The 92,221-nt window shown below is 65.8% G+C and carries 76 protein-coding genes and 2 tRNA genes; 41 read left to right on the forward strand and 37 right to left on the reverse strand.

Annotated elements, in window-relative coordinates; translation table 11 throughout:
• Nucleotides 1–443 precede the first annotated feature (443 nt).
• The 3 genes from pflB to pflA all read left to right on the forward strand — a co-directional run bounded on the left by pflB (nt 444) and on the right by pflA (nt 3,879).
• Complete coding sequence (gene pflB / locus B5G02_RS04800) at nt 444–2,540, forward strand: formate C-acetyltransferase (RefSeq protein WP_019239339.1); 2,097 nt, start codon at nt 444–446, stop codon at nt 2,538–2,540.
• Between the two features lie 111 nt (nt 2,541–2,651).
• Nucleotides 2,652–2,903, forward strand: a complete 252-nt coding sequence (gene grcA3, locus B5G02_RS04805) for an autonomous glycyl radical cofactor GrcA3 (protein WP_019239338.1) — start codon at nt 2,652–2,654, stop codon at nt 2,901–2,903.
• A gap of 169 nt (nt 2,904–3,072) precedes the next feature.
• A complete protein-coding gene (gene pflA, locus B5G02_RS04810; RefSeq protein ID WP_094335386.1) occupies nt 3,073–3,879 on the forward strand; it encodes a pyruvate formate-lyase-activating protein in 807 nt (268 codons plus the stop codon).
• 132 nt (nt 3,880–4,011) lie between these two features.
• Here the strand turns inward: pflA and B5G02_RS04815 are convergent, their stop codons facing one another.
• Nucleotides 4,012–4,899: an ROK family protein gene (locus tag B5G02_RS04815; protein ID WP_094335387.1), complete on the reverse strand. Its 888-nt coding sequence runs from the start codon at nt 4,897–4,899 to the stop codon at nt 4,012–4,014.
• Between the two features lie 237 nt (nt 4,900–5,136).
• Between B5G02_RS04815 and B5G02_RS04820 the strand changes: the two genes are divergently transcribed.
• The 9 genes from B5G02_RS04820 (at nt 5,137) to B5G02_RS04860 (ending at nt 16,007) form a co-directional block, all read left to right on the forward strand.
• On the forward strand, nt 5,137–5,901 hold the full coding sequence (locus B5G02_RS04820) for a 5'-methylthioadenosine/S-adenosylhomocysteine nucleosidase (RefSeq protein WP_094335388.1): 765 nt from the start codon (nt 5,137–5,139) through the stop codon (nt 5,899–5,901).
• Nucleotides 5,902–5,948: 47 nt separating this feature from the next.
• Nucleotides 5,949–6,539, forward strand: a complete 591-nt coding sequence (gene yihA, locus B5G02_RS04825; protein WP_019239334.1) for a ribosome biogenesis GTP-binding protein YihA/YsxC — start codon at nt 5,949–5,951, stop codon at nt 6,537–6,539.
• Nucleotides 6,540–6,699: 160 nt separating this feature from the next.
• Nucleotides 6,700–7,434: a GntR family transcriptional regulator gene (locus tag B5G02_RS04830; protein WP_232385514.1), complete on the forward strand. Its 735-nt coding sequence runs from the start codon at nt 6,700–6,702 to the stop codon at nt 7,432–7,434.
• 169 nt (nt 7,435–7,603) lie between these two features.
• Nucleotides 7,604–10,150, forward strand: coding sequence for a phosphoketolase family protein (locus B5G02_RS04835; protein ID WP_026089019.1), 2,547 nt, complete (start codon nt 7,604–7,606; stop codon nt 10,148–10,150).
• Between the two features lie 244 nt (nt 10,151–10,394).
• Nucleotides 10,395–12,371, forward strand: coding sequence for a BglG family transcription antiterminator (locus B5G02_RS04840; protein WP_019239331.1), 1,977 nt, complete (start codon nt 10,395–10,397; stop codon nt 12,369–12,371).
• Nucleotides 12,372–12,462: 91 nt separating this feature from the next.
• Nucleotides 12,463–12,798, forward strand: coding sequence for a PTS lactose/cellobiose transporter subunit IIA (locus tag B5G02_RS04845; protein ID WP_019239330.1), 336 nt, complete (start codon nt 12,463–12,465; stop codon nt 12,796–12,798).
• Between the two features lie 49 nt (nt 12,799–12,847).
• Entirely contained in the window at nt 12,848–13,147 is a 300-nt protein-coding gene (locus B5G02_RS04850) for a PTS sugar transporter subunit IIB (protein WP_019239329.1), read from the forward strand.
• 10 nt (nt 13,148–13,157) lie between these two features.
• Nucleotides 13,158–14,462 carry a PTS sugar transporter subunit IIC gene (locus B5G02_RS04855; RefSeq protein WP_019239328.1) on the forward strand — a complete coding sequence of 435 codons (1,305 nt, stop codon included), beginning with the start codon at nt 13,158–13,160 and terminating at the stop codon, nt 14,460–14,462.
• A 69-nt stretch (nt 14,463–14,531) separates the two neighbouring features.
• Nucleotides 14,532–16,007 (forward strand): family 1 glycosylhydrolase, encoded by a 1,476-nt coding sequence (locus tag B5G02_RS04860; RefSeq protein WP_019239327.1) that lies wholly within the window; start codon nt 14,532–14,534, stop codon nt 16,005–16,007.
• A 124-nt stretch (nt 16,008–16,131) separates the two neighbouring features.
• Here B5G02_RS04860 and B5G02_RS04865 read toward each other — a convergent pair whose 3' ends face one another.
• Nucleotides 16,132–16,302, reverse strand: coding sequence for a hypothetical protein (locus B5G02_RS04865; protein ID WP_232385513.1), 171 nt, complete (start codon nt 16,300–16,302; stop codon nt 16,132–16,134).
• Entirely contained in the window at nt 16,269–16,520 is a 252-nt protein-coding gene (locus tag B5G02_RS10305; RefSeq protein ID WP_071784281.1) for a hypothetical protein, read from the reverse strand. The genes B5G02_RS04865 and B5G02_RS10305 overlap by 34 nt, the downstream gene beginning before the upstream one ends.
• 340 nt (nt 16,521–16,860) lie before the next feature.
• Here B5G02_RS10305 and B5G02_RS04875 point away from each other — a divergent pair, with 340 nt between their 5' ends.
• Complete coding sequence (locus B5G02_RS04875) at nt 16,861–17,187, forward strand: type II toxin-antitoxin system RelB/DinJ family antitoxin (RefSeq protein ID WP_019239324.1); 327 nt, start codon at nt 16,861–16,863, stop codon at nt 17,185–17,187.
• Nucleotides 17,171–17,671: a type II toxin-antitoxin system VapC family toxin gene (locus tag B5G02_RS04880; RefSeq protein WP_019239323.1), complete on the forward strand. Its 501-nt coding sequence runs from the start codon at nt 17,171–17,173 to the stop codon at nt 17,669–17,671. Before B5G02_RS04875 ends, B5G02_RS04880 begins: the two co-directional genes overlap by 17 nt.
• Nucleotides 17,672–17,707: 36 nt before the next feature.
• Here the strand turns inward: B5G02_RS04880 and B5G02_RS04885 are convergent, their stop codons facing one another.
• From B5G02_RS04885 to abiEi, 3 genes are all read right to left on the reverse strand, one after another.
• Nucleotides 17,708–19,810: a YgiQ family radical SAM protein gene (locus B5G02_RS04885; protein ID WP_094335389.1), complete on the reverse strand. Its 2,103-nt coding sequence runs from the start codon at nt 19,808–19,810 to the stop codon at nt 17,708–17,710.
• Between the two features lie 134 nt (nt 19,811–19,944).
• Nucleotides 19,945–20,838, reverse strand: a complete 894-nt coding sequence (locus B5G02_RS04890) for a nucleotidyl transferase AbiEii/AbiGii toxin family protein (RefSeq protein ID WP_019239321.1) — start codon at nt 20,836–20,838, stop codon at nt 19,945–19,947.
• Complete coding sequence (gene abiEi / locus B5G02_RS04895; RefSeq protein ID WP_019239320.1) at nt 20,828–21,364, reverse strand: type IV toxin-antitoxin system AbiEi family antitoxin; 537 nt, start codon at nt 21,362–21,364, stop codon at nt 20,828–20,830. Before abiEi ends, B5G02_RS04890 begins: the two co-directional genes overlap by 11 nt.
• 289 nt (nt 21,365–21,653) lie before the next feature.
• Between abiEi and B5G02_RS04900 the strand changes: the two genes are divergently transcribed.
• Together B5G02_RS04900 and B5G02_RS04905 are read left to right on the forward strand one after the other, a co-directional pair.
• Nucleotides 21,654–21,977, forward strand: a complete 324-nt coding sequence (locus tag B5G02_RS04900; RefSeq protein ID WP_019239319.1) for a DMT family transporter — start codon at nt 21,654–21,656, stop codon at nt 21,975–21,977.
• 189 nt (nt 21,978–22,166) lie between these two features.
• Entirely contained in the window at nt 22,167–23,336 is a 1,170-nt protein-coding gene (locus B5G02_RS04905; protein WP_094335390.1) for an NAD(P)-dependent malic enzyme, read from the forward strand.
• A gap of 384 nt (nt 23,337–23,720) precedes the next feature.
• Here B5G02_RS04905 and B5G02_RS04910 read toward each other — a convergent pair whose 3' ends face one another.
• The 4 genes from B5G02_RS04910 to thrC form a co-directional block, all read right to left on the reverse strand.
• Nucleotides 23,721–24,050, reverse strand: coding sequence for a type II toxin-antitoxin system RelE/ParE family toxin (locus tag B5G02_RS04910; protein ID WP_094335391.1), 330 nt, complete (start codon nt 24,048–24,050; stop codon nt 23,721–23,723).
• A complete protein-coding gene (locus B5G02_RS04915) occupies nt 24,040–24,309 on the reverse strand; it encodes a type II toxin-antitoxin system prevent-host-death family antitoxin (RefSeq protein WP_094335392.1) in 270 nt (89 codons plus the stop codon). The genes B5G02_RS04910 and B5G02_RS04915 overlap by 11 nt, the downstream gene beginning before the upstream one ends.
• Nucleotides 24,310–24,470: 161 nt before the next feature.
• The gene (gene thrB / locus B5G02_RS04920; protein ID WP_019239315.1) at nt 24,471–25,352 is read right to left on the reverse strand and encodes a homoserine kinase; all 882 of its coding nucleotides are present in this window, start codon (nt 25,350–25,352) and stop codon (nt 24,471–24,473) included.
• Nucleotides 25,353–25,421: 69 nt separating this feature from the next.
• Nucleotides 25,422–26,930 (reverse strand): threonine synthase, encoded by a 1,509-nt coding sequence (gene thrC, locus B5G02_RS04925; RefSeq protein WP_094335393.1) that lies wholly within the window; start codon nt 26,928–26,930, stop codon nt 25,422–25,424.
• 98 nt (nt 26,931–27,028) lie between these two features.
• Here thrC and B5G02_RS04930 point away from each other — a divergent pair, with 98 nt between their 5' ends.
• Together B5G02_RS04930 and B5G02_RS04935 are read left to right on the forward strand one after the other, a co-directional pair.
• Nucleotides 27,029–28,429, forward strand: a complete 1,401-nt coding sequence (locus B5G02_RS04930; RefSeq protein WP_094335394.1) for an aspartate kinase — start codon at nt 27,029–27,031, stop codon at nt 28,427–28,429.
• A 52-nt stretch (nt 28,430–28,481) separates the two neighbouring features.
• Entirely contained in the window at nt 28,482–29,507 is a 1,026-nt protein-coding gene (locus B5G02_RS04935) for an aspartate-semialdehyde dehydrogenase (RefSeq protein WP_094335395.1), read from the forward strand.
• Between the two features lie 63 nt (nt 29,508–29,570).
• On the opposite strand, the gene B5G02_RS04940 is transcribed toward B5G02_RS04935, so the two are convergent.
• The 3 genes from B5G02_RS04940 to B5G02_RS04950 all read right to left on the reverse strand — a co-directional run bounded on the left by B5G02_RS04940 (nt 29,571) and on the right by B5G02_RS04950 (nt 35,108).
• Complete coding sequence (locus B5G02_RS04940) at nt 29,571–30,263, reverse strand: helix-turn-helix domain-containing protein (RefSeq protein ID WP_019239311.1); 693 nt, start codon at nt 30,261–30,263, stop codon at nt 29,571–29,573.
• 281 nt (nt 30,264–30,544) lie between these two features.
• Nucleotides 30,545–34,396, reverse strand: coding sequence for an FtsX-like permease family protein (locus B5G02_RS04945; protein WP_094335396.1), 3,852 nt, complete (start codon nt 34,394–34,396; stop codon nt 30,545–30,547).
• A 10-nt stretch (nt 34,397–34,406) separates the two neighbouring features.
• A complete protein-coding gene (locus B5G02_RS04950; protein WP_019239309.1) occupies nt 34,407–35,108 on the reverse strand; it encodes an ABC transporter ATP-binding protein in 702 nt (233 codons plus the stop codon).
• Between the two features lie 196 nt (nt 35,109–35,304).
• Here B5G02_RS04950 and B5G02_RS04955 point away from each other — a divergent pair, with 196 nt between their 5' ends.
• On the forward strand, nt 35,305–35,865 hold the full coding sequence (locus tag B5G02_RS04955; protein ID WP_094335397.1) for a TetR/AcrR family transcriptional regulator: 561 nt from the start codon (nt 35,305–35,307) through the stop codon (nt 35,863–35,865).
• A 378-nt stretch (nt 35,866–36,243) separates the two neighbouring features.
• Here B5G02_RS04955 and B5G02_RS04960 read toward each other — a convergent pair whose 3' ends face one another.
• Both B5G02_RS04960 and B5G02_RS04965 read right to left on the reverse strand, forming a co-directional pair.
• The gene (locus B5G02_RS04960) at nt 36,244–37,323 is read right to left on the reverse strand and encodes a 6-phosphofructokinase (RefSeq protein ID WP_094335398.1); all 1,080 of its coding nucleotides are present in this window, start codon (nt 37,321–37,323) and stop codon (nt 36,244–36,246) included.
• A gap of 203 nt (nt 37,324–37,526) precedes the next feature.
• Nucleotides 37,527–38,492: a helix-turn-helix transcriptional regulator gene (locus tag B5G02_RS04965; RefSeq protein ID WP_094335399.1), complete on the reverse strand. Its 966-nt coding sequence runs from the start codon at nt 38,490–38,492 to the stop codon at nt 37,527–37,529.
• Between the two features lie 491 nt (nt 38,493–38,983).
• Between B5G02_RS04965 and B5G02_RS04970 the strand changes: the two genes are divergently transcribed.
• Together B5G02_RS04970 and B5G02_RS04975 are read left to right on the forward strand one after the other, a co-directional pair.
• Entirely contained in the window at nt 38,984–40,441 is a 1,458-nt protein-coding gene (locus B5G02_RS04970) for a basic amino acid/polyamine antiporter (protein WP_094335400.1), read from the forward strand.
• A gap of 15 nt (nt 40,442–40,456) precedes the next feature.
• A complete protein-coding gene (locus B5G02_RS04975) occupies nt 40,457–41,575 on the forward strand; it encodes an aminotransferase (protein ID WP_094335401.1) in 1,119 nt (372 codons plus the stop codon).
• 200 nt (nt 41,576–41,775) lie between these two features.
• Here B5G02_RS04975 and B5G02_RS04980 read toward each other — a convergent pair whose 3' ends face one another.
• The 5 genes from B5G02_RS04980 to B5G02_RS05000 form a co-directional block, all read right to left on the reverse strand.
• Nucleotides 41,776–43,554: a 1-deoxy-D-xylulose-5-phosphate synthase gene (locus B5G02_RS04980; RefSeq protein ID WP_094335402.1), complete on the reverse strand. Its 1,779-nt coding sequence runs from the start codon at nt 43,552–43,554 to the stop codon at nt 41,776–41,778.
• A gap of 259 nt (nt 43,555–43,813) precedes the next feature.
• On the reverse strand, nt 43,814–44,704 hold the full coding sequence (locus B5G02_RS04985; protein WP_094335403.1) for a sensor histidine kinase: 891 nt from the start codon (nt 44,702–44,704) through the stop codon (nt 43,814–43,816).
• A gap of 71 nt (nt 44,705–44,775) precedes the next feature.
• Nucleotides 44,776–45,636 (reverse strand): hypothetical protein, encoded by an 861-nt coding sequence (locus B5G02_RS04990; RefSeq protein ID WP_094335404.1) that lies wholly within the window; start codon nt 45,634–45,636, stop codon nt 44,776–44,778.
• A gap of 167 nt (nt 45,637–45,803) precedes the next feature.
• A complete protein-coding gene (locus tag B5G02_RS04995; RefSeq protein WP_094335405.1) occupies nt 45,804–46,832 on the reverse strand; it encodes an ATP-binding cassette domain-containing protein in 1,029 nt (342 codons plus the stop codon).
• 200 nt (nt 46,833–47,032) lie between these two features.
• On the reverse strand, nt 47,033–47,770 hold the full coding sequence (locus tag B5G02_RS05000) for a response regulator transcription factor (protein WP_094335406.1): 738 nt from the start codon (nt 47,768–47,770) through the stop codon (nt 47,033–47,035).
• Nucleotides 47,771–47,924: 154 nt separating this feature from the next.
• Here B5G02_RS05000 and B5G02_RS05005 point away from each other — a divergent pair, with 154 nt between their 5' ends.
• The 4 genes from B5G02_RS05005 (at nt 47,925) to B5G02_RS05020 (ending at nt 50,744) form a co-directional block, all read left to right on the forward strand.
• Nucleotides 47,925–48,503, forward strand: coding sequence for a xanthine phosphoribosyltransferase (locus B5G02_RS05005; protein WP_019239298.1), 579 nt, complete (start codon nt 47,925–47,927; stop codon nt 48,501–48,503).
• Nucleotides 48,503–48,838: a cysteine-rich small domain-containing protein gene (locus B5G02_RS05010; protein ID WP_019239297.1), complete on the forward strand. Its 336-nt coding sequence runs from the start codon at nt 48,503–48,505 to the stop codon at nt 48,836–48,838. Before B5G02_RS05005 ends, B5G02_RS05010 begins: the two co-directional genes overlap by 1 nt.
• A 94-nt stretch (nt 48,839–48,932) precedes the next feature.
• Nucleotides 48,933–49,721 carry a pyrroline-5-carboxylate reductase gene (gene proC / locus B5G02_RS05015; RefSeq protein ID WP_019239296.1) on the forward strand — a complete coding sequence of 263 codons (789 nt, stop codon included), beginning with the start codon at nt 48,933–48,935 and terminating at the stop codon, nt 49,719–49,721.
• Between the two features lie 90 nt (nt 49,722–49,811).
• Complete coding sequence (locus B5G02_RS05020; protein WP_019239295.1) at nt 49,812–50,744, forward strand: SPFH domain-containing protein; 933 nt, start codon at nt 49,812–49,814, stop codon at nt 50,742–50,744.
• Between the two features lie 79 nt (nt 50,745–50,823).
• Here B5G02_RS05020 and B5G02_RS05025 read toward each other — a convergent pair whose 3' ends face one another.
• Nucleotides 50,824–52,050, reverse strand: coding sequence for a hypothetical protein (locus B5G02_RS05025; protein ID WP_241146175.1), 1,227 nt, complete (start codon nt 52,048–52,050; stop codon nt 50,824–50,826).
• Nucleotides 52,051–52,156: 106 nt separating this feature from the next.
• Entirely contained in the window at nt 52,157–52,339 is a 183-nt protein-coding gene (locus B5G02_RS05035) for a DUF6724 family protein (RefSeq protein ID WP_094335407.1), read from the reverse strand.
• Between the two features lie 202 nt (nt 52,340–52,541).
• Between B5G02_RS05035 and serS the strand changes: the two genes are divergently transcribed.
• From serS to B5G02_RS05055, 4 genes are all read left to right on the forward strand, one after another.
• Nucleotides 52,542–53,825, forward strand: coding sequence for a serine--tRNA ligase (gene serS, locus B5G02_RS05040; protein ID WP_094335408.1), 1,284 nt, complete (start codon nt 52,542–52,544; stop codon nt 53,823–53,825).
• A 337-nt stretch (nt 53,826–54,162) separates the two neighbouring features.
• A complete protein-coding gene (locus B5G02_RS05045) occupies nt 54,163–54,507 on the forward strand; it encodes a hypothetical protein (RefSeq protein WP_094335409.1) in 345 nt (114 codons plus the stop codon).
• A 37-nt stretch (nt 54,508–54,544) separates the two neighbouring features.
• Nucleotides 54,545–54,621, forward strand: a tRNA-Arg gene (locus tag B5G02_RS05050).
• A gap of 253 nt (nt 54,622–54,874) precedes the next feature.
• Nucleotides 54,875–57,001, forward strand: coding sequence for a tetratricopeptide repeat protein (locus tag B5G02_RS05055; protein WP_094335410.1), 2,127 nt, complete (start codon nt 54,875–54,877; stop codon nt 56,999–57,001).
• A gap of 115 nt (nt 57,002–57,116) precedes the next feature.
• On the opposite strand, the gene B5G02_RS05060 is transcribed toward B5G02_RS05055, so the two are convergent.
• The 3 genes from B5G02_RS05060 to B5G02_RS05070 all read right to left on the reverse strand — a co-directional run bounded on the left by B5G02_RS05060 (nt 57,117) and on the right by B5G02_RS05070 (nt 59,242).
• Nucleotides 57,117–57,207: transfer RNA gene (locus tag B5G02_RS05060), tRNA-Ser, on the reverse strand.
• A gap of 65 nt (nt 57,208–57,272) precedes the next feature.
• A complete protein-coding gene (gene gluQRS / locus B5G02_RS05065; RefSeq protein ID WP_094335411.1) occupies nt 57,273–58,280 on the reverse strand; it encodes a tRNA glutamyl-Q(34) synthetase GluQRS in 1,008 nt (335 codons plus the stop codon).
• A gap of 443 nt (nt 58,281–58,723) precedes the next feature.
• Complete coding sequence (locus B5G02_RS05070) at nt 58,724–59,242, reverse strand: ferritin (RefSeq protein ID WP_019239288.1); 519 nt, start codon at nt 59,240–59,242, stop codon at nt 58,724–58,726.
• Between the two features lie 280 nt (nt 59,243–59,522).
• Between B5G02_RS05070 and purH the strand changes: the two genes are divergently transcribed.
• Nucleotides 59,523–61,157, forward strand: a complete 1,635-nt coding sequence (purH, locus tag B5G02_RS05075; RefSeq protein WP_094335412.1) for a bifunctional phosphoribosylaminoimidazolecarboxamide formyltransferase/IMP cyclohydrolase — start codon at nt 59,523–59,525, stop codon at nt 61,155–61,157.
• 308 nt (nt 61,158–61,465) lie between these two features.
• A complete protein-coding gene (locus B5G02_RS05080; protein ID WP_094335413.1) occupies nt 61,466–62,104 on the forward strand; it encodes a hypothetical protein in 639 nt (212 codons plus the stop codon).
• Nucleotides 62,105–62,113: 9 nt separating this feature from the next.
• On the opposite strand, the gene B5G02_RS05085 is transcribed toward B5G02_RS05080, so the two are convergent.
• Entirely contained in the window at nt 62,114–63,307 is a 1,194-nt protein-coding gene (locus B5G02_RS05085; RefSeq protein WP_094335414.1) for a PucR family transcriptional regulator, read from the reverse strand.
• A 292-nt stretch (nt 63,308–63,599) separates the two neighbouring features.
• On the opposite strand from B5G02_RS05085, the gene B5G02_RS05090 reads away from it, so the two are divergent.
• From B5G02_RS05090 to B5G02_RS05115, 6 genes are all read left to right on the forward strand, one after another.
• Nucleotides 63,600–64,631: an ornithine cyclodeaminase family protein gene (locus B5G02_RS05090; protein WP_094335415.1), complete on the forward strand. Its 1,032-nt coding sequence runs from the start codon at nt 63,600–63,602 to the stop codon at nt 64,629–64,631.
• Between the two features lie 89 nt (nt 64,632–64,720).
• The gene (locus B5G02_RS05095; RefSeq protein ID WP_094335416.1) at nt 64,721–65,851 is read left to right on the forward strand and encodes an aminotransferase; all 1,131 of its coding nucleotides are present in this window, start codon (nt 64,721–64,723) and stop codon (nt 65,849–65,851) included.
• Between the two features lie 15 nt (nt 65,852–65,866).
• On the forward strand, nt 65,867–67,084 hold the full coding sequence (locus B5G02_RS05100; protein WP_094335417.1) for a M20 metallopeptidase family protein: 1,218 nt from the start codon (nt 65,867–65,869) through the stop codon (nt 67,082–67,084).
• A gap of 30 nt (nt 67,085–67,114) precedes the next feature.
• Nucleotides 67,115–68,566 carry a YfcC family protein gene (locus B5G02_RS05105; protein ID WP_094335418.1) on the forward strand — a complete coding sequence of 484 codons (1,452 nt, stop codon included), beginning with the start codon at nt 67,115–67,117 and terminating at the stop codon, nt 68,564–68,566.
• 205 nt (nt 68,567–68,771) lie between these two features.
• Nucleotides 68,772–69,437, forward strand: coding sequence for a response regulator transcription factor (locus B5G02_RS05110; RefSeq protein ID WP_094335419.1), 666 nt, complete (start codon nt 68,772–68,774; stop codon nt 69,435–69,437).
• A gap of 9 nt (nt 69,438–69,446) precedes the next feature.
• Nucleotides 69,447–70,517 (forward strand): sensor histidine kinase, encoded by a 1,071-nt coding sequence (locus B5G02_RS05115; RefSeq protein WP_094335420.1) that lies wholly within the window; start codon nt 69,447–69,449, stop codon nt 70,515–70,517.
• 262 nt (nt 70,518–70,779) lie between these two features.
• Here the strand turns inward: B5G02_RS05115 and B5G02_RS05120 are convergent, their stop codons facing one another.
• Entirely contained in the window at nt 70,780–71,220 is a 441-nt protein-coding gene (locus B5G02_RS05120; RefSeq protein ID WP_019239279.1) for a universal stress protein, read from the reverse strand.
• 220 nt (nt 71,221–71,440) lie between these two features.
• Between B5G02_RS05120 and B5G02_RS05125 the strand changes: the two genes are divergently transcribed.
• The 3 genes from B5G02_RS05125 (at nt 71,441) to B5G02_RS05135 (ending at nt 75,691) form a co-directional block, all read left to right on the forward strand.
• Nucleotides 71,441–72,400, forward strand: a complete 960-nt coding sequence (locus B5G02_RS05125) for an undecaprenyl-diphosphate phosphatase (protein WP_094335421.1) — start codon at nt 71,441–71,443, stop codon at nt 72,398–72,400.
• Nucleotides 72,401–72,740: 340 nt separating this feature from the next.
• Entirely contained in the window at nt 72,741–74,255 is a 1,515-nt protein-coding gene (locus B5G02_RS05130) for a M20/M25/M40 family metallo-hydrolase (RefSeq protein ID WP_094335422.1), read from the forward strand.
• A 101-nt stretch (nt 74,256–74,356) separates the two neighbouring features.
• A complete protein-coding gene (locus B5G02_RS05135; protein ID WP_094335423.1) occupies nt 74,357–75,691 on the forward strand; it encodes an MFS transporter in 1,335 nt (444 codons plus the stop codon).
• A 152-nt stretch (nt 75,692–75,843) separates the two neighbouring features.
• Here B5G02_RS05135 and B5G02_RS05140 read toward each other — a convergent pair whose 3' ends face one another.
• From B5G02_RS05140 to B5G02_RS05185, 10 genes are all read right to left on the reverse strand, one after another.
• Nucleotides 75,844–77,121, reverse strand: a complete 1,278-nt coding sequence (locus tag B5G02_RS05140) for a Fic family protein (RefSeq protein ID WP_094335424.1) — start codon at nt 77,119–77,121, stop codon at nt 75,844–75,846.
• A 229-nt stretch (nt 77,122–77,350) separates the two neighbouring features.
• Nucleotides 77,351–78,361 carry an ABC transporter ATP-binding protein gene (locus B5G02_RS05145; protein WP_019239274.1) on the reverse strand — a complete coding sequence of 337 codons (1,011 nt, stop codon included), beginning with the start codon at nt 78,359–78,361 and terminating at the stop codon, nt 77,351–77,353.
• Nucleotide 78,362: 1 nt separating this feature from the next.
• Nucleotides 78,363–79,346, reverse strand: a complete 984-nt coding sequence (locus B5G02_RS05150) for an ABC transporter ATP-binding protein (protein ID WP_094335425.1) — start codon at nt 79,344–79,346, stop codon at nt 78,363–78,365.
• A 189-nt stretch (nt 79,347–79,535) separates the two neighbouring features.
• Nucleotides 79,536–81,074: an ABC transporter substrate-binding protein gene (locus tag B5G02_RS05155; RefSeq protein ID WP_094335426.1), complete on the reverse strand. Its 1,539-nt coding sequence runs from the start codon at nt 81,072–81,074 to the stop codon at nt 79,536–79,538.
• 93 nt (nt 81,075–81,167) lie between these two features.
• Nucleotides 81,168–82,712, reverse strand: a complete 1,545-nt coding sequence (locus B5G02_RS05160) for an ABC transporter substrate-binding protein (RefSeq protein ID WP_094335427.1) — start codon at nt 82,710–82,712, stop codon at nt 81,168–81,170.
• Nucleotides 82,713–82,767: 55 nt separating this feature from the next.
• Complete coding sequence (locus B5G02_RS05165) at nt 82,768–83,670, reverse strand: ABC transporter permease (RefSeq protein ID WP_094335428.1); 903 nt, start codon at nt 83,668–83,670, stop codon at nt 82,768–82,770.
• A 6-nt stretch (nt 83,671–83,676) separates the two neighbouring features.
• Complete coding sequence (locus B5G02_RS05170; protein WP_094335429.1) at nt 83,677–84,609, reverse strand: ABC transporter permease; 933 nt, start codon at nt 84,607–84,609, stop codon at nt 83,677–83,679.
• Nucleotides 84,603–86,588: a prolyl oligopeptidase family serine peptidase gene (locus B5G02_RS05175; RefSeq protein WP_094335430.1), complete on the reverse strand. Its 1,986-nt coding sequence runs from the start codon at nt 86,586–86,588 to the stop codon at nt 84,603–84,605. The genes B5G02_RS05170 and B5G02_RS05175 overlap by 7 nt, the downstream gene beginning before the upstream one ends.
• A 1-nt stretch (nt 86,589) precedes the next feature.
• The gene (locus B5G02_RS05180) at nt 86,590–87,741 is read right to left on the reverse strand and encodes an amidohydrolase family protein (RefSeq protein WP_094335431.1); all 1,152 of its coding nucleotides are present in this window, start codon (nt 87,739–87,741) and stop codon (nt 86,590–86,592) included.
• A complete protein-coding gene (locus B5G02_RS05185) occupies nt 87,732–88,898 on the reverse strand; it encodes an amidohydrolase family protein (RefSeq protein WP_094335432.1) in 1,167 nt (388 codons plus the stop codon). Before B5G02_RS05185 ends, B5G02_RS05180 begins: the two co-directional genes overlap by 10 nt.
• Before the next feature lie 431 nt (nt 88,899–89,329).
• Between B5G02_RS05185 and B5G02_RS05190 the strand changes: the two genes are divergently transcribed.
• Nucleotides 89,330–91,885 (forward strand): ATP-dependent helicase, encoded by a 2,556-nt coding sequence (locus B5G02_RS05190; protein ID WP_094335433.1) that lies wholly within the window; start codon nt 89,330–89,332, stop codon nt 91,883–91,885.
• The last annotated feature ends 336 nt before the right edge of the window (nt 91,886–92,221 follow it).

Here is a 92,221-nt window from a genome sequence, read left to right on the forward strand (position 1 = left end):
GACAGGTCGCTTTGAAGGCGGCCCCGCGGGGGCGCCAGCAGGTAGATGGGTCACCGCGCCGCGTACCGACATGGTATCCGCCGAACGGCGGTACGACCATATTGCAAATTATCAGTGCAGGTAGCGAGGTTGTCGTTTTCCCGGCTACTCGGCCACCCCCGTATAAACCGTTCGTTTCGCGCACTTTGGGTTGCGGCCGAGGCGACGGACGCCGCCGAAGCGGCGAAACACGGGAAATAGCACCCTCCGGTCACCCCGCAAAAGTTACCAAAGGTGAATTTTTTGGCAATTGCCCCGCGCGCACGTGCCGCCCGCCCCTCCGTGGTATGCTCGAACCCCATACGATTCGGTGAACGGTTGGAAACGTTCCGCGAGCGTCGACGCGGCGCTGCAATCGCGTTCCCCTACACCGATGCGAAGCGCGTAAGGAGCGTGGTAACACGATGCAGGAAGCTTGGGAAGGGTTCGAGGGCGGCACCTGGACCGACGAGGTCGATGTCCGCGATTTCATCCAGCGCAACTACACACCGTACGAGGGCGACGAGTCATTCCTCGTGGGTCCCACGGAGCGCACGAAGCAGCTCTGGAACACGGTGCTCGGCCTCCTCGAGGAGGAGCGCGCCAAGGGCGGCGTGCTCGATATGGACACCAAGGTCGTGACCGGCATCACGTCGCACCCGGCGGGCTACATCGACGCCGAGCACCCCGAGCTCGAGACGATCGTCGGCCTGCAGACCGATAAGCCCCTCAAGCGCGCCCTGCACGTGAACGGCGGTATCCGCATCGCCTGCCAGGCCGCCGCGCAGCACGGCTACGAGGTCGACCCCGAGGTCGTGGACATCTACACCAACAAGCGTAAGACGCACAACCAGGGCGTGTTCGACGTCTACAAGCCCGAGATGCGCGCCTGCCGCTCCGCCCATATCATCACCGGCCTGCCCGACGGCTACGGCCGCGGCCGCATCATCGGCGACTACCGCCGCGTTGCGCTCTACGGCGTGGATTTCCTCATCCGCGACAAGGAGGCGCAGAAGGCCGCGACGCCGAGCACCATGACCGAGGCCGTCATCCGCGACCGCGAGGAGCTCGCCGATCAGATCCGCGCCCTGCACCAGCTCATCGAGCTCGGCAAGATCTACGGCTTCGACATCTCGCGCCCGGCGGAGAACACGCAGGAGGCCATCCAGTGGATGTACCTCGCCTACCTCGCCGCGGTGAAGGAGCAGAACGGCGCCGCCATGTCCATCGGCCGCACCTCGACCTTCATCGACATCTACGCTGAGCGCGACCTGCGTCGCGGCACCTTCACCGAGGAGCAGATCCAGGAATTCGTGGATCACTTCATCATGAAGCTCCGCATGGTCAAGTTCGCGCGCACCCCCGAGTATCAGAACCTGTTCAGCGGCGACCCGCAGTGGGTCACCGAGTCCATCGGCGGCATGGGCGTGGACGGCCGCACGCTCGTCACCAAGATGAGCTACCGCTACCTGCACACCCTCGAGAACATGGGCACCTCGCCCGAGCCCAACCTCACGGTGCTGTGGAGCACGCGCCTGCCGCAGGCGTTCAAGGAGTTCTGCGCGAAGACCTCCATCGCGAGCTCGTCCATCCAGTACGAGAACGACGACGTCATGCGCGTCTACCACGGCGACGACTACGCCATCGCGTGCTGCGTGAGCTCCATGCGCGTGGGCAAGGAGATGCAGTTCTTCGGCGCCCGCGCGAACCTCGCGAAGTGCCTGCTCTACGCGCTCAACGGCGGCGTGGACGAGGTGTCGAAGAAGCAGGTGGGTCCGGCGTACCGCCCGGTGGAGGGCGACACGCTCGACTTCGACGACGTCATGAGCAAGTATCGCGACATGATGCGCTGGCTCGCCGGCGTGTACGTGAACACGCTCAACATCATCCACTACATGCACGATAAGTACTGCTACGAGGCCATCCAGATGGCGCTGCACGACCATCACGTGCACCGCTGGTTCGCCACGGGCATCGCCGGCCTCTCCGTCGTGGCCGACTCGCTCTCGGCCATCAAGTACGCCAAGGTGCACCCCGTGCGCGACGAGGACGGCGTGATCGTGGACTTCGAGATCGAGGGCGACTTCCCCAAGTACGGCAACGACGACGACCGCGTGGACCGGCTCGCCCACGACATCGTGCACGAGTTCATGGAGTTCGTACGCCGCAACGACACGTACCGCAACGCCGTGCCCACCACGTCGGTGCTCACGATCACCTCGAACGTGGTGTACGGCAAGAAGACCGGCGCCACGCCGGACGGCCGCAAGGCCGGCGTGCCCTTCGCGCCCGGCGCCAACCCCATGCACCAGCGCGACACGCACGGCGCCATCGCGAGCCTGAGCTCCGTGGCGAAGCTGCCGTTCCGCGACGCGCAGGACGGCATCTCCAACACGTTCTCCATCATCCCGGGCGCGCTCGGCAAGGAGGACGAGGTGTTCTTCGGTGACATCGACCTGGGCGAGATCGACCTGGGCGACGTGGCGTTCGAGAACCCGGCGCCCTGCTGCGGCGACTGCTAGGAACTTGATGCCGCGGCGAGGTAGAAAGCCGACGTGAGCCGACGCTTCGCCCCGCCGCGGCGGATAGAAATGCTATGATGGCGTTATCAATTAATGCGAAAGGAGACCGACATGCAGGTCAAGGATGTTCCCCAATCTCAGGCCGATAACCTCGTGAGCATGATCGACGCGTATGCGCAGAAGGGCGGCCACCACCTGAACGTCAACGTGTTCAACCGCGACACGCTCATCGACGCCCAGCAGCATCCGGAGAAGTACCCGCAGCTCACCATCCGCGTCTCGGGCTATGCGGTCAACTTCCACAACCTCACGAAGGAGCAGCAGGACGAGGTCATCAGCCGCACCTTCCACGAGCAAATGTAAGCAGGCGGCGCGAGCCGTCATGTGCCGCGGCGCTGCGGCGCCCGAGCGAGCCGGTCGCAGCCACGTGCCTGCGGTCGGCTCGTTGCTGAGTCATTGGGGACGGGTTCAAATGACTCAGTGAGTCAAACGAACCCGTCCCCAATGGCTCACGGCTGGGAAAGGGGTGTTCATGGCGAAGGTTGAGCTCAATGCGCTCGCGGGGGACGCGGCGTCGCGGTTCCCGCTCGGCCGCATTCATTCCATCGAGACGATGGGCACGGTGGATGGCCCGGGGATTCGCCTCGTGGTGTTCTGCCAGGGCTGTCCCATGCGCTGCGCGTACTGCCATAACCCCGATACCTGGGCGGCGGGCGCGGATGCGGGCACGCCGGCGAGCGTCGAGCACATCTTGGAGCTCTTCGAGAGCAACCACGCGTTCTACCGCTCGGGCGGCATCACGGTCTCGGGCGGCGAGCCTCTGCTGCAGCCGGATTTCGTGGGGGCGCTCTTCACGGCGGCGCATGACAGCCCGCACGGCCGCATCCACACCTGCCTGGACACGAGCGGCATCGCCTTCGACCCTGCCGCGCCCGAGCGCTTCGACGCCCTGCTTGGGGCGTGCGACCTGGTGCTGCTCGACATCAAGCATGCCGACCCCGCGGTGCATCGCGAGCTTACGGGGCGCAGCGCGGCGCGCATCCTGGCCTTCGGCGACGAGCTGGCGCGGCGCGGGATACCCGTGGTCATCCGCCACGTCGTGGTACCCGGGTATACGGATTCGGTTGAGGAATGCGAGCGGCTCGGCCGGCTCATAGCGCCGTGGCGCAACGTCGTCGGCCTCGAGATGCTGCCGTACCACACCATGGGCGTGGTGAAGTACGAGCGGCTCGGCATGCCGTACCGCCTCGCCGACGTTCCCGCCATGGACAAGGCGCGCATCCCCGAGCTGCGCCAGGCCGTGCTGCGCGGCATGAAGGCGGCGCGGTCAGGGGCGTAGGGGCGCCGGGGCTGGGCACGGGGGGCGCCGACGGTCGGCGATAATGCCGGGGGCGTCGGCAGCCGTGTCGACGCGCGGTCAGCGCACCCGCCAGTCTTCGCTTGCCGCCCCCCGCTTCGGCTCGCTGCCGCGCTATTGTTCGAGCGCGCGGCGCGCGAGCTCGAGGCATCCCATGATGCCCTGCTGGCCGTCGAGCGAGTTGCGCACGATGTAGTGCTCGAGGTCGTCCATCTCGGGCGTGACGATGTACCCGTTCAGCGCTTCCGCCGCCTTCGGGCGCGCGAGCTCCACGATGGGCGTGTGGTCGGCCACGCCGCCGCCGATGATGATCTTCTGCGGCGAGTAGCACAGGATGTAGATCGCGAGCGCCTGGCCTAGGTACCCGGCGAGGATGTCCATCGCCTCGGGTTCGTCGGCCATCTCGCCGCCGCTCTTTCCCCAGCGCTTCTTGATGCCCGCGCCGGAGATGAGCCCCTCGAGGCAGCTCGGGTGGAAGGGGCAGGAGCTGTCCGTCGCGATGGGATCGCGCGGGTCGGGCTTCATGGGCACGTGGCCGGCCTCGGGGTGCATCATGCCGTGCATGAGGTTGCCGCTCGAGAGCACGCCGGCGCCCACGCCGGTGCCGATGGTGAGGTAGAGCACCGTGTCGAGCCCCTGCGCGCAGCCGAACGTGGCCTCGCCCAGGCAGGCGACGTTCACGTCCGTGTCGTAGCCGCAGGGGATGCCGAGCGGCCCGGCGAGGGCGCCGAGCAGGTCGAAATCGCTCCAATGGGGCTTGGGCGTCTTCAAGATCTGACCGTAGCGCGGCGACGCGGGGTTCACGGCGGTGGGACCGAACGCGCCGATGCCGAGCGCGGCGATGCCCTTGTCTTGGAACCACGCGGCGCAGGCGGCGGCGGTTTCCGCAGGCGTCGTGGTGGGGATCTGTTCGGATTCGACCACCGTGCCATCGGCGAAGCCCGTCGCGCAGACCATCTTCGTCCCGCCGGCTTCGAGCGCACCCAAAAGAACGTTTTCCATATTCGCTGGACTCCTTTCCTGCGGAATGTCCCCTTCGCTTACTATAGAGGGGAAGTTTTGCAACTCATATGCACAGATGCGCGCTTTGATTTGCCTGGTGATGCGCCGAAACCGTCCCAAATGCGTCTTCCGGTGCAACCGGGGCGGATGCGAAGCATCGCGTCCGATTCGCCTCGGGCCATCGGCTTCGGCTTGAAGCGCGCCGGCGGAAACGCGCAGAGACAGGAAGGGGCAGCCATGGCAGCGACCATCGCCATCATCGGGGCGCTCGAGCAGGAGGTGCGCCACATCTACGACGCGCTCGGGGATCCCGTGTGGGAGGAGCGCGGCGGCCTGCACATCGCGCGCGGCATGCTGGGCGGACGCGAGGTCGTGGCGACGGTGGCCGGCATGGGCACGGTGAACGTGGCCGCCGCGACGCAACTGCTGCTGAGCGTGTACGACGCCGGCACCGTGATCTTCTCGGGCATCGCGGGCGGCCTCAACCCGGCGCTGCACATCGACGACATCGTGATCGGCGAGCGGCTGCGCTACACGGACACCGACACCGCGCTCATCGCGGAGTCCGCGCCCGGGCTCGAGGAGTTCGCCTCCACGCCCGAGCTCGTCGACCTCGCCGAGCAGGTGCTCCGCGCCCGCGGCTACGCGGCCATCGAGGACGGCGGCCGGCGCCCGGCCGGCACGGGCAACGCAGCCGGCGAGGCCGTCGCGGACACCCCCGTCTACCTGCGGGGAACCATCGCCACGGGCAATCGCTTCGTGACGGGTGCCGCCCTGCGCGCGGCCGTGGTCGCGGAGACGGCGGCGGACTGCGCGGAGATGGAGGGCGCGGCCGTCGCGCACATCGCCGCGAAGAACGGCGCCGCCTGCCTTGTGCTGCGCGCCATCTCGGACAACTGCGACGAGGCGTACGACGCGTTTTGCGAGCGAAGCTTCGACGTGGACGGCTATGCGCGCCGCGCGAGCGAGATCGTGCTCGACATCGTCGCGAAGCTCGACTGATACCATCCAGACAGGCTGCTTTTTATCATTTCGATAGGGGACCCATCATGGCCGATACCATCAACTACCAACGCGCGCACTTCGTGGCGAGCTACGGCAAGGCATCGCAGATCCCGCCGTCCACCTGCCCGGAGGTGAGCTTCGTCGGCCGCTCGAACGTGGGCAAGTCCTCCATCATGAACAAGCTGTTCGGTCGCAAGGGCTTGGTGAAGGTTTCGAGCACGCCGGGCAAGACGAGCAACGTGAACTTCTTCGAGGCGGACGGCGTGCACTTCGTCGACCTGCCCGGGTATGGCTTCGCCCGTCGCTCCAAGGCGGAGCGCGACCGCTGGGCGCAGCTCATCGGCGATTTCTTCGACCTCGAGCGCAGCTTCAACCTGGTGGTCTCGCTCGTGGATATCCGCCACGATCCGAGTGCGCTCGACCATCAGATGATCGCGTTTTTGCAGGAAAGCGAGCTGCCGTTTGTGGTGGCGCTTACCAAGGCGGACAAGCTCAGCCGCGGCAAGCAGAACCAGCAGCTTGCAGCGATAAAACAACAGCTCAACGTGCCTGCGGAAGACATCATCGTGACGAGTTCCGAGACCGGGCAGGGTATCGACGAGCTCAAGCGCCGTATCGAGGCCGCTTGCCTGTAGTGATTATTTCAGTACCTGGTACTGAAATTATCATTTGGGAAGCGCGGGCCTGCCGCCGGTTGAGGGCGTCCGCCCGCCGCATGGTGCGGTTGTGGTACGCTCGTAATGGCTGAAATGTACAGCCAAAGAGTCCAAATATACGGACGTTCAAGGGGAGCACGTGGCCACACCATTGGATTTCAGCGGCAAGGAGCAACTGTACCGTCAGCTGTACGACATCCTGTTCCAAGACATCATCAGCGGCGTGTACGCCGTGGGCGACCTCATTCCATCGGAATCCGAGCTCATGGAGCAGTACGGCGTTTCGCGCGCGACGGCGCGGCGGGCGATGGAGATGCTCTCCGATAACGGCATGATCAGCAAACGCCGCGGCATCGGGTCGGAGGTCATCGCGAGCCGCCCGAAGTCCGACCTCACCCACGTGACGAGTTTCTTGAAGAAAAGCAGCGACGACCGGGTCATCGCACAGAAACGCCTCGTCGACGCGGTGATCATTCCTGCAAGCGGTGAGATTGCCCAAGCGCTCCGCCTTGACGAGGGCGCGGATGTGTACCGTCTGCGCCGCGTGCGCTATAGCGGGGAGCGCCCGCTGTACCTCGAGATCAACTACTTCGAGCGCGCGTTTCTGCCCGACGCCATCAACCGCGACTTCTCGCGCGAGTCGCTGCGCGCCTACATTAGCGATAAGCTGCATGTGCGCTGGCGCCAGGCCACGCAGGAGATTCACGCGATCGTGGCCGACGAGGAACTCGCCTATCTGCTGAAGATCGAGGTCGGGGAGCCGCTGCTCTTTAGTAAGCGCATCTCCTTCGACACGCAGGGCGTGCCGCGTGAGTTCGTGACGACCTACTATCGAGCCGACCATTACCATATCGAGGTCGAGCTCGACGCATAGGAACGCGACGTTACTGGCAAGTGTTTCGCGCGCCGCGCATGCTCGTCAAATTGCTTCTGTGCAACCCATTTCAGCTCCTTACCAAAACCTTGCAAATTCCCTCTAGTCAAATGTACGTATATTCGTATAATCAAACCGGTAACACAGTATGCACGAGAAAGAGGTCGGTATGGCTCAGCCTGTGATCGGAACGCCGTGGAAGAAACTGGGCGCGCCTGTGTCGGACGCCGCGCTCGAGGGCGTGGAGAAGTATTGGCGGTGCGCGAACTACCTTGCTGTCGGCCAGATCTATCTGCGCAGCAACCCGCTCATGCGCAAAGATTTCGTGGACGAGAAAACCGGCGAGGTGCGTGATTTCGGTCGCGCGGACGTGAAGCACCGCCTCGTGGGTCACTGGGGCACCACGCCGGGTATCAACTTCCTCATGGGACACACGAACCGTCTCATCGCCGATCACCAGCAGAACGCCATCTTCCTCATGGGTCCCGGCCACGGCGGCCCGGCGGGGACTGCCCAGAGCCTCCTCGACGGCACCTATCGCGAGCGCTACCCCGAGATCACCGACGATGAGGCCGGACTGCAGACGTTCTTCCGCCGCTTCTCTTATCCCGGCGGTATCCCGAGCCACTTCGCGCCAGAGACGCCCGGTTCTATCCACGAGGGCGGCGAGCTGGGCTATACGCTCTCCCATGCTTACGGCGCGGTGCTCGACAACCCGAGCCTGCTTGCCGTGGCCGTGGTGGGCGACGGCGAGGCGGAGACCGGTCCCTTGGCTACGGGCTGGCAGGCGAACAAGCTCGTCAACCCGGCGACGGACGGCATCGTTCTGCCGATTCTCCACCTCAACGGCTACAAGATCGCGAACCCCACAATTCTCGCGCGCATCTCGGACGAGGAACTCGAGCAGTTCTTCCGCGGCATGGGTTATAACCCGCATGTGTTCGTTGCTGGCTTTGACGATGAGAGCCATGCCTCGATCCACCGCCGGTTCGCCGAGCTCCTGGAGCAGGTGTTCGACGAGATTTGTGACATCAAGGCATGTGCGCAGGCGCAGGTAGACGCCGGCGGTGAGGCGACGCGCCCCGTCTATCCCATGATCGTGTTCCGCACGCCCAAGGGCTGGACGTGCCCCAAGCACATCGACGGCAAGAAGACCGAGGATTCGTGGCGTGCGCACCAGGTGCCGCTTGCCTCGGCGAAGGACACGCGCGAGCACTTCCGCGTGCTGCGCGGCTGGCTGCGCTCCTACACACCTGAGGAACTCTTCACGCCCGAGGGCCAAATCCGTCCCGAAGTGACCGCGTTCATGCCGGAAGGCGATCTGCGCCTGGGCGCGAACCCCAACGCTAACGGTGGCACGGTGCGCCGAGAGCTCACGCTGCCAGACATCCACGCGCATGAGGTGCCGGTCGCCGAGCACGGCCACGGCTGGGGGCAGACCGAGGCGGCGCGCGTCTTCGGTGCCTACACGGCCGACGTGCTTGCACAGAATCTCGACGACTTCCGCATTTTTGGTCCGGACGAGACCGCTTCGAACCGCCTGCAGGCCGCCTACGACGTGACGCGTAAGCAGTGGGAGGGCGGCTTTTACGCGGACGAGGCCAACGACCAGCTCCTCGCCAGCCAGGGCAAGGTTATCGAGCAGTTGTCCGAGCATCAGTGCGAGGGCATGCTCGAGGCGTACGTGCTCACCGGCCGCCATGGCGTGTGGTCGAGCTACGAGAGCTTCATCCATGTGGTGGATTCCATGGTCAACCAGCACTGCAAGTGGCTCGAAGCGACCGTGCGCGAGATTCCGTGGCGCGCGCCCATCGCGGGGCTGAACATCCTGCTCTCGAGCCACTGCTGGCGCCAGGATCACAACGGGTTCTCGCACCAGGACCCTGGCTTCATCGACCTGTTGCTCAACAAGGCGAACGATACGCACGTGGTGAACGCCTACTACCCGGCGGATGCCAACATGGCTCTCGCGGTGGCGCAGCGCGTGTACCAGTCCACGAACTGCGTGAACGCCATCTTCTGCGGCAAGCAGCCTGCGCCGACGTTCAGCACGGTGGACGAGGCCGTGGCGGAGCTCGACGAGGGGCTCGCCGTGTGGCGCTGGGCGTGTACAGCGGATTCGCTCGCCGATGCGGACCTGGTAGTGGCGACCTGCGGCGACGTTCCCACGCTCGAAGCGCTTGCGGCGACTGACATGCTGCGCGAGCTCGGTGTCAAGGTATGGTTCGTGAACGTCGTCGATCTGCTCAAGATCCAGAACGCGAGCGAGAACGACCGCGCTATCAGCAATGAGCGCTTCGCTGAGTTCTTCGGCACGGGCGAGAAGCCGGTGCTCTTTTGCTTCCATGCCTATGCGGGCACTATCCGACGCTTGGTGTGGGACCGTCCCGGCCACGATGCCTGGCGCGTGCATGGTTACGAGGAGAAAGGCTCCACGACCACACCGTTCGACATGCTGCGCCTGAACAACATGGATCGCTGGGAGCTCGCGGCCGACGCGCTGCGCCTGGTGGGTGCCGTGCGCGGCGATGCGGACGTGTTCGCCGAGCAAATCTCGGCGTGGGAGGCGTTTCGTGAGGAGGCGTTCCAGTTCGCGGTTGACGAGGGATTCGATCACCCGGCGTTCACGGATTGGGTGTGGCCCGAGGCGGCGGAGCAGGGCGACGCCGACGGCGCGCTTTCCGCGACGCAGTTGACCGCCGGCGACAACGAATAGGTGCATCGACATGATGGAGACGCTGCCCGACCGAGTTGGCTGGGCAGCGTCTCCGCTTCCGCTCCGCCAGAATGACTCATTTGGGGACGGGTGCGAAACGCGTCCCCAAATGAGTCATTCTGGTGTCGCTTTCCGCTTGAAGCGGCGAACGGTTCAGATGGAACTTGCGCAATCCTCCCAGTAGGATACTAATCAAGAAGAAATTGCAACGCATGCAGCTTCGCAAACGGGGAGGGGGTGCGCCATGCAGACGGCAAACGCTGTTCGCTATCTTGCAGAACATCCTGGCGTGACCCCTTCCGAAGCTGCCGAGGCTCTCGGCATAAGCGTTCGAACCCTGCGCAGCCATGTAAAGCAGGCGAACGACGACCTCGCGGCCGTGGCCTCCATCGACCTTGTCCGGAATCGAGGATATTCGGTCGATATCCAAGATCGCGACGCTTTCGATGCGTATCTAACAGATGAAGAAGAGTTGCAGCGCGACGGCATTCCCCAGACCCGTGAAGAGCGCGTCGCGTACCTGCTCAACGATTTGCTATCTCGCAGCACCTGGATTACGCTCGATGAGCTTTCGGAGATGTTGTTTGCGTCGCGAAGCGTTATCACAGGTGACCTCAAACAGGTTGAGCGCACGCTTGAGGCGTATGGCCTTTCGCTTGCGCGGCGGCCTCACTACGGAGTGCGTGTTGAGGGATCAGAGCTTGCTCGTCGTTTATGCCTCGCCGCATCGATGATGCGCGGTGAGTTCGACGAGGCGATTGCAACGCATGATGCGGATGATAGCGATGTCACCCTGCCTGCTAATTCCATCGACCAGCGTCACCTTTTGCAGGTTATCGCTGAAACCGTCGACGGCGCGATTGCGGGCCACGATTTCCATATCAACGCCGTTGCCTATCAAAACCTACTCGTGCACATCGCTGTGGCGCTCGTCCGCATTCGCTCGGGACACTATATGCCGGCGGAAACCGAGCATGTAGAGAAGATCAGGGCTTCGCGCGAATGGTCGGTGGCACAGGATATCGCCGACCAGATTGGCGCTGCAGCAGGGGTCGAGCTACCTCAGGAAGAAGTTGCCTACCTAGCCATTCATCTAGCGGGGAAACAGACGCTGTGGTCGGCTTCCGACGGTGAGGAAAACCTGGTGATCTCGGACGAGGTCTGGGATGTGGTAGGCGAGATGCTCGATCGTATCTGGCAGGTATTCCATATCGATTTCAGAGCTGATCTCGAGCTACGCATGAACCTCGCCCGGCATATCGTGCCGCTTGCCGTGCGTCTGCAGTATCACTTGCAGATCGACAACCCCATCCTCGCCGACATCAAAGCGCGCTACTTGCTCGCATGGTCGCTTGCGGTGGAGGCAGATGAGGTGCTGCGTGTCCATTACGGTGCGATTCCCTCCGAAGCGGAAACCGGCTACATGGCACTTGCCTTCGCCCTCGCGCTTGAACGCCAGAAGACCGCGCCGGGAAAGAAGAATATCCTCGTGGTGTGCGCCACCGGTGCCGGTTCCGCACGTCTGCTCGAATATCGGTGCCGTCGTGAGTTTGGTGAATATGTCGACAAAATCGTGACCTGTGACGTCATGCATCTCGATCAGATGGATCTTGCTGGCATCGACTACGTGTTCACGACAGTGCCGCTCGGGCGCTCCCTGCCCGTGCCGGTTCGCGAAGTCGCCTACTTCTTCGACGACGAGGAGATCGTCGGCATGCGCGATCTGCTACGTCACGGCGTACCAACGGGTCTGCTCGCGCGCACGTTCGACGAGCGGCTGTTCTTCCCACATCTCCCGTGTTCTACGAAGGACAGCGTGCTCCATGAATTGTGCGAGCAGATTCGAAGGGTGCGTACGGTCGATGCGCGCCTGGAAGAATTCGTTTGCGAGCGCGAGCGCGTGACGGCAACGTCCTTCGGCAATAACGTCGCGATGCCGCATCCCCTGGAGCCGGTGAGCGATGAAACGTTTATCGCGGTCGCTCTCCTCGACAAGCCGGTCGTATGGGATGAGCGCGGCACCACGGTGCAGGCGGTGTTTCTCATTTCGTTTGCCCGCAGCGCAGGCCGCGAACTCGACCGGCTGTTCAGCATCTTGGCGGAGTTCTTTATGGATGGTGCCGCCGTGGCGCGTCTTGTGAGCGATCAGAGCTGGGACTGCTTGGTGCAGCTCGCGAACGGGTTCGAAGCTGCGTCACCACAAGCCTCTTCACCCGCTTGATACATCCTGCGGGGATGCCCGCATCTCCATATCCGGTTAGGTGCACCTTACCGGACAGCGGAAGGGTTCGATATTGGAAGGAGTTGATCATATGGAAGAAGATGCTCTCACCGGTTGCGAAGCGATTTCGTTCGGCCTCATTGCAGTCGCTGGCCAGGCTCGAAGCCTTGCGTTCGAAGCGCTCGCAGCGGCGCGTGAGCATGACTTCGTCCGCGCGGATGAGTTGCTCGAGCAGTCGCGCACGGCAGGTCTCGAAGCTCACGAGCAGCAAACGAAGTTGCTGGTGAAGGAAGCTAACGGCGACCACACGCCCGTTGATGTGATGCTCGTGCACGCACAGGATCATCTCATGACCGCCATGCTCGCGCAGGAGCTCATTGAGGAGCTCGTGTACCTGCACAAGGAGAAGGTAGATCGCGCGGGGTAGCGCGGTGTCGCTTAGACCCAAAACAACGTATCGGGAAAGGAGAGCCCTCATGAAGGTCTTGCTGGTCTGTGCTGCTGGTATGTCAACGAGCATTCTCATGAAGAAGCTCGAGAAGTATGCCGAGGAACAAGGGATCGAGTTCAGCATCAGCGCGACGGGTTGGGCAAACGCGAAGGATGCCTGCGGCGGCGTCGATTGCGTGCTCATGGGCCCACAGGTCGCCTATCAGAAAGCTAACGTCGAGGCTATGGTCGGCGGCATTCCCGTTGCCGTGATTCCCCCGCAGGACTACGGCATGGGAAATTGCAAGAGTATCTTCGACCTCATTGATGAGCTTCTAGGAAAGTAGGTGCATACGCATGGCAAGCCTGAACAAGTTATACGAAAACCCCGTCATGCAGAAGCTGCAGACGCTGGGTGGGAAGTTCCAGTCCAACAACGCGCTCAACGCAATCAGCAACGGCATGATGGGTACGATGTCCCTCATCCTCGCCGGCTCCATTTTCACCATCATCGCAACGCTCTTGAGTCTTACCGGTGTCTTGCAGGCGACAGACACGGTGTATCAGTGGCTTCAGCTCCCGTATAACATGACGCTGGGGCTCGTCTCGGTTGCCGTGGCATTTGGCATCGCCTATTCATATTCGAAGTCCCTTGGCATTGGTAAGGAGCTCGCCAACGGCTTCGTTTCCATGTTCCTGTTCCTTATGGTGGCGAGTCCCGCACACTCCGTCGTGCTCGAGGACGGCTCGGCTCTGACGGTGCTCGACACCTCATTCCTCGGCGCTACTGGCTTGTTTACGGCCATCATTATGTCGCTCGTAGTCGTGCGCATCATCAAGTTTTGCACCGACCACAACGTGACCATTAAGATGCCCGATTCTGTCCCGCCGTTTTTGGGTGACTCGTTCGCGGCACTCATTCCTCTCGTAATCAATATTGTGTTGTGGTGCGGTTTGAACACGCTGTGCCAAAACATCCTTAGCGCAAGCATCCCCGCTCTCATCATCGGGTTGCTTTCTGTGCCGCTCGGTGCGCTCATTTCCGTTCCCGGCATGTTCGTCTTGGGCTTTATCTGCATGCTGTTGTGGAGTATGGGCATTCACGGGACCGCCATTACCAACGCCATCGTGTTTCCCGTGCTCATGGGTGCCTACCAGGTCAATGCGGAGCTGGTGGCATCCGGTGCCGCGCCGGTGTTCAGCGCTGTTATGCTCTTCGGCGCTCTAACGACCGTTGGGGGCACGGGCAACGTGCTGCCTCTGGCGATTTGCTGCCTGCGCTCGAAGTCCGCGCAGCTTCGAGCTGTGGGCAAGGCGGGCGTCGTTCCGGCAGTCTTCAATATCTCCGAGCCCATGCTCTTTGGTGCCCCGATCATGTACAATCCCATCCTCGCCGTTCCATTTATCCTTAACGGTCTCATTACCATGCTGATTATTTATCTGGGTTATATGGTCGGCTTCCTCCAGCCGGGATACGTGCTGATCATGACCGCCTTGCCGGTGTTCATGCAAGAAGTCCTTGGTTCCATGGCGTGGCAGAACATCTTCATTCCCATCGTCGCCTTCGTTGTGGGTTATCTGGTCTATTCGCCGTTCGTGCGCATCTACGACAAGCAGTGCTTGGAGAACGAGCAGGCGGAGACAGCATCCGCAGGCAAGTAGGCTCATTTTCTCGGCGCCGGTGTTCGCTTTCCGGCGCCGTTTTTGGACAACGGCGAAAGGACGGTGCATATGGGCACGTCATTTCCAAAAGGGTTCTTCTGGGGTGGTGCTACGGCGGCGAACCAATGCGAGGGCGGTTGGAACGAGGATGGCCGTGGGCCGATTCCGCTCGATATGACGCTCAGCGGGAACAAGGTGACGCCGCGTTTTACCACGATGCAGCTGTCGGATGGACGCGTAGTCAAGGTCGCACCGTTCGCCCCCGAACCCGAGGGCGCGAAGCGTGTGGTCGTCGATGGTGAGTACTATCCCAGCCATGACGCTGTCGATGCGTATCACCGATACAAAGAGGATATAGCGCTCTTTGCCGAAATGGGTTTCAAGATGCTTCGGATGTCGATCAGCTGGTCGCGTATCTTTCCCAGGGGCATTGAGTCCGCGCCTAACCAGGCGGGCTTGGCATTCTATCGGTCGGTGTTCCAAGAGCTCCAGGCGCACTGCATCGAACCGCTCGTGACGATATGCCATTACGATACCCCGCTCTATATCGAGGAGGAGCTTGGCGGCTGGTCGAATCGCGAGGTGATCGGACTTTTCGACCGCTTCGTGCAGACGATCTTCACGGAGTATCGCGGCTTGGTGAAGTATTGGCTCACTTTCAACGAGATCAACAGCCAGCTTGTCGCCAAGACGTTCGCGCCCGAGCACGCGGCGGGCATGATGCAGAAGAGCTATCAAGCGCTGCACAACCAGTTCGTAGCGAGTGCGCGAGCGGTGCGCGCTGCCCATCGAATCGATCCGGACTACCAAGTGGGCTGCATGATTTGCTCATTCTGCGACTATCCTCTTACCTGTGACCCACACGACGTCCTCGCCTGCCAGCAGAAGGCACAGAACATGTTCTGGTACTGCGGTGACGTTATGGTGCGCGGGGCATATCCGCCGTACGCGCAGCGCATCTGGAACGACGATAGGATCGAGCTTGCATGGGGCGATGGAGACGTTGAAGATCTGAAGCTCGGAACTGTCGATTTCTTCAGCTTCTCCTATTACTCGACCTCGTGCGTTACGACGCACGAGGGCGTGGAGAAGGATGGGGCGGCGAACATGTCGCTCGGTGTGAAGAACCCGTATCTCGAGTATTCCGAGTACGGTTGGTCGATGGATCCTATCGGCCTGCGCTACCTGCTCAACGAGATTTATGGGCGCTATCAGATTCCCATCATGGTGGTGGAGAACGGGTTGGGAACGACGGATATTGTCGAGCCGGATGGATCCATCCACGATCCGTATCGCATCGAGTATCTCCGTGCGCATATCGAGGCGCTGAAGGCCGCTATTGCCGACGGTGTCGATCTGCGCGCCTACACACCGTGGGGCTGCATTGACCTGGTGAGCGCGTCGACCGGCGAGATGCATAAACGGTACGGCTTTATTTACGTTGATCGTCATGATGACGGTACCGGCACGTTCGATCGCATTCGCAAGGACAGCTTCTACTGGTATAAGAAGGTCATCGCGTCAAATGGCGAGGACTTGGACTAGCGCTGGGAGTTGCGTGAAGAAAAACAGCGCTTGACTGAGCGGTGGTCGGTGGCGGATATGCAGCCGGCCATCGCTTTCTTGGCGCACGTTTTATACCCGTCCCAAACGTGCATTATCTATCTCCCTACGCCCCGAATTCCGTGATGGGGATGACGTACACGCCGCTCGGCATCTTCCACATGTATGAGGCCTTTCCGACCAGCACGGCTAAAAACGAGGGCTCGGCGTTTCGCGCTGCGGGGTTGCGCGCGATTTTGTCTTTCAGCCGGAGCAGGTTCTTTTCCGCCGCTGCCACCTTTTCCTCGCTGAGTTTGACTTCGAACGCCCCCACCTGCCGTCGGGCAGCTCGATGATGATATCGACTTCCAAACCATCCGCGTCGCCGTAGTAGTACACGTATGGCTCGGGAATCAGCCCCAGAGCCGTGCAATATATACGAACGTCGTGCACGCAAGGCTCTTCGAAGAGCGTACCGAAGACCTGTGTTTCGCGCAGCAACCAATTGGGGTTCATTCCGAGCAGCGATGCGGGAAGCGACGGGTCGGCAAACGTGCGCTTGGGCTTCGATCACCCGGCATTCACCGATTGGGTGTGGCCCGAGGCGGCGGAGCAGGGCGATACAGACGGTGCGCTCTCCGCGACGCAGTTGACCGCCGGCGACAACGAATAGGCATACCAAATACGGCGGAGACGTTGCCCGTCCTAGCTGGCAGGGCACCGTCTCCGCTTCCGCTCCGCCAGAATGACTCATTTGGGGACGGGTGCGAAACGCGTTCCCAAATGACCTTGTTACAGTCTGTAATACGTATTACACTAGAGCTGTCTCCAATACTACCAGGAGAAGGAGGCGCTCATGTCCGATCTCGTTTCCGCGCGCATCGCCCCGGAGATCCGCCGACAGGGCAACAAGGTGCTTGCGCAGTTGGGGTCTACGCCGAGTGAGCTCATCCGCAGCGCGTATGAATACGTTATAGCAAAACGGCAGCTTCCGCAGGTAGAGCCCGGTGAAGAGAATCGAAGCGATGCCATGCCCGACGCGGCATCGCTCGACGCACTTGTGGCCTCCATCGCGCAGTCGACGGTGGGCGTGCCGTCATCCGCGTGGGACGCGATCGACGGCGGCGACTACAAGGCGTATATCGCGGCGGCGCGAGAGGCGGACTATGAAGCTCTTGCTTGATACCTGCGTGCTCATCGATTATTTCGGCCGCCGAGAACCGTTCTTTGAGGCATGCAACTCGCTGCGCATCGCGGAATGGTACGGGGAGTTCGAGCTCTGGGCTTCGGCGAAGTCGTTTACCGACGTGTTTTACGTGCTATCGCGTCATATCCCGGCTGCCGATATCCAACAGGCATTTTGCGCGGCAGCATCGTTTCTGCACGTCGTTTCGATAGACGGAGACGATATTCTTAACGCTGCGCAAGCGTCATGGGACGATTTTGAGGACTGCTTGGTGTACCAGGCAGCGAAGAAGATCGGTGCAGACTGCGTCGTCACGCGCGATAAGGGTGGCTTCTCCCGGTCGCGCATTTCTACGATGACGCCCGATGAGGTAGGTACTTGGTTGTGCCGAGAGCGCCGCCGCGCATACGCTTCAGTAACCATCACGCGCGAGATGGTCGAAAAAGCCTGCGCGCAGCTCGACGACGAGGGCATGTGCTAGCTAAGTGGGACTCAGAGACCTGGTGTCAAAGTCCCACTAGCTCCGGTGGCCACCGCGGTTGGCTTCGCGGCCTTGGCCGGCGCGATTGCGGCCATGGGCGTTGCCGCCGCGCTTGCCGGAACCGCGTTGGGGCTTGCCACCGTTCCCGCTGCTCCGCTTGCCCGGTGAGACTTTGGCACCAGGTCTCTGAGTCCCACTGCGCGCGGGGTTCGGGCGCGTGGGGCGGATGAGGCACTTCGGACCAAAGCCAATAAGATCGGTGCGTCCGGCCTTCTGTAGAGCTTCGCGCACCAGATCGTAGTTCTCGGGTTTGCGATACTGAATAAGCGCGCGTTGGAGCGCCTTTTCGTGCGCGGTTTTCGGCACGTAGACGGGCTTCATGGTGCGCGGGTCGACGCCGGTGTAGTACATGCAGGTCGACATCGTGGACGGCGTGGGGTAGAAATCCTGCACCTGCTCGGGCATGTAGCCCATATCGCGCACGTATTCGGCAAGTTCCACGGCTTCCTTGAGCGTGCTGCCGGGATGACTCGACATGAGGTAGGGCACGAGGTACTGCTTCTTGCCGAGCTGCTTGTTCATGCGGCGGTACTCGTCCACGAAGCGGTCGTACACGGCGCGGCTCGGCTTGCCCATGACGGAGAGCACGGCGTCGCTCACGTGCTCCGGCGCCACCTTGAGCTGGCCGGAGACGTGGTGTTCGCAGAGCTCGCGCAGGAACGTCTGCTTGGGGTCTGGGTCGGCCAGCAGGTAGTCGAAGCGGATGCCGCTGCGCACGAAGACCTTCTTCACGCCGGGAAGCGCGCGCAGCTCGCGCAGCAGCCGCACGTAATCCTCGTGGCTCACGTCCATCTGCCGGCACACGCTCGGCCAGAGGCAGCGCTTGCGCACGCAGGCGCCGCGCGTGAGCTGCTTCTTGCACGCAGGCTGGCGGAAGTTCGCGGTGGGGCCGCCCACGTCGTTGATGTAGCCCTTGAAGTCCGGTTCCTCGGTGATGCGCCGCGCCTCGGCGATGAGGCTCTCGTGGCTGCGCGCCTGCACGATGCGCCCCTGGTGGAACGTGAGCGCGCAGAAGCTGCACTCGCCGAAGCACCCGCGGTTCGAGATGAGCGACATCTTCACCTCTTTGAGCGCGGGCACGCCGCCGTCGGCCTCGTAATCCGGGTGGTAGCAGCGGGTGTAGGGGAGGTCGTAGGCCTCGTCGAACTCGGCTTGGCTGAGCGGTTTCGCCGGCGGGTTCTGCACCACGTAGACGCCGTGCGGGTAGGGCTCGACCAGGCGATGCCCGCTGAAGGGGTCCATGTTCTCGTACTGCACGTTGAAGCTGCGCGCGTAGGTGAGGCGGTCGACTTCGAGCTCGTCCCAGCTGGGCAGCGTGACGGCGTCGTACACGCCGTCGATCGAGCGCGTGCGGTACACGGTGCCGTCGATGTAGGTGACCTGGTCGATGGGCAGGCCGGCGTCGAGCGCCTCGGCGAGCTCCACGACCGGCCGCTCGCCCATGCCGTAGATGATGAGGTCCGCGCCGGAATCGAGCAGCACGGAGCGCTTGAGCTTGTCCTGCCAGTAGTCGTAGTGGGCGAGGCGGCGCAGGCTCGCCTCGATGCCGCCCAGGATGATGGGTGTGTCCTTGAACGTGCGGCGGATGAGGTTGCCGTAGACGATGGTCGCGTGGTCGGGCCGCGCGCCCATGCGCCCGCCCGGCGTGTAGGCGTCGGTGCGGCGGCGGTGCTTGCTCACGCTGTAGTGGTTCACCATGGAGTCCATGTTGCCGGCCGAGACGAGGAAGGCCAGCCGCGGCTCACCGAGCGCGGCGATGCTCGCGGGGTCGCGCCAGTCGGGCTGGGCGATGAAGCCCACCTTGTAGCCATGCGACTCGAGCAGCCGGCAGATGATCGCCGCGCCGAAGGAGGGATGGTCCACGTAGGCGTCGCCGCAGATGTAGACGAAGTCGCACTGCTCCCAACCGCGGGCGTCCATGTCCGCGCGCGTGGTGGGCAGGAAATCCGCGCGCGTGAGGCCGAGCGCCGTGGGACCCGCCGGGTCGCGGTGGGCGCGCGCGGGCGCGGCGCGGCGCGGGGAGGCGGGGGCGGACTTTTCGTGACGCTCGGTTCGCTGCGGATGACGTCGTGCGCTCATGCGGCTCAATCCCATCTTCGTGTGATACTTGGTTCTGTCTTATGATAAGCAACTCGTCCAGGGAGCGTGCCGTTTTGAACTGTGTGGTCCAAAACGCCCTCACCCCTCATGACGTACCCAATGCGCCGGTGCGATTACAGGAGAAGTTCGCGCATCACGGCACCGTATGTCTCTTTGATGCGAATCGCAAGCGCTTCCGCATATCTCGGGCGACCGAGGGTGGCATCGTACGAGGATCTAGGGATGAACCGCTGCATCTGCTGTGCGAATTCATGTGATGTCGCAAGCGCCGCAGCGCGTTTCCCTCCGGACGCTAAAAGCTCCGGTAGCTGCTGCACGCATCCGTAATCGCTATGTTTGAGCTTCACCATGCGAGCGACCTCGTCAACATGCCAACTACGGTTTCCGATAATCCACGGGATATCCCAGAGGTCGCGATAGCGCGGCGTTTGCGATGAGTTGGCGAATGAGATGAGCTTGTCGGCGAGAATCTCATCTGTGCTTTGACAGCGTACGAGCATGTTTGCGAACGATTGGGGCAGTTCGGGGTAGTTGATTGATAGAAAGCGAGGGGCGGCATCGTAGGACGGGATCCGGGCAATCTCGATTTTGATGCGCTGAGAGGGAAGGTCGGGACGCTCGGGAGCGGTGTCGACGATGACCTGCCAGCGCTTCAGCGAGCCTCCTCCGTCGAATGCCTTGATGGACGTAGGCTCTTTAACGCGAATGCCGAGGTGATACTGCGCGTCGAGGGCGCGCGACAGCACGTTGGCAAAGCCCGCGAGGTCAACCGCATCAAGCTCTTCTGCGGTGGTGAAGTCCAGGTCTTCGCTGTATCTCACGTTGCCGTAGCACAGCCTCAGGCAGGTGCCCCCCTGGAACACGAGCCGTCCCAGCCATTCGGAAGCGTCGAGTGCGGCGAGGATGTCGTAGTGCAGGAGCTCCTTCTCCACAACGGGAAGGAGACTCGTAAGGTGGTGCCGCTGCGCGACCGCGCGAGCGAACTCTGAAAAGGTTTTACTGCTCATCCGCAAGCTCCTCCCAGATAATGAGGTCGAGTGAACGGCGCGCTCGTTTGAGGCCGGCGACGGTATATTGTTTCGTGGCCAGCTTCAGGGGGCTATCGGGAACCTCGATTGTATTCGCCGTGATCTCGAAGGCATCTGCCTTCGTGTGAATATACTCAATGGAGCCAAACGGCGTGCAGAAAAGTCCTTCCCGGCCCGAGGTCACTACCGTAAGGCGGTCGACGGGAATCTGTGAGATGATGCCCCAACGCGAGGCGGCGCTTTCCATTCCGATGAAGCAGATGCAGCCGAAGCGCAGCAGCGCCGCAATTTCCTCAATCGGCTGGTATCTGGTTGGAGCGGTCGTGGGGTGCCAGTACAGGTCGCGTGCAATGCGTTCGATGACACGGGCGTCTATCAGGCGCCTGATGCTGCTCCTGAGCTTCTCGCCCCGCTCATCGAGGAGCAATCCGATATCTCGAGAACGATACGCATTTTTGACCTGTTCGAGCTTGCTGAAACGCTGCTGTGCTTCTAAAAGCTTCATCTCGTCCTCCTACTCATGCAGTATACAGTAATCGGCTATATTTGGCTTGTTTCTGTATGGCTAATAGCGGAATCGGCGCGTTGCGGGCATGTTCTCGGGTGAGCGAGCAAGACCGCTTACATTGAGGCCTGACGGTGTGGATGCATGCCTGCGCGCTGACTGAGCCTCGAATCACCCGACGGGAGTTTGCTATACTGATTCCGGCCCAAAGGCCCCTGACGATGGCAGCCGTACCAGGATCGCAAAGACGGCGCATCGATGCGCGGCATGCGCGCGGAAAGGGGTCCGTATGGATTGGCTTGTTCTGGTTGCGTCCGGTGCGATGGAGGCCGTGTGGGCGCTCGCGCTCGACCGGGCGGAGGGTTTCACGAAGCCGCTGCCGACGATCATCTTCCTCGCTGCGCTCGCTGTGAGCATGCTGGGCTTGAGCCATGCCGTGAAGAGCATTCCCATTGGGACGGCGTATGCCGTGTGGGTGGGCATCGGTGCGGCGGTCACCGTCGGCTACAGCATGATCACCGGCGCCGAGGCCGCATCTCCGGCTAAGATCGCACTGCTCGTGGGCCTCGTCGCCTGCGTGGTCGGGCTCAAACTGGTCGGTGACGCGCATTAGGGGAGGCGCGGGGCGAGCTTGCCCGTTCTCCGCAACACTGCCCGATAGGGACGCATGTATCGTGGTGTTTTATCCCTTCCGCGCATCACGCGGGCGCGCTTCCGGCGTATAGTTTTCCTCGTAGAACCGTTGCTCGGCACGGCACGCCACACGCTGCCGCGTGCTGCCCGAGGGAAAGGCTGGGACGCGATGGACACCAAGGAGCTGGCACTTCAGAAGCACGCGGAGTGGCGCGGCAAGATCGAGGTCGTGAACCGCGTTCCGCTCGAGACGCGCGAAGACCTCTCGGTCGCCTACACGCCGGGGGTCGCGGCGCCGTGCCTCGAGATCGCGCGCGACCCGGATCTCTCGTACACCTACACGCGCCGGGGGAACCTCGTCGCGATCGTCACCGACGGGTCGGCGGTGCTCGGCCTGGGCAACATCGGCGGCGTGGCGGGCATGCCCGTCATGGAGGGGAAGTGCGCGCTGTTCAAGGCGTTCGCCGACGTTGATGCCTTCCCGCTGTGCATCGACTCGACCGACGTCGACGTCATCGTGGACACCATCGTGCACATCGCCGGCAGCTTCGGTGGCATCAACCTCGAGGACATCGCCGCGCCGCGCTGCTTCGAGGTTGAGCGCCGCTTGAAGGAGCGCATCGACATCCCCGTGTTCCACGACGACCAGCACGGCACGGCGGTCGCGGTGTGCGCCGCGCTCATCAACGCATGCCGCGCGGTGGGGAAGCGCATCGAGGACGTGCGCGTGGTGTTCTCGGGCGCGGGCGCGGCCGGCATCTCGATCGCGCGCCTCATGCTGCGGCTGGGCGTGCGCGACATCGTGCTGTGCGACATCGACGGCGCGCTGTACCCGGGCAAGGCGGGGATGAACCCCGCGCAGGTGGGGATGGCTGCGCGCACGAACCCCCGGCGGGTGACGGGGAGCCTCGCCGATGCGCTCGCGGGCGCGGATGTGTTCGTGGGCGTTTCCGTGGCAGGCGTGGTATCGCAGGATATGGTGCGCTCCATGGCGCCCGGGGCGGTCGTCTTCTCGCTGGCGAACCCGGTGCCGGAGATCATGCCCGATGAGGCGCTCGTCGCGGGCGCGGCCATCGCGGCGTCTGGCCGCTCGGACTACCCGAACCAGATCAACAACGTGCTCGTGTTCCCCGGAGTGTTCCGCGGGGCGCTCGACGTGCGGGCGCGCGACATCACGGAGGGCATGATGCTCGCTGCCGCGCATGCCATCGCGGGGCTCGTGGGCGATGACCTCGCGCCGGACTATATCATCCCGTCGCCCTTCGACGAGCGCGTGGCGCCCGCCGTGGCGGCTGCCGTGGCCGAGGAGGCGCGTGCGGAGGGCCTTGCGCGGGCATAGGAAGCGGTTTTTGCATGGCGCCCGCCGATTTCTGGTGGTGAAATTCAGATATGCACGATGCGGCGGCGCTGAGCGCCTAAATTTGCCGAACGAAATGGCGCCGCCTCGAATCTGGCGAAGCGAATCCTGCGGTTTTGTTGCTCTCGGCGCGCACGGCGGTCGGTTGTAGCCGCTAATGGAAGCACCGACGGGCCGTCCAATCGCGCATATCTGAATTCCATCACCAGAAAAGACGCGCATGCGATCAAAAACCGCGGCCGGCCACCCGCCAGCATCCTAGTGAGGTGCAATTTGCGCCGCAATGCCACGCAAACGGAGGCGCTACGTTCGGCCGCGGCGCGGCGACGCCCGAATACAGCGCATCGCGCCAAGCGACGAGCTGTTCTATTCTTCAGACCCCGCTGTCGCGATGAGCGAGGCATAGTCTCGGAGGGTGGAGAAGATGCGGTTCACGATGACGAGTTCTTCATCATGGTAGGAATACAGCAGCACGTACCGTTTGATGAAGCACGCCCGCAGGTTGCGTGCCGCGCATGAGAGTTGGCTCGAGATGGCATAGAGCTTTGGATTGTGTGAGATGCGGTCGACTGCCTCCGCAAACGCTGTCAAATGTTCGCGCGCGGCTTGCGGGCTCGCGAGGGTCACTGCGATATATTCGATGATATCCTCGAGGTCCTGACGAGCGCGGTCTGTCCAAACGACCCTACAAGCCATATTTCGCTCGAATCGCTTCGATGCCCGCACTCATATCGGATATCCTGCCGGCGCGAATATCCCGATCCGCTTCTTGGAGGAGCCGTTCGAGGTGCTCCGCGGGCGTTTCGCGGCGAAACTCACGAAATAGGTTTGCGTCGATGACGACGAACTGCTCGTAGCCGTTTTTTGTAACGATGACGGGTTCGCCTGCTTGGGCAACCTTTTTGGAAAATGCGGCGCTATCTTTGAGCTCGCTGATCGGAACACATGTGGCCATAATTACCTCCTTATTATGGGTGAATTATACCCATACATGTAGCGACCAGCAACGTGACCCAGCCGTGTCCGCCTGGAGGCGCGATGAGTTACGCCACTGCGCCATGTGACTCGAAGCGATTCGCCCCGAGACGATCCCGGTCCGCCGCCTTCGCGCACCTGCTACAGGTACTCGATCTGCGCTCCGGCGTTATCGCAGGTGAGGATATGCGTCTCGCATTCGGGGAACTGCTCGCGCAGGCGTACCTGCAAAAACTTCGCCACGATGGTGTCGTCGGTCACCGCCATGAGCGTGGAGCCCGAGCCGGAGATCCACAGCGTCTTGGCGCCGCCCTCGAGGCAGGTTGCCCGGATGGCGTCGTAGTCGGGGATGAGCGCGCGGCGGTACGGTTCCTGCAGGCGGTCGTCGTTCGCTGCGGCGATGAGGTCGGTGTCCCCGGTCTCGAGCCCGCGCGTGAGCCCGGCGACGCGCCCCATCTGCCACACGGCGGTGGAGAGCGGCACCTCCTGCGGCACGACCTTGCGCGCCTCGCTCGTGTGCACCTCGTACGGCGGGATGATGGTGACGAAGCGCAGGCGGTCGCTCACGGCGTAGCGCAGGCAGCGCGGCAGCTCGCCGGTGGGGGTGAACGAGCAGACGGCGGCGCCGAGCAGCGCGGGCGCGACGTTGTCCGGGTGCCCCTCCATCTGCGCGGCGAGCGCCACGAGCTCGTCGCGCGTCACGGCGCGGCGGGTGAGGGCGGCGGCCCCCATGATGCCCGCGACGACGCAGGTCGAGCTCGAGCCCAGGCCGCGCGCGACGGGAATCTGGGTATCGATGTCGATGGAGATGGGGAACGGCTCCCTGCCCCACGCCTTGAGCGCTTGGACAAACGCCTGGTAGACCATGTTGTCTTCGTTCTGGAACTCCTCGGGGCAGCCGGTGATGGTGAGCGTGTCGGCATGGTCGAAGGTGAAGTGCGCGTAGAGCGACACCGCCATGCCGAGCGTGTCGTAGCCGATGCCCAGGTTCGCGCTCGTCGCCGGAACGGTTACCTTGATCATGCGTGATCGTCCTCCCTGTCTGCGAGTGATGAAAACATGCCGGGTGCTGTGAGCCGGGCGCCGCCGGGTCTACAGGTCGAGTGCTGCCCGCTCCACGAACGCGCCCATGTCGTCGACATCGACCACGTCGCCGTGCAGGATCGGTGCGCTCTGCAGGCTGGCGAGCTGCGCGGGCGGCATGGTGCCGGTCGCCTGGGCGAGCGTCTCCATGCAGGCGAAATCGTCTTCGGGAACCGCGAGGTCGAGCGCCTCGGCCACGGCGCGCGGGAACTTGTACGGGCTCGCCGTGGAGAGCAGCACGCGGGCGCGGGCGCCGGGCGCGGCGGGCGTGCGCTCGAGCACGTGGTAGCCGCAGGCGGTGTGCGGGTCGATGAGGTAGCCATGGCCCTCCCAGCAGGAGCGGATGGCGTCGCTCACCTCGGCCTCGCTCGCCCAGCCGCAGCCGAACACCTCCTGGATGCGCGCGAGCAGGTCTGCCGGCACCTCGTAGCGGCCGGTCTCGGCGAGCTCTGCCATGAGCGCGGCCACGAGCTCGCAGTCGCCGTCACTCAGGTAGTAGAGCATGCGCTCGAGGTTCGACGAGATGAGGATGTCCATGCTGGGCGAGGTCGTGGTGAAGAACGGGCGGTTGCGGTCATAGACGCCCGTGGTGAGGAAGTCGTAGAGCACGTTGTTCGCGTCGCTCGCCACGATGAGCTTCGCCACGGGCAGCCCCAGGAGCTTGGCGTAGTACCCGGCGAGCACGTCGCCGAAGTTGCCGGTGGGCACGCAGAACTCGACCTCGTCGCCCACCTCGATCGTGCCCGCGCGCAGCAGTTGCGCGTAGGCGGCGAAGTAGTAGACCACCTGCGGCACGAGGCGCCCCACGTTGATGGAGTTCGCGCTCGAAAGCGTCCAGCCCGCCGCGCCGAGGCGCTCCGCGAGCGCGCTATCGGCGAAGATGCGCTTCACGGCGCTCTGCGTGTCGTCGAAGTTTCCGCGCACGGCGCAGACGGCCACGTTGCCGCCCGCCTGCGTGGTCATCTGCAGCTCCTGCACGTGGCTCACCTTGCCGGCGGGGTAAAAGACGGTGATGCCGCAGCCGGGAGCGTCGGCGAAGCCGGCGAGCGCCGCTTTGCCCGTGTCGCCCGAGGTCGCGGTGACGATCATCACGCGCCCGTCGCCGTCCGCGTCGCCCGCGCGCGCCATGAGCCGCGGCAGCATCTGCAGGGCGACGTCCTTGAAGGCGCTCGTGGGGCCATGGAAGAGCTCGAGTACGGAGACGGGTGAGTCAATTGAACCCGTCCCCAATGACTCAAGCGGGACGAGGGGCGTGACCTCGGGGCTCGCGAAGGTGCCCTCGTAGGCCTCGCGTACGCACGCGGCGATCTCGTCCGATGTGTAATCAGGTAGTAACATTTGCAGCACAGCCTGGGCGATCTCGCTGTACGACATCTCGGCAAGGCGGCTGACCTCGAATTTCTCCGCTCCCAGGGCGTCGCAGACGAAGAGCCCGCCATCCGGTGCGAGGCCTTCGCGAATCGCCTCCTTCGAGGTGCGGGAAATGGCTCGCGAACGTGTACTATGATACAAACTCATGTGGAAGCTCCTCGTGTGCGCCGGAGTTCGAACCAAACCCATGGTATCAGAGCGCATCGCACGCGCGCAGGCGAGCCAGGAAAGGTAACCTCATCGATATGATTAAGATCGCCAAGTTCGGCGGCTCGTCGGTCGCCGATGCCAAGCACTTCAAGCAGATCAAGCGGATCGTCGAGGCCGACCCGTCGCGCCGGTTCATCGTGGTCTCGGCGTGCGGCCGCCGCTGGAAGAGCGACGCCAAGGTCACGGACCTGCTCTACCTCGTCTCGGCCCACATGCGCTACCACGTCTCGTGCGACGACCTGCTCGAGGACATCGGCAGCCGCTTCTTCGCCATCGCCGACGAGCTGGGGCTCAGCTACCCCATCCGCGAGGAGTACGCGACGTTCTGCGAGCGCGTGCACGCCGGCGAGCTCACGCAGGAGGAGCTCGTGAGCCGCGGCGAGTACTTCACCGGCCGCCTCATGGCCGAGTACCTCGACCTGCCCTTCCTCGACGCCGCCGACGTCGTGGCCTTCCACCACGACGGCACGCTCGCCATGGAGCGCACCGAGGCCCTCATCCAGGAGCGCGGCATCCCCGGCGGCTTCCTCATGCCCGGCTTCTACGGCGCCACGCGCGAGGGGCGCATCATGCTGCTCGATCGCGGCGGCGGCGACATCTCCGGCTCCATTCTGGCGAAATGCCTCGGCGCGGACCTCTACGAGAACTGGACGGACGTCTCGGGCTTCCTCTCCGCGGACCCGCGCATCGTGGACAACCCGCAGCCCATCGGCCGCATCACCTATTCCGAGCTGCGCGAGCTCTCGTACATGGGCGCGTCGGTGCTGCACGAGGAGGCCGTGTTCCCCGTCATGGAGGCGGGCATCCCCATCGCCATCAAGAACACGAACCGGCCGCAGGACCCCGGCACGATCATCTCCGACCGCGACGACTACGTCTCGGACGAGCCCATCATCACCGGCGTCACGGGCAAGCGCGACTTCGTGGCCGTGCACATCCTGAAGGACCACCTCACGAACGAGATCGGCTACTACCGCCGCGTGCTCTCGATCTTCGAGCGCTACCGCGTGAGCGTGGAGCACATCCCCTCGGGCATCGACTCGTTCGCCGTGGTCGTGCGCGGCGAGGACGTGAAGGATTCGCTGTGGTCGATCGTCGCGGACATCAAGCGCGAGGTCGAGCCGGATAAGATCAAGGTCGTGGACGACCTGGCGCTCGTGTCGACCGTCGGCCGCAACATGGTGGGGCGCCCCGGCGTGTCGGGATCGCTCTTCGCGGCACTCGGCCAGGAGGGCGTGTCCATCCGCATGATGTCGCAGGGCTCCGACGAGATCAACATCATCGTGGGCGTGCGCGACAGCGATTTCGAGCGTGCCATCCGCGCCATCTACCGGGCGTTTTCCGACGGCGACCACCTGCTCGAGCTCTCCGACCTGAAGCGTGCCGAGGAAGAGGCGCGCATCGAGACGGCGGGTCTGGCGCAGCGGGTCGAGTAGCCCCGAGGGGTTGTTTGGGGACGTGTTCGTTTCAACCCATTGAGGAGGAGCCATGAAGCAGTACACCATCGCCATCCTGGGCGCGACGGGGGCCGTGGGCACGCAGATGCTCCAGTGCCTGGAGGAGCAGGACGTTCCCGTGGGCGAGCTGCGCCTGCTCGCGAGTGCGCGCAGCGCCGGCAAGCTCATGACGTTCAAGGGCGAGGAGATCGCCATCCAGGAGGCGCGACCCGAGGCGTTCCAGGGCTGCGACTTCGTGCTCGGGGCGGCGGACGACGCCATCGCGCGCGAGCTTCTGCCGAAGGCCGTGGAAGCGGGCGCTGTCGTGATCGACAACAGCCATGCGTTCCGCCTCGATCCCGATGTGCCGCTCGTGGTGCCCGAGGTCAACGGTGCGGACGCCCTCGCGCACCACGGCATCATCGCCAACCCCAACTGCGCCACGATCATCGGCCTCGTGCCCACGTGGCCGCTGCACCTGGCGGCGGGCGTGACGCGCATGATCGTGTCGACGTACCAGGCCGCGAGCGGCACGGGCGCGCCGGGCATGGCGGAGCTCGAGGCGCAGATCCAAGCGATGGGGCGCGGCGAGGACATCCCTGAGCCGCACGCGTTTGCCGCGCAGCTCGTGAGCAACCTCATCCCGCAGATCGGCGGCTTCGACGGCGAGGGCTACACCTCGGAGGAGATGAAGCTGCAGAACGAGGGGCGCAAGATCATGCACCTGCCCGAGCTGCGCGTGAACTGCACCTGCGTGCGCGTGCCGGTGATGCGCTCGCATTCCGAGAGCATCACGCTCGAGTTCGAGCGCGACATCACGGTGGAGGAGGCGCGCGAGATCCTCGCTGTCGCGCCCGGCGTGAAGCTCGTGGACGATCGCGACGCCGCGAGCGCGCACGATCGCTTCCCCATGCCGCTCGACACGAGCGATCAGGACCTCATCTGGGTCGGTCGCCTGCGCCGCGACATCTCGAACCCCGAGCCCGCGCGCGGCATCACGTTCTGGTGCTGCGGCGACCAGATTCGCAAGGGCGCCGCGACGAACGCCGTGCAGATCCTGAAGCTGCTGCTCGCGTAAGCCCGCGGGTGGAGTGCGCCCGCGCCCGGCGCCGGTGATAAAAAGGTGACTGACACCAAATTATCAGTCGAGGATCTGCACCTCGTCTGCGTGCATGAGCTCGGAATGGATGTCTGGCGCGTCGTCCCAAAACGTGACCTTGACCTTCCAGCCCGACCGCAGCACGAGGGGTGGATCTTCCATAACCTGCCCGTCGGCGTCTCTGAACGTCGTGTCGTCATCGATGTAAATGACATAGAACACGCGCTCGTTCGAGACGCCCGACCACAGGGCATCGCTTTTGACGACGCCCTGTCTCCAAGCCGGAGCCGTTGAGACGATGGTTCCGGTGACATTGAGCCTGCTGCGCATGGCAGTGCGCGCCATTCCCGGCACAGCGAGGCACACGACGATGCCGAGCAGCAGACCCCCAGCGAAGATGAGCACCGTGTGCCGCGAGCCTTGTACCCAACGGATAGCGCGCTGGGCGAGCGAGGGCGGGCGGTCGTCGGGGCCGGCATCGTCGCACGCCTCGGCATCTTCGTCGCGGCCAGCCGTTTCGACCGTCTCGGTCTCCGGTGGCGAGACCAGGGAATCCAGGGTCACGTGGTAGAGGTTCGCGAGGGCGATGAGGTTGTCGGTATCGGGAACCGCCTCGCCGCGCTCCCATTTCGACACCGCCTGCCGGGTCACGCCGATCGCATCGGCGACGGCATCTTGGCTCATGCCGTGCTCGAACCTGAGGTCGGACAATCGCTGCGCTAAGGGACTGAGCATCGCACGCCTCCTCATCTGGTGCCACGCCGGCGCCGTGGGTTGGAAGGTTGCATTCATGCTAGGAGGCGGCACACGGTTGCGCCAGCGCTTTTAGGTGGAATGGTTCGGGAAGCTGCAGCTTTTGGCGCAACGTGCGGTTGCGGACACCGGTTGCGCCCGCGCCGCGCCCGTCGGTGATAAAAAGGTGACTGACACCATTTTATCACCGGTGGGTCGCTCTGGGCTCTTGGTGATAAAATGGTGACTGACACCAAATTATCACCGGCGCCGACCTCAGCGCGTCACTCTGGGCTCTTGAGGGCCTCCACCATGTTCACGCGGTCGAGCATGCGGTTCGTGATGCGGCTCACCACGAGCGCGAACACCACCGAGAACGCCGCCGCGAGCGCATAGCACCACGGCGCCACCTCGACGTCGAAGAAGATCGACGGCATCTTCAGGATGTACGTGAAGCTCTCGGACAGCGCCCAGCCGGCGGGCAGCCCCACGAGGATGCCGATGAGCGTGAGCACGAACGTCTCCTTGTTGATGTACGTGCGCACCTCGCCCACGCGGAAGCCGAGCACCTTGATGGTGGCGATCTCGCGCTCGCGCTCGCCGATGTTCACCGTGGAGAGCGTGAAGAGCACCACGAACGCGAGCCCCGCGGCCAACCCGATGATCACGTAGACCACCACGTTGATGAGGGTGAAGCTCTTCTCGAACTGCTGGTGCATCTTTGCCGTGCTCGTGATGGAGAGGAAGTCCTCGCTCGCCTCGAGTTCGTCGGCGAACTCCAGCTGCTCGGCGTTGTCGCCCGCGAGGTGCGCGAAGAACCCGGTGAGCTCGAGCGGCTTCCCGAACAGCTCCTCGTAGGCGTCTTGGGTCATGTAGACGGCATTGCCCAGGTAGTTGCGGGTGATGGCGTTGACGGGCGCATCCGCCTCGTCGAGTGCGGTCGTGGTGAGCTGCGCGGTATCGCCCTGCGCGAGGTCGAGCACCGTGGCGGCGTTGTTCGTGATGACCACGCCCGCCTCGTCGAGGTCGATGGGCTCGCCGGAAAGTGTCTCGAGGCTCACGTACGGGTCGATCGAGGCACCGCGCGGCACCACGTAGAGCTGCATGCTCTCCTTCGCGCCGTCGAACTCGACGGTGATGTTGTCGATGCCGAGCGCCTGGAGGTTGCGCACCTCGCCCGAATCCTCGAGGAGCGCCTGGCAGGTCTCGAAGTCGTCCGCCTGCGTGACCGCCATGAGGTCGTAGCGGTAGATGTTCTCGTACTGGCGCGGCGCGAGCGACTCGACGGTGTTCTTGATGGAGAACCCGCAGACGAGCAGCGCCGTGCAGCCCATGATGCCGAACACCGTCATGGCGAAGCGCTTCTTGTAGCGGAAGAGGTTGCGCGCCGTGACCTTGTTGAGGAACCCGAGGCGTCGCCAGAGCGGGCGGATGTGCTCCAGGAAGATGCGCGAACCGGCGCGCGGGGCACGCGGGCGCATGAGCGAGGCGGGCGTCTCGCGCAGGTCCGCACGGCAGGTGATGAACGTCGATCCGGCGATGCCGATCACGAACGCCGCGATGCCCAGCACCGCGTAGAACAGGTTGAACTGCAGGCTGAAGAGCGGCAGCAGGTACATGGCCTGGAAGATGTAGAACAAGATGTAGGGGATGAGCACGAACCCGAGGATGTCGCCCAGGATGCCGCCGATGAGCGCGGCCGTCGCGGTGTAGATGAGGTATTTCGACAGGATGCGCGCCTTCGAGTAGCCGAGCGCCTTGTACAGGCCGATGAGCGTGCGCTCCTCCTCGACCATGCGGGTGGCGGTGGTGAGGCTCACGAGGATCGCGACGATGTAGAAGATGACGGGGATGATGTTCGCGATGGTCTCGATGGACGAGGCGTCGGAGTCGACGCTCGAATAGCTGCCGAGGCCGGAGCGATTCTGCACGTACCAGGTGGCGGGCTCGACGGCGTCCACATCCGCGCGGGCGTCGGCGATCTGCGCGAGGGCGTCGTCGCGCTCCTCCTCGAAGGTCGCGCGCCCGTCGTCGAGCTCGGCTTGGCCATCAGCGAGCTGGGCGAGGGCGTCGTCGAGCTGTGCCTGCGCGTCGGCGAGCTGGGCGAGCGCGGAGGCGCGCTGCGCGATGAGCTCGCGCTGGCCGGCATCGAGCTGGGCGAGAGCACTGCGCGCCGTATCGAGGCCCTCTTGTGCTCGTGTTTCCTGGGCGGCGAGCTGCGCCAGGCCGTCGCGGATGCTCTGACGGGATCCCTCGATGCCGCCGGGGAGTTGGGATGCGATGGCTTGGAGCTGGGCGAAAGCCGCGTTAGCCTGCGCGGCGCCCGAGGCCGCGCGCCCCATGCCCTGCGCGAGCTGGTCGATGGCAGCGTCAGAGATGTTTTCGAGCGATGTGAGCGCTTGGTTGAGTTGATCCAGCTGCTCGGCGAGTTGATCGTAGGCGGCGAGCTGCGCGTTGAGCACGTCCTGCTCCTCGGCGAGCGCGCTTTCCTCGCTGGCGAGCAGGTTCTCCTCCTCGGTGAGTGCCCGCTGCTCTTCCGCGAGTTCGCCGCGTTCGGTTAGGAGATCGGCGCGTGCGGGATCGTCTTCCTCGAGCGAGGCCAAGGTATCATCGATCTGGGTGAGCCGCGCTGCGATCTGGGCGACGCGCGCATCGATTGCGCCCGTGCGCTCCTCGATGTCCTCTCGGCGTTCGGCCACCTGCGTGCGACGCTCAATCTGCGGGGCGAGACGCTGCTCAAGCATATCTTGATAACTCTGCGCGTCGGTGCGTAGTTGCTGCAATTTTCCCGTGGCGCCGTCACGGAAGGTCTTCACGGCGCTCGTGAACGCTTCTTCGAGCTCGATGGGTTCTTCCAGTCCGGAATATGAACACAAGTTGTTCCAGGCGTCGCGCACCGGCGAGAAGTCCATGCCAACGGTGTTTGCAATCTGTTCAAGACCATCAAGGAGCTCCGCACCTTGCGCTTGCGCCGTACTCACACCTGCTTGAGCAAGCTGGACGGCCTTCTCCGCCTGAGCGATGCCCGATTCAAGTGCGCCGATCTTGTCCAGCTGCTCCTCAAGCACTGCCCGCGTCTCCGCGATCGTTGCGAGACCGCTCTGCGCCTGCTCGATACCCGCCTGCGCTTCAGTACGTCCATCGTCGATCTGTGCTTGCGCGTCACCGAGCTCGGCAAGGGCGTTCGCACGCTGCTCGTCGAGTTCACGCTGGCCGTCTTGGGCTTCTGCCAGGCCGTCGTCGATCTCCGCCTGCGCGTCGTCGAGCTCGGATTCGGCGTCGGCGAGCTCGGCGAGGGCGTCCGCTTCCTGGTCGTCGATCTCGGCCATGGCCTCGTCTTTGATCGCCCGCGCCCGCGCGCGCTCGCGCTGCGGCGCCAGGTCCTCCACGTGCGCCTGCACCTCGTCCACGCGCGCATCGTACGCCTCGGAATAGGCCGGCAGGTCCTCCGCTCCGGAAACAGCGAGGTAGGCGATGGTGTACGTGGCGTCGTCCTGGACGGCGCGGTCGCTCACGAAGAACGTGTAGTCGCTCGACGTGCTCGCGCGGAATGCGACGGGGCCGTCCGGCTGCGTGATGTTCGCCGGGTCCACGACGGTGCCCACGATGGTGTACGTGTCGCCGGGAATCGCGCCGGCAGACGGCTCGTCGGAAAGCCCGGTGGGGTCGTCCTGCTCGGCGTCCTCGAACTCGAGCGTGTCCCCGATCTGCTTGCCGGAGTCCTTGAGGTACTTCTCCGTCACCGCGACCTCGTCCGCGGACTCGGGCAGGCGCCCCTCCACCACATACGGTTCGTTCATGCCGCTCGCGAGCAGCGCCTTCACGGTGATGGTGGCGCGCAGCCCGTCGACGAGGGTATACGTCGTCTCCTCGAACCCGCCCTCCGCCTGCGCGACGCCGTCCACCGCGGCGAGCTCGGCGATGTCCTCGTCCGTGAGGCCGTAGGTCGACTGCACGGAGATGTCGAAGAGGTGTTGGCTGCTGTAGAGGGCGCTCGCCGCCGCGCGCAGGTCGATGCAGGCCATGGAGAGGCCGGTGAGCATGGTCGCGCCGAGCGCGCAGATGACCACGATGGAGAGGAAGCGCTTCATGCTCCCGCGTATCGTGCGGACGATGTCCTTCGTGAAGGCCTTCATCGCGCTGCGCCTACCATTCGATCTGGGCGATGGGCGTCGGCGACGGGTTGAGCGACATGTCGGTCACGCGACCGCTCTTGAAGCGGATGAGGCGGTCGGCCATGGGCGCGAGCGCGGAGTTGTGCGTGATGATGATGACGGTGATGCCGTCGCGCCGGCACGTGTCCTGCAGGAGCTGGAGGATCTGCTTGCCGGTCTGGTAGTCGAGCGCGCCGGTGGGCTCGTCGCAGAGCAGGAGCTTCGGGTTCTTCGCGACGGCGCGGGCGATGGAGACGCGCTGCTGCTCGCCGCCGGAGAGCTGCGCGGGGAAGTTGGCGAGGCGCGCGGCGAGGCCGACCTTCTCGAGCGATTCGCGCGCGTCGAGGGCGTCCGGGCACACCTGTGCCGCGAGCTCGACGTTCTCGAGCGCGGTGAGGTTGGGGACGAGGTTGTAGAACTGGAACACGAAGCCCACGTCGGTGCGGCGGTACTCGACGAGCTCGCGCTCGGTGGCGTGCGTGATGTCGCGGCCGTCCACGAGCACCTCGCCCGAGGTGGCGGAATCCATGCCGCCGAGGATGTTGAGCGCCGTGGTCTTGCCCGCGCCCGACGCGCCCAGGATCACGGCCAGCTCGCCGCGCTCCACCTCGAAGCTCGCGCCGTCGAGCGCGTGGATGAGCGTCTCGCCGGATCCGTAGGCCTTGACAACGTCGTTGAACTCGATATATGCCATGCGATGCACCGATTCTAGATAGCCGAGAGCGCCGAGTGCCGCGCTGCGGAATCGCTCGACATCGTGTTGTCTAGTAGTATAGAGACGGTTGTGCTCGGGTTCGATATGCGCTCGACACCTGTTGACGAATTGTCGAATGAGGCGAGCGGGGCGCGGCGCGCGGTCGGCCGCCGCGCGGAAGCGAGGGGATGCATGCATGAAACGCCAGCCGCAGGTCACAGAGCAAACACGCGCCCATCTTATGCAGGCGTTCTGGGAGCTCTACCTGGAGAAGCCCATCGACAAGATCACCGTCCGCGAGATCACCGACCGCGCGGGCTACAACCGGGCGACGTTCTACCTGCACTACCGCGACGTGTACGACCTGTTCGAGCAGCTCGAGGACAGCATCCTCATGCAGATCCGACAGCTGGTGAACGACCGGCTTCTCGGCGAGGAGACGCTCGACTTCTCGAACCACATGGGCTTCATCGTGCAGCTCGCCGAGCGCTTCAACCGCTTCATGCCGCGCCTGCTGGCGGGCGACCCCTCGTTCGCCGAGCGCCTGAAGGCCATCATCACGCCGCTGCTCGACCGGTTCATCATCCCTGCGGACGAGCTGACGGACGACGAGCGCGATATCCTGCGCAATTTCTATGCAAGCGGCTTGCTGAGCGCCATAACGACCTGGATGCCGCGCCGCGATCGCATGCCCATCGACGAGTTCATTGCGCTCATCATGCAGGCGGTGGCGCCTCATCAGGCGGAGCGGGCGTAGCGCGGACGCACAGGTGGCCAAATATTCCTGTTTTGTGACATCGATCCTGGGAAAACGCGGGTGCGGTTCGTCCGTACGTGGGATAACCGTGCCCGATACCAGGGCGGTGAACGAACCGCACCCCTGATTTCCCAGATGAGCGGTCACAAAACTGGAAAAAATGGCCAGCGCGGGCACAGCGAGGGCTTTGGAGGCGGAAAAGCGGGGCTCGCAAGTGGGTCTTCGCGCGCAATATCACGCCGCGCACCGCCTCGTCGCGCCCGGCAATGAAAAACCGGCCATGGTGACCACGGCCGGTTTGAATAGCGCGAAAATTCAGGTGAGACTCTGGGGCGCGGGCGCAGGATCGGTGAGACAAATGAACCCGACCCCAATGACTCACTCGTCGCCGAAGCTGATGCCGAGCGCCTTCGCCTCGCGCACGAGGTCGCTCTTGGGGTCGACGTACTTGAGCTTGCCGGCGACATCGGCGAGCGGCACGCGCGTCATCTTGCGGTCGACCTGGGCGATCATGTAGCCGAACTCGCCCGCGAGGCAGCCGAGCGCCGCCTCGACGCCGCACTGCGTGGCGAAGATGCGATCCTGGGCGTCCGGGATGCCGCCGCGCTGCGTGTGCCCGGGGATGGCCACGCGCGTCTCGCGCCCGGTGCGCGCCTCGATCTCCTTGGCGATGTCGTACACGATGGACGGGCTCGTGCGCGCGGCGACCTTCTTCTTGTACTCCTTCTTGGAGAGAGCGGCGTCCTCCTTCGAGATGGCGCCCTCCGCGACGGCGAGGATGGTGAAGCGGCTGCCGGTCTGCATGCGCTTATCGATCGTCGCGATGACGTTGTCCATGCTGTACGGGATCTCGGGGATGAGGATGACGTCCGCGCCGCCGGCGACGCCCGCGTACAGCGGGATCCAGCCCACCTTGTGGCCCATGATCTCGATGACGAACACGCGGCCGTGGCTCGAGGCGGTGGTGTGGATGTCGTCGATGCACTTCGTGGCGATCTCGACGGCGCTCGTGAAGCCGAACGTCATCTCGGTGCCCCAGGTGTCGTTGTCGATGGTCTTGGGCAGGGCGATGACGTTCAGGCCCTCCTGCGAAAGGCGGTTGGCGGTCTTGGTGGAGCCGTTGCCGCCCAGCATGAAGAGGCAGTCCAGATGCAGCTGCTTGTAGGTCTTGATCATGGCGGGAACCTTCTCCACGCCGTCGGCCTCGGGCGTGTCGAGCAGCTTGAACGGGGTGCGGCTCGTGCCCAGGATGGTGCCGCCGCGCGTGAGGATGCCGCTGAAGTCGTGCGGGGTCATCTTGCGGTAGCGCCCGTAGATGAGGCCCTGGTAGCCGTCCTCGAACCCGTAGATCTCCAGCGATTCCTTGCTCTTATTGAAGAGCGTCTTCACGATACCGCGCATGGTCGCGTTGAGCGCCTGGCAGTCGCCGCCGCTCGTGAGCAATCCGATTCGAAGCATGGGTATCCCCTTTTCGCCGTCATGCAGAACTTGCGGCACCAGTGTACCGCTCTTGCCGCGGCGCGGTTTTGGGATGCGGGATGAAATGCTCCAATTTGCGCGGAGCGTGCCGGTGCGCGAGGGGGCGAACAGGATCCTGCGGAGGTGCGTCGGCCGATTTTGGCCAGGGGAGAGCGCCTGCCGCGCCCACCGACCGCGCAGCCCTACGCGTCCTTCCAGAACTCCCGGATGAGCGCCTTGCGGTTCTCGAGCCCGGTCTTCTGCAGGATGTTGTGCACGTGCACCTTCACCGTGCTCAGGGAAAGGTGCAGCTCGGAAGCGATGTTCTGGTTGTCCTTGCCGCGCAGCACCTCGCGCATGATCTCCTGCTCGCGCGGTGAGAGCTGGTAGCGGCGGCTGAAGTAGGGGAGGTTGTTCTCGATGAACTCCTCCTGCGGCGCGCTGCTCTTCACGGGTGGGTTCTCGAAGCGCAGCGAGAGCGCCTTGAACGCGCTGCGGCAGGCGACGACCATGCAGCACAGCACGAGCGCGTTCTCGCAGTAGTTGCGCTCGGGCGCCACGGCGCGCAGGTCCATGATGAACCCGCCCGCGCCCGGCACGAGGAAGTAGAGGGCGTCCTCCACGACCACGCCCACCCCGAGCACCCAGAGGAGCAGGTACAGGCCCGCGGAGCGCCGAAGCCGCGCGCGTTCGGATTCGTTTTTTTGCAGGAGGTAGCGCACGCCCGCATAGATGAGCATCCAGAACAGGAAGAGCGCCCGCATGGTGTAGAACGCGAAGCGCTCCAGGTTGTTCTCGGGCATGGCGACGAGCGCGGCGATGCTCAGGATGCAGAAGACGACGCAGGGCACGAGCTTCACCGCGCGCGGCACGCCGCCCAGGTACGCGCAGACGAGCAGCCAGAACGATGAGATGAACCCCACGCCGGAGACGAGCGTGGCCACGGAGCGCAGCGCGAGGTAGGTCCCGTTGTCGCGCCAGGCATGCCCCGCGGCGAGGATGTTGTCCTGGAACACCCAGGCGATGTCGAAGAAGTAGAAGAGGAAGCCCGCCGCGGCGATGAGCATGAGCTGCCTGCGCGAGACGAGGTAGGCCGAAAGGCAGGTGGCCGAGGTGAGGATCGACGAGAGGAGCATGAACAGCGTGAAGTGGAACACGATGAATTCCATGGATGCCTCCGAATCGATGCTCCGGGCGCGCCGCCTCGCGCCGTCTCGTCCCGCCGTGCCGCGCATCGCCGTCTCGCGGCAGCTCCGGTGCCCCCGCGTCACCCGCGATGCGACGCCCTCCATGGTACTCGACCGCGCCGTGGGCGCGCCGTGCTTCCCGGTGGACGGTCGCTGCCCGTCCTGCGCGCAGCCGTTCGCTTTACATCAACTACCTGCGGTTTATTGCGGGTTTAGGCCGCCGTTTCCAATCGGTAAACCCAAGTTACGCCCCACGGTACACCCCGCTTAGCCCTAGCCGCCGCCTCGCGTCCCTCCGAATATGGCATCAAGAGGCGGAGGGCGGCGGTACCGTGCCCGCTCATCGGGGCTCGCGCTTCCCCCGAGCGCCCATCCGCCTCTGAGCGCGTTGGTGAAATCCGGGTTGCGTCGGGCTGCGCGGCCGCCCAAGGGGGCGCGGCAACATGCGCGGCGACGCGGGAAGGAGTTGCGATATGGCGGAAACGACGGAGACGAGGCAGGAGGGGACGAAGGGCATCGGCCTCTTCGGCCTCATCGGCATGGTGGTGAGCTCGTGCATCGGCTCGGGCGCCTTCGCCATCTCGGGCCAGCTCGCGCAGGTGGCCGCCCCGGGCAGCGCGCTCGTGGCCTGGCTCATCGTGGGCCTCGGCTTCCTCATGCTCGCGCTCTCGCTCAACAACCTGGGCGCGAACCGCCCCGACCTACCGGGCATCTTCTCCTACGCGCAGGAGGGCTTCGGCCCCTTCGCGGGGTTCGTCTCGGGCTGGGGCTACTGGCTCTCGGCGTGGCTCGGCAACGTGGCCTTCGCCACGATGATGATGTCCACGGTGGGCTACTTCTTCCCGGAGTTCCTCCCGGGCAACACCGTGCCGTGCATCGCCATCGCGTCGGTGGTGATGTGGCTGCTCACCATCTTCGTCATCCGCGGCGTGGAGAGCGCGTCGTTTCTAAACGCCATCGTCATGGTGTGCAAGGTCGTGTCGCTCGCGGTCTTCATCCTGTTCAGCCTGTTCTTGTTCAATGCCGGCATCTTCACCGCGGACTTCTGGGGCGCCGTGTATAACAACGCCGTCGCCGCCGGCACCGCCGGTCCGGACGCCGCGCCGCTCGGCGATGTGATCCAGCAGATCGTGAACTGCTTCATCATCATGTTCTGGGTGTTCGTGGGCATCGAGGGCGCCACCGTCATGTCGTCGCGCGCCGCCCGCAAGCGCGACGTGGGCAAGGCCACGGTCATCGGCCTCGCGTGCCTGCTCGCCATCTACATCGGCTGCTCGGTGCTGCCCTACGGCTACATGAGCTACACCGAGATCGCCACGCTCGACTACCCCGCCATGGTCTACATCTTCGAGGACATGGCGCCCGGCTGGGGCGGCGCGTTCATCTCCATCGCCATCATCGTCTCCATCCTGGGCTCGTGGCTCTCGTTCACGATGCTGCCGGCCGAGACCACCTCGGAGATGGCGGAGGCGAAGCTCCTGCCCGCATCGTGGGGCAAGCTCAACGCCAAGAACGCCCCGCAGCTGAGCCTCGTCGTGGTGGGCGCGTGCACGCAGGCTTTCCTCATCGTGCTGCTCGTGAGCGAGGACGCCTACGACTTCGCGTACTCCATGTGCACGGTGGCCATCGTCATCACCTGGGCGCTCGCGGCCGCCTATCAGGTCAAGTGGGCACTCCAGAACAAGCGGCCGGCACAGCTCGTCATCGGTGCCATCGCCACGGCCTTCCTGGTGGTGGGCGTGCTCTTCAACGGTTGGTCCTACTTGCTGCTCACCTGCGTGGGCTACATCCCGGGCTTCGTGGTGTACGTGCAGGGGCGCCGCTCCGAGGGGCTCGCGCTGGGAGGCGCGGACAAGGCGGGCATCGTGGTCATCACCCTGCTGGGCGTGCTGGCGCTCGTGCTGCTCGCCATGGGCATCATCACACTGTAATACGAGGAGGAACGCATGAACATCGCAACCATCGGCGTCGAGGACTGGCTCAACGTGCACGAGAAGAGCGCGACGGTGGACATCGCGCAGTCCACGATCGCCTCGCTCACCATGGACGAGATCCTGAAGCTCGACGGCACGGACGGGCAGGGCTTCTACGAGCAGCTCGGCCGCGAGAAGATGAACTACGGCTGGATCGAGGGCTCGCCCGAGTTCAAGCAGGAGGTGGCCGCGCTCTACCAGAACGTCGACCCCGAGAACATCCTGCAGACGAACGGCGCCACCGGCGCGAACTTGCTCGCGCTCATGACGCTCGTGGAGCCCGGTGACCACATGATCGCCGAATACCCCACCTACCAGCCGCTCTACGAGATCCCGCGCACGCTGGGCGCCGAGGTCGAGTACTGGCACATCCAGGAGGAGCTGGGCTGGCAGCCCGACATCGCCGAGCTCGAGCGGCTCATGCGGCCGAACACGAAGCTCATCTGCATCAACAACGCCTCGAACCCGCTCGGCACCGTGCTGCCGCGCGAGACGCTCGAGCAGATCGTGGAGATCGCGCGCTCCGTGGGCGCCTACGTGCTCTCGGACGAGGTGTACCTGCCGCTCGAGGACACGGACCGCTTCGTGTCCATGGCCGACCTCTACGACCGCGCCGTGGTGACGAACTCCATCTCCAAGACGTATTCGGTGCCGGCGGCGCGCATCGGTTGGACGGTGTCGAACGCCGAGGTGGCCGACCGCATCCGCACGTACCGCGACTACACGCTCATCTGCGGCGGCATCTTCAACGACGCGCTCGCCGTGCACGTGCTGAAAAACCGCGAGCGCATCCTGGAGCGCAACCGCGCCATCGTGTTCGGGAACCGCGCCATCGCCCAGGCGTGGATCGACGCCGAGCCGCGCGTGCGCTGGGTGCCGCCGAAGGGTGTCTCGACCTCGTACATCCAGCTCGACATCCCCATGGATGACGAGGAGTTCTGCCTGAAGCTCCTGAGCGAGCGCGGCGTGCTGCTCGTGCCGGGCAGCCGCTTCGAGCTGCCGTGCGGCGCGCGCCTGGGCTACTGCGCGCAGGAGGAGACGCTGCGCGAGGGCCTGCGGTTGCTGTCCGAGGCGCTGCGCGAGTTCGACTAGGCGGGCGCCGGGCGCGACGGGGAGGCGGTGCGGTGCGCGCACGCTGTCGCGACGCGCCTCGCGCTGCGTCCCGCGCGATGCATGGTGTGTGAAGCGAGCCCGGTTCCCCTGCGTGCAGGAGGGGAGCCGGGCTCGTTTGCGTTTGCGTTCGGTAAGGGGTGGGCAGCTTCGCGGCTCGCGCGGCCGTGCGCGGGTGCGCGCTATCGCATGCCCAGGATGTCCGCGACGATGCCCTCGACGGTGATGCCGCAGCGCGCTAGGAGCTCCTGCGGGTCGAAGCGGTCGGGGAAGCCCTTGGGGATGCCGTAGCAGCGCGTGCGCACGCCGCTCGTCCCCAGGAAGCGCGCGATCTTCTCGCCCCAGCCGCCCTCGAGCACGCCGTCCTCCAGCGTGATGACCGCGCGGTGCCGCTCGGGCAGGTCGCGCAGGAACGCCTCGTCGAGCTCCGTGGCATAGCGCGGGTTCACGAGCGTCGCGCGCAGGCCGTGCTCGGCGAGGGCGTCCGCCACCTGTTCGCCCAGGGTGAAGAAGCCGCCGAGCGCGAGGATGGCCACTTCAGAGCCCTCGCGGACGACCTGGTAGGTGGGCGTATCGAACGTCGCCGGCGCAGCAGGCGCGAGGTCGGGGCGCTCGAGGGGCGCGCCGACCGGCATGCGGATCACGACGGGGCGTTCGCGCTGGTCGAGCGACCAATCGAGCATGGCGAGGTATTCCTCGAGGCAGACGGGTGCGAGTACGCGGAGGTTCGGCAGGGCGCCGAGCATCGCGAGGTCGAAGTAGTTGAGGTGCGTCTCGGCGTTCGCCCCGAAGACAGAGGCGCCGATGTCGATGATCGTGGCGGGCGCGCTGTTGAGGCAGAGGTCGTGCCAGAGCTCGTCGTAGGCGCGCTGCAGGAAGGCGCCGTACGCGCCGAAGACGGGGGTGGCGCAGCCCGCGGCGAGCGCGGCGGAGAAAGTGACCGCGTGCTCCTCGGCGATGCCGACGTCCACGAACTGCGCCCCGGCCTGCGCGCGGCGCTCGGGCGTGAAGCCGAGCACGTAGGGCATGCCGGCGGTGATGGCCACGACGCGCGGGTCGCGCGCCATGCGCTCGAGGAGGTGGCGGGCAGTGATGTCGGCATAGCCGTCGCGCGGCACGTCGCCGCTGATGAGCTTGCGCTTCTCGCCGGTCTCGAGGTCGAAGGGGCCCACATGGTGCCAGAGCTCGGGCGCGCGCTCGGCGGGCGCGTAGCCGGCGCCCTTCGTGGTGTGGATGTGGAGCACTACGGGGCGGTCGGTGCCGCGCAGCTCCTCGAGCGCGGCGACGAGCGCGGTGACGTCGTTGCCTTCCTCGAGGTAGCGGTAGGCGAAGCCCATGGCACGGAAGATGTTCGACGGAGTGGCGCCGCGCGTGGCGCGCAGCTCCGCGAGGGCGCCGTAGATGCCGCCGTGGTTCTCGGCGATGGACTGGTCGTTGTCGTTCACGACGATGATGAGGCCGCTCTTCAGGTCGGCGGCGTTGTCGAGGCCCTCGAACGCGAGGCCGCCGGAGAGCGACCCGTCGCCGATGACGGCCACCACGTCGTGGTGCTCGCCCGCGAGGTCGCGTGCCGTGGCGAGGCCGCACGCGAGGCTGAGCGAGGTCGAGGTGTGGCCGATGGAGAAGAGGTCGTGCTCGGACTCGCGCGGGCTCAGGAAGCCGGACACCTCGCCGAAGTGGTCGGGGTCGAGGTAGGCCGCCGCGCGCCCGGTGAGTGCCTTGTGGGCGTAGCACTGGTGCGAGACGTCGAGGACGATCTTATCGCGGGGGGAATCGAAGACGCGGTGCAGGGCGACGGTGAGCTCGATGACGCCGAGGTTGGGGGCGAGGTGCCCGCCTGCCGCCGCGGAGTTCTCCAGGATGGCCTGACGCAGCTCATCGCAGAGAAGGGGCAGGTCGGAGGCAGCGAGTGCCTTGACGTCCTGCGGCGAGGAGATATGTTCGAGAAGCCTGCTGCGCACGTCGCTCCTGGTGTTCGTCGCCCGGGCGCCCCGTGCGCCCAGATTGAACAACCAGTTTCTCATATTCCCGCGCCCGAAATGTGTATGCTCTGCGATGCCGGGCGAACGGTTCCGCGAGCGGCACGGAATGGGTTGGTTAGGGGGTTGGTTGGGGACGTGTTCCTTTCAACCCATTTTCCAACGGTTTAGCCGCCGCGTCCTCCCCGATGGGTTGAAAATGGGTTGAAAGGAACACGTCCCCAACCAACCCATTTGGCAGCTAGGCGGTCGGGAAGGTGAGCTCGATGGCGAGGGCTCCCGGCTCGAGGCGCGCGCGTATCTCGCCGTGCATAGCGCGGACGAGGTTCGCCGCGATGGCGAGCCCAAGGCCGCTGCCGGCGGCACCGCGCGCGGAATCTGCCTGGTAGAAGCGGTCGAAGAGGCGGTCGGCATCGATGTGCGCGCCCGGGTCGACGGGGTTCTCGAACACGATGCGCGCCGTCTCGCCCTCCGCGCGCACGCGGATGCGCGGCGCACCCGTCCCGTGGCGGACGGCGTTCGTGACGAGGTTGTCGAAGACACGCGCGAGGGCGTCGCCGTTCGCGAGGATGGTCACCGCACCCGGGCAGGCGACCTCGGGCTCCCAGTCCTTCGACTCGAGTTCGGGGTAATGGGCGAGGAGCGCCTGCTCGATCGCGGAGCGCGCGTCCACCCGCTCGGGCGCGGGCGCGAGGTCCGGATCAGTCGACTTCGTGTACGCGAAGAGCTCGTCGAGGAGCTCGGAGGTGCTGTCGATGCGCGCGGAGGCGGCCCCGAGGTGCCGTTCGCGCACGGCGGCATCGCGCTCGTCGCGCGCGAGCTGCAGGTAGCCCTTGGCGCCCGTGAGCGGCGTGCGGATGTCGTGCGAGAGGGCGGAGAGGTCGCGCTGGAACTCCTCCTGGCTGCGGAGTGCCGCGATGCGCTCACGCGAGGCTTGGTCGAGCTCCGCGTTCACCGCCTCGGCGAGGTCGCGCAGGCCGGGCGCCGGGGTGCCCGTCGTCACGCGCGCGTTGCTGTGGGCGTCGCGCGTGCGCAGGAAGCGGGCGATGCGCTTGAGCTCGGTCGCATATGCGGCGACGACGATGAGGGCGCCCAGGCAGATCCCGAGCACGAGCATGGCGGCGACAAGCATGGAAACCTTCCTCGGACGGGGGTGGCAACCCGGCCTTCGGCATCAGGGTACCACCTCGGGCATGCATCGGGTCAGATGTCGCGCCTACGGCAGATGGCGAGCACGATCGCGCTGGCCGCGGCGATCCACAGTACGGGCGCGAGGATGGCCTGCGTGAGACCCGTGCCCGGCAGCGCGGCGCCGAGCGCGCCCCAGCCCGCGGCCATCCCCTGCACGCCGCCCCCGCAGAGCCACATCTCGAGGTTCGACGGCATCCAGCACACGAACTCGCGCAGGACGTCCGAGATGCCCATGAGGCCGGGTGCGTACCCCTGGATGAGCCCGGCGACGAGCGAGAGCATCTCGGGCACGAGGGCGCCGGCGATGCAGAACGCGGCGATGTAGCTTATGTGCACGATGCGCGTGGCGTAGGCGACGACGAGCGAGATGACGGCGAGCGCCCAGGTGTTCAGGCAGGTCGCGACCGCCCAGCCGAGGAACGCGAGCGGCGCGTCCATCGCGGCGAAGCGCGCGTCCACCGCAAGCCCGAACACGACCGTCAAGAGGCTGAGCGAGCAGAACACAATGACGGTCACGATGCCGGCGAACACGATGCGCTCGGCGAAATACGAGAGGCGTCCCGTGCGCGCGGATACGAGGGTGCGCGCGAAGCCGTCCTTGAAGTCGGCGAGGACGTGCTCGACCACGAAGAAGCAGACGAAGAGCGGAAAGACGCTGCTGAGCATGTCGCCGATCATGTCGCTCGGCGAGGCGAACGTCGTGAGGCTGGTGACCGCGCCGGTCGAGAAGTCGAAGCCGCCGGCGACCATCCAGAAGACGAGGTAGATGGCGACGTAGATGCCCGCGCACACGGCGAGGTACTGCCAGAGGCTGCCGCGCAGGCCGCGCGGGCGGGTGATGCGGTAGAGGTCGGCTTTCAGAAGGTTCAGCATTGCGAGCTCCTCTCATGCTGCCTGCGGGGAGCCCCGCAGGGGAGTTTCGATGGTTGGGGACGGTTCGGGCGTCGTTCAGATGCGCGCGGTTCAGCGCCGACGTCCCGAAGCGAGCAGGTAGGCGATGGCGCCGAGGATGACGGCGTCCAGGATGAGGCCGCCCATGGCTATCGCCCTCGCTCGCCCTGCGCGGCGCGTTCAGCATCTGCCGCCTCGTCCGCCGTGCCGCCCATGAGCTCGACGAAGTATTCCTCGATGTCGCGCTCGAGCACGCTGAGCTCGAGGATCGTCTGATCGTCTGCCGCGAGCGCGCGGGATACGTCCTCCGCCGTCGGCGCGCCCGTATTCGCGGCGTCGCCCGCCGCCCCGCCGAACCGCGCCGTCGCGTTGCGCGCGCCCTGCGTCCCGGAGATCACGATGCCACCGTCCGGCTCCACGCGGAACGCCGCGCCCGCGAGCCGCTCCTCCAGGATGGCGAGGCTGCGCGCGGGGTCGGCCGTCTTCACGCGCACGGAGCTGCCGCAGGCGGCGTGGAGCTCGTCCTCGGTGAACTCGCGTACCATGTGGCCGGCCTTGATGACGCCGAAGCGCGTTGCCATGCGGTTGAGCTGGTCGAGCACGTGGCTCGAGATGACGACCGTCACGCCGCGCTCGTGGTTGAGGCGCATGAGCACGCCGCGCAGCGCGCGGGTCTCCTCGGGGTCGATGCCGTTGAAGGGCTCGTCGAGGAGCAGCAGGTCGGGCGACCCCACGAGCGCGAGCGCAAGCCCCAGCCGCTGCTTCATGCCGAGCGAGAACTTCTTCGCCTTGCGCGGGCCCACCTCCTCGAGGCCGACGAGCTCCAGCAGCTCCCGGCACTGCTCGCGCGGCCGCACGACGCCCACGGAGAGCGCCTTCATCATGAGGTTCTCGTACGCGGAGAAATTCGGCAACAGGCCCGGCTGCTCCACGAGCGCCCCGATGCGCGAGAACGCGCTCGAGAACGCGCCGCCCGTGCGCTCAGCCCCGAAGAGCTTGATGGTGCCCGCGGTGGGCGCGTCGAGCCCGGCGATCATCTTCATGGTCGTGGACTTGCCGGCGCCGTTCTTGCCCACGAAGCCGTAGATGTCGCCCTGGGCGACGCGCATGTCCAGGCCGTCGACGGCGCGCACGCTGCCGTATGCCTTCGTGAGCGCATAGGTCTCGATGACGTTCATGGCGGTTCCCTCCCGCTCGCTTTCCGTTCCTTGCCCATGAGTATGCGGGCGGATGGTTCAGCAACCCTTGGGTAAGGGTAAAGAAAGCCTAAAGATGGGCGGCGGGCAGCTGAAGCGCAGGCGGAGAGGGCGTGCCCGGCGCTGAGCCCGCCGTGGTTCCGGCTCGCCGCGTTCCCGGCGCGCCGCGCTGCCAGCCCGCGCTATTCCACGAGCTTGAAGCCCATGCCCCACACGGTCTTGATGTAATCGCTCGTGCCTGACGCCTTGAGCTTGGCGCGGATGTTCGAGACGTGCACGGTCACGGTGCTGTCGTCCGCGGCGTACGCCTCGCCCCACGCGCCCTCGAAGAGCTCGCGCTTGCTGAACACCCGCTTGGGGTGGCTCATGAGCATCTCGACGATGTTGAACTCCGTGCGCGTGAGCTCGACGGGCGCGCCGGCGGCGGAGAACGTGCGGGCGTCCGGGTCGAGCGTCCAGGAGCGGAAGCGCAGCTCGTGGCCGCCTCCGTCGTTGCCGGCAGCCGGCGCCTGCGCGGTACCTCGCCGATGCCGCAGCTGCACCGCGACGCGGGCGGTGAGCTCGTCGAGGTCGAAGGGCTTCGTGAGGTAGTCGTCCGCGCCGAGCCTGAGCAGGTCGACCTTGTCGGCGGTCGCGGTGCGGGCGGAGATGACGATGATGGGCACGTCGGCCGTGCGCTCGCGCACGAGCGCGGTGAGCTCCTCGCCGGTGAGGCCGGGCAGCATGAGGTCGCAGACCACGAGGTCGAAGGGGAGCGGCTCCGGTGCCTCCCCGGCCGCGCCGGCCTGCAGGAGCAGGCGCGCCTCGGTGCCGGAATAGGCCTGCGTGCAAGCGTAGCCCTCGCGCGCCAGGCGCGTCGCGACGATGTGGTTGATGTCGGCGTCGTCCTCGACGATCAGGATGCGCGGCTCGTCCGTCATCGGCATTCCCCTCGGTGATAAAAAGGTGACTGACACCATTTTATCATCGGATGTCGCGCGCCGCGCATCGAGCCCGCCGCGCAGCAAGTATACTGGGTGAAATCCGTCCCGGCGCCGCGCCGGGACACGACCGCGATCAGGGGGAAAGCGCACGATGGAAGAGCTGAAGCAGCGTATCGTCCAAGAAGGCACCATCAAGGAGGGGAACGTCCTCAAGGTCGACGCCTTCCTGAACCACCAGTGCGACGTGGGGCTGTTCGACCGCATGGGCGCCGAGTGGGCGCGGCTGTTCGCGGGCAAGCGGATCGACAAGATCCTCACCATCGAGGCCTCCGGCATCGGCATCGCCTGCGTGGCGGCGCAGCACTTCAACAACGTGCCGGTGGTGTTCGCGAAGAAGTACCAGTCCATCAACCTCGACGGCGAGCAGTACGCAACCTCGATCCACTCCTTCACTAAGCAGAAGGACTTCCACGTGATCGTGGGCAAGCGGTTCCTGAACAAGGGCGAGCACGTGCTCATCATCGACGATTTCCTGGCGAACGGCTGCGCGCTGAACGGCCTCATCGAGCTGTGCGAGGCGGCCGGCGTGGTCGTGGAGGGCATCGGCATCGCCATCGAGAAGGGCTTCCAGGGCGGCGGCGACAGCCTGCGCGAGCGCGGCTACGACCTGCAGTCGCTCGCCATCGTGGAGTCGATGGACCCCGCGACGGGATCGGTGGTGTTCCGCTGATGGCCGCGGGCGAGGACGGGACGGTCGGGTCGGCCGGACGCGCGGCGGACGCCCCTGCGGGGGCTCCCACCGAGCACTTCAAGTTCTTCAACCACACCGCCTGCGAGTTCTACCCGTGCCACGACATGCCGGCCGAGGAGCTCAACTGCCTCTTCTGCTTCTGCCCGCTCTACTGCCTGGGCAGCGAGTGCGGCGGGAACTTTCGGTACGTGGGCGAGGCGGGCGACATCAAGGATTGCAGCGCGTGCACCGTGCCGCATCGGCGCGAGAACTACGGGTACATCATGGAGCAGTTCGCGCGCGTGCAGGAGGTCGCGGCGGAACGCAGGCGGTAGTGGGGCGCGGCGGGGCTCCGCATCGGCAGCGCCGCGCCTGAGGAAGAGAGGGCGATGCCCGGTGCCGGGCATGCATCGAGGGAAAGGACAGGTCATGGACGCAACGACGGTGAAGATCGGGTTCCTGGGGTTCGGCAACATGGCGAGCGCCATCGCGGACGGCTGGCTCATGGCGGGCACAGTGCCCGCGGAGCACCTCTACGCCTGCGCCAAGCGCTACGACGCCCTGCGCGAGCGCACCGGGACGCGCGGCATGCAGGCCTGCGCGACGGCCGAGGAGCTCGTCGACGCGGTCGACATCGTAGTCGTGGCCATCAAGCCCTACCTCATCGAGACGGTGCTGCCGCCGCTCGCGGAGCGCCTGGCGGGCAAGGTGGTCGTCTCGGTCGCGGCGGGCTGGACGAGCGAGCGCTACGAGGCCGTCATTCCTGGCGTGCACCACATCTCGACGATGCCGAACACCCCGGTCGCGGTCTGCGAGGGGCTCGTGGCGTTCGAGCAGGCGAACACCCTCACGCCTGAGGAGCACGCGCTTATCACGGCGCTCTTCGAGCCGCTTGGGACGGTCGTCGAGGTCGAGACGCGCCTCATGTCCGTCGCCGGGACCATCGGCGGGTGCACGCCGGCGTTCATCGCCATGATGATCGAGGCGCTCGCCGACGCCGCGGTGAAGTACGGCATCCCGCGCGCGACCGCGTACACGATGGTGAGCCAGGCCGTCGCGGGGACCGCGCGCCTGCAGCTGGCCACGGGCGCGCACCCCGGCGCGATGAAGGACGCCGTGTGCTCGCCCGGCGGCACCACCATCCGCGGCGTCGCCGAGCTCGAGCGCGCCGGCATGCGCTCGGCGTTCATCCGCGCCATCGATGCCATCGAGGGCTAAGGCGAGCGCGTTTACCAAAGCCTTACGCCGCGGATGCAGCGCGGCTGGTATGCTTGTCCGAACAGAGGAGCTTTATTAGGGAGGGCCCAAATGTTGGATGCACTCGGAGGCTTGATCGTCCTCATCGTCCTGGTGGTGGTCATCATCGCGGTTCTGGTGAACGCGCTCTTCGTGGTGAAGCAGCAGCACGCCGTGATCATCGAGCGGCTCGGCCGCTTCAACCGCATCGTGGGCTCCGGCCTGCACGTGAAGATCCCCGTCATCGACCGCAAGGCCGCGACGGTGAGCCTGCGCACCATGAAGAACGGCTTCGACATCGACGCCAAGACCGAGGACAACGTGACCATCGGCCTCGAGGTCTCCGTGCAGTACCACGTGGGATACGAGATGGGCGCCACCCCGGCAGATTCCGGCGTCTACAAGAGCTACTACATGCTGCAGCAGCCCGTGGCGCAGATGCGCGACTTCATCACCGACGCGCTGCGCAGCTCCATCCCGGTGTACACGCTCGATGAGGTCTTTGCCAAGAAGGACGACATCGCGCAGGACGTGAACGCCACCGTGTCCGAGCAGATGGCGGACTACGGCTTCACGCTCGTCTCGACGCTCATCACGCGTATCGCGCTGCCGGCCGAGGTCGAGGATTCCATGAACCAGATCAACGCGGCGCAGCGCACGAAGGCGGCGGCGCAGGACCTGGCCGAGGCGGACCGCATCCGCCGCGTGACCGAGGCGCGCGCCGAGGCCGAGGCCATGGAGAAGGCAGGCGAGGGCATCGCCAACCAGCGCAAGGCCATCGCCGTGGGCATCAAGGACTCGCTCGAGAGCATCCAGGAGACCGGCGTGTCGAACCAGGAGGCTAACCTGCTGTTCATGTACACGCAGTGGACCGAGATGATGACCGAGTTCGCCAAGACCGGCAGGACCTCCACCGTGGTGCTCCCGGCCGATTTCAAGACGAGCGCGAGCATGTTCGAGCAGATGCTCGCCGCGGACAAGACGAGCGACCTCCCGCCGCTCTAGCACGTAACATGTAAAATTACCCCAGGGGTATTTTTACATCGGCGCACCAGGCCTGCGTAAAATAACCCCTGGGGTATTTTTACATCGCGAGCCAGTCGAGCTCGGTGTTCCAAGCCTCCGTGTCGAGAGCGATGGCGCAGTTGCCGCCCTCCAGGTCGGTCGCGGCCTCGAAATTCATGACCGAGAACCGCTCCTCGTACTCGGGCTCCCCGGCGGTGTATGCGTCGTACGCCGCGCGGATCTCCTGCAGGTTCTCGGGCGTGAGCTCGTCCGCCTCGCCCGGCTCCAGGTAGCCGTTGGGCAGGTGCGCGGAGAGCTCGAAGGCGAGCGCGGTGATATCGGGGGCCGTGAAGTCGAAGTACACGTTCGCGGTGCCCTCGTAGCCCTCGCCGATCTGCGAGAGGTACGCGTGCGCGCTCGAGAGGTCGTAGCTTGCGTGCGAGAGCTGCCAGATGGCGATCTCGTGCGCGCTCAGGCCGAGCTCTTCGGGCGTGGCGCCGCAATAGGACTGGAAGATGTCGCTGACGCCCTGCTCGAAGCGGGAGACCCCGTCCGCCTCGCCCGCGATCAGGGCGTCGAGCTGCAGCTTCGTCTCGGTCTGGACGGCGCTCACCACCGCGTCCTCCACCTCGCTCGGCGCACTGGGCTCGATGTCCTCGTAGCGGGGGCCGTCATCTTCGAAGAGCCCCTCGAAGAAGCCCCCGACGGCCGCCGAGCACGAGCTCAGGAGCATGCCCGCGCCGCTCGCGATGGCACCGGATAGCAAGATGAAGATGATGAGGTAGATGGCGCATGAGGTCGTGCGCGTGTTCGTATTCTGCTCGCCGCGATGCGTGCGCGGGGCGCGCGGCGCGTGCTTGCTGCGATGGCGGTGGTGCGGGGCGGTGTTCTCAGCAGCTGAGCCGGTGCCTGTGTTCGCGCCCGCATCGGTGCCGGCGTACCCTGAGGGTGCGGCGCCGAAGGAACTCCCCTGCGCCGGCGCGTCGTAACCGCCGTATATGGGGGCGCTGCCGGCATCGTCTTCCGGCGCGGTCGTGCTGACAGGATCCATCGAGCCGCCCGCGCCCTGCCATGCGCTCCCGTGCGCGGACGGCGCGTCGTCATGATCGTAGGTGGGAGGCTGGTAGCTGTTCGATGCTGGCCCCGACAGTTTTCCGCGACGGCGCTCGCCGCGCCGCTTGATGCGCGCTATGCCGTCGTCTGGATCGGGGTCCTCGCGCTCGGGCTCCTCGCTCGGCATCACGGGATCGGGCGCGTTGAAGGGGTCGATGTTCTCATCGCCCGAATGCGAACGCCTCAAAGCCATGGCTCCTCCTTGCCTGCGGGGAAATCGAATGGTGCATGCCGCGCCGCCCGCGCTCCGCGTTCGGCGAGGCTGCCGCAAAACCGGGGCCGTCCGGCCGGTATTCGGGCTAGAGCAGCCCGCCGAACAGCCCGTCGTCGTCGCCATCCTGCTTGGGACCGCGGTCGACGTACATCTTGTGCGTGCGGCGCTCGAGGATGAACGCGGCGAAGGCGGCGACGGCCAGGCCGCCGAAGAAGAGGACGGCGAGACCGGCGCGCGATTCGAAGAGGAACGAGAAAATATCTTGCATGGGTGCTCTTTCGTGCTCATCGGTTAAAAAAGCTGTGCATCCGGGCGTTTCGGGCCTTCACGCGAAACGCCTGACGTGCATTAAGTATATACTTGCCAAAGCGCGCGCGGGCCGTTCTGACGAATTGCTTACGCGCAGGGAACAGCGAGACGCGGCGGGCGCGCTTGCCCCGCCGTCGGTGCCATAGGGAACCGGAGGAGCCATGCTCGATATCAAGTTCGTACGCGAGAACCCCGATGCGGTCGATACCGCGATGGCGAACCGTCAGACCACGTGGGATCGCGAGCGCTTCTTCGCGCTCGACGAGGAGCGCCGCGCGGTCATCGCCGAGGTCGAGAAGCTGCAGGCTGCGCGCAACGCCGAGTCGAAGAAGATCGGCGCGCTCATGCGCGAGGGCAAGCGCGAGGAGGCCGAGGCGGCCAAGGAGGCCGTGCGCGAGGTGAACGACCAGATCGAGGGGCTGGCGGACCGCCGCAGCGCCCTCGACGCCGAGCTCAACGACTTCATGGCGCACCTGCCGAACATCCCGTGCGATGCCACGCCCGTGGGCAAGGACGAGACCGAGAACCCTGAGCGCCGTCGCTGGGGCACCCCGCGCGACTTCGCGGCCGAGGGCTTCGAGCCCAAGGCGCACTGGGACCTGGGCACGGACCTGGGCATCCTCGACTTCGACCGCGGCGCGAAGCTCTCGGGTGCGCGCTTCACGGTGCTCGCCGGGGCGGGCGCCGCGCTCGACCGCGCGCTGCAGAACTTCTTCCTCAACACGCACATCGCGCGTGGGTTCAAGGAGTTCATCCCGCCGGTGATCGTGAACCGCGAGATCATGTACGGCACCGGCCAGCTGCCGAAGTTCGAGGACGACGCCTACCATACGGGCGAGGACCAGTTCCTCATCCCCACGGCCGAGGTCGCGCTCACCAACCTCCACGCCGGCGAGGTGATCGATGTCGCCGACCTTCCGCTGCGCTACACCGCGGGCACCCCGTGCTTCCGCGAGGAGGCGGGCTCGGCCGGGCGCGACACGCGCGGCATCATCCGCCAGCACCAGTTCACGAAGGTCGAGATGGTGAAGTTCGCCACGCCCGAGCAGTCCGACGACGAGCTCGAGAGCATGGTCGCCGAGGCCGAGTACCTGCTGCAGCAGCTGGGGCTGCCGTACCGCGTGATCAGCCTCTGCACGGGCGACCTGGGCTTCTCCGCGCGCCAGACCTACGATATCGAGGTGTGGCTGCCGAGCTACAACAGCTACAAGGAGATCTCGTCCTGTTCCAACTGCGGCGATTTCCAGGCGCGCCGCGCGAACATCAAGTACCGCGACCCCGAGCACTTCAAGGGCGTGCGCCTGCTGCACACGCTCAACGGCTCCGGCCTGCCCACCGGCCGCACCATGGCCGCCATCATGGAGAACTACCAGAACTCCGACGGCTCCATCACGGTGCCCGAGGTGCTGCGTCCCTACATGGGCGGCATGGAGCGCATCGGGTAGCAGCGGGCTGCGGCGGCGCGCGTGCTCCGCGCGTGTTTCGTTCGTGCAGGGCTGCCCTGCCGGGCGGGCGCGCTCGCGAGCGCGTGCCCTGCGCGTGACGGAGCGCGGCCGCTTGGGTGCGCTGGACAGAGCTTTGGCCTTGGCGGGCGGTGCGGAGATGCGCGCCGCCCGTTTTGCATGGGTCGGTGGTCGATGGATGGCGGTGGGGTGCGGCCATACCCCACCCCACCATACCAGCGCGTCCGGACACGCCGGGAAAACCCTCTACAAACAAAACACGAACATACGTTCTCTTTCTGCCGTATAATGGCCTCACAGGCGGATGGCAGGAGGGCATATGGGGAACGCGGTTCCAGATGAGGTCGTCCTCTTCGAGGGGAGCGATGGCGTCGAGCACATGCACGTGGTGTGTCGGCGTTCGGGTGACGGCGGGCTCGTGCTCGTCCAGGAGAGCGCGGGGGAGGTGTCGCGCTGGTGCTTCGGCGAGTCACCGCATCGAGCGATCTTGCATATCGATGCCCAGCAGGTGCATGCGCTCGCGCGGCACTTCCACGTGCGGGATGCGGGAGGGGTTGCCGCAGCGCTGGAGATCGAGGTCACCGGATTCGATAGTTTGACGCAAACGCGCAGGTTATTGACCCTATTGGATAAACCGGAACATTTTTTTGAAAAAACTGCTTGACTCACCCCGGGGGGCATGCCATTATATGTCTTGCGTTGCGGCGTTACCTCAGCTGGATAGAGGGTCTGACTACGAATCAGAACGTCATAGGTTCGAATCCTATACGCCGCACCAGTCGAGATGTACGGGCGCTCTTCGGAGCGCCCGTTTTCGTATATCTGCTCTTCCTGGTTCGAAGCTCCTCCGTTTAGAGCGGGCTGCCGCCACCGCGCACGGCACGCCTGGCGGCGCGTACCCGCCGCGTGCGAAATAGTCCCGGCGGAACACTGCGCGAGCGGACACAATACAACCAGGCTGGCGCATGGCAGCAGCCGACACGCGCGTACGGGCGCGGGGATGCACGTCGGTAGCGGGGAGGTGAAGGTCGATGTTGGACGATGTGGCGCATACGGACACCGAGCGCGCGGAAGAGCCGGCGCCCCGTGCACAGGAGACGCGCGACGAGCGCGACGGTGCATCGGCCATGCCGGAGCCCTCGGAGCCCCCGGCCGACGACGAGCCCCTCGACCTCACGCCGCTCCCGCTCCCGCACGCCATCAGGCCGCTCGAGCCGTTTTTCGAGCTCCCCTTCGTCGACGCGATCGATGCCGTGCGCCTCTCCTGCGAGGCGCGCCCCGACGCATCCGGCATCGAGCGCTTCATACACCGCGTCCTGTCCGAGCTCGATACGGTGGAGCTGCGCGCCCTCGCCGCGTCCCGCCGCCTCTCGCTCGCGTTCATCGAGCGCATGGACGCGTTCTACCTCAACTTCGATCAAAACGGTGCCACGAGCGCCGAGCGCGCTGCCATCTATGCTGCGGAGACGGCGATCAACCGCATCTATCGCGTGCTGCACCTGCTGGGCTTCGGCCTAGCGGAGGTCGATGCGTCTCCCTCCGAGGAGGCGTGCTCCGCGTACGACCAGGCGTCGTATGCCGGCGCGACGGTCATCATGGGCGAGCTCATGGAGCAGGTGTCCGCGGACAACCCGTGGGCTGCGCTCGGCAATGTCGCCTGCGCCCCCGGAGGGATCTGGGACGTCCTCACGCGCTTCGCGACGCTCGGCGAGCAGGTCGGCCTGCTCGCGCGGCTCGATTACCGGGCGCACATCGCGATCGATTGCGGCGAGCTGCGCATCGAGTTCGTCGCGCCGGGGGCTGCGAGCATGCCCCGCTCGGTGTACGACCTCTCAGCGGACGCATGGCGCGCATGCCCGGAAGCCGAGCGGGCCGCATGGGCGCGCGAGTACACCGCCCGCATGGCGCTCGTTTTGGCGACGGCGGGGTTCGCGGCCGGCTTCGCAGTCGAGCGCTGCACGGTCACGGCGAATGATGGCGCGCTCGGCCAGCCATACGCGGTCGCCCTCGACCGGGGATGGTTCATGGCGCGGCTCTCCGCGATGCAGTGCGACCTCGACGGCTGCCCGCTGGCGGACGCGCTCGCTCTGGATACGCTCGCTGTCTGCGAGGTGGAGCCGGAAGGGCGCGGCGCCGACGCGGATACTTCGGAGCAGCCCGAGCCGCGTTCGGCCGAGCCCGAGGCGGCGTCCGCGGAGAAGGCTCCCGACACGCCGCCGGCCGAGGCCGTATCGGTCGAGTTCCGCGCGCCCGCGCATGACGCGCGCCCGCTCCCGCCCGAGCTTCGCGAGCTGCTGCTGGCAGATACCGCCGCGGAGCTCGAGGTCATGGAGGATGATGCCGACCCGTACATGGCGCGCCTGCGCGAGCTGCGTGAGCACGAGGAGACCGACCCGGGCTTCGCCGAGCGCGGGTACCTCGAGGTGGTGGACGAGCTGGAGGCGCAGTGCGCGACGCACGAGTTGCTTGCCGACGCGCCGGTCATCACGCGGTTCTGCGAGAGCTACGTGGGGCGCATCGAGCTGCCGGTGTTCGAGGAGGACGCGTCGGTGCGCATCCTGCGAGCGCCGGACGCGCTGTTCTTCGCGCGCCTCGCGCTCTGCCGGATGTACCTCGCGGCCGAGGCGTACGACCGCGCGCTGGCCGAGGCGCGCTGCCTGCTCGATTTGGCGCCCACGTCCATGCAGGCGCACGTGATGCTCGTGAACGCCCTCGCGCGCCTCGACCGGTACGCCGAGGTCGTCGAGGCCGTGCGCCAGGGGCTGCGCGTGGCATTCGAGCGCGATGCCATCTCCTACCTGCTGTACCGCGTCGCGTTCGCCTTCTGGAGGCTCGGCGACCGCGAGACGGCGGCTGCCTGCTACCGGCTCGTCCGTGGCGGCGGGCGCGGCGATGCCCTGGCGGAGGAGGAGCTCGGCGAGCTGCTGCGCGAGATGGGCAGGGAGGATGCGCCGGGAATCGACGAGTCGATCGCCCGCGTGCGCGCGCAGGGGCTCGTGTGCGCGCCGTGGAGCGACGGGTTCAAGCTCGTCGTGGACGCGGCGGTGCTCCTGGCCGACCACGGCTTCTTCTTCCTGGCCGGGCGCTGCGCGCACGCGATGTGGCACGTGCTCGGTCGCGACGAGCTCGGCGTCGTGAGCCGCGCGCTGCTGGGGTAGCTGCGGGGTGCGCGGCGGCAGGCTCGAGCGACGGATGTCTTAGTTGGTGGAGTGGCCCCGAAAAGCGCGAACCCCCACCCGGGCGTGCCGGGCAGGGGTTCGTGTAAGTCACGGCTGGCGGAGAGCTGGGGATTCGAACCCCAGATTCCCTTGTGGGGAATACTCGCTTAGCAGGCGAGCACCTTCGGCCTCTCGGTCAGCTCTCCGTTAGCAGCTCACAATGATACCGTACCCGCCGGCCGCAGCACAAGGGCGAAGTGAAAAAGCATACTCAAGCGATGGGAAGCGTCTCGGCGGAGACGGGGCGGTTCTCCCGGTGCGCGCGCACCGCATCCCAGGAAAACGATGCTGCGAGCTCGTCGGCGGTGCGTGGGGTGGTGTCGGGCGCGAGGCCGGTCAGGCCGGCAAGCCAGCCGAGCAGCGCCGCGGCCGAATCGAAGCGCGCCCGGAGCTCGCCCATGTCGAGGTCGTGGTCGCGCTTGGCGAGCCGTCTCCCGTCGGGTGCGAGCAACAGCGGAACGTGTGCATACGCTGGTTGCGGGAGGCCGAGGAGCCGCTGCAGGTAGATCTGGCGGGGCGTCGAGGGCAACAGGTCGCAGCCGCGCACGATCTCCGTCACGCCCATCTCGGCATCGTCTACCACCACGGCGAGCTGGTAGGCGAAGACGCCGTCGCTGCGCTGCACGAGGAAGTCCCCGCACTCGCATGCGAGCACCTGGCGCTGCGGCCCGTACACGCGATCGGTGAACGTGATGGTGCCGGCGGGATCGGCGGCACCCGGCACGCGCAGGCGCAGCGCGGGCGGGCGCACGCGGCTGCGCGCGGCGATCTCCTCGGGTGAGAGATCGCGGCACGTGCCCGCGTAGACGGGTGTGCCGTCGCTTGCATGCGGGGCGCTCGCGGCATGGAGCTCTGCGCGCGTGCAGAAGCAGGGGTAGGTGAGGCCGGTGGCATCGAGCTCGCGCGCGGCGTCGCGGTACAGCTCGAGCCGGTCGTGCTGGTAAACGGGATCGCCGTCCCAAGCGAGGCCGAGCCAGCGCAGGTCGTCGAGCAAAAGGTCCGTCCATGGGCCGGACTGTGTGCGGGGGTCGAGGTCCTCGACGCGGAGCACTACGCGACCTCCCGCGCTGCGCGCCGAGAGCCAGGCGATAAGCGATGCGTACACGTTTCCCAGGTGCATGCGGCCGGAAGGCGTGGGCGCGAAGCGGCCGACGACCGGCGCCGCGCCGCCCGATCTGCCGGCCCTTCCAGATGCTGCTGTGTTCCCGTTCGTTTCCATGAACGAAAGTATAGCGGAGCGCCATTCCGGCCGTGCATCGGAGCGATTTATCACAGCGTTCGGCTCAATGTGGTGATGGATTTCAGATATGCACGATTCGACCGCCTATACAGGGGCCTCGGAGGGCGGATTGCTGCTGCGGGCGCGTGTCCGCGCAATGGAATCCTGGCGTTTTGTCGCCCAGGCCGAGTCCTTGCGCGCGTTCCGCGCGGCTGAATCGTGCATATCTGAATTCCATCATCATAATTCGGCGGTTCCCATGCGAAAACCGAAGCGCGGGGCATGCCGAGGCGCATAGCGAGGGGTGCGCGGCAGCAAAACGCGCGCCCGTTCGCGAAAACGAAGGAGCCCCAGGCGTGCAACCTGGGGCTCCTCGGAAAAGGGGGGGGCGAGATGAACGGGCGGCCGGCGAGTCGCGTACCGGCCGCCCGGAAGGGGAGCGGCTACAGCGGTAGCGCCGTCATCTGCGTGTACACGCGAGCCTGGTACTCGCGATCGAGATCGTACAGGCCCTTGGGATCGGAGCCGAACAGCTTCATGTTCGTGATCATGTCGCGGGCGTTGGTCTCCTCTTCGCCCTGCTCGGACACGAACCAATCCAGGAAGCGCATCGCGCGCACATCGTGGACCTCGTTGGCGACCTCGTAGCAGTTGTGGATGAGGCCCGTCACGTACTCCTCGTGCTCGAGGCCGGCCTCGAGCGGCTCGAGGTCGTTCTCGAAGACCTTATCGGGCTTGGCGATGGCCTCCATCGTGGGCTTGAAGTCGTTATCAAGGAGGTAGCGACGGATGGCGAGCGCGTGGTCCATCTCTTCCTTGGCCTGGATCACGTACCAGTTCGCGAAGCCCTTGAGGCCGCGATCCTCGTAGTAGTCGGCAAACGTAAGATAGAGGTACGACGAATAGAACTCAGCATTGATCTGATCGTTCAGTACCTGTGCGACGCGCTCGTTCATTGCCATGTTGGTTTCCCTCCGCAAACCTTGTCGTTTTGACGGGTTGTCACCCCGTTCATCGCTATCTATACCCACTTGTCGGAACGCAAACGGGCAATCGCCGTCCTCGCAACTCGTACACAAAGCGGGGACCCCGCCCGCGCGCCCGAGTCGGACGTCCGGCCGCGGCGCATGTCGATGTTCCATGCGCGGCGTCGCGAGCATGTACCCAGCAAATGCGCTACATTAGAGGGCGTCGGATTAGCTGCCGCCGGAGCGCGGCGGCGCAGCGGGCAAGGAGGGCCGCATGGGATCTGAGCGTAAAATCGAGCGCGCGCTCATATCGGTGACCGATAAGACGGGCATCGTCGAGTTCGCGCAGGAGCTCGTCGAGAAGTTCGGCGTCGAGATCATCTCGACGGGTGGCACGGCGAGGACTCTCGAGGAGGCGGGCGTTCCCGTCACCCCGATCGAGCAGTTCACGGGGTATCCGGAGATGATGGACGGCCGCGTGAAGACGCTCCATCCCAAGGTGCACGGCGCGCTGCTCGCCCGCCGCGACTCCGAGCAGCACATGGCCGAGGCGGCCGAGCACGACATCAAGCTCATCGACCTCGTCTGCGTGAACCTGTATGAGTTCGAGAAGACCGTCTCCGACCCGAACGTGACCTTCGAGGACGCCATCGAGCACATCGACATCGGCGGTCCCTCCATGCTGCGCTCCGCGGCGAAGAACAACGACGCCGTGACCGTGATCTGCGACCCGGCGGACTACGCCCCCGTGCTGGAGGAGATGAGCGTGCACTGCGGCTCCACCACGAAGGTGACGCGCCGCCGCCTGGCCGCGAAGGTCTTCGCCCGCACCGCCGCCTACGACACGGCCATCTCGACGTGGTTCAGCTCCTATCTCGAGCTGCAGAGCCGCGCGATCGATCCCGACGACCCCTTCGAGCCCCCCGCGCTGCTCGACCTGCACCTCACCAAGGTCCAGGACCTGCGCTACGGCGAAAACCCGCACCAGGCCGCCGCGGTGTACCAGCTCGACGGTGAGCTCGCAAACCTCGTGAGCTCGGCGAACCCGCTCGTGGGCGCGGAGCAGATCCAGGGCAAGCCGCTCTCGTACAACAACCTGCTCGACGCCGACGCCGCCTGGAACGCGGTGCGCGAGTTCGACGAGCCGGCGTGCGTGATCCTGAAGCACCAGAACCCGTGCGGCTCCGCCGTCGCCGCCGACGTGACCACGGCGTACGACCGCGCCTTCGCCTGCGACCCCAAGAGCGCATTCGGCGGCATCATCGCCGTGAACCGTGAGGTCCCGCTCTCGCTCGTGGAGCACTTCGCCGACCAGAACAAGCAGTTCGTCGAGGTGCTCATCGCGCCGAGCTACACCCCGGAGGCGCTCGAGCGCCTGAGCCGTCGCCAGAACCTGCGCGTGCTCGCTACGGGCGGCGCCGAGGGCCATGCCACGCTCGAGCTGCGCTCGGTCGACGGCGGCGTGCTCGTGCAGTGCGTCGACACCGTGGAGGAGGATCCCTCCGAGTTCACGTGCCCCACGATCCGCAAGCCCACCGACAAGGAGATGCGCGACCTCGTGTTCGCGTGGAACGTCGTGAAGACGGTGAAGTCGAACGCCATCCTGGTGGCCAAGGACCAGGCGGGCATCGGCATGGGACCGGGTCAGCCCAACCGTGTGGACTCCGCGCTCCTGGCCTGCGAGCGCGCCGAGGACGCCTGTGAGCGTATGGGCGTCGAGGCGAGCGGGTTCGTGGCCGCGAGCGACGCGTTCTTCCCGTTCCGCGACAATGTGGACGTGCTCGCAGAGCATGGCGTCACCGCGATCATCCAGCCGGGCGGCTCGGTGCGCGACGACGAGTCCATCAAGGCGTGCGATGATCACGACATCGCGATGATCTTCACGGGTACGCGCCATTTCCGCCACTAAGGCGGGTCGCCGAGCGGCGTCGGCGCGCGTGATTCTGGAATCGAGCGGCCATCCGGTAGCCGGATGGCCGCTTTTTTGCGGCGGAATGCCCTGTGCGAACCCAAACGGCGCGAAACGAGCGGTTTATGCGGGGGTGGCCGAGTAGCCGGGAAACGGGCAACCTCGCTACCTGTGGTTTTGCTGGAGCGCAACCCCTTGCTACTTGAGGGGGTGCCTATAAAACGCTCGTTTCGCGCGGTTTGTATTCCGGGGGAGTGGAACTGCTTCGCGCGCCGGGTACAATGGTCGCGATTTCGAAGGGAGCATGTATGGCTGAGGAGTTCAAGCTGGGCAGGCCCGCGCTCGTGTGCCGTTGGCGGCTGGCTGGGCGGAGCGTACCGCTGCTCAACCGTCATATGCGGGCGCTCTCCCAGCGCCGCGTGCAGGGCGAGCCGCTTACCGTGAACCTGCTCGGTTGGGTGAAGCAGCATATCGAGTGGTCGCTCGCAGAGGATCCGTCGGCTGTGGCGGACGGTGTGCTCATGCTCGTGGTGGACGAGGACGGCCAGGCGGCCATGAGCACGGGGGCGTATGAGCCGCTCGCGGACGCGTCGCCCGAAGCGCTCATCGAGCGGGCGGCCGCCGCGCGCGCGGAAGCGAATGCGACGGGCATCGCGCCCGAGCTGCTGTGCTGCGTGCAGGATGGTGCGCTCGTGTTCGGCGCGCCCGAATCGTCTGCGCGGTCGGGCGCTGCGACCTTCATCCGCCAACTCGCCGAGACGCGCGGGCATGCGGTGTCCTTCGATCCGGCGCTCCCCGAGCGCGCACGCATCGGCGTCGCGGGCACGCTCGCCCTCATCTCGGATGAGCACGGCGTCGTGGTGGAAGCGGCCGACGCCGCATCCGACGACGGGCTGCTCACCTTCCTGAGCTCTTCGTTCGATAAGCTGCGCGATTCCGTCCGCTAGGGGCAGCCCTTACGCATCGGGGAACAGCTCGTCCATGAGCGCGATGCGGCAGGCGAGCGCCAGCTGGTCGGAATCGTCCGCGCGGCGGTAGTCGAGGCCGGTGAGCGCGGAGATCTTCTCGAGGCGGTAGCGGATCGTGTTCGCGTGCTGGCCAAGCGCCTGCGCGGTCTCGGCGACGGAGCGCCCGCAGGCCACGAAGCTGCGGAGCGTCTCCTCGAGCGCGCTGCCATGCTCGGAATCGTGCTCGCTCAGCGGATCCAGGATGCGCGCGGCGAACTGCCGGAGCGGATCGGAGCCCACGAAGGGCAAGAGCGCGCGGAACACGCCCAGGTGGTCGAAGCGGATCGTCGCGCCGCCGCGGTGGTGGGCGAAGCGCGCCGCCTGCATCGCTTCGGTCACGGACTGCGCGAGCTCTTCGAGGGCGAAGTGCCGCGCGCTGATGCCCGTGCCTGCGGGGATGATCCCGCAGCGCTCGAAGATGGCCGCCTCGCGGAACTGCCGCTCCACGGCATCCAGGTCGAGCACGTGCTCGGGGTCGATGCTCACCACGCCGATGATGCCGCCGTCGTAGCTGGCGAGCATGCGCTCGCACGCGGCGAGACCCTGCTTGTGGTACTCATGCTCGAGCTGCTGGAACTCGTCGAGCGTGAGCGGCTCGTCGAGCTCGGCGTACAGGGTGACGAAGGCGGACTTGAACGACGGGTTGAGCATGAGCGCGTGGCGGCGCACGGCATCCGGGTCGCCGGCGTCGCGCAGGAGCGCGTCGATCGTGGATTGCGCGAAGCTCGAGCTCGAGAGCTCCTGGATGCGCCGGTCGACGGCATAGATGACGGTGTCGAAGAAGAGGTCGTCGGACGTCACGAGGAAGACCGGGAAATTGCGTACGTTGGCGTAGCGGATCGCCTGCTCGGGGATGGGTAGGTGGAGCACGTTCTTGATGACGAGGCCGCTCGCGCCCTTCGCGACGAGGTATTTGATGGCGTCGGTGATGAGGTAGGGGTTGTCCTGGGCATAGAGGAAGGTGCTCAGGACGAGGTCGTTCGCGCTGAAGTTGGCGCGCTGGTATTTGTTCTTGAGGCCGGGCATGAGCTCGTAGTCGAGGATGCACACCTCCGAGATGCTGCGCGCGAGACCGCCGCCGCCCGCGATGAGGCGCAGGCTTTCGGCGTAGGAGTTGAGCAGATCGGATACGGTATAGAGCATGCGACCACCCGCTAGATATAGAGATTCACATAAATCTAAGGTAAGAATACTAGAGATAGCAACAATTCATGGCTAAGCTCATTCGAATTTGCGTGGATTTGCGCCTAAATATGCGCAATCGAACACATAACGCTTGGAGCAAACTCTAAGAAATAACCCTTGGTTCCCACGGATGTCCGGAGTAGGGTACGGACGGTGAAGCGCGCTCCCATGCGCGCGAAATCGTCAGATGCGCTGGCGGCGCGGGGCGCAACGCCCACCGCGCGTCGCGGCGAGGAAAGGAGCAGGGAAGATGGGCAAGATGGTCGTGCTATCTGCCAAGGAGGTCGAGCGCGTGCTCGCGATCGACGACGTGATCAAGGCGGTCGAGGGCGCCTACGAGCAGAAGGCGCTCGGGAAGGGCATCGCGTGGCCGATGGTCTACGAGCAGTTCGAGCCGGACGTGGCGGATATGGACATCCGCTCGGGTGAGCTCATGGCCTCCGGCCTCTTCGGGCTCAAGCTCACGGCCTGGTTCTCGAAGAACCCGGAGCGCGGTCTGCCGGACATCTACGGCACGACGCTGCTGTGCGACGACACCACCGGCGAACCGCTCTGTCTGCTGAACGCTTCGGCCGTGACGGGCCTGCGCACGGGCGCGGCCGGCGCGCTGGGCGTGAAGTGGCTCGCCCGCGCCGATGCGAAGAACCTGCTCGTGGCGGGCGCGGGGCACATGAGCGCCTTCGAGGTCGCCGCGACGCTCGCTGCCTGCCCGAACATCACGCACGTCGAGGTGTGGGAGCCGCGGAGCTCGGAGGCTCCCGAGGCCCGCGTGGAGGCGATCCGCGAGACCGTCGCCCGCGTGCTCTCCGCGTGCACCGAGCCGCGTCTGGCAGACACGTACGAGATCGTCGCCGTTGCCGACGGCGAGGCCGCTGCGCGCCGTGCCGACGCCATCATCACCGTCACGCCGGCGACCACGCCCATCATCCAGGACGCTTGGGTGCAGCCGGGCACGCACATCTCGAGTGTCGGCGCGGACATGCCGGGCAAGCAGGAGCTCGCGTCCGCGCTCGTGGCGCGCGCCCGCATCTTCGCAGACGACCGCGCGCAGGCCGTGAGCTCGGGCGAGTTCGAGATCCCGGTGCGCGAGGGCGCGATCACGCCCGATGACATCGCGGGCGAGCTGGGCGAGGTGATCGCCGGCATGGTCGCCGGCCGCGAGAACGACGAGCAGATCACGGTGTTCGACACCTCGGGCATCGCCGTGCAGGATCTCGCGTCGTCGAAGATCGCCTACGACCGCGCCGTCGAGGCGGGGCTCGGCCAGACGGTCGAGCTGTAAGCCCCGCATCGCATCAACCGCCGGGGCGCTCCGTGCCGCGCCGCGAGCCGCGTCCGGCGCCCGTACGCTCCGATAGAAAGGAACCCATCATGCAGATCAAGGACTTCGCCGTCGAGCAGTGGATGAACGCCTGGGAGACGAAGTGCACCTACAACGTCGCCGAGACGTGCGTCTACTCCGTCACGCTCGACCAGCTCTTCGAGATCACGGGCACCGATAAGGCCGCGTTCATGGAGGAGTTCGCGAGCCGCCGCCTCACCTACGGCGACATCGAGGGCCAGCCGCGCTTCCTCGAGGGCATCTGCAAGCTCTACCGCACCGTCGAGCCCGAGCACGTCGTGACGACCCACGGCGCGGCCGGCGCGAACGCCCTCGTGCTGCAGACGCTTGTGGACCCCGGCGACCACGTGGTCTCCATCATGCCCACCTACCAGCAGCTTTACTCCATTCCGGAGATGTGCGGCGCCAAGGTGGACATCATGCACCTGAAGCGCGAGAACGGCTACCACGTCGACGTGGACGAGCTGCGCGCGCTCGTGACCGACGACACGAAGCTCATCTGCATCAACAACCCCGACAACCCTACGGGCGCGCTCCTCGACACCGATACGCTCAAGGTAATCGTCGATGTCGCGCGCGAGCACGACGCCTGGCTCATGTGCGACGAGGTGTACCGCCTGCTCACGCAGGACGGCTCGTACCAGGAGTCGGTCGTGGACCTCTACGACAAGGGCGTCGTGACCTCGTCGATGTCGAAGGTGTGGTCGCTCGCCGGCCTGCGCCTGGGCTGGTGCGTCACCAAGAGCCCGGAGCTGCGCCGCGCACTCCTCTCGCACCGCGACTACAACCTCATCTCGTGCGGCATGTTCGACGAGGCGGTGGCGGCGCTCGCGCTCTCCCACGCCGATAAGCTGCTCGAGCGCAGCCGCGCCATCGTGCGTCAGAACCTCGAGGTGCTCGAGCGCTGGGTGGACGCCGAGCCGCACCTCTCGTTCGTCAAGCCTGAGGCGGGCACCACGGCGCTCGTCTACTACGACTACGACGTCGATTCCTACACGTTCTGCGTGAACATGATCAAGGAGTCCGGCGCGCTCGTGACCCCGGGCGACTGCTTCGAGGAGCCGAAGAGCATGCGCATCGGCTACGCCTATTCCGACAACGTCGCGGACCTGCAGGAGGGCCTCGACGCCATCTCGCGCTACCTGCGCACGCTCGAGTAGGGGCGGGTGGATACCATGGAATCTTTGCTTGCCGAGGTCGAATCCATCCGCGATGAGCTCGTCGCGGACCGCCGCTGGCTCCATCAGCACCCCGAGACCGGCTACGACCTGCCCGAGACGGTCGCCTACGTGCGCGGCCGCCTGGAGGAGATGGGCTATGAGGTCGAGGAGCCCATCGAGAGCGGCCTGGTGTGCTGCGTGGGCGACACGACCGGCCCGTGCTTTTTGCTGCGGGCGGACATGGACGCGCTTCCGCTCGAGGAGCAGACGGGTCTGCCGTTCGCTGCCACCAACGGCAACATGCACGCGTGCGGCCACGATTTCCACACGGCCATGCTGCTCGGCGCCGCGCAGATCTTGAAGCGCCATGAGGCCGAGCTCCCCGGCTGCGTGAAGATCGTGTTCCAGCCCGACGAGGAGGCCACCGACCCGCGCGAGACCCTGGGTAACGAAGCGCTCTGCGACGCCGGCGTGCTCGAGAATCCCAAGGTGGGGGCTGCCGCGGGCATGCACCTCTGCCCCGTGGGCGTGCCGGTGGGCACGGTGGGGAGCATCACCGGGACGGCGTTCTTCTCGGTCGACGACGTGGAGATCGAGATCCTTGGCACCGGCGCGCACGGCGCCCAGCCGCAGAAGGGCGTCGATCCGCTCAACATCATGTCGCACATCCACATCGCGCTGCAGGAGGTGCTCGCGCGCGAGGTGAACCCGTATGAGGCCTGCGTGCTCACGTTCGGCACCATGGGCGGCGGCACGGCGGCGAACATCATCCCCGAGCGCGCGCACATGCTTGGGTCGCTGCGCACCACGAACGAGGAGACGCGCCAGCGCCTGCACGAACGCATCACAGCCATCGTGGAGCACACGGCCGCGGCCTTCGGCGGCGAGGCGCACGTGGCCTTCCTGCGCGGCCTGCCCACCGTCTACAACGATCCCGCGCTCACCGAGGAGCTCGAGGGCTGCTACGAGCGCTATACCGGCCGGCGGGCGCTCCGCCTCTCCGAGCCCTTCTCGGGGTCGGACGACTTCGGCTGCATGTCGCACCGCGTCCCCTCGACGTATTTCCTCCTCGGCTCCACGCCCGAGGGATCCGAGGAGTTCCCCCTGCACAGCCCCTACATCGTGTTTGACGAGGGAATCCTTGCGACCGGCTGCTCGCTGCTCGTGTCCGCGGCCATGGGCTGGCTGGAGGACCGTGCGCGCGGGGCCGGCGATGCACCCGCCGAGGCGTAGCGGCAGGCAATCGAGAAAGGAGCTTCCATCGTGTCGGAACAAGCAAAGAAGAAAAAGAAGAAGGGGCTGAACTCCTACCTCATCCTTGCCGCCTGTCTCGTGGGCACCGCGGTGCTCACGTGGATCGTCTCGGCGTTCTCGCCTGAAGTGACGCCTGCGACGCTCGCGCAGGTTCTGAGCTCGCCCGTCGAGGGCTTTGCGAGCGCGATGGCGGTCTGCGTGTTCGTCATCGTTCTCGGTGGGTTCCTAGAGATCGTCGCGGCCACGGGCGCCCTCGATGCCGGTATCGCGGCACTCGTGCGGCGCATGCGCGGCCATGAGCTCCTGCTCATCCCCATCCTCATGACGCTACTCGGCATCTGCGGGTCCACCTACGGCATGTGCGAGGAGACCGTGCCGTTCTACATCATCATCGGCACGGCCATGTACGCCGCCGGCTTCGATACCCTGACCTCGTGCCTCATGGTGCTGCTGGGCGCCGGCTGCGGTTGCATCGGCTCCACGGTGAACCCGTTCTCGGTGGGCGTCGCGCAGGCGGCTCTCGCCGACTTGGGCTACAGCGTCGACCAGGGTGTGCTCCTAGCGCTCGGCTTAGTGATCCTCGTCATTGCCGAGGGCTCGGCGATCGTGTTCGTCATGAACTATGCGCGGAAGGTGCGCGCGAACCCCGATGCCTCCCTTATGTCGCCCTCCGAGCGCGCGGCGGAGAAGGCCGAGTTCAGCGGCGCCTCCGATACCCAGGAGCGCAAGCTCACCGGCCGCCAGCGCCTGGTGCTCGTCTTGCTGGCGTTCGCGTTCATCGTCATGATCATCTCGTTCATCCCGTGGGAGAACTTCGGCATCACGGTGTTTTTGGCGGGTGCCACGGGCGATAACCTCGCTACGGCTTGGAGCGCCATCCTTACCGGCGTGCCGCTCGGCCAGTGGTACTTCAACGAGTGCACGACGTGGTTCCTGCTCATGGCGATCGTCGTCGGCATCGCCGGTGGGCTTTCCGGCGACTCGATCGTCAAGACGTTCCTCAAGGGCGCGGCGGGCATCCTCGACATCGCTCTCGTCATCGCCCTCGCGCGCGCCATCTCCGTGCTCATGTCCGCCACGCATCTCGATACCTGGCTGCTGAACACGGCCGCTTCGATGCTCGCGAACGTGCCTGCACCCGTGTTCGCCATCGGATCGATGGTGGTGTTCCTGCTGCTCTCGTTCGCTATCCCCTCGAGTTCCGGCATGGCGACCGTCTCCATGCCCATCATGGGGCCGCTCGCGATCCAGCTCGGGCTATCCCCCGAGGTCATGATCATGATCTATGTGGTGGCGCACGGGCTCATCCTGCTCTTCACGCCCACATTCGGTGTGCTCGTGGCCGGCCTCGCCATCTCGAAGGTCGAGTACAACACCTTCCTCAAGTGCCTCGCGCCCTACCTGGTCGGGCTCACCGTGGTGCTCATGGCGTTGCTCACCGTAGCGATGGTCGTGCTGTAGGGCGCGTCGCAGCCTTGCGCGGAAACGCCGCCATGTAAAATAACCCCAGGGGTATTTTTACATGCGTGACCCGGCGGGTGGCCTTACGGGGCTGCCCGCCGGGTTTTCGCCACCTATGTAAAATTACCCCTGGGGTAAATTTACATGTTCGCGGCCGAATGGGGGATAATGGGCGTGTAGCTCGACCTGATGGAAAGGTACCCCCATGCCCCTCATCTATGTGGTGGAAGACGACGCGCCCATCCGCGGCGAGCTCGTGCAGGTGCTCGAGCGCAACGGGTTCGAAGTCGCGTGCTGCGAGGCGTTCGACCGCGTGGTCGAGGACGCGCAGGCCGCGCACCCCGACCTCGTGCTCCTCGACCTCACGCTGCCCGGCACGGACGGCCAGCTCATCTGCCACGAGCTGCGCGCGGTCTCCGAGGTGCCCATCATCGTGCTCACCTCGCGCGCGACCGAGATCGACGAGGTCATGAGCATGACCATGGGCGCGGACGACTTCATTCCCAAGCCGTACAGCGCGCGTGTGCTCGTGGCGCGCATCCAAGCGCTGCTGCGCCGCGCGACGGGCGGCTCGGAGCGCAGCGTGCTCGAGCACAACGGCCTCACGCTCGATCTCTCGCGCTCCGTGGCGATGGCGTCGGGCGGCCAGATCGAGCTCACGAAGAACGAGATGCGCATCCTCGCGCTGCTCATGTCGCACGCGGGCACGATCGTCTCGCGCGAGGACATCATGCGCGACCTGTGGGATTCCGACGCGTTCGTGGACGACAACACGCTCACGGTGAACATCAACCGGCTGCGGTCGACCCTCGCGAAGATCGGCGTGAGCGATTACCTCGTCACGCATCGCGGCCGGGGCTACTCGGTCTAGGAGCGCGCCATGAAGTTCACCCGGTTTCTTGCCTCGCAGGCGCCCTTGCTCGCGATCTTCACGGCGATCATCGCGCTGGCGGCGTTCATGCTGTTCTCGGCCGGTGTGGGGGCGGGCGTCATCGTCGTGGTGGCACTGCTCGAGGTCGGGGGCGTGCTCGCGGCGTTCTGGGCGGATTGGGCGCGCAAGCGGCGCTTCTTCAGCGATCTGGACGCCTGTGCGCACGAGGTCGACCATCCGCTCTGGATGACGGAGATGGTCGACCGGCCGGACTATCTCGAAGGACAGATCACCTACGACGCGCTCGACGCCATCGCCCACGCCGCCAACGACGACGTGGCGGGGTACCGCCGGCAGGTCGCGGACTACCGCGAGTACATCGAGACGTGGGTGCACGAGGCGAAGTCGCCGCTCGCCGCCGCGCACCTCATGATCGACAACCTGCGCGCGGAGCCGCTCGCCGGCGGCGCGGCATCGAAGGTGCGCTCCCTCGATGACGAGCTGCGGCGCGTCGAGGGCTACATCGACCAGGCGCTCTTCTACGCCCGCTCCGAGGCGCTCGACCGCGACTACCTCATCCGCACGTACAACCTGGGGAACGTGGTGGCCGGGGCGCTTCGCGCGAACGCGTCGGTGCTCATCGGCGCGCACGTGGCGCCCGTCCTGGGCGACCTCGACTTCGAGATCTTCACGGACGAGAAGTGGCTCGAGTTCATCCTGGGGCAGATTATCCAGAACTCGGTGAAGTACGCCCGCGCCGAGCAGCCGCGCATCGAGTTCTCGGCAGAACTCGTGGATGCGGGAGGCGCGCGGGAGCGCGTGGAGCTCACCGTGGGCGATAACGGCTGCGGCGTGAGCGCGTCCGACCTGCCGCGCGTGTTCGATAAGGGCTTCACCGGGGACAACGGCCGCACGGGCAAGCGCTCGACCGGCATTGGCCTCTACCTGGTAAAGCGCCTGTGCGACAAGATGGGCGTCGGCGTCTCCGCCGCCTCGCGCGCCGGCGAGGGCTTCGCGATCACGCTCACCTTCTCGCGCAATAAGTTCCAATATGTCGACCGGGGGGGGGCGCCCCTCTAACGCCGTAGCCGATGCCGCCGCCGAGCCAGAAGCGGCTACCCCTCAATCCCACCCCGCTTGCTGAAGTAGGCGAGCGCAGGGCGCGAAAGGCCCGCCCCCATACCGTCCCTCCGTTCCGCTTGCTGAAGTGGGTGAGCGCAGGGATTCGGGGGGTTCCCGCCGCGCGAGTTCCGCACGCAAAGGAGGCGCCAGTGGCGCCTCCGTCTTGCGCAGGACTGTCTGAAGCACGGCGGGAACCCCCCGAATCCCGCCAGGAGCGACCCTACTTCACAACCAAAATGTCGCAGTCGGTACTGCGGAGCAGGAACGTGGAGATCGAGCCCAGGAGCGCGTACTTGATGGAGGAGAGCCCGCGGGCGCCGCACATCACGAGATCGGGCTTGATGACGTCGAGCATCTCGTCCTTGAGCGTCTCGCGGATGCGCCCGGAGCGGATGACGATCTCCACGTCGGGGATGTCGGGGTTCTCCTTCGCGTCCTCGACCGCCGCGGCGATGGAATCGCGGAACGCCGACTCGAGTCCGTTGATGAGGTCGACCGGGTACGCGCCGGCCGATTCGAGCGCCGTCGAGTCGATGACGTGCCCGATGTAGAGCTTCGCCCCGTTGTTCGCAGCGACCTTGATGGCGCGTGCGAGAACGAAATCCTGCTGGTCGGTGCCGTCGAGCGCGACGAAAACCTTGGAGTAGCCTTCTTGGATCATCGTGAGCCTCCCTTTTCAAGCCCATCGGGTGCCGACGCCTCCACGTGGACGCCGTCGCACCGGGTTTGCGTCCGTTATACCCCGCCGCCGCGCATCGTTTGGAAGTATTCCGTGAACGACACCGCTTTTTCCGTGTGCGCGCGCCGACAGGACCGATAATGGCATCTTGCCGGATCCCGATGGCATCCGGCGCCGTGTCACGCATGCTCCGGGAGGTACCGTGGACATCCTCGAACTGCTCAAATCTGCTTTCCTCGGCCTCGTCGAGGGCATCACCGAATGGCTGCCCATCTCGTCGACCGGCCATATGATCCTGGTGGACCAGTTCATCAGCCTGGACGTGAGCAAAGAGTTCTGGAGCATGTTCCAGGTCGTCATCCAGCTGGGCGCGATCCTGGCGGTGTGCGTCTGCTTCTTCCACCAGCTCAACCCCTTCTCGCCGCGCAAGGACGCCCGGGAGCGCCGCAACACGTGGGTGCTCTGGGGGAAGATCATCGTCGCGTGCATCCCCGCCGCGGTGATCGGCATCCTGTTCGACGACTACATGGAGGAGCACTTCTATAACGCGGTCGTGGTGGCGCTCGCGCTCATCGTCTACGGCGTCGCGTTTATCGTCATCGAGCGCTGGCGCGCGCACCGCCTCGCCGTCCGCGTCGCCGCCGAGGGACGGCAGCCGGGCTCGCGTCCGGCCGGCGCGCACTTCGCGCAGCCCGCTGAGGCCGCCGAGCCCACGGATGGCGGGGACTTCGGCTCCATCACGCGCCTCGAGGACCTGCCCTGGAGCACGGCGCTCGGCATCGGTTGCTTCCAGGTGCTCTCGCTCATCCCGGGCACGTCGCGCTCGGGTTCCACGATCATCGGCGGCCTGCTGCTGGGAACCACGCGCTCCGTCGCTGCGGAGTTCACGTTCTTCCTGGCGATTCCCGTCATGTTCGGCGCGAGCGCGCTCAAGCTCGTGAAGTACGTCTTTCTCGACGGCGGGACGTTCGGCGTGAACGAGATCTCCATCATGGTGGTGGGCTGCGTGGTTGCGTTCGTGGTGTCGATGCTCGCCATCAAATGGCTCATGGGCTTCGTGCGGCGGCACACGTTCACGGTGTTCGGCATCTACCGCATCGTGCTCGGCGTGCTCGTGCTCGCGTATTTCTTCGTGATCAAGCCGGCGTTCGGTCTGGCGTAGCGGTCTCGCCCGGTTTGGCGACGCGGATCCGGCGTTCGATGCGCGTTCCGGCGCGCGATTCCGGGCATGCGGAACACAGATGGCGCGAAACGAACGCTTTATAGAGGGGTGTCCAAGTAGCCGCAAAACCGGCAGCCTCGCTACCTGGGCTTTCTTCGACGCCTAACCCCTTGCTACTTCCGGGGGTGCCTATAAACCGTTCGTTTCGCGCATTTTGGGATCCGCGTTCCCGAAATCCTGCCTCCCCGAGGACATCCTGGCCGGCTGGCGGGGTAGCCCGCGCGAAAGGGCTACAATACTGCCATCCCAACAGGATGGTTGCCGGCTTAGGAGGCATCACATGCACGCGAAGATGTTGATGAAGGGCGCGGCAGCCGCCGCGGCGGTGGGTATCGGCTCCGTTGCGGGGTTCTGCGCGGTGCGGGCGGCGCGGATGAAGCCCGCGCGTCCTGCAGGAACGCCGCTCGATGCAGGTGTGTACCATGCGGACGACGACGCGGTCAAGCGCTTCCAGGAGCTCCTGCGCGTGCCCACCATATCGCGCGATGACCCGAAGCTCGTCGACCGCAAGCCGTTCACCCGCTGGGTCCCCACGCTGCGCCGCCTCTACCCGCTCACATTCGCCGCGTGCGAGCTCCATATGATCGACGAGTTCGGCATGCTCATGCGCTGGCCGGGGACGAACCCGGCGCTCGATCCCATCGTCATGATGGCGCACCACGACGTGGTGCCCGTCGACGGCCAGCATTGGGAGCACGACCCCTTCGGCGCGGAGATCATCGACGGCGAGATCTGGGCGCGCGGGTCGCTTGATACGAAGTGCATCATCGGCGCGTTCTTCGAGGCCACCGAGTACCTGATCGGCCGGGGCTACCAGCCCCCGCGCGACGTGTGGTTCTTCTCCTCGAACGCCGAGGAGGTGAGCGGGCCCGCTGCGCGCGACGCCGTGGCATGGCTGCGCGACCACGGCATCCATCCCGCCATGGTGCTCGACGAGGGCGGCGCCGTGGCCGGCGACACGCCGCTCGGGGTGAAGGTGCCCGTGGCGATGGTGGGCGTGTCCGAGAAGGGGCACGTGGACCTCACCGTCACGGCGCGCGCCGACGGCGGGCACGCCTCGACGCCCGCGCGCACCGACGCGCCGCTCCTGCTCGCCCGCGTGTGCGACCGCATCGCGTCGAACCCGGGCATGCCGTGCTTCACCGAGGCGCTCGACGCCACGCTCGCCGAGCTCGCGAGTAGGAGCAGCATGCTCTACCGGCTCGTCTTCTCGAACCTGTGGCTCACGCGCCCGCTCGTGGCGAAGATCATGGCGTCGAACGGCGAGACCGCCGCGATGCTGCGCACCACCTATGCGCTCACGCAGCTCGAGGGGTCGCCCGCGCACAACGTGCTGCCGCCGGTGGCGCGCGCGAACTTCAACGTGCGCGTCGCCCCGTTCGAGACGGTGGACGACGCCGTGGCGCGCGCCCGCGCCCTCGCGGTGGAGGAGTGCCTGGCGAGCGGCGTGTCGCCCGACCACGTGACGGTCGAGATCGCCCAGGCCGTGCCCTACACCGAGCCGGCGCCCATCAGCCCGTTCGAGAACGACGCGGCCTTCGATTACCTGCATCGGTGCGTCTCGGGCGTGTATCCGGAGGCCGGCTTCGCGCCGTACGTCCAGAACTCCTGCACGGATTCGCGCGAGTTCAACGCCATCTGCGAGCACGTGTACCGCTTCTGCGGCTTCGAGTACTCCGCCGAGGCCCGTGCGCTCATCCATGCGGAGAACGAGCGCATCGGCGTCGACGTGTACAAGCGGGGTATCGGTTTCTACGTGGCGTTCCTGGCGAACCTCGGTCAGCTCGAGATGTGATGACGGGGCGCTTGCGCCTCGCATGCCGCACCGGCGACGCCCGCGGGCGGCGCCCCGATGGCGCATCGAAGCCCGTCCCCGATGAATGAGAAAGGATTTGCATGGCTATCAGCAAACAGGCGGTGAAGGCGGCGAGCCGACTCGATTACGTGAGCGTCGCCTTCGCCTCGCTGCCCTTCATGGGCATGATCAGCTTCTGGCAGGTGTTCGACGGCATCGTGCCACTCATGCTCACCGAGACGTTCCACCTGGATAACGCCGCGACGGGCGTGGTCATGGCGCTCGACAACGTCTTCGGCCTCTTCCTCTTGCCGCTCTTCGGCATCCTGTCCGACCGCTGCTCGAGCAAGCTTGGCCGCCGCACCCCGTTCATCATGGTGGGCTCCGTGGTGGCGGCCATCGCCGTGCCGCTCATCGCCGTGGCGAACAACCTGCGCAGCTTCCCGCTGTTCATCGCGATGATCCTGCTCACGCTCGTGGCCATCTGCGCCTACCGCACCATGACGGTGGCCATCGTGGCCGACATCACGCCGCGCCCCCTGCGTACCAAGGCGGACTCCATCGAGAAGATCGTGGGCTACGCGGGCACGGGCGTCATGCTCGTGGCCATCACGCTGCTCGTTCCGGACGTGGAGCACCCGGACTACCTGCCGCTCTTCGGGCTCCAGGCGGCGTTCATCCTGGGCTCGGCCATCCTCTACTTCTGGCGCGTGCGCGAGCCCCGTCTCGTGGAGCGCATGCACGAGAAGAGCCTCGAGATGGGCATCAAGGAGGCGGACATCGATACCGACGATTCGCCCGAGGCCGGCGGCAAGCAGCGCATCACCGACCCGTCGGTGCGCATGTCCATCATCATGATCCTCGCCGCGACGTTCTTCTATTACATGAGCTACAACGCCATGACCACGAACATCTCGCGTTACGCGGACGCGTTCTTCGGCATGGCGGGCGGCAGCTACGCCATCATCAACATCGTGACCATCGCGGGCGGGCTGCTGTCGTACGTGCCCATCGCGAACCTCTCGCTCAAGTATGGGCGCAAGGTCATGGCGGTCATCACCTCCGCGGTGGTGGTCATCGGCTCGGCGATCATCTGGCTCGTGCCGGGCTTCAACCCGTTCTTCTATGTCGTGTTCCTGTTCATGGGCGCGGCGCTGGGCGGCGTCGACCTGTGCGTGTACCCCATGCTGCTCGAGCTCTGCGATTCGAACAGCGTCGGCCGCTACTCCGGCTACTACTACACCGTCTCCATGGCGGCGCAGGTGGTCACGCCCATCCTCTCCGGCTTCGTTATGGACGCGGCGCCGACGATGCTCTTCGGCTACATCACGCTCATGGGCGCGTTCATGCTGCTCACGGTGCTCGCCGCCAAGCACGGCGACTCGATCCTCATCGACGAGGTCGCCCGCCGCGAGGAGGCGTACGAAGAGAAATAGCGGGACGGGTGTTGCTCCGGCTCCAAGGTTGCGTTCTATACCGCGCCGCATGGAATATGACCGCGAGGACACTCTGGTGGGCTCGCGGTCTTATTGTCATTGAATGATGGGCGCGATGGGCGGTGCCCCGTTTTGGAATGCTCGCGACCGATTTATCGCGGCGGCCGCTGTGGAACCGGCCGCTGCGGCTTTACCGTGGCGGTATCTCCGCCCGGTGTGGCAAGCGCGCGCTCGTAAAGCGTGAAGGCATTCAGAACGTCTGGTGCGACATAGATGCCGCTTTTTCGATTGCGCGCGTTCTGCACCAGGATTCCCGCAGCCTCAAGCGATGCAACGGCGTTGCGTGCCGCTTCGTAGCTTCTTCCAGTGAGCCGTTTAGCGGAGCTGATGCTCACGACCGGGTTGTCGACGAGCTTATCCAACAGGATGTCCGCCGCCGAATGGGCGCGCGGCCGCAGGGTCGAGCGCCAAGAATCCTCAATCGCTGACAACCGCTGTTCGAACGCAGACGCTCGATCGCAGCTCAAGCTGACGGCACGTGCGAAGTACTCGATCCAATCGTTTGCGGTTGCCACGAACGAATCGCTCGTGGGGTCGTCCTCGTCTGTTCTATATGCTGAGAGATTCGCGATATAACGGTCTTTATCGGTGGCGAGCACAAGCGATACGGGCGGAATCGTGCGCGTTGCGACACCCCTTCGTTTCACGATGATGTGGATGAGCGTACGACCCGTACGTCCATTTCCGTCTGCGAAGGGGTGTATGGTTTCGAGTTGAGCATGCGCGATTGCTGCGATGGCGACCGCCGGCAATTCCGATGTGTTGATGAAGGACACGAGGTCTTTCATCAGGAAGGGCACGCGCTCAGGAACCGGTGGGACGAAGGCGGCTCCGATAGGGTTCACGTTGTTGCCGCCAATCCAGTTCTGCGTTGTACGCAGCACACCGCCGTAGCTCGCCATATCTGTATGTTCGAGGAGCCTTTTGTTGACGTCGCAAATGGTCTCCACCGTGATGGTGTGTTCCCGCGCCGCTTCGATGATTCCTTCCTGCATGGAGGAGATATTTGCAAGGATCGCAGCCTCGTTCCGATCGAGCCGATGCGGGACGCCCAGCTCCTCGAGTGCCTCATATTCCAGGAGCTTACCAGCGTTCATCGTGAGGCCCTCGATTTTTGAAGAGGCCATCGCTTCGGAGCGCAGGATAAGGCGGGCAAGGGGTTCAGTTCCCATGAGATGCTGAACGCGCTCGTTGAGGAGGGAAATGTCCGCTTGCGCTTGCGCTACCGCTTGGGAAGCCGAGGCGGTGAGAACGATATCCTGCTCCATGAGCATGGTGGGGATGTATGGATGGTACGTCCCCGACTGCCGCTCGCTGCGGTTCATGCCCCAGGTGTCATTGAGCCAGTAGCGTTGTTCATAGGTTCCCATGGTTCAACCTAACCTTGTTCAACCGTGTCAGTAAAACAAGGTTATCGTACAACCTTGTTTTACTGAATGAGAAAAACAAGGTTATCGCACAACCTTGTTTTTTGAGGAGCGGAATACCAGGTTCGTGCGTCACACGCGTGCGCCGCCTATAAAGAACGCTCGCGAAGCGGCCGTGGGGCTTCTTCGCGAGCGTTTCGCGCTCACTGCTATGTGCGGCGCGCGGCGCGCGCTACCCCTCGAGCGGGTGGTGGCAGGCGCAGAAGCGGCCCTCGCCGAAGTCGCGCATCGCGGGCTTCACGGTGCGGCACGTGTCGTCGGCGTAGGGGCAGCGCGTGCAGAAGCGGCAGCCGGCCGGCGGGTTGATGGGCGAGGGGATCTCGCCCTCGAGCAGCTGGCGCTTGCGGTCGGCCTGCGAGGGATCCGGGATGGGCACGGACTCGATGAGGAGCTTCGTGTAGGGGTGGAGCGGGCGCGTGTAGGCGTCCGGCGTGGGGCACACCTCGCAGAGCTGCCCCAAAAACATCACGCAGATGCGCGTGGAGATGTAGCGCACCACGGCGAGGTCGTGCGAGATGAACAGGAACGAGATGCTCGTCTCGCGCTGGAGCTTGCGCAGGAGGTTCAGAATCTGCGCCTGGATGGACACGTCGAGGGCCGAGACGGGCTCGTCGCAGACGATGACCTCGGGCTCGGGCGCGAGGGCGCGCGCGATGCCCACGCGCTGGCGCTGGCCGCCGGAGAGCTGGTGCGGGTAGCGCTCGTAGAACTCCTTGCCCAGGCCCACGCGCTCCATGAGGGCGAGCACGCGCTCGCGCTGCTCGGCCTTGGAGACGCCGGCGGCGCGGAGCGGCTCGGCGATGATCTCGCCCAGGGTGAGGTGCGGGTCGAGCGACGAGAACGGGTCCTGGAACACGATCTGCATCTTCTTGCGCGCCTCGCGCAGGGCCTTGCCCTTCACCTTGGTGATGTCCTCGCCGTCGAGGTAGACGTTGCCCGAGGTGGGGTCGATGAGGCGCACGGCCATGCGGCCGAGCGTGGACTTGCCGCAGCCGGACTCGCCCACGAGCGCGAGGGTCTCGCCGCGCGCGATGCTGAACGACACGTCGTCGACGGCCTTCACCACGCCGGCGTTCGTCTTGAAGTGCTTGGTGAGGTGCTCGGCGCGCAGCACCGCGGTCTCGGCGCCGGGCGCGGCCGGAATGGTCTCGGGCGTGGTATCGGTCATGGTCTCGGTCGCCATCTTAGCGCACCTCCTGGGGCTTGAAGCAGCGGACAAGGTGGCCGTCGCCGGCATCCTCGAGCGCGGGCGCCTGCGTGCGGCAGCGCTCGTCGGCGAACGGGCAGCGGGTGCAGAAGCGGCAGCCCTCGGGGAAGTTCCCGAGCGCGGGCACCGTGCCGGGGATGGTGTGCAGGTCGTGCTCCATGTCGCCGTTCACGCGCGGGATGGCGTCCATGAGGCCGATGGTGTAGGGGTGGAGCGGGCGGTTGAAGATCTCGGCCTTCGTGGCGTGCTCCACGATCTGGCCGGCGTACATGACGTTCACCTCGTCGCAGATGTCGGCCACGACGCCGAGGTTGTGGGTGATGATGAGGATGGACATGCCGCTCTCGCGCTGCAGGCGCTTCATGAGCTCGAGGATCTGCGCCTCGACGGTCACGTCGAGGGCGGTGGTGGGCTCGTCGGCGATGAGGAGGTCGGGGTTGCAGATCATGCCCATGGCGATGCAGATGCGCTGGCGCAGGCCGCCGGAGAGCTGGTGCGGGTAGGACTTGTAGCGGCGCTCGGCCTCGGGGATGCCCACCTCGCGGAACATCTGGATGACGCGCTCCTTAGCCTCGGCGCGCGACACCTTCTCGTGCAAGAGGATCGCCTCGCGCACCTGCTTGCCCACCGAGATGGAGGGGTTGAGCGCCGTCATGGGCTCCTGGAAGATCATGGCGATGCGGTTGCCGCGGATGTCGCGCATCTTCGGCTCGGGCAGGGCGAGCAGGTCCTCGCCGTCGAAGGTGATGTGGCCCTCGGCGACGGAGATGCCCTTGTCCAGGATGCGCATCACGGTGCGCGCCGTCATGGACTTGCCGCAGCCGGACTCGCCCACGAGGCCCACGGTCTTGCTGCGCGGCACGGTGAAGCTCACCCCGTCCACGGGATAGGCGGCCTCGCCGTTCTTGAGCGTCAGGACATCCCTCAACCCATCGATGACCAGCAGGTTCTCATCTGCCATTGCTTCTCCTCCTCGTGATAGCCCGGTGCCTGGGCACCTACGCATCATGTGGTCGGTATCGATTCATGCCGGCCGGCGCTGGCTGCGCATCCGCGTGCGCGGCGCGTCGGGCGGCATGAAGCGGTACGGTGGACGCCCCGAAGGGCGCGGGCTCGCCCAGAACCCGCGCCCCCAGAGCCTGCGGCTCGCTTACTTGGTGAGCTTGCCGAGGTAGTACACGTAGGTACCGGCGGAAGAGGGCAGGTAGCCCTCGATGCCCTTGGTGTACACGTCGTAGTTCACGGTGTCGTACAGCGGCACGATCGGGCACTCGACCTGCATGTCGTTCAGGATCTCGACCACGAGGTCGTGGCGCGCCACGACGCTCGGGATGGCGTTCATCTCGGCGATCTTCGCCTTGAGCTCGTCGGAGATGGGGTAGTAGTACACCGAGGTGTCGCCGAGCAGCAGCTGGATGAAGCTGTCCGCGGCGAGCATGTCGGTGCCGAGCGCGTTGATGAACATCTGGAGCGTCTGATCCATGAGCTTGGAGGACCAGGTGTTGACGTCGACGCTCTCGACCTCGACGTTGATGCCGATGGCGGCGAGGTCCTGCTGGATGCACTGGGCGCACTGCGCGCCGGCCTCATCGCTCGCGGTGAGCGTGAAGGTCTGGGAGAGATCGGTCTCGGTCTTGGCGATCTCCTCCTTGGCCAGCTCGGGATCGTAGGCGTCGAAGGTCACGACGCCATCGTAGTCCTTGCCGAGGAGCTTCTTGGCGAAGAACTGCGTCGCGGGCGTGGCCGCGCCGCCCGTCACGACGTCGACGATGTTCTGGGTGTTGATGGCGTGGAAGATGGCGCTGCGGAAGGCCTGGTCGCCCACGAGGACGCCGAGCATCTGCTGACCCCAGGCCTCGAACTCCACGACGTTGAGGTTCGCGTCATCGCGCGCGGTCTCGACGGCGGTGTCGGCCATCATGGACACGCAGTTCACCTCGCCGTTCTGGAGGGCGACGAGCGAGGTCGAGGAGTCCACGGGCGCCTGAACGACGACCGTCTTGAACGTGGGCGCGCCGCCCCAGTAGTCCTCGTTGGCCTTGAGGGTGACCGTGCGGGCCTCGTCGACGGACTCGAAGGTGTAGGCGCCGGAGCCCACGGGCGGCTGGGAGGCGTAGTCGTTCGCCTCGGGGTCATAGCTGCTGGCCTGGACGATGTAGAGGGTCTCGGCGAGGATGTTCATCCACGAGGTGTCGTCGCGCACGACGCCGACCTTGACGGTCTTGTCGTCGACCTTCTCGACGCCGGAGATGTAGTTGGACATGTAGGGACCCTGCGAGGGATCGGCGGCCAGCTTGTCCCAGCTGAACACGACGTCATCGGCCGTGACGGGGGTGCCGTCCGAGAAGTTCGCCTCGCGCAGCACGACGGTCACGGTGTTGCCGTCCTGCTCGTAGCTCTCGGCGAGCATGGGCTCGACGTTGCCGTCGCCGTCGAACATGAACAGGTTGTCGAAGATGGAGTGCATGGTGACCTTGTCGGAGCCGGTGCCCACGATGGGGTCGAACGAGTCGTTGCTCGCGACCGAGATCATCGTGAACGTGTCGGTGAGCGCGATGCCGCCCGCGGCGTCACCGGATCCGCTGCCAGCGTTGCCGCCGCAACCGGCAAGGCCGCCCACGCCCAGCATGGCGAGGACCGCGGCCGAGCCGCCCACGAACTGCCTACGCGAGACCTGTGGAGTGCTCATCTTTCCTTCCTTTCTGGGGCTCGTGCCCCTATGTGCTGGGGCGGAAACCCACCCCTGGTTACCCTATGAGCGCAGCGCGCTGTGTGATCGCGCTTACTGCTGCTCGTTCGTGAAATCACCCACGTAGTACACGTAGGTGCCGCTCGAGGACGGCAGGACGCCGCCCAAGCCCTTGGTGTAGACATCGTAGGAGTTCTTGTCGTAGAGCGGCACGATCGGCGCCTCCTCCACCATATCCCCCATGATCTCGATCACGAGGTCGCGGCGGTCGGCGATGCTCGGGATGGCGAGCATGTCCGCGACCTTCTGGCGCAGCTCATCCGAGATGGGGAAGTAGTAGAACGTCCCCTCGGCCAGGAAGAGCTCCACGAAGCTATCGGGCGTGAGCATGTCGGTGCCGAAGGCGCCCAGGAACATCTGGGCGGTCTTGTCGATGAGCGCCTGCGAGTAGGTGTTGGAGTCGACGGCGCCCACCTCGATGTTGATGCCGATCTTCGCCAGGTCCTGCTGGATGCACTGGGCGACGTCGGCCGCGTCGTAGGTGTAGATGGTGAATGTCTGCGAGAGGTCGGTCTCGGACTGGGCGATGAGCTCCTGGGCGAGCTCGGGGTCGTAGCCGGTGAACTCCACGGAGCCGGCGAGATCGCCCATGATCTTCTTCGAGAACATGTCGGTCGCGGGCTCGCCCTCGCCGTCGTTGCAGATGTCGATGATGTTCTGGCGGTCGATGGCGTGGAAGATGGCCTGGCGGAACGCCTGGTCGCCCGTGCAGACGCCGAGCATCTGCTGCGACCACGAGGCGAAGGTGCTCACCTCGAGGTTGGGATCCTCGCGCGCGGTCTCGACGGCCGAGAGCGCGATCTGCGTCACGAGGTTCGCCTCGCCGTTCTGGAGCGCCACGAGCGCCGTCGAGCTGTCGACGGGCGCCTGGACGCGCACTGTCGTGAACTCCGGCGCGCCGCCCCAGTAGTCCTCGTTGGCGGTGAGGGTCACGGTGCGCGCCTCATCCACGGAATCGAGCAGGTAGGCACCGGTGCCCGTGGGCGCGGAATCGGCGTAGGAGCTCGATGCGTCGTAGGTGGCGGCCTCCATGATGTAGATGTACTCGGCGAGGATGTTCTTCCACAGCTCGTCATCGCGGAGTGAGTGCACGAGCACGGTGGTGTCGTCGACCTTCTCGATGCTCGTGATGTACTGGCGGATGTAGGGGCCGTTCACGGTGTCGTTCTCGTAGACATCGAACGAGAACACCACGTCGTCGGCCGTGAGCGGCGCGCCGTCGGTGAACGAGACGTCGTTGCGGATCTTGATGGTGACGTCGAAGCCGTTCTGCTCGTAGCTCTCGGCCAGGCAGGGCTGCAGGTTGCCGTCGGCGTCGAAGACGAAGAGCGTGTCGAAGAGGGCGTGCAGGACGACCTTGTCGAAGCCCGCGGCGGCGTTCACCGGGGTGAAGGTGCCGTTCGTGATGAGCGAGATGATGGTGAGCTCGTCCCCGAGCGGGATGCCGTAGGAGCCCGCGGCGGCGGAACCCGTGTCCGAGCCGCCGGAGCAGCCGGCGAGGCCGCCTGCGCCCATCGCGGCGAGGAGCGCCGCCGAGCCGCCGAGGAACTGCCTGCGGGTGGGTTGCGTCATGCTCATGTGTGTCCTTTCTCTACGGAGCCGTCTGCAAGCGCGGTGGATGCCGCGCGGATCCTTAGCGGCTGTGCGGGTCGAGCGAATCGGTGAGGCCGTCGCCCAGCAGGTTGAAGCACAGCGAGGTGACGAGCACCGCGATGCCGGGGAAGACGATGAGGTACGGGGAGGTACGGATCAGCGGCAGCGCGTCGTTGATCATGGCGCCCCACTCGGGCGTGGGGGGCTGGATGCCCATGCCGAGGAAGCTCATGCTCGAGGCCGAGATGATGGAACCCGAGATGTTCATGAGAATATTCACCAGGATGGGGCCGAAGGCGTTCGGCAGCACGTGGCGCCAGATGATCTGCGGCGTGGTGACGCCGGCGGCGCGCGCGGCCTCGACGTACTCGTTCTGCACGACGCCGATCACGATGGAGCGCACGATGCGCGCCGTGCCCGGCACACTCGTCACCACGAGCGCGATGATGATGCCGTGCATGCCGCGGCCGATGACCGCCACGAGGGCGAGCATGAGCAAAAGCGACGGGATGCACACGAGCGAGTCCATGATGCGCATGACCACGATGTCGAACGTGCCGCCCAGGTAGGCGCAGGCCGAGCCGATGGCCGTGCCGATGACGAGCGAGAGCGCCGCCGTGGTGAGGCCGAAGAACAGCGAGTAGCGCGCGCCGTAGACGGTGCGGGCGAACACGTCGCGGCCGAAGGCGTCCGTGCCGAACCAGTGCTCGAGCGAGGGCGGCTGCAGGCGGGCGGCCGCGGTGATGGCGGTGATCTGCTCCTCCGAGAAGATGAAGCCGGAGACGATGGCCGCGATGAGGATGATGACGAGCACCACGAGCGCCACGACGGACACCTTGTGCTTCATGAACGCGCGGATGACGTCGCGCGTCTGGCTGCCGCCGGTCTCGACGGCGGCCTTCACGAGCTTCTCCTCGCGCTTCTTAGAACGTTTCGTAACCATGCGTCATCACGCCTTCTCGATGCTGTCGCGGAACTTGGGGTTGAGCAGGGCGTTCACCAAGTCGAGCACGAGCATGATGATCATGTAGGTGAACGAGAGGAAGAGCGTCGCGCCCAGCACGATGGGCGTGTCCTTCATGTTGATAGCGTTCAGGATGGCGCTGCCGAAGCCCGGCAGGCCGAAGACCTGCTCGGCGATGATGGCGCCGCCGAGGAGGCCGGCGAAGCTCATGCCGAGGTTCGTGAGGACGGGCATCATGGCGTTGCGGATGACATGGATGAAGACGATGCGGTTCTCGCTCGCGCCCTTCGCCCGCGCCGTGCGCACGTAATCCTGGTTGAACTCATCGAGCATGGTGATGCGCACCATGCGCGCCACGTATGCCGCCGAGGGCAGCGCGAGCGTGGCCACGGGCAGCACGAGGTTCTTCCACGTGCCGATGCCGTGCGAGGGGAGGATGCCCAGCTGCAGCGAGAAGAGCAGCATGAGCATGAGGCCGAGCCAGAAGCTCGGGATGGAGGCGAACAGAAGCGCGATCGTGGTGGTGCCCACGTCCACGGCCGTACCCTTCTTCAGCGCCGCGAGCACGCCGATGGGGATGCCGAGCGCGGCGGAGAAGAGCACCGCCAGGAAGGCGACGGTGAGCGTGGTGGGGAACTTCGGGATGAGGATAGCCGTCACGTCGTTGTGCTGCGTGTAGGACTCGCCGAAGTCACCCTGGAGGGCGCCCGCCATGTAGTCGATGTAGCGCTCGGGCAGCGGGCGGTCGTAGCCCACGGCGTGGTTATATGCGTCGATCTGCTCCTGCGTGGCGTTGATGCCGAGCGCCGCCTGGCCGGGCGTGCCCGGCGAGAGCGAGAGCACCACGAAGGTGAGCACCGAGACGATGAACACCGACGGAATGATGAACAGGATGCGCTTGATCATGTATTTCAGCATGAGCCGATTCCCTTCAGGTGCTCCTCCAGGAAGAGGTGCATCTCGGCGATGGTGCGCCAGAACTCCTCGGGCGTGCCGCCGCGGTTATGGCTGCCCTGCGCCAGTACGCGCAGCAAGATGGGGGCGTCCCCGGTCGTCGCGGCCTGCACGCGCGCGGCGAACTTCTTGCCATGGTAGGGCGGGACGTTGTTGTCGCACTCGCCCGTTTGGATGTAGACGGGCGGGTAGGCGACGTCTTGGACGTTGTGGTAGGGCGAGTACGAGAGCAGGTACTCGAACATCTCCTTCGAGGCACGCGGGTCGCCGTACTCGGTGATGTACATGGGGCCGCGGTCGTCGTCGGCCACGTGGATCATGTCGGTCTGGGGCACGGAGTCGATCACGCAGCCCCACAGGTCCGGGCGCATGGTCACGAGCGCGCTCATGAGCAGGCCGCCGTTCGAGCAGCCCACGATGCCGATGTTGCCGGCGCTCGCCCAGCCGTCCTTGATGAGCTGCTCGGTGACGCCGATGAAGTCCTCGTAGCAGTGGCGCTTGGAGTCGAGCATGCCGGCCTCGTGCCACGCCGGGCCGTACTCGCTGCCGCCGCGCAGGTTGAGGTGGACGTACACGCCGCCGGCCTCCACCCAGCGCGGGACCTCGGTCATCGAGACGAGCTCGGTGTACCAGGGGAGCGTGGGGCTGTTGTAGCCGCCGTAGGCGTACATGAGCGCGGGCGCGGTGCCGTCGGGCTGCGCGTCGCGTGCGCGCACGAGGTAGTAGGGGATGAGCGTGCCGTCGCCCGTGGAGGGCGCGAAGTGCTGCTCCACCACGATGTCGGAGTGGGTGGCGTCGCTCGTGGCGTAGACCTTTTCGAAGCGCTCGCCGTCGAAGGCCAGGATGCACGGGGGCATGGTGAAGCTCTGGAACGAGAGGAAGGCGCGGGCGTCATCCTTGCCGGCCACGCTGAGCTCGCCCATGGGGTCGGGCAGCTCGATGGCCTCGCCCGTGGCGACGTCGATGAGGCGGGCGCTCACATCCTCGAGGGCGAGGGCGAAGAGCTTGCCCGCGCACGAGAAGCCGCCCGTGAGGAAGAAGCGGTCCTGCGGGGCGAGGACGGTGCGCTGAGAGCCGTCGTTCGCCACTGCGACGACCTCGCCGTGGTCGTTTGCGCTCGTGGAGACGAAGCAGTGGCCGTCGACCGTGGAGTCGATGTACTGCCACGCCTCGGGCGTCTCGGAGAGGCGGTGCACCTCGCCGCTGGCGGTATCGCAGGCGTACCACAGCGCGCGGGAGTAGTCGCTCGCCGCGCCGAAGAGCGCCCAGCGGCCGTCGCCGGACATCTCGACGTAGGCGATGATGTAGTTCTCGTCCGGGGCGAAAAGGGTCTCCTCGGTGTCCGTCGCGGGGTCGTAGCAGCGCCAGGAGCTGCGGCACTCGTGCGTCTCGAGGTTCGACTCGGTGAGCGCGTAGTAGATCTTGCCCGTCGCGCGCGACCACGCGATGGAGAACGTGCCGTCGGCCTTGAAGACGGGCGCCTTGCGCTCGAGGTCGTAGACGACCACGGACGGGCGCGCCGCGCCCATGTGCTGGGCGAAGAGGCCGATGATGTCGGTGCGGCCGGGCGCGGGCAGCGCGCGGAAAAGCTCGAGGTCGCCGAGGCCGGGCAGGTCCTTCAGGGTTCCCGTCTCGTTGAAGTCGGCGTCGAGGATCGCGATGTCGTAGCCGCCGCCGTCGGTGGAGCGCGAGGTCACGTAGCCCTCGCCGAAGGGCTCGACCGTCATGTAGTTCTCGGGCAGCTGCGTGGCCTTGAGCTGGGCGATCTTCTCGTCCACGCCGCGCGTGGCGAAGTAGGCGTCCGTATAGGCGTTCTCGCGCGCCACGAAGTCGCGCACCTCGGGGTCGTCCTTGTCGCGCAGCCAGGCGTAGGGGTCGGCGAGCTCGATGCCGTGCCAGTTCTCGACCACGTCGACCGTTTTGCACGCGGGGTAGTTCTTCATGCTAGGCCTCCTCGGAAAAGACCGTCGCGCCGTCGATGATGACGCGCTTGAGCACGGCGTCCGTGGCGAGCGAGGGCAGCGCGGTCCAGATGCAGAGGTCGGCGTCCTTGCCCACCTCGAGCGTGCCCACGCGGTCCTCGACGCCGATGATGTGCGCCGCGTTCGACGTGACCATGGCGAGCGCGCGCACCGGGTCCATGCCCCAGCGGACGGCCTCGCCCATCTCGAAGATGAGCTGGTTCTTCACGGTGATGGGACCGTCGGTCATGACGGCCACGGGGATGCCGCGCTCGTCCAGGCCGGCGCAGCACTCGGGGTCGAGCTTGCCGCCCTCGCCCGGGAAGAGGGGCTCGGCGGTGGGCCCGAAGATGACGCCGCGCACGTGCGGGTCGGAGAGCGCGTCGTAGAAGTCGCTCGCGCCCTGGGCGTGGTCGATGGTGACCTCGATGTCGAAGTCGCGGGCGATTTCCACCACCTGGGTCATGTCGTGCATGTAGGTGTGGACCTTGAGCGGGATCTCCTTCTTGAGGACGGGGATGCCGTGCTCGAGGCCGAGGTCGAACTCGGGCGCCTGCTTCTCGGGGTCGGCGGCCGCCTCCTCCTTCCGGCGCAGGTAGTCCTGGACGTCGCGCAGGTAGGAACGGAGCAGGTAGATGATGCTCATGCGCGTCATCGGGCTCTTGGTCTGCTTGGAGTACACGCCCTTGGGGTTGATGCCCGTGGCGGCCTTGAGCACGGCGGGGTGCTTGATGAGGCGGTCGTCGCCCGCGCTCTTGAGCACGATGCCCCAGCCGCCGATGACGTTGCCGGAACCCGGCACGAGGCAGCTCGTGGTGATGCCCTGCTCGAGGTTCTTCTCGAAGAACTCGCTCGTGGGGTCGATGCCGTAGAGGGCGTCGAGCTCGGGCGTGCGGGGGCAGGTGAGCTCGTTCAGGTCCTGCTGCTCGCCATGCCCGCCGAAGCCGCCCACGTGGCTGTGCGCGTCCACGAAGCCGGGCGTCACGACCATGCCCGTGGCGTCGATGACCTCGGCGCCGGGGATGTCGATCGTCTCGGCGATCGCGGCGATCTTGCCGCCGTCGATGGCGATGTCGGCGCGCGTCACGCCGGCCTCGGCCATGGTGTAGAGGGTTGCTCCCTTGATCACATGCATGTCTTCTCGTCCCCTTCCGCGTAGACGACCTCGCCGGCCTGGAAGGTGCGCACCGCATGCGCATCGTAGGTCTTGAGGGGGTTCGCGCTCCACACGCACACGTCGGCGCGCATGCCGGGCGCGATGGCGCCGATGGTGTCCTCGACGCCCAGGATCTTCGCCGGGGCGGAGGTGATGGTGGTGAGCACGCGCTCCTCGTCGTGGAGCTCCTTCATGAGCTCGGCGGCGTTCCAGATGAGGTCTTCGCGCGCGCCGAGGGTGTTGGAGTACTCGCCGGCGAGCGCCACGTCGACGCCCTTGTCCATGAGCTTGGCGACGGCCTTCCACGAGAAGGGCGCGGGGGCGCCGGCCTCGTCGAGCGGGGAGCTGGGGTTGCGCACGATGAGCGAGACGCCGCGCTCGACCATCCAGTCCTCGTCGCCCGTGAGGCCCGAGCCGTTCATGATGACGAAGCGCACCTTGGGGTACTTCGCGAGGATGTCGCGGACGTGCGCGATGGCCACGCCGCTGTCGCACGAGACGATGAGCGGCAGCTCGCCCTCGACCACGGGTTTGAGTGTCGCGAGCTTGTCGTTCGGCTTCTCCTCGGGCTTGGGGTCGTAGGCCTCGGCCAGGCGGAGCTGCTCGTCGAGGTGGGTGAAGATCCACATGCGGGTCTGCGGGGCGGCGCCGCGCTTGCCGTAGGCGTCGCGCATGCTGCCCATGACGGAGGCCGCCATGGCCACGTTGCGCTTGATGAGGAGGTCGTAGGGGTTCACGCCCGTGAGGCCGACGACGGAGACGGTGCCGCCGAAGAGGTTGTTGTCCGTGGGGGCGACGCCCTGCGCCGTGAGGCCCCAGGCGCCGAGCTGCTGCGTGGTGGCGGCGCGGCCGTTGAACGCGTAGAACGCCTCGAGCTCCGGCGTGATGGGCTCGGAGAGCTCGTCGTTGTCCTGGGAGGACGGGCGGATCTCGGTCATGGAGCCGTTGACGCCCCAGTGGCCGATCGCCTGGATGAAGCCGGGCATGACCTCCATGCCGGCGGCGTCGAAGACCTCCTCGCCCTCGCGGGCCGGGAGATCCGGGGCGACCTCGGTGATCACGCCGTCTTCGATGCGGACGCTCGCAGGGAACGCACTGCCCCTGCCATCATGGACGGTGCCGTTTGCGATGAGCATGGACCCTCCTTTTTGGTATATACGACCATGAAACCCTATAACCTTAACAAAGTACCACGTACTTTGTATACAGCGTGACCCCGGTGCCAGAAACGAAACATTTGCTGGGGGCGTGCGCGCCCCGGGCGTGCGTCTATTGCATATAATCTTATCTATGGGAATTATTATGCAATACTATTCCAATTTTCTTATATATCATGCTGTGTTATGAATATGCCTGCATTCGTGCACATTTGGCGTCCGCGCGCGCCGGTCTCGTGCGGCGGCACGCGCGCTGCCTGTCCCGCCGCGCTTTCTGTGCTGCGCCCGGCCCCACCCGTGGCCGCTGATGCCGGGGCGGCGCCCGGATCATCACGCCGGGTTCATATCCCTGTCCGGTCGGGCGGGTATACTGGGTGCGCTCGATCCAGAACGTTCGGAGGTCCGCTTCCATGCCCACGTACGCTGTAGACATCGATTCGCTCAACCCCGCGCAGCGGGAGGCCGTGCTCACCACCGAGGGGCCGCTTCTGGTGCTCGCCGGCGCGGGCTCGGGCAAGACGCGCGTGCTCACCTACCGCATCGCGCACATCGTGGCCGACCTCGACGTTCGCCCGTGGCGCATCCTCGCCATCACCTTCACCAACAAGGCGGCGGCCGAGATGCGCGAGCGTCTGCAGGCGCTCCTGCCGGATGGCACGCGCGGCATGTGGGTGTGCACGTTCCACGCCATGTGCGTGCGCATGCTGCGCGAGGACGCCGACCTGCTGGGCTATACCGGGCATTTCACCATCTATGACGACGACGATTCGCGCCGCATGGTGCGCGACATCATGCAGGCGCTCGGCATCGAGCAGAAGCAGTTCCCGCTCAACATGATTCGCTCGAAGATCAGCGCGGCGAAGAACGCCATGGTGGGGCCGGAGGAGTTCATGCGGCAGGCGAACACCCCGCCCGAGCAGAAGGCCGCCCAGGTCTACCTGGAGCTCGAGCGCCGCCTGCGCGCGGCGAACGCCATGGACTTCGACGATCTCCTCGTGCGCGCGCTCGAGCTTTTGCGCACGCGCCCGGAGGTGCTCGAGAAGTACCAGGAGCGCTTCCGCTACATCTCGGTGGACGAGTACCAGGACACGAACCACGTGCAGTACGAGATCGCCAACCTGCTCGCCGCGAAGTACCAGAACCTCATGGTGGTGGGCGACGACGACCAGTCCATCTACTCTTGGCGCGGTGCGGACATCTCGAACATCCTCGACTTCGAGCAGGATTTCCCCCAGGCGCGCGTCGTGAAGCTCGAGCAGAACTACCGCTCCACGGGGCACATCCTCTCGGCCGCCAACGCCGTGGTGCGCCATAACTCGCAGCGCAAGGACAAGCGCCTGTTCACGGCCGAGGGCGACGGCGAGAAGATCCAGGCGTACCAGGCTGCCGACGAGCGCGACGAGGGCCGCTGGATCGCGGGCGAGATCGAGAAGCTGCACGCGGGCGGCATGAGCTACGACGACATCGCGGTGTTCTACCGCACGAACGCGCAGTCGCGCATCCTGGAGGATATGTTCCTGCGCGCGGGCGTGCCGTACAAGATCGTGGGCGGCACGCGCTTCTTCGATCGCGCGGAGATCCGCGACGTCATGGCGTACCTCAAGATGGTGGTGAACCCGGCGGACGAGATGAGCGTGAAGCGCGTCATCAACACGCCGCGCCGCGGCATCGGCTCGACCTCCATCGCCAAGATCGAGGCGCTCGCGCGGCAGAACCGCTGCAGCTTCTTCCAGGCCTGCGAGTTCGCGTGCGCCGAGACGGGCATGTTCAGCGCGAAGGTGCGCAACGCCCTCGGCGACTTCGTGGCGCTCGTGCGCGAGGGGCGGCGCATGGACGGCGAGCTCCAGCACGTGGTCGAGGCCATCGTGGAGCGGAGCGGCCTCATGCAGGCGCTGCGCGCCGAGGGCACCATGGAGTCCGAGGGCCGCGTGGAGAACATCCAGGAATTCCTGGGCGTGGCGGCGGAGTTCGAGGAGAGCCACGACGACATCGAGGGTACCCTCGAGAGCCTGGAGGAGCTGCGCGCCGCCGGCATCGCCGATGAGTCAATGGGGACGGGTTCATTTGACTCACGCGATGCCGGAGATACGGTTGGGGACGGCGTGTTCCCGCGTGAGTCAAATGAACCCGTCCCCATTGACTCGGCGCCGGGCGAGATCGAGCGCGCGTACGGGCCGCTTGCCTGCGCGGCGCTGCCGGCGCTCCTCGAGTGGCTCGCGCTCCGCAGCGACCTCGACTCCCTCGCCGGCGAGTCGCGTGCCATCACGATGATGACCGTGCACTCCGCGAAGGGCTTGGAGTTCCCGGCGGTGTTCGTCGCCGGCCTCGAGGAGGGCATCTTCCCGCACGTCGCGGGCTTCTCCGACGACCCGGCCAAGCTCGAGGAGGAGCGCCGCCTGGCCTACGTGGCCATCACGCGCGCCCGCAAGCGGCTCTTCCTCACCTACGCGGCGACGCGCCGCACATACGGTTCCACGCAGGCGAACCCGCGCAGCCGGTTCGTGGGCGAGATCCCCGCGGAGGACATCGAGTTCTCCGGCGTGGGATCCGCGGGCTTCGAGGGCACGGGCTGGGAGAAGCGCGGCGATCGCCACGGCACGTTCGGCTCCGGCGTGGGGTCGGATATGTACGGAGGCCGGGTGTTCGGCTCGTACACGCGCTCGACCGGCAGCGTCTCGCGGCGCACGCACATCAGCCCGGACGCGGGGCTCAAGCCCGCGACGTTCGGCAGCGGCACGAGCCGGGTCGCGCGCGGGCATGCGGCGGCGCCCAAGGTGGAGCAGCGGCGCCCGGACGCGGCGCGCGCCGCCGAGACCTTCGCGCCCGGCGACACCGTGAGCCATAAGACCTTCGGCACCGGCACGGTCATCAGCGCCTCGGGCGACATGATCGAGGTCAAGTTCGACAAGACCGGCCAGGTGAAGAAGCTCATGAAGGGGTTCGCGCCCATCGTGAAGGTGGGGTAGGGGAGCTGCTGGGGCGGTCGCCGTGCCGCCCTGCAGCGTTGCTGCATCGCCCCGTGGCGTCGGCCGCACCGCCTCATGGTGCCGTCGTGCCGCCCCGTGGTGCCGACCTTCTCTTCCACCGGGAAAACGCGGGGATGTCGGGGATCGCGGCAACGTTTCCGGCTTGCTATCGCTGTTGCGGAGGGGTTTGGTTCCCAAAGTGAGCGAAAGGGAGTGCGGCGGCCACCTTGGACCGCCTACGTCGCGTAGCCGAGGCGCCCCCTGCGCCCGGCGATCGTATCGTACACCGTCCGCCCGCCCTCGCGGAAGGCCTTGAGGCGCCCGGTCGCGTACCAC

The sequence above is a fragment of the [Collinsella] massiliensis genome (assembly GCF_002161605.1).
In the GTDB taxonomy this organism is placed as follows: Bacteria; Actinomycetota; Coriobacteriia; order Coriobacteriales; family Coriobacteriaceae; genus Enorma.

Excerpts from the sequence above, each read along its gene's own strand:
- pflB (WP_019239339.1), top strand. The coding sequence starts at position 444 with ATGCAGGAAGCTTGGGAAGGGTTCGAGGGCGGCACCTGGACCGACGAG.
- grcA3 (WP_019239338.1), top strand. The coding sequence starts at position 2,652 with ATGCAGGTCAAGGATGTTCCCCAATCTCAGGCCGATAACCTCGTGAGC.
- pflA (WP_094335386.1), top strand. The coding sequence starts at position 3,073 with ATGGCGAAGGTTGAGCTCAATGCGCTCGCGGGGGACGCGGCGTCGCGG.
- B5G02_RS04815 (WP_094335387.1), bottom strand. The coding sequence starts at position 4,899 with ATGGAAAACGTTCTTTTGGGTGCGCTCGAAGCCGGCGGGACGAAGATG.
- B5G02_RS04820 (WP_094335388.1), top strand. The coding sequence starts at position 5,137 with ATGGCAGCGACCATCGCCATCATCGGGGCGCTCGAGCAGGAGGTGCGC.
- yihA (WP_019239334.1), top strand. The coding sequence starts at position 5,949 with ATGGCCGATACCATCAACTACCAACGCGCGCACTTCGTGGCGAGCTAC.
- B5G02_RS04835 (WP_026089019.1), top strand. The coding sequence starts at position 7,604 with ATGGCTCAGCCTGTGATCGGAACGCCGTGGAAGAAACTGGGCGCGCCT.
- B5G02_RS04840 (WP_019239331.1), top strand. The coding sequence starts at position 10,395 with ATGCAGACGGCAAACGCTGTTCGCTATCTTGCAGAACATCCTGGCGTG.
- B5G02_RS04845 (WP_019239330.1), top strand. The coding sequence starts at position 12,463 with ATGGAAGAAGATGCTCTCACCGGTTGCGAAGCGATTTCGTTCGGCCTC.
- B5G02_RS04850 (WP_019239329.1), top strand. The coding sequence starts at position 12,848 with ATGAAGGTCTTGCTGGTCTGTGCTGCTGGTATGTCAACGAGCATTCTC.
- B5G02_RS04855 (WP_019239328.1), top strand. The coding sequence starts at position 13,158 with ATGGCAAGCCTGAACAAGTTATACGAAAACCCCGTCATGCAGAAGCTG.
- B5G02_RS04860 (WP_019239327.1), top strand. The coding sequence starts at position 14,532 with ATGGGCACGTCATTTCCAAAAGGGTTCTTCTGGGGTGGTGCTACGGCG.
- B5G02_RS10305 (WP_071784281.1), bottom strand. The coding sequence starts at position 16,520 with ATGAACCCCAATTGGTTGCTGCGCGAAACACAGGTCTTCGGTACGCTC.
- B5G02_RS04875 (WP_019239324.1), top strand. The coding sequence starts at position 16,861 with ATGTCCGATCTCGTTTCCGCGCGCATCGCCCCGGAGATCCGCCGACAG.
- B5G02_RS04880 (WP_019239323.1), top strand. The coding sequence starts at position 17,171 with ATGAAGCTCTTGCTTGATACCTGCGTGCTCATCGATTATTTCGGCCGC.
- B5G02_RS04885 (WP_094335389.1), bottom strand. The coding sequence starts at position 19,810 with ATGAGCGCACGACGTCATCCGCAGCGAACCGAGCGTCACGAAAAGTCC.
- B5G02_RS04890 (WP_019239321.1), bottom strand. The coding sequence starts at position 20,838 with ATGAGCAGTAAAACCTTTTCAGAGTTCGCTCGCGCGGTCGCGCAGCGG.
- abiEi (WP_019239320.1), bottom strand. The coding sequence starts at position 21,364 with ATGAAGCTTTTAGAAGCACAGCAGCGTTTCAGCAAGCTCGAACAGGTC.
- B5G02_RS04900 (WP_019239319.1), top strand. The coding sequence starts at position 21,654 with ATGGATTGGCTTGTTCTGGTTGCGTCCGGTGCGATGGAGGCCGTGTGG.
- B5G02_RS04905 (WP_094335390.1), top strand. The coding sequence starts at position 22,167 with ATGGACACCAAGGAGCTGGCACTTCAGAAGCACGCGGAGTGGCGCGGC.
- B5G02_RS04910 (WP_094335391.1), bottom strand. The coding sequence starts at position 24,050 with ATGGCTTGTAGGGTCGTTTGGACAGACCGCGCTCGTCAGGACCTCGAG.
- B5G02_RS04915 (WP_094335392.1), bottom strand. The coding sequence starts at position 24,309 with ATGGCCACATGTGTTCCGATCAGCGAGCTCAAAGATAGCGCCGCATTT.
- thrB (WP_019239315.1), bottom strand. The coding sequence starts at position 25,352 with ATGATCAAGGTAACCGTTCCGGCGACGAGCGCGAACCTGGGCATCGGC.
- thrC (WP_094335393.1), bottom strand. The coding sequence starts at position 26,930 with ATGAGTTTGTATCATAGTACACGTTCGCGAGCCATTTCCCGCACCTCG.
- B5G02_RS04930 (WP_094335394.1), top strand. The coding sequence starts at position 27,029 with ATGATTAAGATCGCCAAGTTCGGCGGCTCGTCGGTCGCCGATGCCAAG.
- B5G02_RS04935 (WP_094335395.1), top strand. The coding sequence starts at position 28,482 with ATGAAGCAGTACACCATCGCCATCCTGGGCGCGACGGGGGCCGTGGGC.
- B5G02_RS04940 (WP_019239311.1), bottom strand. The coding sequence starts at position 30,263 with ATGCTCAGTCCCTTAGCGCAGCGATTGTCCGACCTCAGGTTCGAGCAC.
- B5G02_RS04945 (WP_094335396.1), bottom strand. The coding sequence starts at position 34,396 with ATGAAGGCCTTCACGAAGGACATCGTCCGCACGATACGCGGGAGCATG.
- B5G02_RS04950 (WP_019239309.1), bottom strand. The coding sequence starts at position 35,108 with ATGGCATATATCGAGTTCAACGACGTTGTCAAGGCCTACGGATCCGGC.
- B5G02_RS04955 (WP_094335397.1), top strand. The coding sequence starts at position 35,305 with ATGAAACGCCAGCCGCAGGTCACAGAGCAAACACGCGCCCATCTTATG.
- B5G02_RS04960 (WP_094335398.1), bottom strand. The coding sequence starts at position 37,323 with ATGCTTCGAATCGGATTGCTCACGAGCGGCGGCGACTGCCAGGCGCTC.
- B5G02_RS04965 (WP_094335399.1), bottom strand. The coding sequence starts at position 38,492 with ATGGAATTCATCGTGTTCCACTTCACGCTGTTCATGCTCCTCTCGTCG.
- B5G02_RS04970 (WP_094335400.1), top strand. The coding sequence starts at position 38,984 with ATGGCGGAAACGACGGAGACGAGGCAGGAGGGGACGAAGGGCATCGGC.
- B5G02_RS04975 (WP_094335401.1), top strand. The coding sequence starts at position 40,457 with ATGAACATCGCAACCATCGGCGTCGAGGACTGGCTCAACGTGCACGAG.
- B5G02_RS04985 (WP_094335403.1), bottom strand. The coding sequence starts at position 44,704 with ATGCTTGTCGCCGCCATGCTCGTGCTCGGGATCTGCCTGGGCGCCCTC.
- B5G02_RS04990 (WP_094335404.1), bottom strand. The coding sequence starts at position 45,636 with ATGCTGAACCTTCTGAAAGCCGACCTCTACCGCATCACCCGCCCGCGC.
- B5G02_RS04995 (WP_094335405.1), bottom strand. The coding sequence starts at position 46,832 with ATGAACGTCATCGAGACCTATGCGCTCACGAAGGCATACGGCAGCGTG.
- B5G02_RS05000 (WP_094335406.1), bottom strand. The coding sequence starts at position 47,770 with ATGACGGACGAGCCGCGCATCCTGATCGTCGAGGACGACGCCGACATC.
- B5G02_RS05005 (WP_019239298.1), top strand. The coding sequence starts at position 47,925 with ATGGAAGAGCTGAAGCAGCGTATCGTCCAAGAAGGCACCATCAAGGAG.
- B5G02_RS05010 (WP_019239297.1), top strand. The coding sequence starts at position 48,503 with ATGGCCGCGGGCGAGGACGGGACGGTCGGGTCGGCCGGACGCGCGGCG.
- proC (WP_019239296.1), top strand. The coding sequence starts at position 48,933 with ATGGACGCAACGACGGTGAAGATCGGGTTCCTGGGGTTCGGCAACATG.
- B5G02_RS05020 (WP_019239295.1), top strand. The coding sequence starts at position 49,812 with ATGTTGGATGCACTCGGAGGCTTGATCGTCCTCATCGTCCTGGTGGTG.
- B5G02_RS05025 (WP_241146175.1), bottom strand. The coding sequence starts at position 52,050 with ATGGCTTTGAGGCGTTCGCATTCGGGCGATGAGAACATCGACCCCTTC.
- B5G02_RS05035 (WP_094335407.1), bottom strand. The coding sequence starts at position 52,339 with ATGCAAGATATTTTCTCGTTCCTCTTCGAATCGCGCGCCGGTCTCGCC.
- serS (WP_094335408.1), top strand. The coding sequence starts at position 52,542 with ATGCTCGATATCAAGTTCGTACGCGAGAACCCCGATGCGGTCGATACC.
- B5G02_RS05045 (WP_094335409.1), top strand. The coding sequence starts at position 54,163 with ATGGGGAACGCGGTTCCAGATGAGGTCGTCCTCTTCGAGGGGAGCGAT.
- B5G02_RS05055 (WP_094335410.1), top strand. The coding sequence starts at position 54,875 with ATGTTGGACGATGTGGCGCATACGGACACCGAGCGCGCGGAAGAGCCG.
- gluQRS (WP_094335411.1), bottom strand. The coding sequence starts at position 58,280 with ATGGAAACGAACGGGAACACAGCAGCATCTGGAAGGGCCGGCAGATCG.
- B5G02_RS05070 (WP_019239288.1), bottom strand. The coding sequence starts at position 59,242 with ATGGCAATGAACGAGCGCGTCGCACAGGTACTGAACGATCAGATCAAT.
- purH (WP_094335412.1), top strand. The coding sequence starts at position 59,523 with ATGGGATCTGAGCGTAAAATCGAGCGCGCGCTCATATCGGTGACCGAT.
- B5G02_RS05080 (WP_094335413.1), top strand. The coding sequence starts at position 61,466 with ATGGCTGAGGAGTTCAAGCTGGGCAGGCCCGCGCTCGTGTGCCGTTGG.
- B5G02_RS05085 (WP_094335414.1), bottom strand. The coding sequence starts at position 63,307 with ATGCTCTATACCGTATCCGATCTGCTCAACTCCTACGCCGAAAGCCTG.
- B5G02_RS05090 (WP_094335415.1), top strand. The coding sequence starts at position 63,600 with ATGGGCAAGATGGTCGTGCTATCTGCCAAGGAGGTCGAGCGCGTGCTC.
- B5G02_RS05095 (WP_094335416.1), top strand. The coding sequence starts at position 64,721 with ATGCAGATCAAGGACTTCGCCGTCGAGCAGTGGATGAACGCCTGGGAG.
- B5G02_RS05100 (WP_094335417.1), top strand. The coding sequence starts at position 65,867 with ATGGAATCTTTGCTTGCCGAGGTCGAATCCATCCGCGATGAGCTCGTC.
- B5G02_RS05110 (WP_094335419.1), top strand. The coding sequence starts at position 68,772 with ATGCCCCTCATCTATGTGGTGGAAGACGACGCGCCCATCCGCGGCGAG.
- B5G02_RS05115 (WP_094335420.1), top strand. The coding sequence starts at position 69,447 with ATGAAGTTCACCCGGTTTCTTGCCTCGCAGGCGCCCTTGCTCGCGATC.
- B5G02_RS05120 (WP_019239279.1), bottom strand. The coding sequence starts at position 71,220 with ATGATCCAAGAAGGCTACTCCAAGGTTTTCGTCGCGCTCGACGGCACC.
- B5G02_RS05130 (WP_094335422.1), top strand. The coding sequence starts at position 72,741 with ATGCACGCGAAGATGTTGATGAAGGGCGCGGCAGCCGCCGCGGCGGTG.
- B5G02_RS05135 (WP_094335423.1), top strand. The coding sequence starts at position 74,357 with ATGGCTATCAGCAAACAGGCGGTGAAGGCGGCGAGCCGACTCGATTAC.
- B5G02_RS05140 (WP_094335424.1), bottom strand. The coding sequence starts at position 77,121 with ATGGGAACCTATGAACAACGCTACTGGCTCAATGACACCTGGGGCATG.
- B5G02_RS05145 (WP_019239274.1), bottom strand. The coding sequence starts at position 78,361 with ATGGCGACCGAGACCATGACCGATACCACGCCCGAGACCATTCCGGCC.
- B5G02_RS05150 (WP_094335425.1), bottom strand. The coding sequence starts at position 79,346 with ATGGCAGATGAGAACCTGCTGGTCATCGATGGGTTGAGGGATGTCCTG.
- B5G02_RS05155 (WP_094335426.1), bottom strand. The coding sequence starts at position 81,074 with ATGAGCACTCCACAGGTCTCGCGTAGGCAGTTCGTGGGCGGCTCGGCC.
- B5G02_RS05160 (WP_094335427.1), bottom strand. The coding sequence starts at position 82,712 with ATGAGCATGACGCAACCCACCCGCAGGCAGTTCCTCGGCGGCTCGGCG.
- B5G02_RS05165 (WP_094335428.1), bottom strand. The coding sequence starts at position 83,670 with ATGGTTACGAAACGTTCTAAGAAGCGCGAGGAGAAGCTCGTGAAGGCC.
- B5G02_RS05170 (WP_094335429.1), bottom strand. The coding sequence starts at position 84,609 with ATGCTGAAATACATGATCAAGCGCATCCTGTTCATCATTCCGTCGGTG.
- B5G02_RS05175 (WP_094335430.1), bottom strand. The coding sequence starts at position 86,588 with ATGAAGAACTACCCCGCGTGCAAAACGGTCGACGTGGTCGAGAACTGG.
- B5G02_RS05180 (WP_094335431.1), bottom strand. The coding sequence starts at position 87,741 with ATGCATGTGATCAAGGGAGCAACCCTCTACACCATGGCCGAGGCCGGC.
- B5G02_RS05185 (WP_094335432.1), bottom strand. The coding sequence starts at position 88,898 with ATGCTCATCGCAAACGGCACCGTCCATGATGGCAGGGGCAGTGCGTTC.
- B5G02_RS05190 (WP_094335433.1), top strand. The coding sequence starts at position 89,330 with ATGCCCACGTACGCTGTAGACATCGATTCGCTCAACCCCGCGCAGCGG.